Origin of the sequence: Seohaeicola saemankumensis (genome assembly GCF_021021435.1) — a bacterium.
Classification (GTDB): domain Bacteria; phylum Pseudomonadota; class Alphaproteobacteria; order Rhodobacterales; family Rhodobacteraceae; genus Seohaeicola.
Map to the genome: position 1 here is coordinate 225,359 of NZ_JAINWI010000005.1, position 103,878 is coordinate 329,236.

104 protein-coding genes, 1 tRNA gene and 2 pseudogenes (1 of these 107 running past the window's edge) are annotated in these 103,878 nt (G+C 59.7%); 44 read left to right on the top strand and 63 right to left on the bottom strand.

Annotated features, from left to right (window positions below):
- The 4 genes in view from K7H22_RS04670 to K7H22_RS04685 are tightly spaced (at most 42 nt apart) and all read left to right on the top strand, a layout consistent with a single transcriptional unit that may run on beyond the window.
- Window positions 1–32, top strand: the 3' portion of a protein-coding gene (locus K7H22_RS04670) for an extracellular solute-binding protein (protein ID WP_230799579.1). Its footprint begins 1,882 nt before the window's first position; only the last 32 of its 1,914 coding nucleotides appear in the window; the start codon falls outside the window, past its left edge; its stop codon occupies window positions 30–32.
- A 12-nt stretch (window positions 33–44) separates the two neighbouring features.
- A complete protein-coding gene (locus K7H22_RS04675) occupies window positions 45–1,136 on the top strand; it encodes a microcin C ABC transporter permease YejB (protein ID WP_230799580.1) in 1,092 nt (363 codons plus the stop codon).
- 42 nt (window positions 1,137–1,178) lie between these two features.
- Window positions 1,179–2,315: an ABC transporter permease gene (locus K7H22_RS04680; RefSeq protein WP_230799683.1), complete on the top strand. Its 1,137-nt coding sequence runs from the start codon at window positions 1,179–1,181 to the stop codon at window positions 2,313–2,315.
- Complete coding sequence (locus K7H22_RS04685) at window positions 2,312–3,904, top strand: ABC transporter ATP-binding protein (RefSeq protein ID WP_230799581.1); 1,593 nt, start codon at window positions 2,312–2,314, stop codon at window positions 3,902–3,904. The genes K7H22_RS04680 and K7H22_RS04685 overlap by 4 nt, the downstream gene beginning before the upstream one ends.
- A 12-nt stretch (window positions 3,905–3,916) precedes the next feature.
- Here K7H22_RS04685 and hemN read toward each other — a convergent pair whose 3' ends face one another.
- Complete coding sequence (hemN, locus tag K7H22_RS04690) at window positions 3,917–5,272, bottom strand: oxygen-independent coproporphyrinogen III oxidase (protein ID WP_230799582.1); 1,356 nt, start codon at window positions 5,270–5,272, stop codon at window positions 3,917–3,919.
- A 65-nt stretch (window positions 5,273–5,337) separates the two neighbouring features.
- Between hemN and fnrL the strand changes: the two genes are divergently transcribed.
- Window positions 5,338–6,084, top strand: coding sequence for a transcriptional regulator FnrL (gene fnrL, locus K7H22_RS04695; protein WP_230799583.1), 747 nt, complete (start codon window positions 5,338–5,340; stop codon window positions 6,082–6,084).
- Between the two features lie 47 nt (window positions 6,085–6,131).
- Here the strand turns inward: fnrL and K7H22_RS04700 are convergent, their stop codons facing one another.
- Window positions 6,132–6,971 carry a universal stress protein gene (locus tag K7H22_RS04700; protein ID WP_230799584.1) on the bottom strand — a complete coding sequence of 280 codons (840 nt, stop codon included), beginning with the start codon at window positions 6,969–6,971 and terminating at the stop codon, window positions 6,132–6,134.
- A 198-nt stretch (window positions 6,972–7,169) separates the two neighbouring features.
- Between K7H22_RS04700 and ccoN the strand changes: the two genes are divergently transcribed.
- The 8 genes from ccoN to ccoS all read left to right on the top strand — a co-directional run bounded on the left by ccoN (window position 7,170) and on the right by ccoS (window position 15,194).
- Window positions 7,170–8,774, top strand: a complete 1,605-nt coding sequence (ccoN, locus tag K7H22_RS04705) for a cytochrome-c oxidase, cbb3-type subunit I (protein WP_230799585.1) — start codon at window positions 7,170–7,172, stop codon at window positions 8,772–8,774.
- 14 nt (window positions 8,775–8,788) lie between these two features.
- Window positions 8,789–9,514: a cytochrome-c oxidase, cbb3-type subunit II gene (gene ccoO / locus K7H22_RS04710; RefSeq protein WP_230799586.1), complete on the top strand. Its 726-nt coding sequence runs from the start codon at window positions 8,789–8,791 to the stop codon at window positions 9,512–9,514.
- Window positions 9,515–9,528: 14 nt separating this feature from the next.
- On the top strand, window positions 9,529–9,738 hold the full coding sequence (locus tag K7H22_RS04715) for a cbb3-type cytochrome c oxidase subunit 3 (RefSeq protein ID WP_230799587.1): 210 nt from the start codon (window positions 9,529–9,531) through the stop codon (window positions 9,736–9,738).
- Window positions 9,739–9,742: 4 nt separating this feature from the next.
- Window positions 9,743–10,618: a cytochrome-c oxidase, cbb3-type subunit III gene (gene ccoP, locus K7H22_RS04720; protein WP_230799588.1), complete on the top strand. Its 876-nt coding sequence runs from the start codon at window positions 9,743–9,745 to the stop codon at window positions 10,616–10,618.
- Between the two features lie 313 nt (window positions 10,619–10,931).
- The gene (gene ccoG / locus K7H22_RS04725; protein WP_230799589.1) at window positions 10,932–12,368 is read left to right on the top strand and encodes a cytochrome c oxidase accessory protein CcoG; all 1,437 of its coding nucleotides are present in this window, start codon (window positions 10,932–10,934) and stop codon (window positions 12,366–12,368) included.
- Complete coding sequence (locus K7H22_RS04730; protein ID WP_230799590.1) at window positions 12,368–12,826, top strand: FixH family protein; 459 nt, start codon at window positions 12,368–12,370, stop codon at window positions 12,824–12,826. The genes ccoG and K7H22_RS04730 overlap by 1 nt, the downstream gene beginning before the upstream one ends.
- 18 nt (window positions 12,827–12,844) lie before the next feature.
- A complete protein-coding gene (locus tag K7H22_RS04735; protein ID WP_230799591.1) occupies window positions 12,845–15,031 on the top strand; it encodes a heavy metal translocating P-type ATPase in 2,187 nt (728 codons plus the stop codon).
- A gap of 4 nt (window positions 15,032–15,035) precedes the next feature.
- A complete protein-coding gene (gene ccoS / locus K7H22_RS04740) occupies window positions 15,036–15,194 on the top strand; it encodes a cbb3-type cytochrome oxidase assembly protein CcoS (RefSeq protein ID WP_230799592.1) in 159 nt (52 codons plus the stop codon).
- A gap of 100 nt (window positions 15,195–15,294) precedes the next feature.
- Here the strand turns inward: ccoS and K7H22_RS04745 are convergent, their stop codons facing one another.
- A complete protein-coding gene (locus K7H22_RS04745) occupies window positions 15,295–17,019 on the bottom strand; it encodes a D-alanyl-D-alanine carboxypeptidase family protein (protein ID WP_230799684.1) in 1,725 nt (574 codons plus the stop codon).
- Between the two features lie 265 nt (window positions 17,020–17,284).
- Window positions 17,285–17,983 (bottom strand): HAD family hydrolase, encoded by a 699-nt coding sequence (locus K7H22_RS04750; protein WP_269063004.1) that lies wholly within the window; start codon window positions 17,981–17,983, stop codon window positions 17,285–17,287.
- Window positions 17,984–18,091: 108 nt separating this feature from the next.
- Here K7H22_RS04750 and clpS point away from each other — a divergent pair, with 108 nt between their 5' ends.
- The 5 genes from clpS to K7H22_RS04775 all read left to right on the top strand — a co-directional run bounded on the left by clpS (window position 18,092) and on the right by K7H22_RS04775 (window position 22,598).
- Window positions 18,092–18,430, top strand: coding sequence for an ATP-dependent Clp protease adapter ClpS (gene clpS, locus K7H22_RS04755; protein ID WP_230799594.1), 339 nt, complete (start codon window positions 18,092–18,094; stop codon window positions 18,428–18,430).
- A gap of 4 nt (window positions 18,431–18,434) precedes the next feature.
- Complete coding sequence (locus K7H22_RS04760; protein ID WP_230799595.1) at window positions 18,435–19,430, top strand: class I SAM-dependent methyltransferase; 996 nt, start codon at window positions 18,435–18,437, stop codon at window positions 19,428–19,430.
- A 36-nt stretch (window positions 19,431–19,466) separates the two neighbouring features.
- Window positions 19,467–20,267 (top strand): SDR family NAD(P)-dependent oxidoreductase, encoded by an 801-nt coding sequence (locus tag K7H22_RS04765; RefSeq protein ID WP_230799596.1) that lies wholly within the window; start codon window positions 19,467–19,469, stop codon window positions 20,265–20,267.
- A 152-nt stretch (window positions 20,268–20,419) separates the two neighbouring features.
- Window positions 20,420–21,328, top strand: a complete 909-nt coding sequence (gene hemF, locus K7H22_RS04770) for an oxygen-dependent coproporphyrinogen oxidase (RefSeq protein WP_230799597.1) — start codon at window positions 20,420–20,422, stop codon at window positions 21,326–21,328.
- A gap of 226 nt (window positions 21,329–21,554) precedes the next feature.
- On the top strand, window positions 21,555–22,598 hold the full coding sequence (locus K7H22_RS04775) for a cytochrome-c peroxidase (RefSeq protein ID WP_419248149.1): 1,044 nt from the start codon (window positions 21,555–21,557) through the stop codon (window positions 22,596–22,598).
- 75 nt (window positions 22,599–22,673) lie between these two features.
- Here the strand turns inward: K7H22_RS04775 and hemE are convergent, their stop codons facing one another.
- Window positions 22,674–23,705: a uroporphyrinogen decarboxylase gene (gene hemE / locus K7H22_RS04780; RefSeq protein WP_230799598.1), complete on the bottom strand. Its 1,032-nt coding sequence runs from the start codon at window positions 23,703–23,705 to the stop codon at window positions 22,674–22,676.
- A 110-nt stretch (window positions 23,706–23,815) separates the two neighbouring features.
- Between hemE and hemC the strand changes: the two genes are divergently transcribed.
- A complete protein-coding gene (gene hemC / locus K7H22_RS04785) occupies window positions 23,816–24,760 on the top strand; it encodes a hydroxymethylbilane synthase (protein ID WP_230799599.1) in 945 nt (314 codons plus the stop codon).
- Between the two features lie 53 nt (window positions 24,761–24,813).
- On the opposite strand, the gene K7H22_RS04790 is transcribed toward hemC, so the two are convergent.
- On the bottom strand, window positions 24,814–26,217 hold the full coding sequence (locus tag K7H22_RS04790; RefSeq protein WP_230799600.1) for an FAD-binding oxidoreductase: 1,404 nt from the start codon (window positions 26,215–26,217) through the stop codon (window positions 24,814–24,816).
- 206 nt (window positions 26,218–26,423) lie between these two features.
- Between K7H22_RS04790 and K7H22_RS04795 the strand changes: the two genes are divergently transcribed.
- Window positions 26,424–26,984, top strand: coding sequence for a glutathione peroxidase (locus K7H22_RS04795; protein ID WP_230799601.1), 561 nt, complete (start codon window positions 26,424–26,426; stop codon window positions 26,982–26,984).
- Window positions 26,985–26,997: 13 nt separating this feature from the next.
- Complete coding sequence (locus K7H22_RS04800; RefSeq protein ID WP_230799602.1) at window positions 26,998–28,128, top strand: acetoin utilization protein AcuC; 1,131 nt, start codon at window positions 26,998–27,000, stop codon at window positions 28,126–28,128.
- A gap of 16 nt (window positions 28,129–28,144) precedes the next feature.
- Here K7H22_RS04800 and ureG read toward each other — a convergent pair whose 3' ends face one another.
- From ureG to K7H22_RS04840, 8 genes are read right to left on the bottom strand one after another with little or no spacing between them, the layout of a single operon-like run.
- Window positions 28,145–28,756 (bottom strand): urease accessory protein UreG, encoded by a 612-nt coding sequence (ureG, locus tag K7H22_RS04805; RefSeq protein WP_230799603.1) that lies wholly within the window; start codon window positions 28,754–28,756, stop codon window positions 28,145–28,147.
- A complete protein-coding gene (locus K7H22_RS04810; RefSeq protein ID WP_419248144.1) occupies window positions 28,753–29,454 on the bottom strand; it encodes an urease accessory protein UreF in 702 nt (233 codons plus the stop codon). The genes ureG and K7H22_RS04810 overlap by 4 nt, the downstream gene beginning before the upstream one ends.
- Complete coding sequence (locus tag K7H22_RS04815) at window positions 29,405–29,956, bottom strand: urease accessory protein UreE (RefSeq protein ID WP_230799604.1); 552 nt, start codon at window positions 29,954–29,956, stop codon at window positions 29,405–29,407. The genes K7H22_RS04810 and K7H22_RS04815 overlap by 50 nt, the downstream gene beginning before the upstream one ends.
- A gap of 17 nt (window positions 29,957–29,973) precedes the next feature.
- The gene (gene ureC, locus K7H22_RS04820) at window positions 29,974–31,734 is read right to left on the bottom strand and encodes an urease subunit alpha (protein ID WP_230799605.1); all 1,761 of its coding nucleotides are present in this window, start codon (window positions 31,732–31,734) and stop codon (window positions 29,974–29,976) included.
- 38 nt (window positions 31,735–31,772) lie between these two features.
- Window positions 31,773–32,078, bottom strand: coding sequence for an urease subunit beta (locus K7H22_RS04825; protein WP_230799606.1), 306 nt, complete (start codon window positions 32,076–32,078; stop codon window positions 31,773–31,775).
- A 10-nt stretch (window positions 32,079–32,088) separates the two neighbouring features.
- The gene (locus K7H22_RS04830) at window positions 32,089–32,676 is read right to left on the bottom strand and encodes a HupE/UreJ family protein (RefSeq protein ID WP_230799607.1); all 588 of its coding nucleotides are present in this window, start codon (window positions 32,674–32,676) and stop codon (window positions 32,089–32,091) included.
- Between the two features lie 28 nt (window positions 32,677–32,704).
- Window positions 32,705–33,007, bottom strand: coding sequence for an urease subunit gamma (locus tag K7H22_RS04835; protein WP_230799608.1), 303 nt, complete (start codon window positions 33,005–33,007; stop codon window positions 32,705–32,707).
- 1 nt (window position 33,008) lies between these two features.
- Window positions 33,009–33,755, bottom strand: coding sequence for an urease accessory protein UreD (locus K7H22_RS04840; protein ID WP_230799609.1), 747 nt, complete (start codon window positions 33,753–33,755; stop codon window positions 33,009–33,011).
- A gap of 449 nt (window positions 33,756–34,204) precedes the next feature.
- Here K7H22_RS04840 and K7H22_RS04845 point away from each other — a divergent pair.
- Window positions 34,205–34,281, top strand: a tRNA-Met gene (locus K7H22_RS04845).
- A 788-nt stretch (window positions 34,282–35,069) separates the two neighbouring features.
- Window positions 35,070–35,387, top strand: coding sequence for an excinuclease ABC subunit A (locus tag K7H22_RS04850; RefSeq protein WP_230799610.1), 318 nt, complete (start codon window positions 35,070–35,072; stop codon window positions 35,385–35,387).
- Window positions 35,388–35,678: 291 nt separating this feature from the next.
- Here K7H22_RS04850 and K7H22_RS04855 read toward each other — a convergent pair whose 3' ends face one another.
- The 16 genes from K7H22_RS04855 to K7H22_RS04925 form a co-directional block, all read right to left on the bottom strand.
- Window positions 35,679–36,356, bottom strand: coding sequence for a DUF4386 domain-containing protein (locus K7H22_RS04855; protein WP_230799611.1), 678 nt, complete (start codon window positions 36,354–36,356; stop codon window positions 35,679–35,681).
- Window positions 36,353–36,574 carry a hypothetical protein gene (locus K7H22_RS04860; protein ID WP_330165832.1) on the bottom strand — a complete coding sequence of 74 codons (222 nt, stop codon included), beginning with the start codon at window positions 36,572–36,574 and terminating at the stop codon, window positions 36,353–36,355. The genes K7H22_RS04855 and K7H22_RS04860 overlap by 4 nt, the downstream gene beginning before the upstream one ends.
- 55 nt (window positions 36,575–36,629) lie before the next feature.
- Window positions 36,630–36,833 (bottom strand): NAD(P)H-dependent oxidoreductase, encoded by a 204-nt coding sequence (locus K7H22_RS20145; protein WP_330165833.1) that lies wholly within the window; start codon window positions 36,831–36,833, stop codon window positions 36,630–36,632.
- A gap of 490 nt (window positions 36,834–37,323) precedes the next feature.
- Window positions 37,324–37,473, bottom strand: coding sequence for a helix-turn-helix domain-containing protein (locus tag K7H22_RS20215; protein ID WP_419248145.1), 150 nt, complete (start codon window positions 37,471–37,473; stop codon window positions 37,324–37,326).
- A 490-nt stretch (window positions 37,474–37,963) separates the two neighbouring features.
- A complete protein-coding gene (locus K7H22_RS04875; protein ID WP_230799615.1) occupies window positions 37,964–40,324 on the bottom strand; it encodes a heavy metal translocating P-type ATPase in 2,361 nt (786 codons plus the stop codon).
- 70 nt (window positions 40,325–40,394) lie between these two features.
- On the bottom strand, window positions 40,395–41,078 hold the full coding sequence (locus K7H22_RS04880; protein ID WP_230799616.1) for a TVP38/TMEM64 family protein: 684 nt from the start codon (window positions 41,076–41,078) through the stop codon (window positions 40,395–40,397).
- Window position 41,079: 1 nt separating this feature from the next.
- On the bottom strand, window positions 41,080–41,466 hold the full coding sequence (locus K7H22_RS04885) for a DUF302 domain-containing protein (protein ID WP_230799617.1): 387 nt from the start codon (window positions 41,464–41,466) through the stop codon (window positions 41,080–41,082).
- A 311-nt stretch (window positions 41,467–41,777) separates the two neighbouring features.
- Window positions 41,778–42,203, bottom strand: coding sequence for a c-type cytochrome (locus K7H22_RS04890; RefSeq protein ID WP_230799618.1), 426 nt, complete (start codon window positions 42,201–42,203; stop codon window positions 41,778–41,780).
- A gap of 74 nt (window positions 42,204–42,277) precedes the next feature.
- Complete coding sequence (locus tag K7H22_RS20150; RefSeq protein WP_330165834.1) at window positions 42,278–42,559, bottom strand: copper-binding protein; 282 nt, start codon at window positions 42,557–42,559, stop codon at window positions 42,278–42,280.
- Window positions 42,560–42,583: 24 nt separating this feature from the next.
- On the bottom strand, window positions 42,584–43,060 hold the full coding sequence (locus K7H22_RS20155) for a cupredoxin family protein (RefSeq protein ID WP_330165835.1): 477 nt from the start codon (window positions 43,058–43,060) through the stop codon (window positions 42,584–42,586).
- Window positions 43,061–43,100: 40 nt separating this feature from the next.
- Window positions 43,101–44,459 carry a multicopper oxidase family protein gene (locus tag K7H22_RS04900; RefSeq protein WP_230799619.1) on the bottom strand — a complete coding sequence of 453 codons (1,359 nt, stop codon included), beginning with the start codon at window positions 44,457–44,459 and terminating at the stop codon, window positions 43,101–43,103.
- Window positions 44,460–44,472: 13 nt separating this feature from the next.
- Window positions 44,473–45,933: a TolC family protein gene (locus K7H22_RS04905; protein WP_230799620.1), complete on the bottom strand. Its 1,461-nt coding sequence runs from the start codon at window positions 45,931–45,933 to the stop codon at window positions 44,473–44,475.
- On the bottom strand, window positions 45,933–46,154 hold the full coding sequence (locus K7H22_RS04910; RefSeq protein WP_230799621.1) for a hypothetical protein: 222 nt from the start codon (window positions 46,152–46,154) through the stop codon (window positions 45,933–45,935). Before K7H22_RS04910 ends, K7H22_RS04905 begins: the two co-directional genes overlap by 1 nt.
- 77 nt (window positions 46,155–46,231) lie before the next feature.
- Window positions 46,232–46,636 carry a hypothetical protein gene (locus K7H22_RS04915; protein ID WP_230799622.1) on the bottom strand — a complete coding sequence of 135 codons (405 nt, stop codon included), beginning with the start codon at window positions 46,634–46,636 and terminating at the stop codon, window positions 46,232–46,234.
- A gap of 121 nt (window positions 46,637–46,757) precedes the next feature.
- Window positions 46,758–48,077: an MFS transporter gene (locus K7H22_RS04920; RefSeq protein ID WP_230799623.1), complete on the bottom strand. Its 1,320-nt coding sequence runs from the start codon at window positions 48,075–48,077 to the stop codon at window positions 46,758–46,760.
- Window positions 48,078–48,084: 7 nt separating this feature from the next.
- Window positions 48,085–48,345, bottom strand: coding sequence for a metal-sensing transcriptional repressor (locus K7H22_RS04925; protein ID WP_230799624.1), 261 nt, complete (start codon window positions 48,343–48,345; stop codon window positions 48,085–48,087).
- An 83-nt stretch (window positions 48,346–48,428) separates the two neighbouring features.
- On the opposite strand from K7H22_RS04925, the gene K7H22_RS04930 reads away from it, so the two are divergent.
- From K7H22_RS04930 to K7H22_RS04940, 3 genes are read left to right on the top strand one after another with little or no spacing between them, the layout of a single operon-like run.
- Window positions 48,429–48,782, top strand: a complete 354-nt coding sequence (locus K7H22_RS04930) for a hypothetical protein (protein WP_230799625.1) — start codon at window positions 48,429–48,431, stop codon at window positions 48,780–48,782.
- Between the two features lie 57 nt (window positions 48,783–48,839).
- Window positions 48,840–49,568: a HupE/UreJ family protein gene (locus K7H22_RS04935; protein WP_230799626.1), complete on the top strand. Its 729-nt coding sequence runs from the start codon at window positions 48,840–48,842 to the stop codon at window positions 49,566–49,568.
- Between the two features lie 16 nt (window positions 49,569–49,584).
- A complete protein-coding gene (locus K7H22_RS04940) occupies window positions 49,585–50,196 on the top strand; it encodes a transmembrane anchor protein (RefSeq protein WP_230799627.1) in 612 nt (203 codons plus the stop codon).
- A 259-nt stretch (window positions 50,197–50,455) separates the two neighbouring features.
- On the opposite strand, the gene K7H22_RS04945 is transcribed toward K7H22_RS04940, so the two are convergent.
- The gene (locus K7H22_RS04945; RefSeq protein WP_330165836.1) at window positions 50,456–50,920 is read right to left on the bottom strand and encodes an Lrp/AsnC family transcriptional regulator; all 465 of its coding nucleotides are present in this window, start codon (window positions 50,918–50,920) and stop codon (window positions 50,456–50,458) included.
- Between the two features lie 168 nt (window positions 50,921–51,088).
- Here K7H22_RS04945 and K7H22_RS04950 point away from each other — a divergent pair, with 168 nt between their 5' ends.
- The 3 genes from K7H22_RS04950 to K7H22_RS04960 are packed head-to-tail and all read left to right on the top strand — an operon-like array spanning window position 51,089 to window position 54,001.
- Window positions 51,089–52,132, top strand: coding sequence for a pyridoxal-phosphate dependent enzyme (locus K7H22_RS04950; RefSeq protein WP_230799628.1), 1,044 nt, complete (start codon window positions 51,089–51,091; stop codon window positions 52,130–52,132).
- The gene (locus tag K7H22_RS04955; protein ID WP_230799629.1) at window positions 52,125–53,291 is read left to right on the top strand and encodes a M24 family metallopeptidase; all 1,167 of its coding nucleotides are present in this window, start codon (window positions 52,125–52,127) and stop codon (window positions 53,289–53,291) included. The genes K7H22_RS04950 and K7H22_RS04955 overlap by 8 nt, the downstream gene beginning before the upstream one ends.
- Complete coding sequence (locus K7H22_RS04960; protein ID WP_230799630.1) at window positions 53,288–54,001, top strand: aspartate/glutamate racemase family protein; 714 nt, start codon at window positions 53,288–53,290, stop codon at window positions 53,999–54,001. The genes K7H22_RS04955 and K7H22_RS04960 overlap by 4 nt, the downstream gene beginning before the upstream one ends.
- Before the next feature lie 813 nt (window positions 54,002–54,814).
- Here the strand turns inward: K7H22_RS04960 and K7H22_RS04965 are convergent.
- On the bottom strand, window positions 54,815–55,669 hold the full coding sequence (locus K7H22_RS04965) for a sterol desaturase family protein (protein ID WP_230799631.1): 855 nt from the start codon (window positions 55,667–55,669) through the stop codon (window positions 54,815–54,817).
- An 83-nt stretch (window positions 55,670–55,752) separates the two neighbouring features.
- On the opposite strand from K7H22_RS04965, the gene K7H22_RS04970 reads away from it, so the two are divergent.
- Complete coding sequence (locus tag K7H22_RS04970; RefSeq protein WP_230799632.1) at window positions 55,753–56,430, top strand: ArsR/SmtB family transcription factor; 678 nt, start codon at window positions 55,753–55,755, stop codon at window positions 56,428–56,430.
- A 91-nt stretch (window positions 56,431–56,521) separates the two neighbouring features.
- On the opposite strand, the gene K7H22_RS04975 is transcribed toward K7H22_RS04970, so the two are convergent.
- The 4 genes from K7H22_RS04975 to K7H22_RS04990 form a co-directional block, all read right to left on the bottom strand.
- Window positions 56,522–56,995 (bottom strand): DUF411 domain-containing protein, encoded by a 474-nt coding sequence (locus tag K7H22_RS04975; protein ID WP_230799633.1) that lies wholly within the window; start codon window positions 56,993–56,995, stop codon window positions 56,522–56,524.
- Window positions 56,996–57,027: 32 nt separating this feature from the next.
- Complete coding sequence (locus K7H22_RS04980) at window positions 57,028–58,197, bottom strand: permease (RefSeq protein ID WP_230799634.1); 1,170 nt, start codon at window positions 58,195–58,197, stop codon at window positions 57,028–57,030.
- A 61-nt stretch (window positions 58,198–58,258) separates the two neighbouring features.
- Complete coding sequence (locus K7H22_RS04985) at window positions 58,259–58,609, bottom strand: SCO family protein (protein ID WP_419248146.1); 351 nt, start codon at window positions 58,607–58,609, stop codon at window positions 58,259–58,261.
- Between the two features lie 13 nt (window positions 58,610–58,622).
- Window positions 58,623–59,081 carry a copper chaperone PCu(A)C gene (locus K7H22_RS04990; protein ID WP_230799635.1) on the bottom strand — a complete coding sequence of 153 codons (459 nt, stop codon included), beginning with the start codon at window positions 59,079–59,081 and terminating at the stop codon, window positions 58,623–58,625.
- Window positions 59,082–59,394: 313 nt separating this feature from the next.
- Between K7H22_RS04990 and K7H22_RS04995 the strand changes: the two genes are divergently transcribed.
- Window positions 59,395–59,820: a MerR family transcriptional regulator gene (locus K7H22_RS04995; protein ID WP_230799636.1), complete on the top strand. Its 426-nt coding sequence runs from the start codon at window positions 59,395–59,397 to the stop codon at window positions 59,818–59,820.
- A gap of 213 nt (window positions 59,821–60,033) precedes the next feature.
- Here K7H22_RS04995 and K7H22_RS05000 read toward each other — a convergent pair.
- The 4 genes and pseudogenes from K7H22_RS05000 to K7H22_RS05015 all read right to left on the bottom strand — a co-directional run.
- A pseudogene (locus K7H22_RS05000) lies at window positions 60,034–60,201 on the bottom strand (IS3 family transposase); the annotation flags it as partial.
- Between the two features lie 150 nt (window positions 60,202–60,351).
- Window positions 60,352–60,481: pseudogene (locus tag K7H22_RS20220) on the bottom strand (transposase); the annotation flags it as partial.
- A 382-nt stretch (window positions 60,482–60,863) separates the two neighbouring features.
- Window positions 60,864–61,883 (bottom strand): ACR3 family arsenite efflux transporter, encoded by a 1,020-nt coding sequence (arsB, locus tag K7H22_RS05010; RefSeq protein WP_230799637.1) that lies wholly within the window; start codon window positions 61,881–61,883, stop codon window positions 60,864–60,866.
- Between the two features lie 3 nt (window positions 61,884–61,886).
- Window positions 61,887–62,222, bottom strand: coding sequence for an ArsR/SmtB family transcription factor (locus K7H22_RS05015; protein WP_230799638.1), 336 nt, complete (start codon window positions 62,220–62,222; stop codon window positions 61,887–61,889).
- Between the two features lie 400 nt (window positions 62,223–62,622).
- On the opposite strand from K7H22_RS05015, the gene K7H22_RS05020 reads away from it, so the two are divergent.
- Window positions 62,623–64,914 carry an arginine/lysine/ornithine decarboxylase gene (locus K7H22_RS05020; RefSeq protein ID WP_230799639.1) on the top strand — a complete coding sequence of 764 codons (2,292 nt, stop codon included), beginning with the start codon at window positions 62,623–62,625 and terminating at the stop codon, window positions 64,912–64,914.
- Between the two features lie 26 nt (window positions 64,915–64,940).
- On the opposite strand, the gene K7H22_RS05025 is transcribed toward K7H22_RS05020, so the two are convergent.
- Window positions 64,941–65,963 (bottom strand): hypothetical protein, encoded by a 1,023-nt coding sequence (locus K7H22_RS05025; protein ID WP_230799640.1) that lies wholly within the window; start codon window positions 65,961–65,963, stop codon window positions 64,941–64,943.
- A 346-nt stretch (window positions 65,964–66,309) separates the two neighbouring features.
- On the opposite strand from K7H22_RS05025, the gene K7H22_RS05030 reads away from it, so the two are divergent.
- Window positions 66,310–67,320 carry a hypothetical protein gene (locus K7H22_RS05030; RefSeq protein ID WP_230799641.1) on the top strand — a complete coding sequence of 337 codons (1,011 nt, stop codon included), beginning with the start codon at window positions 66,310–66,312 and terminating at the stop codon, window positions 67,318–67,320.
- A 213-nt stretch (window positions 67,321–67,533) separates the two neighbouring features.
- Here the strand turns inward: K7H22_RS05030 and K7H22_RS05035 are convergent, their stop codons facing one another.
- Window positions 67,534–69,159, bottom strand: coding sequence for an AMP-binding protein (locus K7H22_RS05035; RefSeq protein ID WP_230799642.1), 1,626 nt, complete (start codon window positions 69,157–69,159; stop codon window positions 67,534–67,536).
- Window positions 69,160–69,281: 122 nt separating this feature from the next.
- Window positions 69,282–70,496, bottom strand: coding sequence for an aminopeptidase P family protein (locus K7H22_RS05040; protein ID WP_230799643.1), 1,215 nt, complete (start codon window positions 70,494–70,496; stop codon window positions 69,282–69,284).
- Window positions 70,497–70,720: 224 nt separating this feature from the next.
- On the opposite strand from K7H22_RS05040, the gene K7H22_RS05045 reads away from it, so the two are divergent.
- Together K7H22_RS05045 and K7H22_RS05050 are read left to right on the top strand one after the other, a co-directional pair.
- A complete protein-coding gene (locus K7H22_RS05045; RefSeq protein ID WP_230799644.1) occupies window positions 70,721–71,656 on the top strand; it encodes a DMT family transporter in 936 nt (311 codons plus the stop codon).
- A 40-nt stretch (window positions 71,657–71,696) separates the two neighbouring features.
- Complete coding sequence (locus K7H22_RS05050) at window positions 71,697–72,341, top strand: sulfotransferase family 2 domain-containing protein (protein ID WP_230799645.1); 645 nt, start codon at window positions 71,697–71,699, stop codon at window positions 72,339–72,341.
- 160 nt (window positions 72,342–72,501) lie between these two features.
- Here K7H22_RS05050 and K7H22_RS05055 read toward each other — a convergent pair whose 3' ends face one another.
- The 9 genes from K7H22_RS05055 to K7H22_RS05095 all read right to left on the bottom strand — a co-directional run bounded on the left by K7H22_RS05055 (window position 72,502) and on the right by K7H22_RS05095 (window position 81,498).
- Window positions 72,502–74,703, bottom strand: a complete 2,202-nt coding sequence (locus K7H22_RS05055) for a 3-hydroxyacyl-CoA dehydrogenase NAD-binding domain-containing protein (protein WP_230799646.1) — start codon at window positions 74,701–74,703, stop codon at window positions 72,502–72,504.
- A complete protein-coding gene (locus tag K7H22_RS05060; RefSeq protein ID WP_230799647.1) occupies window positions 74,700–75,023 on the bottom strand; it encodes an acetyl-CoA acetyltransferase in 324 nt (107 codons plus the stop codon). The genes K7H22_RS05055 and K7H22_RS05060 overlap by 4 nt, the downstream gene beginning before the upstream one ends.
- Window positions 75,023–76,234: an acetyl-CoA C-acetyltransferase gene (locus K7H22_RS05065; protein WP_230799648.1), complete on the bottom strand. Its 1,212-nt coding sequence runs from the start codon at window positions 76,232–76,234 to the stop codon at window positions 75,023–75,025. Before K7H22_RS05065 ends, K7H22_RS05060 begins: the two co-directional genes overlap by 1 nt.
- 43 nt (window positions 76,235–76,277) lie before the next feature.
- Window positions 76,278–76,913, bottom strand: a complete 636-nt coding sequence (locus K7H22_RS05070) for a glutathione S-transferase family protein (protein WP_230799649.1) — start codon at window positions 76,911–76,913, stop codon at window positions 76,278–76,280.
- A gap of 282 nt (window positions 76,914–77,195) precedes the next feature.
- A complete protein-coding gene (locus tag K7H22_RS05075) occupies window positions 77,196–78,353 on the bottom strand; it encodes an acyl-CoA dehydrogenase family protein (protein ID WP_230799650.1) in 1,158 nt (385 codons plus the stop codon).
- Window positions 78,354–78,386: 33 nt separating this feature from the next.
- Window positions 78,387–78,599, bottom strand: a complete 213-nt coding sequence (locus K7H22_RS05080; protein ID WP_230799651.1) for a hypothetical protein — start codon at window positions 78,597–78,599, stop codon at window positions 78,387–78,389.
- 55 nt (window positions 78,600–78,654) lie between these two features.
- Window positions 78,655–80,433, bottom strand: a complete 1,779-nt coding sequence (locus K7H22_RS05085) for an acyl-CoA dehydrogenase C-terminal domain-containing protein (RefSeq protein ID WP_230799652.1) — start codon at window positions 80,431–80,433, stop codon at window positions 78,655–78,657.
- Between the two features lie 48 nt (window positions 80,434–80,481).
- Window positions 80,482–80,883 (bottom strand): MerR family transcriptional regulator, encoded by a 402-nt coding sequence (locus K7H22_RS05090; RefSeq protein ID WP_230799653.1) that lies wholly within the window; start codon window positions 80,881–80,883, stop codon window positions 80,482–80,484.
- A gap of 240 nt (window positions 80,884–81,123) precedes the next feature.
- Window positions 81,124–81,498 (bottom strand): MerR family transcriptional regulator, encoded by a 375-nt coding sequence (locus K7H22_RS05095; protein WP_230799654.1) that lies wholly within the window; start codon window positions 81,496–81,498, stop codon window positions 81,124–81,126.
- A gap of 115 nt (window positions 81,499–81,613) precedes the next feature.
- Here K7H22_RS05095 and K7H22_RS05100 point away from each other — a divergent pair, with 115 nt between their 5' ends.
- From K7H22_RS05100 to K7H22_RS05110, 3 genes are read left to right on the top strand one after another with little or no spacing between them, the layout of a single operon-like run.
- The gene (locus tag K7H22_RS05100; RefSeq protein ID WP_230799655.1) at window positions 81,614–82,033 is read left to right on the top strand and encodes a PaaI family thioesterase; all 420 of its coding nucleotides are present in this window, start codon (window positions 81,614–81,616) and stop codon (window positions 82,031–82,033) included.
- The gene (locus tag K7H22_RS05105; RefSeq protein WP_230799656.1) at window positions 82,030–82,563 is read left to right on the top strand and encodes a PaaI family thioesterase; all 534 of its coding nucleotides are present in this window, start codon (window positions 82,030–82,032) and stop codon (window positions 82,561–82,563) included. Before K7H22_RS05100 ends, K7H22_RS05105 begins: the two co-directional genes overlap by 4 nt.
- Window positions 82,556–83,896 (top strand): MATE family efflux transporter, encoded by a 1,341-nt coding sequence (locus tag K7H22_RS05110; RefSeq protein ID WP_230799657.1) that lies wholly within the window; start codon window positions 82,556–82,558, stop codon window positions 83,894–83,896. Before K7H22_RS05105 ends, K7H22_RS05110 begins: the two co-directional genes overlap by 8 nt.
- Here the strand turns inward: K7H22_RS05110 and K7H22_RS05115 are convergent.
- Complete coding sequence (locus tag K7H22_RS05115) at window positions 83,860–84,417, bottom strand: TetR/AcrR family transcriptional regulator (RefSeq protein ID WP_269063014.1); 558 nt, start codon at window positions 84,415–84,417, stop codon at window positions 83,860–83,862. The genes K7H22_RS05110 and K7H22_RS05115 overlap by 37 nt on opposite strands.
- Window positions 84,418–84,583: 166 nt before the next feature.
- Here K7H22_RS05115 and K7H22_RS05125 point away from each other — a divergent pair, with 166 nt between their 5' ends.
- Together K7H22_RS05125 and K7H22_RS05130 are read left to right on the top strand one after the other, a co-directional pair.
- The gene (locus K7H22_RS05125; RefSeq protein ID WP_230799658.1) at window positions 84,584–85,711 is read left to right on the top strand and encodes an efflux RND transporter periplasmic adaptor subunit; all 1,128 of its coding nucleotides are present in this window, start codon (window positions 84,584–84,586) and stop codon (window positions 85,709–85,711) included.
- Window positions 85,708–88,779 (top strand): efflux RND transporter permease subunit, encoded by a 3,072-nt coding sequence (locus K7H22_RS05130; protein WP_230799659.1) that lies wholly within the window; start codon window positions 85,708–85,710, stop codon window positions 88,777–88,779. The genes K7H22_RS05125 and K7H22_RS05130 overlap by 4 nt, the downstream gene beginning before the upstream one ends.
- Before the next feature lie 58 nt (window positions 88,780–88,837).
- On the opposite strand, the gene K7H22_RS05135 is transcribed toward K7H22_RS05130, so the two are convergent.
- Together K7H22_RS05135 and K7H22_RS05140 are read right to left on the bottom strand one after the other, a co-directional pair.
- On the bottom strand, window positions 88,838–89,896 hold the full coding sequence (locus tag K7H22_RS05135) for a quinone-dependent dihydroorotate dehydrogenase (protein ID WP_230799660.1): 1,059 nt from the start codon (window positions 89,894–89,896) through the stop codon (window positions 88,838–88,840).
- Window positions 89,893–90,231: a DUF952 domain-containing protein gene (locus K7H22_RS05140; RefSeq protein WP_230799661.1), complete on the bottom strand. Its 339-nt coding sequence runs from the start codon at window positions 90,229–90,231 to the stop codon at window positions 89,893–89,895. Before K7H22_RS05140 ends, K7H22_RS05135 begins: the two co-directional genes overlap by 4 nt.
- Window positions 90,232–90,388: 157 nt before the next feature.
- Here K7H22_RS05140 and K7H22_RS05145 point away from each other — a divergent pair, with 157 nt between their 5' ends.
- From K7H22_RS05145 to K7H22_RS05155, 3 genes are all read left to right on the top strand, one after another.
- The gene (locus K7H22_RS05145) at window positions 90,389–91,972 is read left to right on the top strand and encodes a bifunctional metallophosphatase/5'-nucleotidase (protein WP_230799662.1); all 1,584 of its coding nucleotides are present in this window, start codon (window positions 90,389–90,391) and stop codon (window positions 91,970–91,972) included.
- Window positions 91,973–92,043: 71 nt separating this feature from the next.
- Entirely contained in the window at window positions 92,044–93,258 is a 1,215-nt protein-coding gene (locus K7H22_RS05150; protein WP_230799663.1) for an MFS transporter, read from the top strand.
- 71 nt (window positions 93,259–93,329) lie between these two features.
- On the top strand, window positions 93,330–93,995 hold the full coding sequence (locus tag K7H22_RS05155; RefSeq protein WP_230799664.1) for an SOS response-associated peptidase: 666 nt from the start codon (window positions 93,330–93,332) through the stop codon (window positions 93,993–93,995).
- On the opposite strand, the gene K7H22_RS05160 is transcribed toward K7H22_RS05155, so the two are convergent.
- The 4 genes from K7H22_RS05160 to K7H22_RS05175 all read right to left on the bottom strand — a co-directional run bounded on the left by K7H22_RS05160 (window position 93,992) and on the right by K7H22_RS05175 (window position 98,002).
- Window positions 93,992–94,384: a carboxymuconolactone decarboxylase family protein gene (locus tag K7H22_RS05160; RefSeq protein WP_230799665.1), complete on the bottom strand. Its 393-nt coding sequence runs from the start codon at window positions 94,382–94,384 to the stop codon at window positions 93,992–93,994. The genes K7H22_RS05155 and K7H22_RS05160 overlap by 4 nt on opposite strands.
- A 73-nt stretch (window positions 94,385–94,457) precedes the next feature.
- On the bottom strand, window positions 94,458–96,233 hold the full coding sequence (gene mdoH, locus K7H22_RS05165; protein ID WP_230799666.1) for a glucans biosynthesis glucosyltransferase MdoH: 1,776 nt from the start codon (window positions 96,231–96,233) through the stop codon (window positions 94,458–94,460).
- 3 nt (window positions 96,234–96,236) lie between these two features.
- Window positions 96,237–96,416 carry a hypothetical protein gene (locus K7H22_RS05170; protein WP_230799667.1) on the bottom strand — a complete coding sequence of 60 codons (180 nt, stop codon included), beginning with the start codon at window positions 96,414–96,416 and terminating at the stop codon, window positions 96,237–96,239.
- On the bottom strand, window positions 96,413–98,002 hold the full coding sequence (locus tag K7H22_RS05175; protein WP_230799668.1) for a glucan biosynthesis protein: 1,590 nt from the start codon (window positions 98,000–98,002) through the stop codon (window positions 96,413–96,415). The genes K7H22_RS05170 and K7H22_RS05175 overlap by 4 nt, the downstream gene beginning before the upstream one ends.
- A 281-nt stretch (window positions 98,003–98,283) precedes the next feature.
- On the opposite strand from K7H22_RS05175, the gene K7H22_RS05180 reads away from it, so the two are divergent.
- Window positions 98,284–99,594, top strand: a complete 1,311-nt coding sequence (locus K7H22_RS05180) for a short-chain fatty acid transporter (RefSeq protein ID WP_230799669.1) — start codon at window positions 98,284–98,286, stop codon at window positions 99,592–99,594.
- A 67-nt stretch (window positions 99,595–99,661) separates the two neighbouring features.
- On the opposite strand, the gene secD is transcribed toward K7H22_RS05180, so the two are convergent.
- The 4 genes from secD to K7H22_RS05200 all read right to left on the bottom strand — a co-directional run.
- Window positions 99,662–102,142: a protein translocase subunit SecD gene (gene secD / locus K7H22_RS05185; protein WP_230799670.1), complete on the bottom strand. Its 2,481-nt coding sequence runs from the start codon at window positions 102,140–102,142 to the stop codon at window positions 99,662–99,664.
- Window positions 102,143–102,187: 45 nt separating this feature from the next.
- Entirely contained in the window at window positions 102,188–102,550 is a 363-nt protein-coding gene (locus K7H22_RS05190) for a hypothetical protein (protein ID WP_230799671.1), read from the bottom strand.
- Window positions 102,547–103,467, bottom strand: a complete 921-nt coding sequence (locus tag K7H22_RS05195; protein WP_230799672.1) for a calcium/sodium antiporter — start codon at window positions 103,465–103,467, stop codon at window positions 102,547–102,549. The genes K7H22_RS05190 and K7H22_RS05195 overlap by 4 nt, the downstream gene beginning before the upstream one ends.
- A 25-nt stretch (window positions 103,468–103,492) precedes the next feature.
- Window positions 103,493–103,878, bottom strand: a 386-nt coding sequence (locus K7H22_RS05200) for a hypothetical protein (RefSeq protein WP_230799673.1), incomplete at its 5' end; no start/stop codon positions are given.

Genomic DNA, 103,878 nt, shown 5'->3' on the forward strand with positions numbered 1-103,878 from the left:
AGGCGCTGCGCGCCTCTGGCGCGATCCGCTAGGGGTCTCGGGGCATGGGCGCCTATATCCTTCGCCGCCTGGCGCTGATCATCCCTACATTGCTGGGGATCATGGTGATCAATTTCGCGCTGGTGCAATTCGTGCCCGGCGGCCCGATTGAGCAGATCATCGCGCAGGTGCAAGGGCAGGGCGACGTGTTCGAGGGGTTCGCCGGCGGGGGGGATGCGGGTGCCGGTGCCAATGCCGGTGCGGGATCGGATAGCGGTTATGCCGGCGCGCGTGGCCTGCCACCTGAATTCATCGCGCAGTTGGAGCGGGAATTCGGTTTCGACAAGCCGCCGTTGGAGCGGTTCTTTACCATGCTGTGGAACTACATGCGGCTCGATTTCGGCAATAGCTATTTCCGCTCGATCAGCGTGATTGATCTGGTGCTGGAAAAAATGCCGGTTTCGATCACTTTGGGGCTGTGGTCCACGTTGATCGCCTATGCCGTGTCGATCCCGCTGGGAATCCGCAAAGCGGTTCAGGATGGTTCGCCCTTTGATACATGGACCTCGGGGATGATCATCGTGGCCTATGCCATCCCCGGTTTCCTGTTCGCGATCCTGTTGCTGGTGCTGTTTGCGGGCGGGTCGTATTGGCAGATATTCCCCTTGCGGGGCCTGACCTCGGACAATTTCGACGAGCTTTCATTGTTGGGCAAGGTGGCTGACTATTTCTGGCACATCGCGCTGCCGGTCACGGCCTCAACCATTGCGGCCTTTGCGACACTGACCCTGCTGACCAAGAACAGCTTTCTGGACGAGATCAAGAAACACTATGTGATGACTGCCCGCGCCAAGGGCCTGTCAGAGAAGAAGGTGCTTTATGGTCACGTCTTCCGCAATGCGATGCTGATTGTGATTGCAGGCTTTCCGGCGGTCTTCATCGGCGTGTTCTTTGGAGGCTCGCTGATCATCGAAACCATCTTCTCGCTCGACGGTCTGGGGCGTCTGGGGTTCGAGGCGGCTGTAGCGCGCGACTATCCCGTCATTTTCGGAACGCTGTTCATTTTCGGGCTGATCGGGCTGGTCGTGGGTATCCTGTCAGACCTGATGTATGTACTTGTCGATCCACGTATCGACTTTGAAAAAAGGGAGGGCTAAGCCATGTCATCGCTGCCTGATCCCACAGTGACGCCGGCGCCCATGCCCGCCGACGTCGAAGCCCCGAAAAAAGCGTTCCTGTCTCCGCTGAACCAGCGCCGCTGGAACAATTTCAAGCGCAATCGCCGCGCTTTTTGGTCGCTGATCATCTTTTCGGTACTGTTCGGTCTGTCGCTTTGTGCCGAGTTCATCGCAAATGACAAACCGATCCTCGTGAAGTATCAGGGCGCGTTCTACACGCCGATTTTCTCTTTCTACCCCGAAACAACATTCGGCGGTGATTTCCAGACCGAGGCCCCTTATCGCGATATCGAGGTCCAGTGCCTTATCGCCTCGGGCGGGCTGGAGGATTGTTTTGACGATCCCGAAAGTATCATGCTTCAGGCCGAAACCGGCATGGTCAACGGTGAGGCCATTCAGCAAGGATGGGCCATGTGGCCGCTGATCCCCTATAGTTTCCGCACCACTGTTGACAGGCCGGGTGCAGCGCCTCTGCCACCCAACAGCCAGAACTGGCTGGGCACTGACGATACCAAGCGCGATGTGACAGCCCGTGTGATCTATGGTTTCCGCCTGTCGATCCTGTTCACGCTAATCGTAACCACGCTGGCCTCGCTGGTCGGGATCGCGGCGGGAGCTATTCAGGGCTATTTCGGCGGCTGGATCGACCTGATTTTCCAGCGCATCATCGAGATTTGGGGCGCAACGCCCGCGCTTTATGTGATCATCATCCTGTTCGCCATATTGGGGCGAAGTTTCTGGCTGTTGGTTTTCATCACGGTCCTGTTCGGCTGGACAGCTCTGGTGGGCGTGGTGCGTGCCGAGTTCCTGCGCGCCCGCAATCTGGAATATGTCCGCGCGGCAAAAGCACTGGGTGTCAGCAACACGACGATCATGTTCCGGCACATGCTGCCCAACGCGATGGTGGCAACGGTCACCATGCTGCCCTTCATCGTGACCGGCACCATTGCCACGCTGGCGGGGCTGGATTTTCTGGGCTTTGGTCTGCCCTCGTCCTCGCCATCCTTGGGCGAGCTGACCTTGCAGGCCAAGCAAAACCTTCAGGCCCCGTGGCTGGGCTTCACCGCGTTCTTTGTCTTTGCCATCATGTTGTCGCTGCTGGTCTTCATCTTTGAAGGCGTGCGCGATGCGTTTGACCCCAGAAAGACCTTTCAATGAGCCTTTTAGAGGTCCGGGATCTGACCGTATCGTTCAAGCAGGACGGCAAGCTGACACATGCCGTGCGCGGTGTCAGCTTCACGCTGGAGCGGGGCGAGACTGTTGCGCTGGTGGGGGAAAGCGGATCGGGCAAATCCGTGACGGCCCTCAGCACCGTGTCGCTGCTGGGTGACAGCGCGCAGGTTGCAGGGTCGGTCACCTATGACGGCCAACAGATGATCGCCGCGGATGATGCGATGCTGCGCAAGGTGCGCGGCAATGATATCAGCTTTATCTTCCAGGAGCCGATGACAAGCCTCAACCCGCTGCACACGCTGGAAAAGCAGTTGTCGGAATCGCTGGCGCTACATCAGGGCATCGTCGGCGAGGCCGCACGCGCGCGGATCATCGAATTGCTGGACAAGGTCGGCATCCGCGATGGCGAAAGCCGCCTTGGCGCCTATCCGCATCAGTTGTCGGGCGGGCAGCGTCAACGCGTGATGATCGCCATGGCGCTGGCCAACAAACCAGATGTGCTGATCGCGGACGAGCCGACGACGGCCCTTGATGTGACGATTCAGGCGCAGATCCTCGATCTGCTGGCCGATCTGAAACGCACCGAGGATATGGGGCTGCTGTTCATCACGCATGATCTGGGCATCGTGCGCCGCATCGCCGACAAGGTCTGCGTCATGCAGGCCGGCGAGATCGTTGAACAAGGCCAGACGGCCGAGATTTTCGCAAATCCGCAACATGAATATACCCGCAAGCTGCTGGGTGCACGCGCATCGGGAATGCCTGTTCCCGTGCCGGAAGACGCGCCGGAACTGATCCGCACGGACAACCTCAGGGTCTGGTTTCCGATTCAACGTGGTTTGCTCAAAAGAACCGTGGGCCATGTGAAGGCGGTCAATGACGCGACGCTTAGCGTGCGCGCAGGTGAGACATTGGGGATTGTGGGTGAAAGCGGATCGGGCAAGACAACGCTTGCTCTGGCCATCATGCGTCTGATCTCTTCCGAAGGGGCGATCACCTTTGACGGGCAGGACGTTCGTGGCTGGTCGACCAAGAAATTGCGGGCCTTGCGTAAAGATATGCAGATCGTCTTTCAGGACCCGTTCGGAAGCCTGTCACCCCGCATGACTTGCGAGCAGATCATCTCGGAAGGCCTGGGTGTGCATGGTGTTGCCCCCGGACAGGACAAGCGCCAGATGGTCGCCGAGATCATGACCGAGGTAGGGCTGAACCCAGCCACGATGCACCGCTATCCTCACGAGTTTTCCGGCGGCCAGCGCCAGCGTATCGCGATCGCGCGCGCCATGATCCTGCGGCCAAGGCTACTGGTGCTGGATGAACCCACATCGGCGCTGGACATGACGGTGCAGGTGCAGATCGTCGATCTGTTGCGCGCGCTACAGGTGAAATACGGGCTGGCTTATCTGTTCATCAGCCATGACCTGAATGTCGTGCGGGCCATGAGCCACAAGATGATCGTGATGAAACAGGGCGACGTGGTCGAGGCGGGCGAGGCACAAGAACTGTTTGCCAACCCACAGACCGAATATGCCCGCACGCTTCTGGCGGCGGCACTGGACCTGAAAAGCGCCTGAACGGCACCCCAGTCAGATCGCCGAACTATGTCCGGCCTTGCTCATGTCATAGGCATCGAAGCTGCGCGCGATCATGCGTGTCAGCGGGCGGGCCTCGACCGGAATGCTCAACACGCCGGAAGACAGCTCGATCACGCCGGGAAATTCCGCCAGCGTCCGGTCAAACAGCCGCTTAACCTCGGCAGATGAAACACCGAACCTTGCCTCGATTTCGGCCGATTCGATCCTGAAATCGCACATCAGGGCCTCGATCATCCGGCTGCGGAGCTTGTCATCCAGACTGAAGACATGACCCTTGGAGACCGAGAAACGCCCCTCGCGGATCGCAGTTGTATGGGCGCCCGTGGCCGGTGCGTTCTGGGCATAGCCCTGCGGAAACTTCGATATCGACGATGCGCCAACCCCGATAAGAACGTCAGAAGGATCGTCGGTATAACCTTGGAAGTTGCGTTTCAGCGTTCCCGATCTCATCGCCACGCTCAGGCCATCCGTTTGCGTCGCAAAGTGGTCGATCCCGATCTCGGCATAGCCATCCCAGAGAAACAGACGGCGGGCGGTTTCGAACAGGTCCAAGCGCTCTTGCGGTGTTGGCAGCGCGTCCGAAGGGATCATCTGCTGGCGCTTGGCCATCCACGGCACATGGGCATAGCCATACAGCGCCACACGGTCGGGGCTGAGCGAGAGCAGTTTCTGAACGCTTTCTGTAATGCGCGCGCGGGACTGGTGCGGAAGGCCGAACAGGATATCGGCGTTCAGGCTTGTGACACCACGGGTACGGATCGCCTCGACCGCGTCACGCGTGATATCATAACCCTGTATACGTCCGATGGTCTGCTGGATGCGCTCGTCAAAGTCCTGCACCCCGATTGAGGCGCGGTTCATGCCCGCAGCGGCAAGCGCATCAAGGCGTGCCGCGTCAATTTCGTTCGGATCAATCTCGACCGAGAACTCGCCACCCGGGGCCATTGGCGCGATGTCAAAGATCGCGTCGGCCAGATCGGTCATCATTGCGGGTGACAGTAAGGTCGGCGTGCCGCCACCCCAATGCAGACGTGACAGGCGCACGCCTTCCGGCAATACGGCTCGCAAAAGTGTCAATTCTGCTTTCAGTGTCTCAAGATAGGCCGCAACTGGCGCGTCGCTCTGCGTGCCTTGGGTGCGACAGGCGCAAAACCAGCACAGCCTGCGACAAAAGGGGACATGCACATAAAGAGATATGTCCTCCTCCGGCTTTATCGCTTTGATCCAATTGGTATAATCGGACGCACCTATCCCATTCGAAAAATGCGGAGCCGTAGGATAACTCGTATAACGCGGTACTTTCGCGTCGAAGAGACCAAGTTTTGCGAGTTGCTTTTTCATCATCATCTATCTAGCCTGCTAGACAGCCAAACGAAAATCTTTGACCCAGATCAAATGCGCGAAGTGCCGATATGCTGAATGAGAAAACCGTGTCTCACTCGGTCGAGTGTGATGACTGCCCGATCAGGCATCGGGCTGTATGCGCGCGTTGCGAAAGTGATGAGCTCGAACGGTTGGAGGAAATCAAATATTACCGCTCGTTCGAAGCAGGCCAAACGGTGATCTGGTCGGGTGACCGCATGGATTTCGTGGGCTCTGTCGTGTCTGGCATTGCGACACTTACCCAGACGATGGAAGACGGGCGCACCCAGATGGTCGGGCTTTTGCTGCCTTCGGATTTCGTGGGCCGTCCCGGTCGTGACGGATCTGCCTATGATGTGGTCGCGACTACGGATCTGGTGATGTGCTGTTTCCGCAAGAAGCCTTTTGAGGCGATGATGGCGCGGACGCCCCATATTGCACACCGTCTGCTGGAAATGACGCTCGACGAGTTGGACGCAGCGCGCGAATGGATGCTGGTTTTGGGGCGTAAAACAGCGCGCGAAAAGATTGCATCCCTGCTGACGATCATCGCGCGGCGTGACGCGTCGCTGAACCTGCGTTCGTCGAAAGGGTCAATGGTGTTCGATCTGCCGCTGACGCGCGAGGCGATGGCCGATTATCTTGGCCTCACGCTGGAAACGGTCAGCCGCCAGATATCGGCGCTGAAACGTGACGGTGTTATCTCGTTGCAAGGCAAGCGGCATGTGACCGTGCCCGATTTTTCGCGCCTGCTGGAAGAAGCAGGTGACGATAGCGATGGCGGCCTGCTGGCCTGATCCCGCCGTATTGGTGCTGACCGGAATGATCAGCACCAAATTTTCGTTTAATGTGCCAGCAACACGGGAATAGTGCAGTTTTCCAGCATGTTGCGGGTAGCCCCCCCAAGAATCGCCTCGCGGAAACGCGAGTGGCCGTAAGCGCCCATGACGATCATCTCGGATTCCGTATCCATCGCATGACGCATCAGGACATCGGAAACACGCGGCAGCGTCTTTGACAGAACGTCAATCTCGCAATTCACACCGTGCCGCGACAGGAATTGCGACAGCAACCCGCCAGGGTCAGACCGTGTCGGGCTGTGTGCGGGGGGATCAATCACCACGATCCGCACCAGATCGGCTGCAATCAGCAAGGGCAGGGCGGCGCGCGAGGCGGCCAGCGCCTCGTCGCTTTCGTTCCATGCCAGCACGATCCGTTTCGGGCTTGTCACGACAGGGCCAGCTTCAGGCACCATGAATACAGGTGTGGCACCATCGAACATCGCGGATTCCAGTATCGGCTCAAGCTCGGCACCGCGTTTCTCGCCATATGGTTTCGGCAGGATCGCAATATCCGAAAAACGTGCGCGCTGCGCGACGTGCCGCCCCATATCAGCCAGTTGTGCAACGCCGCTATCGACATTCCAGCGTACATCGCTGTTCTGGAGGACCTTTTTCACATGGGTTTCAACCTCGCGCGCCTCGTCCTGTGCGCGCGTGATCGTTTCTTGCAGGATCATTGCATTGGCCCCTGCGTAGTAGAATCCGGTCTGCGTGCGGTCGAGACCCATGCACAGCACGTCCAGATGAGCATCATAGGCCTGCGCCATGGCGACAGCCTGATCCAGAACCGGACCCGCAAGTGCAATATCCGTCACTACCGAAAACAGTGTTTTGTACGCCATGTCATTCTCCTTTGCAGTCATTCTGATGAACCATACTACCATGCCGGTAGTCCGGCCACATTGACACGCGTCAAAAACGGAAGCGCCAAGTCTTGACACAGATCAAGGCAAACAGGGCGCTGACCCCCCATTACAGGGTCAGTCTGCAGAACCCCGAGATCGTGACGAATCACCGGGAAAGGACAAAAGGGACGCAAAATGTTGAATTATATCAAGCTGATCGTGCTTGGCCTTATCACGCTCTTCGCGTTGATAGCGGCCAATTACGCAAGAGACCTCGCTTTTCTCGTGAACGCCGTAATTGTTGCGGCCGCGGCGGGTGGGGTTTTCCTCTGGACGCTGCGCCATACCGACGAGCCGTTGGTCAAGCGTGACCTCTCGGGGGAATACATGGACGGTGTCGTACGCGCCGGTGTGATTGCCACGGCCGGTTGGGGCGTGGTCGGGTTTCTGGTTGGTGTGGTCATCGCCTTTCAGCTTGCCTTTCCCGCGCTCAATTTCGAATGGGCACAGGGATATCTGAATTTTGGTCGCTTGCGTCCGCTGCATACCTCGGCGGTGATTTTCGCATTTGGCGGGAACGCCCTGATTGCGACTTCATTCTATGTCGTGCAGCGCACCAGCGCAGCGCGCCTATGGGGCGGCAATCTGGCCTGGTTCGTTTTCTGGGGATACCAGCTTATGATCGTGCTCGCCGCAACCGGCTATCTGCTGGGGGCCACGCAATCTAAAGAATATGCCGAGCCTGAATGGTATGTCGACTGGTGGTTGACCATTGTCTGGCTGGCTTATCTGGCGGTATTCATGGGGACGCTGGTCAAGCGCAAAGAACCGCATATCTATGTGGCCAACTGGTTCTACCTGTCCTTCATCATCACCGTTGCGATGCTGCATGTGGTCAACAACCTCAGCATTCCGGTCTCCTTCCTCGGTTCCAAATCCGTGCAGGTCTTCTCGGGCGTGCAGGATGCGATGGTGCAGTGGTGGTACGGCCATAACGCTGTGGGCTTCTTCCTGACAGCAGGCTTTTTGGGCATGATGTATTACTTCGTGCCGAAACAGGCCGAACGTCCCGTCTTCAGTTACAAGCTGTCGATCATCCACTTCTGGGCGCTGATCTTCCTGTATATCTGGGCTGGCCCGCACCACCTGCACTACACCGCGTTGCCGGATTGGGCCTCGACCCTCGGCATGGTATTTTCGATCGTGCTGTGGATGCCGTCTTGGGGTGGCATGATCAACGGCCTGATGACCTTGTCGGGTGCTTGGGACAAGCTGCGGACCGATCCGATCATCCGGATGATGGTTATCTCGATCGGCTTCTACGGCATGTCCACCTTTGAAGGGCCGATGATGTCGATCCGCGCCGTGAACTCTCTGTCGCACTACACAGACTGGACAATCGGACACGTGCATTCCGGCGCGCTTGGCTGGAACGGCATGATCACTTTCGGCGCGCTCTACTTCCTTGTGCCGAAACTGTGGAACCGCGAGCGGCTCTATTCGCTCAGCCTCGTGTCATGGCACTTCTGGCTCGCGACAATCGGGATCATTCTCTATGCCGCCTCGATGTGGGTGACCGGTATCATGGAAGGTCTGATGTGGCGTGAAGTCGATGCCAACGGGTTCCTCGTGAACAGCTTTGCCGACACCGTTGCCGCCAAACTGCCGATGTATGTGGTGCGCGGTCTGGGCGGGGTCATGTTCCTCTCCGGTGCCATCATCATGTGCTACAACCTCTGGATGACTGTCAAAAGTTCGCCGGCCGTAAAGGCCACGAACTCCGCAGTCCCGGCTGAATAAGGAGGGCCGGAGCAATGGCAATTCTCGACAAACACACCGTTCTGGAAAAGAACGTCACGCTGCTGGCCATCTTCGCCTTTCTGGTGGTGACGGTCGGTGGGATCGTGCAGATCGCCCCGCTGTTCTGGCTGGAGAATACCATCGAGGATGTAGAGGGCGTGCGCCCCTACTCCCCGCTGGAACTGGCCGGACGTGACATCTACATCCGCGAAGGCTGCTATGTCTGCCACAGCCAGATGATCCGACCCATGCGCGACGAGGTGGAACGCTATGGCCACTATTCGCTGGCTGCCGAAAGCAAGTACGACCACCCGTTCCAGTGGGGGTCCAAGCGGACAGGACCGGATCTGGCCCGTGTTGGTGGTCGCTATTCGGATGACTGGCATGTGGACCACCTGCGTGACCCGCAATCGGTGGTGCCGGAATCGGTGATGCCGAAGTACGGCTTTCTCGAAAACCGTTTGATTGATGGCGAGTATGTCGGAGATCTGCTCAAAACCCATCGGATGGTTGGTGTGCCCTACACTGAAGAGATGATCGAAAACGCACGGGCCGATTTCGCGGTGCAAGTCGATCCTGACGGTGACTGGGACGGTCTGGTGGAACGCTATCCAGGCGCACAGGTCCGCAACTTTGACGGACAGGCCGGTATTTCCGAAGCGGATGCACTGATCGCCTATTTGCAGATGTTGGGCACGCTGGTCGATTTTTCGACCTTCACACCCGACGCAAGCCGGTAGGGGGGGGCGGAACCATGGAAACCTATTCCCTGCTACGCCAGTTCGCCGATAGCTGGATGCTTCTTGTGCTGTTTCTCTTCTTTGTCGGGATGATCATCTTCGTGATGCGTCCGGGCAGCACAAAAACCTATCGCGACGTCGCGGACATTCCGTTCCGGCATGAAGACAAACCCGCCGCCGCAGATGATAAAGCTGCACGCGCCCACAACGCCAAGGAGGCGTGAGGACATGGCAAAAAAACCGCTCAACACCCCGAAAAAGGAAGACGTGGACACAACAGGCCACAGCTGGGACGGCATTGAAGAGTATAACAACCCGTTGCCGCGTTGGTGGCTCTGGACTTTTTATGCAACGATCGTCTGGGCCATCCTCTACACTGTCGCCTATCCCGCATGGCCCGGAATCAAAGCTGCGACGCCCGGCCTGCTGGGCTGGTCAACACGGGCCAATGTGCAGGCTGATATCGAGTCTGCAGAAGCCGCAAATGCCGCCATCAACACGCAACTGGCATCGGTCGAACTGACGGCAATCGCTGATGATGCCGAGTTGCGGACCTATGCAACATCTGCAGGTGCTGCCGTTTTCCGGACTTGGTGCGCGCAGTGCCACGGTTCGGGTGCAGCCGGTGTCGCGGCCTCGGGTTATCCCAATCTACTGGATGATGACTGGCTGTGGGGCGGCGATATCGAGGCGATCCACACCACGATCAATCACGGTATCCGCAACGAAGAGGACCCGGATGCACGTTGGTCGCAAATGCCTGCATTCGGAGACATTCTGGCGGGTGACGAGATTGATCAGGTCGTGAACTACGTCATGTCCCTGTCGGGCACACCGCAGGATGCGTCTTTGGTCGAAGCTGGTTCGGTAATCTATCAGGACAACTGCGCGGCCTGCCATATGGAAGACGGCACCGGTGATCGTAATCAGGGAGCACCAAACCTCACAGATGCGATCTGGCTTTACGGCGGCAGCCACGACACCTTGACCCAGACAGTGGCCTATTCGCGCTTTGGCGTGATGCCGTCGTGGTCAAGCCGTCTGTCAGAGGCTGAAATCCGCGCAGTTGCCACCTATGTGCACCAGCTTGGTGGTGGCGAGTAACCCTGCGACAAGTTACCCATGGGCGCAATATACGCCGATGGGCCGGTGCCGGACCTTCCGTCCTGTTCGCGCGTTTCCTGGAAGGCCGGCACCACCTGAACCCGAAATGGCCCGTCGCGCAAAGCTGGCGGGCCGTTTTCCATCCGGCCTTCGACATTTGCGCGACGTGTTGGTCCCTACTTCGCCTTCGCAGGCTGACTTTGCGGAATAGGTGCCTCGCAGATGCAGTATTTGATGCAGGTCAAGGTTGCCCCATCCAATCCCTGTGACAAGACACTAGACGCAAACCCGAACGAGACGGAGCGAATCTGCCGTGTCCCAAACTGAACCAGAAGCCCCCCCAAGCCTGTATGCCGCGCGCGAGCCTATCTTTCCAAGGCGCGTATCAGGCAAATTCCGCAACCTGAAATGGGTGATCATGGCGGTAACCTTGGGGATTTATTACCTGACGCCCTGGATTCGTTGGGATCGCGGCCCCAACCTGCCTGATCAGGCAGTGCTGCTTGATCTTGCAAACCGGCGCTTCTTTTTCTTCTGGATCGAGATATGGCCGCATGAATTCTACTTCATCGCCGGCCTGCTGGTCATGGCCGGTCTTGGCTTGTTCCTGTTCACCTCGGCGCTGGGCCGCGTGTGGTGCGGCTATGCTTGCCCGCAGACGGTCTGGACCGATTTGTTCATCCTTGTCGAGCGCTGGATCGAAGGCGACCGCAACGCCCGCCTGCGTCTGCACCGACAGGAGAAATGGGATGTCCGCAAACTCCGCCTGCGGATGACCAAATGGATCAGTTGGTTCCTGATCGGACTGGCGACAGGCGGTGCTTGGGTTTTCTACTTCACCGATGCGCCGACACTGGCCCGCGATCTGGTGACGCTGAACGCGCATCCCATCGCCTATACAACTATGCTGATCCTGACGATGACGACCTTCATCTTCGGTGGTTTCGCGCGCGAACAAATCTGCATTTATGCCTGTCCGTGGCCACGTATTCAGGCCGCCATGCTGGACGAGGACAGCCTGACAGTGGGCTATCGCGACTGGCGGGGCGAACCCCGCGGCAAGCTTCGCAAGGGGGAAGGCGCGGAAAACCTTGGCGATTGTATTGACTGCATGGCCTGCGTCAATGTCTGCCCCATGGGGATCGACATTCGTGACGGCCAACAGATGGAATGCATCACTTGTGCCCTGTGTATCGACGCATGCGACGATGTCATGGACAAGATCGGCAAGCCGCGTGGTCTGATCGACTATATGGCCTTGACGGATGAAACTGCAGAACGCGCAGGCAAGGCACCCAAGCCTGTCTGGAAACACGTCCTTCGCCCGCGTACGATCCTATATACGACGCTATGGTCTCTGGTCGGCGTGGGTCTGGTGATCGCCCTGTTTATCCGCTCGGACATTGAGATGACTGTTGCGCCGGTGCGTAACCCGACCTTTGTCACCCTCTCGGATGGCTCGATACGCAATACCTATGACGTCCGTTTGCTCAACAAACAGGGCGAGGAGCGTCCGTTCAAGGTGACCGTCGTCGGGGACGAGCCGTTTCTGGTCGAACTGGAAGCCGCAGAGGGAGATACTGTGATGGTTCCGGCTGACACCACCTTCCTGCAAAGGGTCTATGTCGTTGCACCGGCAGGCAGTCAGTCTGCGGCCAGCGAACGCGTCGATCTCCGGCTATGGGTCGAGGATATGACCAATGGCGAACGCGTCTACAAGGATACGATATTCAACGGGAGTGCGAACTGATGACCGAGAGAAAACTGACAGGGCGCCACGTGCTGATGATCTTTTGCGGGGCATTCGGCGTCATCATCAGCGTGAACCTGCTTCTGGCCTATTCCGCCGTCAGCACCTTTCCGGGGCTTGAAGTTAAAAACTCCTACGTGGCCAGCCAGCAATTCGACGAGCGCAAGGCCGCGCAAGAAGCCTTGGGGTGGACCGTGCGCGCAGATGCGGCCGAGGGTCAGGTCATTCTCAGCATCTCCGACGAGGCGGGCAGGCCCGTGCGGGTCGGTGGACTTGAGGCCGTCGTCGGGCGCGCCACCCATGTTGCAGATGATATCAGGCCCGAATTCATCTTCAATGGCGCCTCCTATACCGCGCCGGTCGATCTTGCGGATGGCAACTGGAACATCCGCATGACGGCGCAAGCCGAAGACGGCACCAAATTCGCACAACGCGTTATTCTCCATGTGAAACGCTGATCCGGAAGGCTCCCTACCATGACCGCTGCAATACGCCCGTCGATCTCGGCCTGCCCTGCCTGTGTTGCCGCACCGGGCGCGCAGGCTCTGGCTGAACAGGCGTTGCACAAGGACGCGCATATTGCGCTGTCCTTGCCCTTGATCCATTGCTCGGCCTGCATTTCCTCGGTCGAACGCGCCTTGACGGCAGCGCCGGGGGTGAAATCCGCCCGCGTGAACCTGACCCTCAAGCGCGCCACGATCGAGGCTGATCCGGCTGTCACTGCCGATGATCTGGTCAGGCTGCTGGAGAGCGCAGGGTTCGAGGCGCATGAACTGGATGCAGGCACCTTGTCGGCAACTCAGAATGATCGCGTCGGACGCGACGTTCTGATGCGGATGGCGGTTGCCGGTTTTGCCATGATGAATGTCATGCTGCTGTCGGTCGCAGTCTGGTCCGGCGCAACGGATGCGACGCGTGATCTGTTCCACTGGATATCGGCGGCTATCGCCTTGCCAACACTGGCTTTCTCGGGCGTGCCTTTCTACAAAAGCGCGTGGTCCGCTTTGCGCGTAGGCCGGTCCAACATGGATGTTCCCATCGTCACCGCCTTGCTGCTGGCCGTGGTCGCGTCGGTCTGGGAAACTGCATTATCGGGACATCATGCCTATTTCGATGCGGCTGTTGCGCTGGTTTTCTTCCTGCTAACGGGGCGCTATCTGGATCACAGGACCCGCGCCATTGCCCGTTCGGCCGCGCAGGAATTGTCGGCGCTCGAAGTGCCGCGCGCCACGGCCTTGCGTGAAGGGGCCGAGGTGCAGCTTCCGGTCGCGCAGCTTAACATCGGTGATCTGATCCTTGTGCGTCCGGGAGGCCGGATGCCTGTGGACGGGACGATCGTCGAGGGGCAGTCCGAGATTGACCGCTCGCTTCTGACCGGCGAGACCTTGCCGGTATTTGCTGAAGCGGGTCGGGACGTGTCGGCAGGCGAGGTTAATCTGACGGGTCCGCTGGTCGTGCGGGCCACAGCCGTTGGCCGCGATACCTCGCTGCACCGTATGGCGGATCTTGTGGCCATCGCCGAAAGCGGTCGCTCGCGCTACACCTCGCTCGCGGATAGCACGGCCAAACTCTATACGCCCGGTGTGCTGCTTTTGTCGGTGCTCAGTTTCATCGGCTGGTATATCTACACGTCCGACGTTCGGACATCGCTGAATATCGCTGCGGCTGTTCTGATCATTACCTGTCCCTGCGCGCTGGGGCTTGCTGTTCCAGCAGTGACCACGGCAGCTTCGGGGCGGTTGTTCCGTCGCGGGATGTTGATCAAGGATGCCACAGCGATGGAGCGTCTGGCCAAGGTCGATGCCGTTGTTTTCGACAAGACCGGTACGCTGACGGCTGGCACACCGGAGCTGACCAATCTGGCCGACCGTGACGCAGCGGAGCTGGAGGTAGCACTGGCCCTTGCGCAGGGTTCGTCGCATCCGTTGTCCCTATCCTTGGCGGCAGCAGCGAGCGCGGCGGGCGTCACGGCTGCTGATGTGACTGATATCATCGAAGTGCCGGGTTTTGGCACGCAGGGGCAATGGCAGGGTCGGTTGGTTCGCTTGGGTCGGGCGGCCTGGGTCGGGGCCACACCCGGCATCGACACGGCGGCTTGGCTGGCCCTCGGCGATGCAGCACCGCGCGCTTTTGTGTTCAGCGACCGTCCGCGTCCTGGAGCAGAGGAAGCCGTCAGCCGCCTGAAGGCGCGCGGTATCCGCGTACTGTTGATCTCGGGTGACAACGCGCCGGTTGTCGAGAGCCTCGCCCAACGACTGGGCATCGCGGAATGGCAGGCCGAAGCTTTGCCTGCCGAAAAATCTGCGCGGATTGCCAGCCTTCAGTCCGAAGGGCATCATGTTCTGATGGTGGGTGACGGTTTGAATGACACGGCGGCACTGACGGCTGCGGATGTGTCGATTTCTCCTGCCTCGGCGCTGGATGCGGCGCGGGTGGCGTCCGATATCGTGTTGTTGGGCAGTGATCTGACACCTATCGCGGATTCACTTGTCACCGCGCAATCCGCTGTGCGGCGTATCCGCGAGAATTTCAAGATTGCCACGATCTACAATGTGATTGCCGTGCCTATCGCTATTGTCGGGCTAGCCACGCCGCTGGTGGCGGCCTTGGCGATGTCCAGCTCCTCGATTATCGTGGCTCTGAATGCTTTGAGGCTCAAGTAACCCGATGGAAGTGCTGTCCTATCTGATCCCGATTTCCCTGATTCTTGGTGGCATCGGCCTTGTCGCCTTCATCTACACAGTGCGCAGCAACCAGTATGACGATCCCGAAGGTGATGCGAACCGCATTCTGAACGACGATTGGGACGATCATCCCAAGCCCTGATGCGGGGCAGGGGCTTCACCTTGCCGGACGCATCCTCGGGGGAGAACGGTTCTGCAGGGGCCATCGAAGGGCGCAAAGCCCCCTACAATAACAGCCGGATTTAGCTGGGCCCGATCATGAAACACTGCACCTGCCGCGCTTGCAGGCGGCGGCAGGCCATATCAGCGGTTTCGCGGGTCAAGCCCATGAAATTAGCGTCAAATCCGCCGCTGCCCTGCTTGATTTTCCGCAATGCACCATCGAGCGTATTCATCTCTGTCAGGGCTGTCTGCAACAAGACCTTCTCGGCGGCATGGCGGCTGCCGTAGCGCCCGACATTGATACCCCAGTGGCGACCGCCAGAGGTGCTGATCCGTGTCACGACATCCGGTTCCTGACTCGCAGCGGGCGCGGCATCCATGATCTCTGCCTCCTCGGTGGGCAGGCTGGCCAAAACAACCAGTCCGTCAGGCCGTGCACGCGGTTTGACAGATGGGACGGGAATGACCGCAGCCAGGGCTGCCGGTTGAGCCTCGGCAACCGCTGTGGTCAGAGCTTCGGCTGCCAATTCTTCGGGGGCCAGATCTTCTGGGGTCAGTGTATCTCTGGCATCGCCTTCGCCCATCATTTCCTCGTCTTCTACAACGGCGGCAAGTTCCGCAATCTGGACGGGGCGTTCAGGGATGCTTGCCGGCGGGTTGATCACTGCAATCGGTGTGGCTTCGGCCTCAACTGTGGCTGCCTGCGCTGTCGCCACCTGAACGGCGGCGGTTTGTGCGGCCACTTGTGAAAGGGCTTCGGCGATGCTGTCATTCACGGCCACAAGCACCGGCGGTGGCATGCCTGAACCGGGCCGCGACACAGGGCGCAGACTGGTGCTTACAGCGGTGACCAGTCGAATTGTCTTGCCTGCAGCGGGTCTGCCGGTGCCAACGGACGCAACCAGCGTTTCCTGGTCGCCAGCGCTTGGACCACGACCGGGAATCGCGTCGGGTTTTACGGGTTTGCGCAGGGCGACATTGGCGGGGGCTTTTTTGAAGCCAAGATCAAGAAGTTCGGCCACCCGCTGGTTGCGGGTCACAGTGGAGCGACCACCGAACACCGTTGCGATAACCCTTGTACCGCCGCGTTCCGCCGAGGCTACGAGGTTGAAACCTGCGGCGCGTGTGTAGCCGGTCTTGATCCCGTCCGCCCCGCGATAGCTGTCCAGCATACGACGGTTTGTGTTGTTCACATGCGCGATCCCCGCATCAGTAGAGCGGCGCGAGAACAGGTTATAGTATTCGGGAAAGTCATAGAGCATGTGCCGACCAAGAATGGTCATGTCCCTTGCTGTGGACATATGGCCCTCTTGCGTCAGGCCGTGCATGTTCTTGAAGGTCGTGCGCGTCATGCCCATTGCTGCGGCTGTGCGGTTCATGCGTCGGGCATAGGCGGCCTCGGAACCCTCGATTGCGGTGCCGATGGCATGGGCGGCATCATTGGCAGATTTGATGGCGGCAGCACGGATGAGATACCGTAACTTGATTTTCTGGCCTGCGCGCAACCCTAGCTTGCTTGGTGGTTCGGCTGCGGCTGCCGCGGGAACCGTGACAACGGTGTCCAGCGAAATCTCGCCACGCTCGATGGCCTGAAAAGCCACATAAAGTGTCATCATTTTGGTCAATGAGGCAGGATGCAACCGCGTATCCGCGTTTTCCGAATGCAGCACCTCGCCATTCCGCGCGTCTATCACCATGGCCGCATAAGGCGCTGACCTCACGCTGAGCGGAAGCACAACGATCAACCAGATTGCCGTGAAGATAAATAGCCCTAGCCGGGCCGGCTGCCTGTGCCGCACCTTCATTGTCACTGCCTTCTGCCTCAAGCCGCCGATTTTTCGGTCGGTCAAATTATTATAGGTTCAGGCTACCACAGAGAATTTGCTGAATAAAGTATTCATTTCCATGGTGTTTCGCGGTGTGGTTGCGCGAGATGATGTCATCACCACCATATCTAGGGGGTGAATGTCAGCGCATACTCTAGCTATGCCGCAAGGGGCCGGGACTGGCCTGGCGTCCCTGTTGCGCGCACATCACAAATCATCCGGATTTCAGACAGCACAGCCGTTTTCAGCCGATGTCACGCACCAGATCGGGCAGGGCACCAAGGTCTGCAAGCTCAAGGAACCGCTTTGCGCCTGTCGGCGGGGGTGCCATTTCGATGTCCCACTCCAGCCCGTGCGGGACATGCACGCCCCAACCGCCCGCATCAATCACCGGAACAACATCCGAACGCATCGAATTGCCGACCATCATGGCCCGCGCGGCACCGTCGCCATGTCTGGCAAAGAGTGTCTCGTAAACAGCGCGCGTTTTGCTCGAAACAATCTCGACCTCGTCAAACAGATCGCCCAAACCCGATTGCGCCAGCTTGCGTTCCTGATCCATCAGGTCGCCCTTCGTGATCAGCAGCACCTTGTGCGATGCAGCGATGGCTTCAACGGCCTCGCGCGCATGTGGTAATAATTCGATGGGATGGCGCAGCATGTCCTGACCGGCGGCGATCAGTTCTGCGATGGCACTGGCGGGAACGCGCTGTTCGGTCACTTCGATCGCTGTTTCGATCATCGACAGCACGAAGCCTTTGATACCAAAACCATATTGTCCAAGATTGCGCCGTTCCGCCGCCAGCAGGCGTTGCATCAGGTGGTCCGCGTCGGTGTGGTCGCGCAGCAGATCGGCAAAACGCTCTTGCGTGAGACGGAAAAACCGCTCGTTCTGCCAAAGTGTGTCATCAGCATCAAAGCCGATTGTGGTCAGATTCTGCATCACTTCACAGCCGATCCAGGTACTGCCTCTTTTCTAATGGGGCATTGAGGTTATATAGAGGCTCTGAAGCCAGCCCTTACAATGACCGACAAATCGAAGTAGCGCCAGATGACCCAGCGGCCCATTATCATGTCTGACAAGAAAGACGGCGATGGTGATGCATCGGTCGTTGTGCAGACACGACCCAAAACTAAGCGGCCGCCGCTTTACAAGGTTCTGCTGCTCAACGACGACTACACGCCGATGGAATTTGTCGTTCACGTGCTGGAACGGTTTTTCGGGATGTCCCACGCGCAGGCTTTCGAGATCATGCTGACAGTGCACAAAAAGGGGCTGGCCGTTGTTGGCGTGTTCAGCCACGAGATTGCAGAAACCAAGGTGACGCAGGTGATGGACTTTGCCCGCCGCCACCAGCATCCGCTGCAATGCACAATGGAAAAAGAATAGCCTTATGTTAATCGACCGTCTGTCGCTGGCCCTGTCGGACGGCGACCTGTCGCTGCCCGCATCCGGCAGTATCGCTGTCCTCGCGCCTAAAGCAGGGGCTGACATTGGTGCCTTGCCAAAGGAACGGGTGCAGATCGTTACCGGCTTCAAACCTGATTTTGATGCTTTTTCTGCGGCAGGCTACGCCTGTGCGCGCCAGTCTGATGGCACCTTCTCTGCGGCGCTGGTGTGCTTGCCGCGCTCCAAGGCGATGGGGCGTGCATTGGTGGCGCAGGCCTGCGATCTGGTCGGTCCGAATGGTCTGGTGATGGTGGACGGTCAGAAAACCGATGGGATCGAGTCCATGTTGCGTGACCTGCGTGGCTTGACCGTCACGCCTGCTGTTTTGTCCAAAGCGCACGGCAAGATCATATGGTTCAAGGCCATACCGCTCCCCGCGACGTGGCAGGCGCAAGGCTACCAACCCGTGGCCCAAGGGTTCGTGACTGCTGCGGGTGTCTTTTCCGCTGACGGCATTGATCCCGCGTCGCGCTTGCTGGCCGACGCCCTACCCGACAAAATCGGTGCGCGCGTGGTCGATCTGGGCGCGGGATGGGGATATCTGGCGGCGCAAGCGCTAACGCGCGACACGGTCAAAACCCTTGATCTGGTTGAGGCCGATCATGTGGCACTGGACTGCGCGCGCCAGAATGTCACCGATCCGCGCGCGCGGTTTCACTGGGCGGACGCCACGACATGGAAACCTGAGACAGCGGTGGATGCGGTTATTATGAACCCGCCGTTTCACAGTGGCCGTGCGGCTGACCCCGATATCGGGCGGGCCTTTATCGCCGCCGCCGCCGGCATGTTGACGCCCCAAGGCCATTTGTGGATGGTGGCAAACCGCCACCTGCCTTACGAGGCGGCGCTGGTGCAGCATTTCACAGAGGTTGCCGAAATAGCAGGCGACAATCGTTTCAAGATATTGTCGGCTGCACGGCCATCTCGCCAGCGGCGCTGAGACAGGCTATCTTTCCCCGAACAACGGAGACCCATCATGTCTTTTTCCATCAGCGGGAAGACCGCCATCGTGACCGGAGGTGCTTATGGTATCGGTCTGGCGATCGGTCGGCATTTTCTGGATAAAGGGGCCAATGTGGTCTTTGCCGATCTGGACGAGGACCGTCTGCGCAAGGAATTCGGGTCGAACGAGGATGGCAAATCCCATCGCTATTTTGCAGGGGATCTGCGGGAGAGGCTCACGATTGCGAACCTTCTTTCTGCCACGATAGATGCTTTCGACCGCGTGGATATTCTGGTGAATGGCGCGCGCCAGATCATCAAGACTGATGCTTTGGACCCCGAGGATACATCCGTCGATGCGCTGCTGAACCAGAATCTACTGACCTCGCTCAGGCTGTCGCAAATGGTGGCGCGCCGGATGATCAAGCAGGCAGAGGATCAGGAGATCGAGAACGTCGGCACCATCGTCAACATTTCCTGTCTTGCCGCGCAACGTACACACCCTGATCTGATGGCCTATTCGATTTCGACTGCGGCGCTGGACCAGATGACCCGCTCGCTCGCCCTTGCGCTTGCCCCGCATCGCATCCGTGTAAATGCCGTGGCGTTCGGCTCGGTGATGTCGGCCAGCCTGAAGGCGGCTATCAAGGAAAACCCCGACTACCGCGACCAGATCATTGAACGCACCCCTCTGGGCCGGATCGCCCCACCGTCCGAACTGGCGGAAGCGGTGCAGTTTTTGGTGTCGGATTGCTCGGGCTTCATGACGGGCCAGATCATGACGGTCGATGGCGGACGCGGCTTGCTGGATCCGGTGATTGTCCCCGCGCATTGAGCGCGCGCGTCTGAGGTCTTGGGGCGCTGCCCCAAACCCCGGGATATTTTCGGCAAGAAGAAGCAGTATCGCCGCCATTGCGCGTCTGGCGCTGAAGGGGCGGGGCTGCTAGGTTTTCTCCGTATGAGACCGAAACGCTGACAGGACCACCCATGAATCAGACCACCGCGCCAGCTTCGGCGATGCAGACCGAGAAAGAGACCGCCGCCGCCTGGTTCCGCCAATTGCGTGACGATATCGTTGCCGCTTTCGAGGCTCTGGAGGATAGCCAGACCGATGGACCGACCGCGTCCATGCCTGCAGGGCGTTTCGAGGTCACACAAACGCGGCGCACAGCAGAAGATGGTGGTGATGCCGGCGGCGGTTTGATGAGTGTCATGCGCGGTGGCCGCGTGTTTGAAAAGGTGGGGGTAAATATCTCGACCGTTTACGGAACACTGGGTGCGCGGGCTCAAAAAGCGATGGCCGCGCGCGGTGTGCCCGGTATGGAGCACGATCCACGCTTCTGGGCCTCGGGCATCAGTCTTGTGGCCCATATGCAGAACCCGCATTGCCCTGCCGTGCATATGAACACGCGGATGTTCTGGACACCGGGCGCATGGTGGTTCGGGGGCGGTTCGGATCTCAACCCCTGCATTGAATATGCCGAGGACACGGCCCATTTCCACGCCGTCCAAAAAGAGCATCTGGACCCCCACGGTGAGGGGCATTACCCGCGCCTCAAGGCATGGGCGGACGAGTATTTTTTCGTGCCGCATCGTGGCCGTGCGCGCGGCGTCGGGGGCATTTTTCTGGATGACCACAACACAGGTGACTGGGCTGCGGATTTCCGTCTGGTGCAGGATATCGGGCGCGCCTTTCTACCCGCCTATCTGCCGTTGGTCGAAAAGCGCCGGCCGCAACCGTGGGACGAGGCCGACAAGGATGTGCAACTGGTCCATCGCGGTCTCTATGCCGAATATAATCTGGTTTATGACCGCGGTACAAAGTTTGGTCTTGAAACCGGCCATGACGCGAACGCCGTTCTGATGAGCCTTCCGCCTCTGGCAAAATGGGTCTGACAACAGACGTCGCATTCCTTCTGGAAAACGCGTTCAAAAGGGGGCCGGAAGGTCCCTTTTTTTGTTTGTGTTCCTGTCTTTTGATAACATGTGAACAGTATGATTTTGCATGAAAAAAACGTGTTGTTGACCTGTATCAAAGATAATTGGTCCGGACCTTGTCAGGGTTGGTTAAGGAGATGTGCGATTCTCGGCTTCGGGTTCTGGAGGCTTTGATATTATGACCATGATACGATCAACCCTGTTTGGAACAGTCGCTTTTTTGGCGTTGTCACAGGTAGCGACCGCATCCGAACTGCGCGGTGTCGCGCTTGAGATGTTCAAACCCTTGCCATCGACCACGCCGTCAGTGCGCGACAACCCGATCACGCCTGCCAAAACCGACTTGGGCAAGGCGCTGTTCTTTGATCCACGTATGTCTGCTTCCGGTGTGTTCTCGTGCAATTCCTGCCACAATCTTGCAACCGGCGGGGACGACAATATGGAAGTCTCGATCGGCCATGCATGGCAGAAAGGGCCGCGCAATTCGCCTACCGTGCTGAACTCGGTTCTCAACGAGGCGCAATTCTGGGATGGCCGCGCTGCCGACCTTGCCGAGCAGGCCAAAGGTCCGGTTCAGGCGGGGGTCGAGATGGCCAACACGCCCGAGAATGTCGTGGCTACACTGAATTCGATGCCGCAATATGTGGAATGGTTCAAAGCGGCCTTCCCGGACGAGGCGGATCCCGTCACGTTCGACAACTTCGCCAAGGCGGTCGAGGCATTCGAGGCCACGCTGATCACGCCCGCCCCGTTTGACGCCTTTCTGAATGGCGACGATGCGGCACTGAATGACGAGCAGAAAGCAGGGTTGGAGCTGTTTATGGACAAGGGCTGTGCCGCTTGCCACAATGGTGTGAACCTTGGCGGCAACGGGTACTACCCCTTCGGTCTGATCGAAAAGCCTGGTGCCGATGTGCTGCCGCCCGATGACAAAGGGCGCTTTCAGGTTACAGCTACGGCTGACGACTCATACGTGTTCCGTGCGTCGCCGCTGCGCAACATCGACCAGACCGCGCCTTATTTCCATTCCGGCAAGGTCTGGGATTTGAAAGTGGCCGTGGCTATCATGGGCACCTCGCAGTTGGGCGAGGAGTTGAAAGATCAGGAAGTGGATCAGATCACGGCCTTTTTGACCTCGCTGACAGGGACTTTGCCGCAGATCGTCTATCCAGTCATGCCGGCCGAGACTGCATCGACCCCGCGCCCGTCGGGAGAAATCGTCCGATGAACTGTCGAAGCGAACAAAAGAACGCGCAAAGCTTGCCTTGCGCGTTTTAGTTTGCCGCAAAATTGCCCAGCCGTTTCAGGCGCTGCGAACGGCCTCGATCATCCGCGTCACGTTGTCAGGGTCCGCATCAGGCGTGATGCCATGACCCAGATTGAAGATATGCGGGCCGTTCTTTAAGGCGCGCACAATCCGTTGCGTTTCATCCACCAATGCATGCCCGCCAGTGACCATATGCGAGGATTTCAGGTTGCCCTGAACACAGCCATCCGGTTGCACATGCGCGGCCACCCATTCGGCGCTGACCGAATCATCAACCGCAACGCAATCGGCTCCGGTCGCCTTGGCGAAGCCAATGTATTTGTCGCCGCCCTCGCGCGGGAATGCGATGACCGGAATACCCGGATAGCGAGCTTTCAGGGCGGTAATGATCTCTTTGGTGGGTTGCATTGCATAGGTGTCGAAATCGGCACCGCTCAAAGATCCTGCCCAACTGTCGAAAATCTTGACCACTTCTGCACCGGCCTCGATCTGCGCGGACAGATATTCGATCGTCGCCGCCGTGATCCGCTGCATCAGCGCGTCGAATACGGGCCGGTTCTCGGCCTTCAGCGCATGGGCCGGACCCTGATCCTTGGTGCCCTGGCCTGCGATCATATAGGTGGCCACCGTCCATGGCGCACCGGCAAAGCCGATCAGCGTGGTCTCGCGCGGTAGTTCGCGGCTGAGAATCCGCACCGTTTCATAGATCGGGTTCAACGTTTCATGGATATCCTCGACCGGTTTCAGCGCATCCAAACCCGCTTGCGTGGTGATCGTGGACAGGCGCGGTCCTTCGCCGGTGACGAACCACAGATCTGCACCCAGCGCCTGCGGAATCAGCAGGATATCGGCAAAAAGGATTGCCGCGTCAAAATCATAGCGGCGCAGGGGCTGCAAGGTAACCTCGGCAGCCAGTTCGCTGTTGTAGCACAAGGACAGGAAATCCCCGGCCTTTTCCCGCGTGGCGCGGTATTCCGGCAGGTAGCGCCCGGCTTGCCGCATCATCCATATGGGCGGTGTATCCAGAGTTTCGCCTGCAAGCGCGCGTAAAATCGTTTTCTCGGTCATAACTGTTCCCCTCGGTTGACAGTTTCGTCCCCTTTGGGCAGCCAGATGTCAAGCATCAGGTGTCCATCTGGTGCTTGTCAGGCCTGCCTGACATCACTAACAAATGTCTCATGACATTGACACGCCCCACACCCGCCTCACCGCTGAAAATCGGCACCCGTGGTTCACCGTTGGCCCTCGCGCAAGCGCATGAAACACGCGCGCGCCTGATGGCCGCGTTCGATCTGCCGCAAGATGCGTTCGAGATCGTCGTGATCAAAGTGACCGGCGATGCGATACAGGACCGTCCGCTCAAGGATATTGGCGGCAAGGGCCTTTTCACGCGCGAGATCGAAGACGCGCTGCTGGACGGTTCCATCGACATTGCGGTCCATTCAATGAAGGATATGCCGGTGCTGCAACCGGCGGGTCTGTTGCTGGATACCTATCTGCCGCGCGAGGATGTGCGCGATGCCTTCGTCGCGCAGGATGCAGCCACGCTGAGGGATCTGCCCGAGGGCGCGCGCGTCGGATCATCCTCGTTGCGCCGACGCGCGCAGCTTCTCAATGCTTTTCCGCATCTTGAAGTGGTCGAATTTCGGGGCAATGTGCAGACACGCCTGAGAAAACTGGCAGATGGCGTAGCCGCGGCCACGTTTCTGGCGCAGGCAGGTCTGAACCGTCTGGGGATGGCCCATGTCGCGCGCGGCGCGATGTCGCCCGACGATATGCTGCCCGCCGTGGCACAGGGTGCCATCGGGATCGAACGGCGCGCGGATGACATGAATATCGCCGCGATGCTGGACGCCATCCATCACACCCAGACTGGACAGCGCCTTGCCGCCGAACGCGCCTTTCTTGCGACGCTGGACGGTTCCTGCGAGACACCAATCGCTGGACTGGCCGAGATCGACGGCACCACCCTGCGCTTGCGCGGCGAGGTGTTGCGCCCCGACGGTTCCGAAAAGATTGCCGATGATCGCAGCAGCACCATTGCCGATGCGCCCGATATGGCCCGCGACATGGCGCAATCCCTTCTGAAACAGGCAGGCCCGGGCTTTTTCGACTGGCGCTGATCCGCGCCCACCGGTTCTTCTTGCCCTAAATATCCCCGCCGGAGGCGCATCTGTCAGTCTGGCAAGACCTTGCCGGGATTGAGGATGCCCTTGGGGTCCAGTGCTGACTTGATCGCCCGCATCACCGATAGCGCGACCTTGTTCTTACGGCGTGCCATCGACGGCAGTTTGGACGTGCCGATGCCGTGCTCGGCCGAAAAGCTGCCCCCCAGATCCAGCACAACATCCTCGACCGCTTCCATGATCGCGTCATGCACGGCGGGGTCCTGCGAGACAGGCCAGACGGTGTAATGCACATTGCCATCACCCAAATGGGATACGATCAACTCCTTGGCACCTGCGTCCAGCCTGTTCAGACGTCCGTGGATGCGGTCCAGAAAGTTGGCGACCTTGTCCAGCGGCACAGCGATGTCGTTGTTGACAATGGGTTTATGCGCCATAGCGATCTCGGCTGCCGCCTCGCGGCGTTCCCACATCTCGGCGCGCTGAGCCTGCGATTGTGCGACGACAGCATCCAGAATCGCACCGCCTTCGAACATCTGTTCCAGCACTTCCTCCAGATATGCTGAGACCGGCACGCGCCCGTCCGGACCGGGCAGGCAGTCGCGCGGCGCTGTTGCCCCGACCTCGACCAGAATGTTGATGTCATGCATCGCCTCGAAAGGTGCTTTGGCCTGCGGAAACTTCGCCAGATGCCCCTCGATATAGGCGCGCGGCATGTATTCAAAGGCTTCGACACCGCCGCCGGTTGCCTCTTGCAACCGGTTCAGCAGGCTGAGTGCCTGATCCAGAGAAGGTGCGGCCACCATCGCCGTGGCATAGGCGCGGGGCTTGGGGGCCAGTTTCAGAACGGCGGCTGTAATGATACCCAGCGTGCCTTCCGCCCCGATCATCAGGTGACGCAGATTGTAGCCCGAGTTGTCCTTGTGCAACTCGCTCATCAGGTCCATCACCTCGCCGCTGGGCAGGACAACCTCCAGACCGAGGCACAGATCACGCGTATTGCCATAGCGCAGAACATTCGATCCGCCTGCATTGGTTGACAGAAAACCGCCGACCATGGTCGAGCCACGCGCGCCGAAGGTGAGCGGAAAGATCAGCCCTTCGGCATCGGCGGCATCATGCAGGCTGGACAGGATCACGCCTGCCTCGACGATTGCGATACGGGCTGCGGGTCGGATCTCGCGGATGCGGTTCATCCGGTCCAGTGACAGCATGATCGCACCTTCTGCTCTGGTGCCGCCAGCAAGGCCAGTATTGCCCGACACCGGCACGATCTTCGTTCCGGTGTCATTGGCAAGGCGCAGGATGGCAGATACTTCGGCAGTAGAGGAAGGGCGCACAACGGCCAGCGGTTCCCATGTGTAGACGCCGGTCCAGTCCCGTGACCAGCGTGCCATGTCGCCGCCGGTTGCCACATTGGCCTTGCCTACGATTGCCTCTAGCTGATCTATCATCCCGCGCTTCCCTTCGGTTCAGGATCGGTCATATCCAATAATTGTTTCGCATCTGACCGAGAAGGGGCAGGGAAGGCAAGCCATCCGGCGCGCAGTGCAGACTTGCGACATCTTGCCTATTCCATAGCGGGCACTGGATAGTGCCTCGCGATCGCCTATGTGCTAGTCCACGGGCCGAGTGTGCAGCCAATATGCGGGAGAAAGCGATGATCAGTTTTTTGCAAAAAAGCTATCCGGCCATTCTGCTGACCATGTTGCTGGCGGTTGCCTCGGTCATCATGACCTATCCGGCACAGGCGCGCGGGCCGTTCGTGTTCGACTCGATGGATGGCGGCAGCCTGTCACTCGACGACTGGCGCGGACAGCCTGTTCTGGTAGTGAACACCGCCTCGCGTTGTGCCTACACCCGCCAGTATGACGAATTGCAGGCACTCTATGACCGGTACCGCGATCGGGGCCTTGTGGTTTTGGCCGTGCCTTCAAACGATTTCAGGCAGGAACTTGCGACCAATGACGAGGTCGCGGAATTCTGCGCCATCAATTTCGGCCTCGATCTGCCCATGGCGACGATCACTCCGGTCAAAGGTGCCGCGGCGCATCCCTTCTACAAGTGGCTTGCCGGTTCCGAAGGTTTCACACCCCGCTGGAACTTCAACAAGGTGCTAATTGCACCGGATGGTACGGTTGCAGGCACTTTCGGCTCGCCGGTCAAACCGATGTCGGGGCAGATCACGTCGCGCATCGAGGCGTTTCTGGCCAAAGGCTAGGCCGGACGTCAGTATGACGGATAGGTCTCAAGCGCGCTTCATCGGCTCAGAAATTTATCGCGGTTCCAGTTATGGCGACTGGCATCCTTTGCGGGTCCCGCGCGTATCCACGGTAATGGATTTGAGCCGCGCGCTGGGCTGGCTGGATAGCTCCGCCTATATCGCCAGCCCCCGTGCCAAGCCCGCCGCCCTGTCGATCTGGCATGACCCAACCTATATTGCGGCCCTGGAACAGGCCGAAACGGACGGCTACGTGTCTGAGGATGTGCGTGCGCGCCACAACATAGGCACCCATGCGAACCCTGTCTTTGCCGAGGTCTTCCGCCGCCCCGCGACAAGCGCCGGTGGCGCGCTTCTGGCGGGCGAGTTACTGGCGCAGCCGGGCGTGATCTATGCGCCAGCGGGTGGAACGCATCACGGTATGCCGGACCATGCCAACGGGTTTTGCTATTTCAACGATCCAGTGCTGTCGATCCTGTCGCTGCGCCGCCAAGGCGTTCAGCGTATCGCCTATGTCGATATCGACGCGCATCATTGCGACGGGGTGGATCACGCTTTTCGGGATGATCCCGACGTCTTGCTGGTTTCGGTGCATGAGGAAAATCGCTGGCCGCGCACAGGTGCCTTGCAAGACAAGGGGGCAGGGCAGGTCTTTAATCTGCCGGTGCCAAAAATGCTGAATGATACTGAAATGATGATGATACAGGATCAGTTTATCCTGCCGGTGGTCGCGGGTTTCAAGCCGGATGCGATCATTCTGCAATGTGGAGCCGATGCTTTGGCCGAAGACCCGCAATCGCGTTTGACGCTGTCGAACAACGCGCTCTGGTCGGTTGTGACGGCGTTGCGTCCTTTGTCTCATCGGTATCTTGTGCTGGGCGGCGGGGGCTATAATCCGTGGTCGGTAGGTCGAGCATGGACTGGTGTCTGGGCCGTGCTCACAGGGCACGAAATCCCCGATCGCCTGCCAGCAGATGCTGAAGCCGTGTTGCGGGCGCTCGCCTGGCATGGAAACCGCCGTGGCAGGACGCCACCGGACCACTGGTTCACAACCCTGCAAGATAAGCCGAACAACGGCCCGATCCGCGCGCAGATGCGCACAAGCGTCGATGACTTGCAGGCACGTTTGTTCCGTCAGGTCTGAAGGGCGCACAGCCCGCTCAAAGACCGCCGATCGACTTGATCAGGGCCACCACGTTATCCAACCCTTCACCCTTGCGGAGCGCGGTAAAGACAAAGGGCCTGCCAGCACGCATGCGCGTTGCGTCGCGGTCCATCACCTCGAGGGATGCGCCGACATGCGGTGCCAGGTCGGTTTTGTTGATGACAAGAATATCCGAGCGGGTGATCGCGGGGCCGCCCTTGCGAGGAATCTCCTCGCCCGCAGCAACGTCAATGACATAGAGCGTCAGGTCTGCCAGTTCAGGGCTGAACGTGGCAGACAGGTTGTCGCCACCGCTCTCAATCAGAACGACCTGGATCTCGGGGTGGCGCTGGCGCATTTCGGCCACGGCCGCAAGGTTGATGGATGCATCCTCGCGGATCGCGGTATGGGGGCAACCGCCAGTCTCGACCCCGATGATCCGGTCAAGAGGCAGCACCTGCATCCGCATCAGCGCCTCGGCATCTTCTTGCGTGTAGATGTCATTGGTGATGGCACCCACCGAGTAGTCGTCGCGTAGGGCACGACACAGCGCAGCGGTCAGCGTTGTTTTACCCGCGCCGACGGGACCGCCAATGCCGATCCGCAATGGGCCATGAGGAGAAGTCATGATCTGAATAGCCTTGTATATTGGGTTTCATGTTTCATCGCGGCGATATCTGCCATGAAGGTGGCACCACCCAGTTCGTCCAGGCCCAACCCGGCCAATGCCTCTTCCGCCAAGAGATCGCAGAGCGGTGTCATTCTGGACAGGACGCGCTGACCCTCTGTTTGGCCCAGCGTCACCAGCCGCATCGCAGCGCCCGTCAGGTTGCTGGCAAATCCGTGCAGGTAGAGCGGCAACACCTGTTCCAGCCCCACACCGATCAGGCGGGCGGCGCGACCGACCGCCACGGGATAGCACAGCGTCGGCAGGTCCATCTCCCAGATATCCGCCGTCGTCTTCACAAAGGCCGCTCCCTGTGCGGTAGTTTCCAGCAACCGTTCGGCAGAAGGGGCCAGCGCGCGGCCCATTGCATCGACAGCGGCCAGTTGGGTATCGTCTTCGGCGCGCCATGCAGCGGCCAGCAACAGAGCGTCATTGCGCCCGCTGCCATAGGTCAGAATATCGGCCAGCCATTCCTGAAAGGCGGCTGCATCCGTCACATCGCCTGCATGCACGGCCCATTCCAACCCGTGCGAGTAACTGAACCCGCCCACCGGGTATGCCGGGGAGAGCCATTGCATCAGCGTCACAAGATGGGGTGTCGGGATCATGTCAGTGCTCGTGTTCATGGCGGTGATTGTGGTGATCATGATCATGATCATGGTCGTGTCCGTGCGAATGCGTATGGTCCGCGACGGGATTGCCATGGGCATCCCCGTGGCTGTGACCATGCGTACGGCCATGCCCGTAAGCGCCACCTTCCGGCGTGAAGGGCGCTGTCACCTCGGTCACCTCGGCCCCCAGCAGGGCAAGCATGTCACGCATGACGCGGTCCCGCTGGATCAGCAGACGATCCGCCTCGATCTGGCAGGGTGTGTGGCGGTTCCCGATATGCCAAGCAAGCCGCACCAGATCCGCCCCGCGCACGTCGAGCAGCGATTCTGCTGCCGCCTGAACCTGCACAACACGCCCGTCTGAAAGAACGAACCCGTCTCCGCTCGCCACCGAGACTGTCTGCGCCAGATCGACCACAAAGGCCCCGCCCGCAGCCGTTTCCAGCCGTTTGCGCCGCAGGAATCGTGCATCATAGGTCAGTTCGCACACATCGGTAGGCGGCGGTAGATCAGCGGCACTCGTCAGATGATGGACATGGGGCAGGGACATCGGATCGGCCTTTCGGATCAATAGAGGAAATAACGCTGTGCCATCGGCAGAACTGTCGCGGGCTCGCAGGTCAGCAATTCACCATCGGCGCGTACCTCGTAGGTTTCGGGGTTCACGTCGATATGCGGGGTGGCATCATTGAGCCGCAGATCGGCCTTGCCGATCTGGCGCGTATTGGCCACGGCGAGGGTTTGCTTGGCCAGCCCCAGCCTGTTCCTGATCCCGTCCGCCTGCGCCGCTTCGGATACGAACGTGACGGCTGAATGTTCCAAAGACCGCCCGTAGGCGCCGAACATGGGACGCGAATAGACAGGTTGCGGCGTCGGGATCGAGGCATTGGGATCGCCCATTTGCGCCACCACAATCGTACCTGCCATCAGCACCATTTCGGGTTTCACACCGAAAAAGGCGGGATCCCACAGCACCAGATCGGCGCGTTTGCCGATTTCAATACTGCCGATATGGGCGGATATGCCATGCGCGATGGCCGGATTGATCGTGTATTTCGCGATATAGCGGCGCACGCGGAAATTGTCGTTGTCGCCGGTTTCTTCCGGCAAACGCCCGCGCTGTTTGCGCATTTTGTCGGCGGTCTGCCATGTGCGGATCAAGACCTCGCCCACACGCCCCATCGCCTGACTGTCGCTGGCGATGATCGAGAACGCCCCCATGTCATGCAGGATATCCTCGGCCGCGATCGTTTCGCGGCGGATGCGGCTTTCGGCAAAGGCCACGTCTTCGGGGATGGATTTGTCCAGATGGTGGCAGACCATCAGCATGTCCAGATGCTCGTCCACCGTATTGACGGTAAAGGGCCGCGTCGGGTTGGTGGAGGAGGGCAGGACATTGGGCAGCCCGCAAATCTTGATGATATCGGGTGCATGACCGCCGCCTGCGCCCTCGGTATGAAAGGCGTGGATCGTGCGGCCTTTCAGGGCGGCTACGGTATGTTCCACAAAGCCGGATTCATTGAGCGTGTCGGTGTGGATCATCACCTGCACGTCCATCGCATCGGCCACGGACAGGCAGCAATCAATCGCCGCGGGCGTTGTGCCCCAATCCTCGTGCAGTTTCAGCGCACAAGCCCCCGCAAGCACCTGTTCCTCAAGCGCAGCAGGCTGCGAAGCGTTGCCTTTGCCGGCAAAAGCCAGATTCATCGGAAAGGCATCCGCCGCTTGCAGCATCCGCGCAAGATGCCAAGGCCCCGGTGTTACGGTTGTGGCCAGCGTGCCATGCGCGGGGCCAGTGCCGCCGCCCAGCATCGTTGTCACTCCCGAATGCAACGCATCTTCCATCTGCTGGGGGCAAATGAAATGGATATGGCTGTCGAAACCACCTGCCGTCAGGATGCGTCCCTCGCCCGCGATCACCTCGGTCCCCGGTCCGATGATGATCGAAACGCCGGGTTGCGTGTCGGGGTTTCCTGCCTTGCCGATGGAATGGATGCGTCCGTCGCGCAGGCCGACATCAGCTTTGTAGATGCCGGTCCAGTCCACGATCAGCGCATTGGTGATCACCGTATCCACCGCCCCGCCCGCGCGTGTGATCTGGCTTTGGCCCATCCCATCGCGGATCACCTTGCCACCGCCGAACTTGACTTCCTCGCCATAGATGGCCGCATTCGGCCCGCTACCGCCGCTCATGGCGCTCCCGACGGCAAGTGCCGTAAGGTCGCGTTCAACCTCGATGATCAGGTCCGTATCGGCCAGTCGCAGGCGGTCGCCTGTCGTGGGGCCATACATCGCGGCATAGTCTGCGCGGGAAATTTTGATGGGCATCGGAATGATCCTTCGATGAATGCTGCAAAGTCAGAGTGTCAGAGCGGCCCCATGACCGCCTGATTGAATCCCTGCACGATCCGGCCCCCCCCATAGGGAACAAGCTGCACCTCGCGGCGCTGTCCGGGCTCGAACCGCACGGCCGTGCCCGCGGCGATATCCAACCGCAGGCCCCGCGCGGCGTCGCGGTCAAAGTCGAGCGCGGGGTTTGTCTCGGCAAAATGGTAGTGGCTGCCGACCTGAACAGGACGGTCGCCGGTATTGGCCACCATCAGCGTGACCGCTTCGCGCCCTGCATTCAGGGTCAGGTCGCCGGATGCGGGAAACAGTTCTCCTGGGATCATGTTTACGCCCTCAGCCTGCCACAGCCAGCCATGCGCCCAGAACGGCGACGAGTCCGCCCATCCCGCGCAGGGCCGTCATCTGCGACAGGCGTGCAAGCCCCAGCCCCAGCGCAAGACCCGCAGAATGCAAAAGCGCCGTGGCACTGGCAAAACCCGCAAGATAGGCAATCGCCTCCGCGCCACCCATCTCGGTGCCATGCGCATAACCGTGAAACAGGGCCAGAAGCGCGACAATTGCCATGCCTGCGGCCATCGGCACGCGGACGGCCAAGGCCACCAGAACCCCCATCACGATCACGGATGCAAGGATAAGCGGCTCGACCACCGGCAGTGGCAGGCCCACAAGCGACAGCACGAAACCCAGTGCCATTGCAGTAACAAAGGCGGCCGGAACAGCCCAGGCCGCCCGCCCGCCCAGCATCGCGGCCCAGATCCCGACAGCCACCATCGCCAGCACGTGATCCGCGCCGAAAACCGGATGGGTAAAGCCCGCAGCGACCGCACCATGCGCGGCCGGATCAAGATGCGCCATCGCAGGGGAAGCTATCAGCGTAAGCGCGAAACCTGCAAAACCGCGTGCAATCATTTTGTATTTCATTTTCTCTACCTTCTGCAATTTGGGCGGATCAGCGGATCGGGTTGTGAACGGTCACCAGTTTGGTGCCATCTGGAAAGGTTGCCTCGACCTGCACCTCGTGGATCATCTCGGGCACGCCTTCCATGCAATCGGCCCGGGTGATCACCAGCGCGCCCGCCTGCATCATGTCGGCGACAGACCGGCCATCGCGCGCCCCCTCGACCACCGTGTCAGTGATCAGGGCAATCGCCTCGGGGTGGTTCAGCTTCACGCCGCGGGCCAGTCGCTTGCGGGCTACTTCGGCAGCCATCGCCACAAGCAATTTGTCTTTCTCTCTGGGGGTCAAGTTCATCTCAAATCATCCAGGTTCGCGGTAAAGGGGCGTCGTTAAGTTGTGCCAGCAAAGGCAGCAGGGTTTTTCGCAGTTCAAAACTGTCCTCTGCGGCCAGACGCAGAAACAGAACATCGGGACGGATCAACGAAGCCCCGGCTTTCTGCGGCAGGTTGTGGCGCAACTGCTCAAGATGTGCCGCCGCCTCGTCACTGCCGGTCGGTGTGACGAGCAGAACACTGGCCAGTGCAACCGCACCGCCACCGATGGCGCGCCGCTGCAGATGGGTGCTCGCGTCGCCCGACAAACGTGTCCTGTCGATGAAAAGCGGAGCCTCGTCCCGCCAGACCTCGATACGGTCGGAAAGCGTCAAGTTACTGATGCGCTCACCCATGGCGGTGCGCCCGAAAACAAGTGTCTCGACCAGCAGGCAGCGCGCCTTGCCGTCCAGATTGACACGAAGGCGACGGTCAAGAGCCGCGCCATCGAACAGGATTGTCTCTTGTGGCAACCAGTCCAGGCGCCCGCCGCAACCCACGTCGATTACTGTGCTGACCGTGCCCGGCTCGCGCCCGCTGGCGCGGTATATCCGCTCTGCCGCTTGCGTGGTCATGGTCAGGCGGCTGGACGGATCAACCGTTGCGGTTACGCCCAGGTTGTCACCACCTGTGATCCCGCCTGAAGTGTTTACCAGCACGGCGCTCAACCGGTCAGCCGCGCCGCGTGGAAACAGGAATTTCAGGCAACCGGAATGGCGCAGATCGCCCAAGACCGACGCACCGCTTTCGGCCCGTACCTTGCAGCGCAGATACCCTGTTCCAACAGCCCGCGGAGGGGTTGTGCGGCGGTCGGGTAAAACAGGCTGCACGGCGTCGAAAATTGGTGTCTCTCCTGCATTTTCCCGGGCGGTTTGACGGCACTAGGATCGCACGCCTGTTCCCGAAGGTTGGCTGAAATGATGCAAAGGTCCGAGGCGGGAAAACATCCGCGACCGCCATATCGACGCTGATAGGCGCATGATATGTGTATTAAATGGGCGGTATGCCTTATTTATGAGCGTTATAGTGACGACACTGTGGGAAATCGAGATCGCATCCAGATGGCACATGCCTTTGAGCGTGCAGGTCAGCCGCACAGACAGAATGTCCGATTCAGCAACAAGGATGCTGTTTCGCCCTTGACGGGCCGAGCGCGCTTTCGTAAAGCCCAACACGCTTTGGCGGAGTAGCTCAGTTGGTTAGAGCAGCGGAATCATAATCCGCGTGTCGGGGGTTCGAGTCCCTCCTCCGCTACCAAACATTCCCCTCACATGACCCGGCACGACCCAGATCAGGGACTGGAGCCACCCGGTCACCTCGAAGGTAAATCCTTGATCTGTGACAGGAAAAATCGTGACTCTGGCGATGATCTTGTGAAGCGTTTCAACCAGTTCTCGGTCACATTGGGGGTTCAAGTCGGTTAGCTTCCAAATAAGGGCGTCGATGGTCTCGTAATATTGCTTCAAAGTAGCGGGGTGAAGTTCGACCACCTCGGGTTCCTTTTGATCGGCGAGTCGGGCTTCTAGGGCGTTTCTTTTGACCGTCGCGTCTGAGATGTCTTTCTCTGCGGGAGGGCCATCGATCACGACACAGCACCACCTCACCGCCTATTGATCGCTTGCCCTGCAGGTCTGTCGAGTATCATTGAATCAATGACCGCAAGCCGCTTTCCTTGAACCTTAATTCACATCCCACAGGTGGCTTGCAGTCTCGGCGTGCATCCACTCTGGCCAATGCCCGCACAAAAGCAATTTCAAGTCGGTCGGGCGATAATACTGTTTGAATCTGACGATTCCGAGCGGGGCATCAAAGCCCGCTATTGGTGGTAAGAAGTTTTGAGAGTTAGACGTGTTTCGGGAACCGCGATACATTAAAAATACCTCCCACTATTGAAGATGTAGCGGTCCGACTCTTATGAATTTCCAAAACTAGGTAGACTGCGCCCAAAGAGCTTGGCGGACACCCGCCGTTGTGGCTGAACAGGGGTTGGCAAGAGGCTACCGTTGGTCCAAGTCTGAATCTGGCCTCAACTAAATGGGTGTGTGATGCGCTGGATTATACCAAGCTTGATGGCGGTTTTAATAGGCATTGCTCCAGTGTCCGTTCTGGCAGGTTCACACCAAGGCTGTCCCCCCGGAATCGCCAAGAAGAACAATGGTTGCCTACCGCCAGGACAAGCCAAGAAGATTCTGGGACTCGGAGATCGCTTAGAGGGCGATTATGTGTTGATTAGAAATCCAAACCGTTTTGGCCTGAATCCCAATTCGACATATTATCGGCTAGGCGACTATGTTTATCGGGTCGATCGCGAAACCAAAGAAGTGCTAGATCTTATCGGTGCCGTTGCGGCGGTTTTGAACTAAACTCTGTGGCAAAAATGTAGGGTAAGCGCGTCGGACCTTGTGCAGACAGCTTCAAACGCTTGGCCTCGACGCTCTGCGGCTTAGTTGATTGCATGGCTTTTGAAACGGGTGTTTTCGGTCTACAGCCCATCTTCATCCATCCCTCGGATGCTGCGCGACGGCTGCATTATGCGTGTCGTTCTGACATTGAACAGGGTCCTCGGTGGGGGAATACAGACTTTGCGGGATGTTGCGTAAGCCGCTTTTCTTGCGTCTGACTGCACTTTGCTATGCCCCCGCAGATCGGCCCCTTCAAACTGGATTCCTTTGCAAAAGCAATCGCAGGCAGAACGCCATCTCAGCGAGGATCGTTATCGCATACGCCGGTGCGAAAGCAGATAAAAGGCCGGGCGCAAAGAACCGCAGGCCGCTCCCGACCAGATAGACAAGCCCTGCAACCGTCAAGCCCAACCCGAAGGCTTTTGCGAAAAGTCCCGACCGCCAGACAAGCGCCCCCATCATGAGGCTGCCAGCACCGAAGAACACAAGCCCCAGGTCGTAGCCATGGCCATGCAAATCAAGAAACACCAGTGCCAGTTTGTGAGCGTCAACCATACCGGGCGAGTCCGAGAGCAACAACCATGCAGCCTGCAGAGCCATGAGATTGGCAGCGATCAACACGGTCTGGATCAGGCGGAACACCATCGCAGACAGGGCCAGCCCAGGCGCAATGGCGCGGAAAATCAGGTAGAAAAGAATTGCCAGCCCTGCGTCGCACAAGGCCATTAGCAAGTCGGCGGCGATGGCCAACCGAAACCTGCCCGGTGCCTCAAGGATCGCAGCGGCGGTTGCGTCTGCATCGCCAAGGTCGATCAGAGGAGCGCGCAGCCCAAGTTCGGCACCGAGGCCCGCGATAATGATGACCAGATAGAGTAGTCCGGCAAGCCGCACTTTCTGCGCCAGTTCGGGTGTGAATGTGTGAATGATCATGTGGCATCTCCTTGCCTGTGCTTCATGTCATGTGGCGTTCGTTTGCGACGATACAGGGCGTGCTGGCGCATGCGTGGGTCTGTCTGGTTCGCATTCTGTCCGAACCAGACAGACCCAAGGACAACCGTAGCCCCGACCCCCTGCAAAAGCGATAGGGACTGGCCCAGCCAGATCCAACCCAATGCGACTGTCATCACCGGGCTCATCATGCCCAGCATCGCGACTGCGCCCGGTTCAAGTCTGGCACCCGCCTACCGAACCATACAGCGTAGGTCACAGCAGTGCCGCCTTGTGCCCGCCATGCTGCGAGCCTGTAGAGGTGAAGACAGCGGCGAACTTATCCACAAGAGCGTTACGCGCCCAACCTCCACCTGCCTGATCAAGGAATGACTGCATTTTTCCGGCCATCATTCCGAAGAGCGTCGGGGTCCCGAAGATGATAGCGTCGTCAGCCTCAAGGTAAGCCGGTGTCGCCACGGGTGTGTCGTCCGGAGCGAAGCCCGCCTTGTGCCTCACCTCGTCCGGGACAGTTTCGGGTACAAGGCACAAGGCACAAGGCGCAGGTCGGCATGGGTACCGGGCATGGAATGCGCGTCTTCGACCTCGGCCTGCGCAAGCGCGGACATGGCCATAGCTGGAATAGGAGAGAACAAGAACGCGGGTCATGGGAGCCTCTCGGGGTTTGCAGGTTCATTGTCCGAGAGGATGGGGGATTTTGGGCGGGAGAATAACCGGCCTGCGCTCAATTCATTCTTTACGATGGTTGAATAATGTCAGGGCTGTAGCGCCGCGCAGGGGTGATCGATAAACTCTGTTACCTTCGCTTCATTCCGCAGCCGCGAGGCAGTTACGGCGAAGATGTCTGGGGCCGGACGTTCCCTGTCGGGCAGTATACGAACAAGGCTGCCACGCGTTTCTGGTTCCTTCAAGATGAAGTCCGGTACAGTGCCGATTCCAAGGTCCGCGATCAAAAGATCGCGCAGCAGAAGGCTTTTGCCAACAGCTTGACCTGGCGGCTCAAGAGAACGGGTGACACGCCAAGATCCTTTGCCGCACGCGCGAAGCTGCCGCGCTCGACGATGCGGCGGAAGGCTTGCATGACACAAGGCTTGTCCATTCTTATCGTCGATCGGACTGGGTTGACCGGCTCTTTGTTTGGCTGTCAACTGGAGCAGCACCATATTATCAAAACGCTGCGAATGTCTTGGTGATCGGCCGCACCCATCATTTCCACCAAATCTGCAAAAACAAGGGCGTTGCGTGACGTGTCCAGTCTGAAGCTGGGATAGAAAACGATACTGTGCCATTCACCGGCTTAGGTGCTCCAGCCTCATTTCCGTACTCAATGGTGGAAGCTGTCCGCATGTCCGACTTTGGGCATTATGGAGCAAATGGTTACTATCCGCCCCTTGTGCTAGTGCGCTGCCCCTCGGCTTGAACGGCCCTACGCGCCACCGATTGTTTCGACGTGCTCGGCTCAAAGCAAGCATTCGTGATCGATTCTGTCCAGGTTCGAACCCTCCCCATAGCGGACTCATGACAGGGATGCGAAAGTCTTTTATTTTCGGCGACCATCCGATGCGGGGAAGTCGAATAAGAAACCCAAGTCACTTCAGCTTGCCATTTGGCGTGCCTATATCAAAATTGACATTCCGAAGCCGCAATGCGTTGGAGATGACCGAAACCGAAGACAGGCTCATAGCCGCAGCGGCGATCATGGGTGAGAGCAAGAGGCCGGTAACTGGGTATAGCAACCCCGCTGCGATCGGGACACCAAGTGCGTTGTAGGCAAAGGCAAAAAACAGGTTCTGCTTGATGTTGCGCAGGGTGGCACGGGCTAGTTTTCGGGCCCTGACAATACCCATGAGGTCGCCCCCCAGAAGCGTAATGCCGGCGCTTTCCATGGCCACATCGGCGCCGGTGCCCATTGCGATGCCGACATCGGCAGCAGCGAGCGCAGGCGCATCGTTCACGCCATCACCAGCCATGGCGATCTTGTGGCCTTCACGACGCATCTGATCTATTAGGTCTTTCTTGTCCTCGGGTAGAACGCCTGCGCGCACCTCGTCGATCCCGAGCTTGCTTGCCACGGCCCGTGCCGTCCTCTCGTTGTCGCCTGTCGCCATGATGACGTGCAGACCCAGTGAATGCAGGGCGTCTATGGCTTGTGCTGTAGAGTCCTTGATCGGATCAGCCACCGCCACGATGCCGGCCAGCAAGCCATCCACAGCGACGAACATTGCTGTTTTGCCTTCGGCGCGCAATGTGTCGGCCTTGGCGTCAGCCTCTGCCGTCGCCAATCCCATCTCTGTCATCATGGCCGCATTGCCGAGGGCCACGGTGCGCGATCCGACGGTTCCGTGCACGCCCTTGCCCGTGACCGCCGCGAAGTCTGACGCCTCCTGCCGCGATGAGCCCAGCGACTCTGCCCCTTCCACGATGGCCTCAGCCAGCGGGTGTTCTGAACTGCGCTCAAGAGCTGCGGCCAGTGATAGCAGGTCACCTTCACTCATTTCCCCAAGCGAGACGGTGTCGGTCAATTTGGGCTTGCCCATGGTCAGGGTGCCGGTTTTGTCGACGATCAGCGTATCGACGTCCGCCATCCGCTCGAGCGCCTCGGCATCCTTGATCAGCACACCCGCTTGCGCGCCTCGCCCTGCGGCGGTGGTGATCGAGATCGGTGTGGCGAGACCCAGCGCACAGGGGCAGGCGATGATCAGGACCGACACGGCGGCAGCCATGGCAAAAACCAGCGCAGGTTCTGGACCGATGATCAGCCATATGCCAAAGGCAAGCACGGCAACCGCAACGACCGTTGGCACGAATACGGCCGAAACGCGGTCCGCAAGACCCTGGATCGGGGCACGGGACCGCCGCGCATTCGACACCATCGTTACGATTTGCGCCAGCACGCTGTCCGATCCGACGTTTCCTGCTTCGATCACCAGACTGCCATTCTTGTTGATCGTAGCCCCGGTCACTGCGTCGCCGGGACCTTTTCCCACGGGCATCGGCTCTCCGGTCAACATGCTTTCATCCAGTGAAGAACGTCCCTCGATCACGGTGCCATCCACGGGTACGGCGTCCCCAGGACGGACCCGCAGATGATCACCTTCCATGATATTTTCAAGCGGGGCGTCGTATTCTGTGCCATCGGGTAGGATACGGCGCGCTGTTTTTGGCGCCAGATCCAGAAGCGCGCGGATCGCGTCTCCGGTGCGTTCGCGGGCCCGCAACTCAAGAACCTGTCCCACGAAAACAAGCGTCACAATCACCACAGCCGCTTCGAAATAGGTGCCGACACCGTGCCCCATGCGATACTGTTCCGGAAAGACGCCTGGTAGAAATGTCGCAACAATCGAATAGAGATAGGCCGCCGCCACACCAAGGCTGATGAGGGTCCACATGTTGGGGCTGCGGTTCACCACCGAGTCCCAGCCGCGCCTGAAGAACGGCAAAGCCGCCCAGAGGATGATCGGTGTCGCCAGCGCGAACTCCAGATAGCTTGCGTTCTGATGTCCGATCCAGTCGCGCACGGGCAAAGCCACCAGTTCGCCCATCGTGAGGATCACCAGCGGCATTGCGGCTGCGGCCGATATCCACATCCTGCGCGTGAAATCTGTCAGCTCTTCGCTGGGCGCGTCCGATGGCACCATTGGCTCAAGCGCCATGCCGCAGATCGGGCAAGCGCCGGGTGCGTCGCGGATGATCTCCGGGTGCATCGGACAGGTGTATTGCGCGTTGTCCTTCTTAGCGGTCTTCCGGCGCGCCGCACGACCAGATGCATAGAACCATGGATCAGCCTTGAACTTCTGCTGGCATGTCTCAGAGCAGAAATGAAAGGTTTCACCATCAAACGCCGCGCGATGCCCGTCGGCTTTGATCGCAACCGTCATCCCGCAGACCGGATCTTTGGCCGTATTTGCCTCTGGCGGAATGTCGAGTGTAGCTTGATTTTCATGTTCCATGTTTTGCATGCCTTTCAAATTTTTTCTGCGGCTTTCGAGGCCCCCAGCGCCGCGTCAGACGCCAACAATCTCAAGGTTGGTGGTTGGCACCCTCTTGCGGCTTTCTGCGCAGCGCCACCCACAGAAGCGGTGCCCCCGTCACAAGCCCAAGGCCAGCCACAGCCCAGGTTATCCGGCCCAGTTCCCCACTGACCGCTTGACCGCCGAAATGCGCAAGCAGGAAGCTGGCCGGAATGATGCCTGCCAATGTGGCGCAGGCGAACCGCCATGCGTGAAGGTGGCTGAGGCCGGCAGCATAGCTGATCATGTCGAAGGACACGAAGGGCATCAGGCGGCTGGCGAAGACCGTGGCCGTCAGAGCGCTCTGTGACCCCAGAAGCCCGGCATCGAGCTTGTCTCCGAATACCCGCCGCAAGACGTCGTGCCCCAGAACCCGCGCCAGTGCAAACGCGATCAACGCCCCCAGTTCGGCCCCGATCACGATCAAGACCGTGCCCCAAATATGCCCATAGGCCGCGCCCGCCGCCAATGCGATCGGCGCGCTGGGGATCGGGCTGGCCACGACCGCGAATGTCATCAGTGTAACGATCACAAGGGGCCCCCAGAGACCCGTCTGGGCAACTAAGCTGTCGATACGGTCACCGTCCAGCAGCCGGTCAGCTTCGTATAAGGCCGACGGCGCGAACAGCCAAAGACCGAAAAGGGCCACTCCAAGAAGTGCGAGTGCTGCGACAGTGGCGGTCCGAGGGGTCACGTCAGATCGCAGCGATGGCTTTGGCCAGAAGGTCGCGCACGTCTCCTGCCACCGCAATCAACTTCGCGTTCTCTATCGCCTGCATAGAAGCCACGGGATCAATCGCGCTGACCTCCACGCCGCCCTCGACCGCGCGCAGGATGACGTTGCAGGGCAGCATCGCGCCGACACGCGGTTCGATCCCGATGGCCTGATAGGCCATGGTCGGATTGCAAGCCCCGAGGATGCGATAGGCTGGCATGTCTGCGTCCAGCTTGGCCTTCATGGTCTTTTGCACGTCGATTTCGGTCAATACTCCAAATCCATTATCGAAAAGGGCCTTGCGCGTGCTGGTGTCGATTTCGTCGATAGTCGCCCCGGTCATCAACCGAGTGATGGTATAAGTCATGCTGTTCTCTTTCCTGTCTACTTGCGCAGATACTTGATCAGCGCGGCAATCATCAGGCCGACAAGGATCAGGATGATGATCATCCAGATCCCGCCGAAACCCATGCCATATCCGTTCATCATGTCGGACGTCCTTTCCTGAGCTGTGACGTGCCGCCCTGAGTCAACGCCCTACGGCCTGTAGGGTTCCAGATCTCGGTCCCCTGGCGTTCGCGCGGGCAGGGGGAACATCGCCTGTCATCCTATCACATGCAGGGCTGCCGATGTGACAAATCTGCGTGCCTAAATACGTCCTATCGGAGCGCGAAAGCCTCAATTGATCCCGTTTTCGCGTTGGAGGGCGCGGATATAGGCCACGATGTCTATTACCTCGGCCTCGGTTACACCCTCAACTGGCGGCATGTCGCCAAAGCGCCAGTGATGCGCCCGCACACCGTTTTGTGCGGCCAGCAGAAAGGATGCATCGCCGCGATGGCTAGGTTCATAGATCTTGTGGACAAGCGGCGGCGCGATATCCTGCCTGCCCTGCGCGTTGGTCCCGTGGCAACTGGCGCAGGCGGTATCAAAGGCGCGCTGGCCCATCTGCTCCTGTTCGCTGACACTGGTGGGGACCTGCACGGCGACCATCGCATCCCCTCCAAGCGGGGGGTCGGTCGTCGGGGTATCAGGGGGTTGCGTCAGAAGGAATGCCCAAGCGGTCGTAGCCAGAAGAGCAATCCCGAATAGGGCGCGTTTCATTGAATGTCCTTCTTGCCTTGGGCGCACATCTGACCGTTCAGCGGGTCAGATGCGCGCCATGTTTGGTCATGCGCTCATTTCAGGGCGGTGACCTTCAACTTGCCTTCGACGCGGTCGGCGGTGAACTCGATCTCGTCACCCTCGGCCATTTGGGCAATCACATCTTCATCGGCGCGGAACACCATCGTCATGGCGGGCATGTCGAGACTGACCAGTTCTTCGTGGATGATCGTGACCTTTCCGGCCTCGGCATCGACTTTCTTGACGACTCCTTTGGTGAAGGTTTCGGCAAAGGCCAGCGTGCTGGTCAGGGTCAGCGCGAGGGTGGTCATGGTAAGTATCTTGAGGGTTTTCATGCTGGTGTCCTTTCGGTAAGGGGATCATTTGACAGTGATCGGGCCATGCATCCCGGCGTCGTAATGGCCGGGGATCAGGCAGGCGAATTCGAAAGTGCCCTTGTTGGCGAAGGTCCAGAGGATCTCGCCCTTGGCACCGGGTTCAAGGCGCACGGCGTTCGGATCGTCATGCTCCATTTCAGGGAATTTTTCCATGAGCGCCTTGTGCTCGACATTCTTGTCGAGGGAATCCATCACGAATTCATGGTCGAGTTCGCCTGCATTGGTCACGACGATGCGCACGGTTTCGCCCGCCGTAAAGTCCAGTTGGGCGGGCTCGAACACCATCGCGCCGTCTTCGGTCTCGCGCATTGTGACGTCGATGGTGCGATCTGCGTCACCGTCAGCAGGGAAGCCGATGGCCATCATGTCGTGGCCATGTCCGCCTGCATGGGTGCCGGCGGCAAAGGCGGCGCTGCCCAGCGTCAGGGCAAAGGCCGTGCCGAGGAAGAGTGTTTTCATCTTTGGGGTCCTTCTGGTTGTGATATCTGACGGCATGGCATTAGCCCTTGTCGCCGGGTCTTGGGGTGAGGCGGGTCTTCGCGTCATTCACACGGCTGAATTCAGGCAACTCACCCGTCCATTCATAGGCCTGCTCGCCGGGCGGGTTTTCATACCAGCCGGGATCGCTGTAATCGTCTGGGGCGATCCCTTCGCGCACCTTGACGACCGAGAACATGCCGCCCATTTCAATGGGACCATGCGGGCCCCAGCCGGTCATCATCGGCACGGTGTTGTCGGGCAGCTCCATTTCCATCGTGCCCATATCCGCCATGCCAGCCGTGCCCATCGGCATGTATTCGGGCTGGAAGCTGCGGATCTTGCGCGTGAGGTCGGCCTTGTTCACGCCGATGAAGGTGGGCACATCATGGCCCATCGCGTTCATGGTGTGATGCGACTTGTGGCAATGGATCGCCCAATCGCCCAAGTGATCAGCCGTAAACTCATAAGCGCGCATCGCGCCCACCGGAATGTCGATGGAGACTTCGGGCCATTGCGCGCTTTCAGGCACCCAGCCGCCATCGGTGCAGGTGACCTTGAAGTCATAGCCATGCATGTGGATCGGATGGTTCGTCATCGTGAGGTTGCCCACACGCACGCGGACCCGGTCGCCCTTGTTGACGACCAGAGGGTCGATATCAGGGAAGATCCGGCTGTTCCATGTCCACAGGTTGAAATCGGTCATCGTCATGATGCGCGGCACATAGGTCCCGGGGTCGATGTCGAAGGCGTTCAGCATGATCAGGAAATCGCGGTCCACGGGCTGGAAGGTCGGGTCCTTGGGATGCACGATGAACATGCCCATCATGCCCATTGCCATCTGCACCATCTCATCGGCATGGGGGTGATACATGAACGTGCCGGATTTGATCAGGTCGAATTCGTAGACAAAGGTCTTGCCCGGCGGGATCGCCGGATGGCTGAGGCCGCCGACGCCGTCCATACCGGAGGGCAGGATCAGCCCGTGCCAGTGGATCGTCGTATGTTCAGGCAGCTTGTTGGTCACGAAGATGCGGACGCGGTCGCCCTCGACCGCCTCGATGGTGGGTCCCGTGGATTGGCCGTTATAGCCCCACAGATGTGCGACCATGCCCTCGGCCAGTTCCCGCTCGACCGGCTCGGCAACAAGGTGGAATTCCTTGACGCCGTTGTTCATCCTGTATGGCAAGGTCCAGCCGTTCAGCGTGACCACGGGCGTGTAATCCGGCCCCGATGTGGGGCGCGGCGTAATCTGGGTCGCGGCGCTGTCCATGACGGCCGCTTCGGGCAGACCCATATTGGCGGTCTGTCCCCATGATCTGGAGGAGACAAGCGCTGCACCCGCGGCGCCCGCCCCCAGCAATTGACGTCTGTTCAACATCTTTTTCATCCTTTCAATGTTCGGCATCGCCAGCAGTGGCGAGGGCGGCGTTTGCGGAAGGTGAAGAGGCACCGGAGCCGCCGCCATAGATCGCGGCGGTCAGATCGGCCTCGGCCAGAAAGAAATCGCGCTTGGCGTTAGCGGCCTTCAACTCGGCCCCCAGCCTGTCGCGGGCGGCGCTGATCAATTCGAAAGTGCTGGTGATCATCCCGTTATAGGAGAGCAGCCCCTCCTCCTCGACCGCGGCGCGGAGCGGGACCAGAATATCGCGGTAATGCTGTGCGATTCGATGGGTGGCGCGGTAGCCAGCCTCGGCGGCGCGGGCCTCGGAGCGGATGTTCACGGCTTTCTGGGCCAGAACATTGGCCGCTTGCAGATAAGACAGTTCCGCCTTGCGCATGCGCGCCTTGCCGGTGTCGAAGATCGGGATCGCGAACTCCAGCTCAAGCTGCGGACTGACCTCGGTGCTCCTGCGGCCATCTTCGATCTCGCGTTCGGCTTCAACCCCAGCGATGAGTTCCAGATCGGTGACCAGACGCGTCCGGTCAGTGAGGCCAAAAGCCGCCGCCTGCGCCTCGAGATCCAGCTTGGCGACGCGCAGATCGACGCGGTTGTTCAGCGCCCGTGCCTCGACACCCGCGGCGGATCGGACGTTGTGCGGCAAGGCGGGCAGGGCATCGGGGACGAAATAGGAAACGTCGTCACCCCAAAGGCCCATCAGCCGCGTCAACTCTTCCTTGGCGCGGCTGGCGGTCAGCCGCGCCTGGGCAAGTTGACCTGCCAGTTCCGCGTTGAAGGCAAATTCGCGCGCCTGTCCTGCCTTGTTCAGGGCACCTGTCTCGCCCAAACGTTGCGCCAGTTCCGCGCCCGCGTCCGAAGTGACTTTGGCCCGTTGCAGATAACTGACGGTTTCAAAAGCCGCGACAGCGTTGATCCACGCTGCGCGGGTCTGGTTGGCCAGTGCCAATGTGTCATCAACGGCCCGCGCCTGAGCTGAGCGGAAGTTCACATCCGCCAGCTTCATGCGCTGCTGACGGGTTTGTGCGGCCAGCAGGTTGGACGCGATCATGCCCTCGATCGCGCGGTAGGCCCCAAGCTCGGCCGCTCCGATCCCCAACACGCCGATCGATACGACCGGATTGACAGGCGTGGCTTCTTGCCATGCGGTGGCGGCTGAGAGGCCGATTTCGGAATAGGATGCCTGCAAGCCCTTGTTGTTCAGAAGTGCCACCTGCACCGCCGTGTCGGCAGAAATGGTCTTGCCCTGCACAAGGGCGCGCACCTCGCGCTGGATCGCTTCGTTCTCGGCCTGAGTCTGGGCAAAGGCTGTGCGCTTGCCAATGGCTGCGGATGTCTGGTCGGAGACGGCGGCAAATCCGGCATTGGGTGCGGTGTAGAGGTCCGGCACCGCGCTGGCACAGGCGGCCAGCACCAAGGGCAGACTAATCGTGAGTGGGAGCATTGCAAGGCGCATCAGTTACCCTCCGATTGTTCGTCATTGACCTGCCGCCAGTCGCGTGGCCCAGAGGGGATGCGGTCGGTGTGGCCCGCGAACGGGTCGCGGTAGGTCACGCGAGAGGTTCGCGCGACCTCGGTTACGGATTGCTGGTTGGCGATGTTCGGCAAGGGTGTGACGGCTTGTGAACATGCCCCCAATGCAAGGGCGCTTGCCCCTGCAAAAAGGTAGTATTTCATCTGGATACCCTGATCATTCGGTGTCCGTGCAAAAATGGACACATATCACAACGTTGATCCCGCCTGCGGGACCGCGATCAGATCAGGTGTTTGGGGGGGCGGCGATGTTCAATCGGATCGAAAGGTGAAAAACTGGATAGCCAGGTCGCCTCGGGATCTGCTCTAGGGACATCTGGAAGTCCTGCTGCGGTCTGCGCGAGGACCGCTGCCGCGCAGATACCCTGACAGCAGTTCGCTGTGTCTGTGGTCGTATCGCTGTCAGATGCGGTCAATTGACTCATAACATCTTCCACATCGTGATGAGCGTGAGCTCCATGGCCACCATGATGCCTGTTCTCGGTATCCTGCGCCATTGCACTGCCATGCACCGATGAATGGGCATGTGCCGATGATGGCGGGTAAAGGATCAAGGACACAAGCAAGACGGCGCAAAACAGCGCCTTTACCAGTCCGAAATTGATTGCCCTTGTGACCATGTTCATTGAATGTCCGTTCATCCATCAGCTGTCAATGATCGACCGATAGCTTCGGTTTACTTTTTCGTGAAACGGGCGGTTTGCCGCTATTGCGGGGCGGTAGCACTTGATGGCGCGGCGGTTTGGTTCAAAGCTGTGACGCCCAGCGTGGGTGAAAGTCATCCACAACAAAAGGATGGGCGTGGTCCCGTTGGCCCTGAAGGTGTGGATGATCAAGCGGCAGGTTGTCGTGATGATGCGCCAAGGTCTCCGGGTCATGCCGCGGCCATAGACGCAGCGCAAGCACAAGACCTACCATCGCTACCGCCGCCAGAAAAATAAGTGCCGTGACGACCCCGAACCGCGTCATCAGCCAGCCAGACAAGGGATAAGTCGCCAACCAGCAGGTATGGCTCAGCGCGAATTGTGCGGCAAAGAGCGCCGGGCGATCCTCAGCATGGGCGGAGCGGCGCAGCAAGCGACCCGAGGGGGTCAGCACCGCCGCATAGCCCAGCCCCACCAGTAGCCATGCGCCAAGAAGAACCGGCCAGACAAGCCCCAGCGAGGCGATCTCCACAGCCAGCCCTAGCAAAGTGACAACCATCAAAGAAGCCCCTGCGACCATGACCGGGCGGTCGGGCACCCAGTCCAGAAGCTTTGGCAGCAGGATGGCTGCGATCATCGAACCGGCCCCGAAGGCGAACATCGTCCAGGCAAGTGCGCTAGCGGACAGCCCCAGCGTCCCACGCACCAGCACCACCGAATTGACCAGCACCATCGCCCCTGCGGCAGCGGCGGCAAGGTTCAGAGCCAGCAGCCCGCGCAAGCGCGGTGTGGCCAGATAGATCCGCATCCCCCGCGTCGTGCGGTCATAGATACCGCGCGGCACAGCAGGCTTGGGGCCGGGCAGCAGCACCGAGACCACCAGCACCGCCGAGGCGACAAATCCGATCACCGTGCCAAGGAACAGGGCGTTATAGCTCATCACCGTCAGCAGCAGCGCGGCCAGCGTGGGGCTGGCGATATTCTCCAGATCATAGGCAAGACGCGACAGCGACAGGGCGCGGGTGTAGCGCGCCTCATCGGGCAGAACATCGGGGATCGTGGCCTGAAAGGTCGGGGTGAACCCGGCCGAGGCTGCTTGAAGCAGGAAGATCAAGACATAGACCTGCCAGACCTCGGTCACGAAAGGCAGGCAAAGCGCCACCCCCGCGCGCACCAGATCCAAGGTCACCAGAAAGGCACGCCGGTTCACCCGGTCGGCAAAGGCACCGGCGACGGGCGCGATGCCGACATAGGCCACCATTTTGATGAAAAATACAGTGCCCAGCACCATGGCGGCATCATCACCCGCCAGATCATAGGCCAGAAGGCCAAGCGCCACCGTGGCCAGCCCCGTGCCCAACAGCGCCACGACCTGCGCCAGAAACAGGTGACGATAGATGCGGTCTTTGAGGATGTCGAACATGGTGTGCCTACAGGTATCGCGCGATAGTCTTGAGGGCGGCGCGGTCCTCAGCCGAATGTTCGGTATCCAGACAATGATCCATGTGATCATGGATCAGCGCGCGCTTGGCATTGACCACGGCTTTTTCGACCGCGTGGAGTTGCTGGGCGATGTCAAGGCAGGGTTTGCCCGTCTCGATCATCTCGATCACGGCCCGCAGATGACCCTCGGCGCGTTTCAGCCGGGCGATCAGGGCAGGGTGGGTTGCATGGAGATGGGGTTTTGTCATAAACAGATTTTATCCCCCCCGAGGGGATAGAGCAAGACGGCGCGTGACAGGTGCCGCAGCAGGGTGAGCGGGCATAGAGCGATATGCAAAAGTGGCGGATCTTTGGACGGCAACTGCTGGCGACAGCTATCTGCCTGTCACTCGTGGTCTGGTCCGTCCTGCCCACTCTAACCCATGTGCCGACCGTGCTTGAGACCTTGCACGAACACGCCGAAATGATCGCCGCGCATGGTCATTCGCACGGTCTGGCAGAAGATCTGGCCTGGGCGCTGCACGGGCACAGCCATGATGCTATGGATCATGATCACAATCAGGCCGTTCTGACCGCGGCCCATGATAACGCGCTGATGGAGCACGGCACCGACAGGTGGCGGTTCCATCCTGCGCCGGACATTTCCTCTCGCGTTTTCCGCATCGACCGACCTCCGCGTGCCTGATCGCGGCTGCAATCCGCAGCATTCCCGATCAGACATCATCAAAATGGAGAACCATCCATGATCTCGACTCCACGGGGGATCAGCGCGCCCGCATCATGCCGGGCGGTTACGCTGACCCTATTCACCCTCGCGGGCCTTGCGCTGAGCGCCGCGCAAGCCTTGGCCCACAACGTCACTCCCGGTGACGCCGGCTATATTCAGGAGATCTGGGGGGTGCACATCATCCCCTTCATTTACCTTGGCGCCAAACACATGGTGACGGGATATGACCATATCTTGTTCCTGCTGGGCGTTGTCTTCTTCCTCTACAAGATGCGCGACGTCGCTATCTATGTCAGCATCTTCGCGTTTGGCCATTCGGTCACGATGCTGCTGGGTGTGTGGTATGGCTGGGGCATCAACGCCTATGTCATCGACGCGATCATCGGGCTGTCGGTGGTCTACAAGGCACTCGACAACCTTGGGGCCTATCAAAGATGGTTCGGGGTCCAGCCCGATACCAAGGCCGCCACGCTGGTCTTCGGTCTGTTCCACGGCACGGGTCTGGCCACCAAGATCCTGGAATACCAGATCGCCGAGGATGGTTTGCTGGCCAACCTTCTGGCCTTCAACGTGGGCGTCGAAATTGGACAGCTCTTGGCCCTCGCAGTCATCCTGATCGTCATGGGTTATTGGCGGCGCAGCCCGAACTTCATGCGGCAGGCGACTGTCGCCAACATCATCATGATCGTCCTTGGCGTGATCCTGACCGGCCAGCAGATCGCCGGCTATATCGCCTCCACCTGACAGAACGGAGAATACCATGAACAACGCACCCAAACCCCGCCTTGAAGACCTGCCCAGCAAGGCGCAGCTTTTCCGCTCCTCCATCTTGGCGGCCATCGGCGCGGTGGTGATCCTTGTCACCGTCTATCTGCCCGCCGAACATGCCATTGATCCCACCGGCATCGGCGGCGTGACCGGCCTGACCGAGATGGGCGAGATCAAGCGGGAACTGGCCGAGGAAGCCGCGCGCGATGCGGAAACCCACGGCGATCAATCCTCCAGTGTGATCGACGCCATCTTCAGCACCTTCATCGGTTCGGCGCAAGCACAGGAGGCGTGGCGCGACGAGGTGAGCTTCACCCTCGCTCCCGACGCCACGGCGGAGATCAAGCTGGTGATGGAGGCAGGCATGACCGCCACCTACGCCTGGACCGCGACAGGCGGGCGGATCAACTTCGACCTGCACGCCCATGGTGACGGGCAGTCCATCGACTATGCTCGCGGCCGTGGCGAGACCGCCGGCGAGGGCAGCATCGAAGCCCCCTTCACCGGCGAGCACGGCTGGTTCTGGCGCAACCGCGACAGCAGCGAGATCACCGTGACCCTGCAACTGCGCGGTGACTATAGCGAGGTGAAACAGACCTACTGAGGTCAAAGCAGCCATTCGCGCATGATGCAGCGAATGGCTGCAATTCGCCCGGTTTGACGGAGGTGGCAGAATAGTCTTGATCCACCCTCTGCTGATTGTCGGCCTTGTTGCAAGGCTAATTCCGCGCGGTGACGCAGGACTGGCACAGTGAAAATTTCTGTCGCAGTGAACAGCGGTTTTGATTGTGTTGGTTTGTCCGGACGCTGCGTCGCTGAACCAACGTGAAGATCAAAGCAGACCCATTGCTTTGATGACGGGTTCAATCTTGGGCAACCGGCACGGCAAAACCCGTTTTGACGCTATCCATAACGGCGCTTGTCCGAAACCTCAGGACATTGTCTTCCGTAAAGAAATGGCGGCGTGTAAATTCTTCGAAGCCGGCCATATCGCGGGCAGACACGATCAAAATGAAATCGGCATTGCCGGTGACATAGTAGCATTGCATGACCTCGGGCGCGGTCTGCATAGCGGCTTTGAAGCGGTCCAGATCGGCCTTGCGTTCGTTTTGCAAGGTCACCTCGACAATGAGGATCAGACCAAGCCCGACGCTTGCGGGATCAAGCACGGCGATTTCGGCCTTGATGACCCCAGAAGATCGCAGGCGCGCCATGCGTTTGCGGCATGCATCCGGTGACAGTCCGGCCTGTTGTGACATTGCCTCGGCGGTTGTGCGGGCGTTGCGCTGAAGGATGTTCAGAATAAGGGCGTCGAATTTGTCCATCATGGCAAGTTCGCGGAAAATCGGCGTGAAGGGAAGTCCGTTGCGAAAATGTGTCCGAAAATCGGCCTAAAATCGAGTGAACTCGCTGAAATAAGGCGCAAAGTGTTTCAATTTTTCCGGTCCGGATGTCTTCTGATGCGATAGGCTACGGCAGAACAGAACGGGTTTGGAATGCTGCATCGTTTGCAAAATCCTTGGCGCGGATATGGGCTTCCTGCGGTGGGACTCGCCCCGCTGACGGATGCAGGCGGTGTGGCAGAGCTATTGGCGAAATGCCTTGCCCATGCGCCAACACCGCTGCACGATATGCCAGCGCTCGCGGCCGAGTTGGGGGTTGCGCGCATCAGTCTGAAAGACGAGCGCCATCGTATGGGGCTGGGTAGTTTCAAGGCGCTTGGCGCAGCCTTTGCCATCGCGCGCGAGGCGTCTATGACCGGAGCCGGGGATATACAGCAGGCGCTGCAGGAGCGCGTCTATGTGACCGCCAGCGCGGGCAATCACGGAATGTCAGTGGCGGCAGGGGCGCGGTTGTTCGGGGCGCGGGCAGTGATCTTTCTTTCCATTGCCGTGCCAGAGGCATTTGCCGAACGTCTGCGCGCCAAGGGAGCCGAAGTCGTGCGCGCAGGTGCGGATTACGAAGCCAGTATGCAGGCCGCAGCCGAGGCGGCGCAACTGCGGGGCTGGACACTTCTATCAGACAGTTCATGGCCCGGTTACACAGAATTGCCGCTGCGCGTCATGGAAGGATATCTGCAACTGGCCGCCGAGGCGATTGCACAGATCGACACGGTGCCCAGCCATATTCTGTTGCAAGCGGGTGTCGGAGGGCTGGCGGCTGCCGTAGCGGCTCACGCCCGCCTTGTCTGGGGTGATGGTCCGCAGGTCATCATCGTTGAACCTCAAGCGGCTCCGGCGTTGATGGAGGGCATTCGCGCGGGGCAGGTGGTCGATACATCCGGGCCTGTGTCCTGTATGGGCAGGCTTGACTGCAAGACTGCGTCGATGATTGCGCTGAATGGTTTGGCGCGGGAAGCGGATGTCTTTGTGACCATTAGTGAAACCGACGCCATTGGTGGTGCCGAGTTACTGTCCGCACACGGTTTGCCGACAACACCTTCGGGCGCGGCAGGGGTTGCAGCATTGCGAGCGGGGCTGGATGTGCCAGCGGATGCCCATGTTCTGGCCATTCTCAGCGAAGGACCGGAGGATGGATGAACCTTCCCTGATCTTTCCCGCACAAGAATACCGCGCGCGCATCGCGCGTCTGCAGGCAGCCATGGCGAAACAGGGTCTCGATGCGCTATTGCTGACGTCGCCTGCCGACGTCTTTTACACAACTGGCTTTCTGACGAGGTTCTGGGAAAGCCCGGCGCGGCCATGGTTCGTTGTTGTCCCGATAGCGGGTGATCCGGTGGCGGTGATCCCCTCGATCGGGGCCGATCTGATGGGGCGCACATGGTTGCGCGATATCCGGACGTGGGATGCGCCCGACCCGCATGACGACGGCGTCAGCTTGCTGGCCGATGCCTTGGCGCAACTCGTAGCGCCCCATGGCCAGATTGGTGTGCCCATGGGGTTGGAAACCCATCTGCGGATGCCGTCGCTGGATTTTGAGGCCGTGCGCACGCGGCTTGCACCGCGCCGTTTTGTCGATGCGACAGCATGCGTGCAGCGCGTGCGCGAAGTGAAATCTGAAGCCGAGATCGGCAAGATCCGCGCATCTTGCACAATTGCCGCCCGCGCCTTCGACCGCGTGCCCGAATTTGCGCGCGTGGGACTGCCGCTGGCAGATGTGTTCCGCGACTTCCAGATTGCGCTCCTGTCAGAGGGGGCGGACTGGGTCAGCTACGTTGCGGGCGGCGCAGGGCGGGACGGCTATGGCGATGTGATCTCGCCCGCAGGCATCGCCCCGTTGCAGCGGGGACATATCCTGATGTTGGACACAGGCGCGGTAAAAGACGGATATTTCTGCGACTTCGACCGCAATTTCGCCATTGGGCCCGCGTCTGATATAGCGCGTCGCGCCTATGCAGCGCTTTGGCATGCGACCGAGGATACGCTGGCCGTCTTACGCCCGGGCATGCTGGCCCGCGATGTGCATCACCTGCTATCTGTTGGGTTGCGACGGCGCAACACGACGCCGGGGGACGGACGGCTGGGGCATGGTTTGGGCATCACGCTGACCGAATGGCCGTCCTTTACCCCGCTGGATGAAACCCCCTTGCGCGAAGGCATGGTCCTGACGTTGGAACCCGGCTGCGTCACGACTGATGGGCGGATCATGGTGCATGAAGAGAACATCGTCCTGCGCGCGGATGGGGCTGAACTGCTGTCACCTCGGGCGCCCCAAGAGCTACCGGAGGTTTCCGCATGACTGCCTTTCGATATACCTTGCAGGACGACGATTTGCCCCGTCTTGGCCTGGTCGTCTTGCAGGTCGATGAAACTATCGAGCAAGATTTTCGCCATCTGCTTCCCCCGCATATCGCGCGTTTGCATGTGACACGCGTCCCTTCAGGCGCAGAACTGACGCCCGACAGCATTGCAGACATGGAACGCGCTTTGCCCGATGCGGCCCGCTTGCTGCCGGATACAAAGCCGCTGGATGTGGTGGGCTATGCCTGCACATCGGGCACGACGTTGATCGGCGCTGATCGGGTGCGTGAACTGGTGACAAGCGTCGTCAGAACGCGGACAGTCACCGACCCGCTGACCGCTGCTCTGGCCGCGTGCCAAAGCAGAGGGTTGGCACGGCTGGGGATCGTTTCGCCCTATATCGCGTCTGTGGCAGAGCCGATCCGCAAGGCATTCGAGTCTGGCGGCGTCGCGGTCCCTGACATGTTGTCATTTGGTGAACAGGTCGAGGTCAGAGTCGCCCGCATTGCGCCCCAGTCTATCGCCGAAGCCGCCCGCGCATTGGCACGGCGCAGCAAGCTGGACGGGATCTTCCTGTCCTGCACCAATCTGCGCACATTGGACATTCTCGCCCCACTGACCCAGGAACTTGGCCTGCCGGTGCTTAGTTCGAACCAGTGCCTGGCTGCGCATATGGCAGCACTGACAAAGGTTACTGTGGATTTGTGACTGGGAAAGCCCTGGTAAGGAAGCTCAGGTTTTCAAATCCGTCGTAACCAGCCCTTTGTGGAAATCCGGCTGCTTGCACTACGGCGGCTGATGTTTATGCGTTGGAAGTAGACGTTCCAAAGCGGCCTCTTGTATTCTGATCTATTCCCATTCCATCCGCTGGAACACGGTCTGCGCGTTTCGACCGGCAAGCGACCCGAACTGATCCAGATATGTGAATGCTGACTGGTCCACGTTGACGGACCTGACGATATCTCCGCCTTTTTCTATATGCCCGTGCATTTTGTGTCGCAGATTTTGCAGGTAGTCCCACGTGTCGCTCTGTGCTCTTGCCAATGTGGTCAGGGGGCCGCAGCCGGGGACAAGTTACGCCGGTTCCAGCGCCTCGATAGCAGCAAATCTGTGCAACCAAGTGGCGCTGTCAGAGACTTCCATTACACTGAACATGCGGCTAAATTAGATAATATTGCCCGTGAAAACGGTCCGATCAGCAGGCAAGCACACGAAACTATCCTCGGGGGTATGGGCCGCGCCCGCATGGTGGATCTCAATCTGCCGCCCACCCAGTTCAAGGACGTGGTCTGCCTCGAAAGTGATTGTGGCATAGGCCGGTTGGGTGTCCCCCGAGACCTGTCCCCACCAGTTGAGACGGCATCGTAAGCTGCAAGGAGGACCGGGCCTCCTGGTCGGCAACGGCGGTGGTGGCAGCGATCACGGCTGCGCGGGGATCGTGCTGTCGGTGAACTGTGCAGCATCGCGGGTATCCACGAAAACCGCAGTCTCGAACACGGTCTCGTCAAGCTGCAGTGTGTGTCATTCCGCGACATCCTTAGTGGTAATCTGCGGGTCGAGGGCATGGCCGCTGGCTGGCCCCCGCACGGGCTGGAGCAGCATCCGGTCGAGCCACAGGTCGCGGCGGGTGCGGAACTGCTCGATCCCGATTTCCATCCCCGCGTGCCCCTTGGCGGGTTGGGCGACATAGGTGCCGAGCAGGCGGTCCCACCAGGGCAGGTTGAAGCCGTAATTCGAATTGGTCTCGCGCGGGTCGATGGAATGATGGACGCGGTGCATGTCGGGAGTCACCACGAACAGGCGCAGCACGCGGTCCACGGGGCGGGGCAGGTCGATATTGGCGTGGTTGAACAGGGCGGTGGCGTTCAGCAGCACCTCGAACAGCAGCACAGCCACGGCCGGGGGGCCAAGGGCGGCGACCACGGCCAGTTTGATGCCCATAGAGATCAGGATTTCAATAGGATGAAAGCGCAGGCCGGTGGTGGCGTCGAACTCCAGATCCGCATGGTGCATCCGGTGCAGGCGCCACAGGCCCGGCACGGCGTGGAACATCACATGCTGCAGATAGATCGCGAGGTCCAGCAGCAGCATCGAGGCGAGGATGGCCAGCCATAGCGGTGCGTCGATGATGTTGAACAGACCCCAGCCGCGATCCTCGGCCATGACGGCCAGACCGACGGCGAGGATCGGAAAGCTCAGGCGCAGGATCACGGTATCCACGACGACAAGCGCCATGTTGTTCGTCCAGCGCAGGACTCGCGGGATTTCCTGCCGCCGCCGGGGGGCGGCCACTTCCCACAGGGCCATGGCGGCAAGCACGCCCAGAAAGAAGACAAGGCGGATCATCGGTTCGGCCGCAAGGATGGTGTCGGACATGGTGCGACCCTTTGGGTTGCGAACATCTGTGAATACGTTATCATTCAAGAAATCACTTGAATGTCTAACCACGGGAGACGTTGATGTCAATCGGCCCGAAAACCGCGTTGCTGGAGGAATACGCGCTCGTTGGACAGGCCCTGTCTTCTCCGGCGCGGTTGGCGTTGCTGGAGCAATTGGCGCAGGGAGAGCGTGGGGTGGAAGGTTTGGCGGACAAGACCGGCCTGACGCTTGCCAACTGCTCGCAGCACCTGCAACAGCTGCGCCGCGCCGGGCTTGTGACCAGTCGCCGTGCCGGCAAGGCGGTGATCTACCGGCTGACCGACACCAAAACGTTGGAGTTGATGGACCTGTTGCGTGTGCTGGCCGAACGCAACCTGGACCAGGTCGCGCAGATCCTGCGCGGGCTGTCCGGTGGCGCGGATGCGCCCGAACCCGTCAGCCGCGTCGATTTGGCCGCGCGGATGGCCGATGGAGCGGTGACAATCCTTGATGTGCGCCCCGCCGATGAATTCGCCGCAGGCCATATTCCGGGGGCGCTGAACAGGACATTGACCGAGCTGGGGGCGCTCCTCCCCGATCTCGCCCCGGATGCCGAGATCGTCGCCTATTGCCGGGGGCCCTATTGCATCTATGCGCATCAGGCGGTGGCGGCTTTGCGTCAGCGCGGCTTCAATGCAAGGCGACTGGAGGGCGGCCTGCCGGAGTGGCGCGCTGACGGGTTTGCGGTTGTGAGCAATCCTCAACCGGGTTGTTGTTAGGCATGGAGCTCAGACCAACGTTGCCTGTGTGTCGTCTGACGAGCAAGCCGAGAAAAGTGCTGGCTCTGTTGACCGTTGCGCGGAAACGGTCTCAGGCAGCGGACTCGTAGCTTGTGAACACCTCGGTGCTCCCGTCGCGGCGGATCAAGAACACGTCATAGGCGTCGCGACGGTCCTCCGGTCCCATGCCGGGAGAGCCGTAGGGCATGCCCGGGACAGCGAGGCCGACCGCATCGGGACGCTCGGACAGTAGCCTGCGGATGTCGGCGGGCGGCACATGGCCTTCGATGATATAGCCGTCAATCTCGCCCGTGTGACAGGAGATCATCTCTTGCGGAACGCCGCTGTCGAGTTTGTGGCGGATCAGCAACGTGCCGAAGCTGTTCTCGGTCGTGACCGTCATGCCATCGTCGCGCAGGATGCGCACCCAGGCCTCGCAGCAGCCGCAGTTCTGGTCTTTCAGAACGTGAATTGCGGGCGTGTCCTGAGCAACACTCAAAGTTGGTGCGATTGCGATGAGACTTGCAGCACCGATGAGAAGGCTGCGGCGTGTTAATATGGGCATGATCTATCCTCCAATTGTATAGTCATGCTCGGTCATCCCGCGACGTTCAAGGCCCAGCCGATCACAAGAACTTGGGGAACCGTCAGCAGCGGCAACAGAAGCGCGGCCTTCAGGCGCCCCGTGACCTCCCTCAGGACCAGGATCTCGGTGTAGTCGGTGGCCACGCCCGCCATCAGGAAGGTGAAGGCGTTGCCTGGCGCTGCGGCGCGGGTCATCAGGTCGGCGGCGATCGGCACCGATCCTTCCGAGCAGACCTCGATGATCGTGGCGGCAAGGAGCGTGGTGAAAAGGCCCAGAAGCGTCGCGCCGAACCATGTCGCGAAAACCTCGGTCGGCACCGTCGCCTGGATCAGTGCCGCCAGCACCACGCCGAAGAACAGCCAGCGCAGGACCATCCGGCTTGCGGTGACGGACCGACGCGCGATGTCGCGGGCAAAGGCGAAATCGTAACGGGTGGCGCGCAAGCCGGCCTTCGCCTCGCGCCAGACGTGGAAATCGACGGGCAGGTCCACGCGGTTCGGGTTCGGCGTTACGCGGCCCGCGCGCTCCAGCGTTTCGACTGCAAGGCCGGTGGCGAAGGCGATGACCAGCGACGCGACCAGAAAGACCGCCATCCACTGCCACCCCATCAGCACGCCGATGATGATGGTCAGCGACAGCGAGTTCCAAGGCGAGGCGATCAGGAAGGCAAAGACCTGCCCAAGGCTCGCACCGCGCTCATAAAGTTTGGCGCCGACCATCAACACACCGTGGTTGCACAGATCGAGCAGGACGCCGGCCAGCACCGCGCGCACAAGGCTTTTTGTCCCCTGATCGCGGCCGATGACGCCGATGACGAATTGCCGGGGCACTCGGTCGATCAGGCCGACGGCGAGCATCCCGACGAGAATGCCCCACCACATCAGGTTCATCATCTCCTGCACGCCATGGGTAAAGATGCCGAGGCCGAGGGGCGCGTCGTGCGGCAGAACGAAGGCTCCGAGGTAAGAGACCACGATGATCGCGCCTGAGCCCCAGAGCATCCAGTCCACGCGGCGCCATGTGGCTGAATCCGTGTCCGCAGACGGGCCGCAGCAGGAGGTCGCCGTGTCGTTGCTACCGCCACAGCAGGACGCTGCCAGCCGAGGTGATGGATCGCCTGGAAGGACGAATCCGTCCGCATCGCAAGCGCCTTTATTCGCCGTGGTTCTGTTGTCGTTCATGCGGCCCTCTCCGTTGATAGTTCCAACATGGGACCTCCAGCTACTAGAGGTTCAAGAGGTTTCAGAGATTTTTTAGTAACAGGCCGCTCAGCCCGTCCCGGGCGCGCCGCGCACCATCGCACGGCGAATCTTGGGCAGCGCGAATTCGCGCGTTTTCGTGATAGTCGATGATGCTGAACAGCGCGCCTGTCGCGTCGAAGAGAAAGACACCGGCGGTGTGGTCCTTGGTGTAGTCGCCGCCCTCGAGTGCGACTTTCTCGTAGAACACCCGAAAACCTTCCGCCGCCCGTGCGATTTGCGCGCGCTCTCCCGTCCAGCGTCGGATCTGGGGATGGAAATAACCGACATGCTCGGCCATCGCCGCGGTGGTATCCCAGTACGGATCGACCGGGATGAACACGGTGTTGAGCATTTTCGCTGCCGCATCAGTCCGCCGGACCCCGTGCCGCCATGCTGCGGATCGGCACTTCGACGGTAATCTCCTCGCCATCTGCAAGGATCAGCGACAGCGTGAAGCTCTCGCCCTCGATCATCGGGCGCTGGAGGTCCATGAGCATCACATGCAGCCCGCCGGGTTCCAAAGCCACTGTCTCACCGGCGGCGATCTCGACTTGTTCCAAATGCGACATCCGGTTCACCCCCTGCGCGTCGGTGGTGCTGGTATGGATCATGGGCATCATCGCAAGGTCGGTGCGCAGCCCCGTCACCGTCACCAGCGCGTCGCCCGTATTTTGCAGGCGCATGTAGGCCACGCCGGGACGGCTTGTCCCGATCGAGGCGCGCGACCACGCGCCCTCGATCACTACTGCGTCGCCGCTGGCAAGCACGGGCGGCGCTACGGTCAGCAGGACAAGGGCTATTGTGGTCGATGCAAGTGTTTTCATTTTCTTGGTCTCCAATTCATTGGGCGCGTCCGCTCACGAGCCTGATCCGCGCATGTTGCCCGAAATCCTGAAGATCAGCTCTGGCAGCGTCCCGCCATGTGACGCCCTGCGGACGGTGTGCGCGCAGAAGTGCGTGGTTGCTTTCATCTGGCGTCCATGTCGGGTCAGTCTTGACTTTGGTCGCTGCTTACAAGCTACAGTCGGTAGAGGTTCAAGCTCTTTTTGCACGAGCGACAGACGCTGACGCATTCGTGAAGCCTTGTTGATCGCCGCGACGAAACCTACAAATGCTGCAGTAAACAGGAGGCTTTTCATGCTCACGATCGGCACGCTGGCCAAACGCACCGGGACCAAGGTCCAGACGGTCCGCTACTACGAACAGGTCGGGCTTTTGCCGGAACCAGACCGAACCGAGGGCGGGCAACGTCGGTATGGCGACAGCGATCTCGACCGGCTCGCCTTCATCCGGCATGCGCGGCAGCTTGGTTTCACGCTCGAAGCGATCCGCGAACTGTTGGATCTTTCCGACAACCCGAACCGGTCATGCGAAGATGTGGATCGCATCGCGCATCACCAGTTGAAGGAGGTCGAGGTCCGGATCACCAGACTGGAAGCCCTGCGCAAGGAACTCACGCGGATGCTTGGCGAATGCAGCGGCGATACTGTCGCAGACTGTCGGGTTCTCGAGGTTCTGCGCGATCACGCGGCCTGCCTGACGGATCACGGGCAGGGCGCTTGAGGAATCCGGCATCGTCGCGCGACCTGTTGGCGGCACATGATGACTTCTGCTTTAGCAGATTGGTCAAGAGTATTTCGCTTGCGAGGCGAAAGTCCGGTATCCGTCTTTCCGAATATGGCCGGAGCACTCACTTGTTCCGCCCGGAGTCACCGCTTAGCGAATTCTGATCTGAAGCGCACAGGCATGGACTTGCGCGGCTTTTATGAAGAGCGTTTAGCTCACTTCCCGCACCTTTCGCCCGAAGGCGATGGGGCTCTGGAAGCCAGGCGATGAATGTCGCCTGACGGGGTTATAGAAACCGTCGATGTATCTGGCGATGGCGTTTTCGGCCTGCTGGCGGGATTGCCACGCGACCGGCCAGATCAGCCCCGACTTGATGGTCGACACGTCAACGCAATGACACGCAGTCAATCGTAGCATGGGTCAGGCCATCAAGCTGCAATACCACATTCACAGTCATAGCCGTTCCCGCGCCCGCTTTTCGAGAACTGGGTGCCGTGTTTGCCTCACTGGCATGGCGTTCCTGGCTCAGCCAACCTGTCAGCGTCGATGCCCCGATACCATGATCCTCCGCGATCTCCCGCCGCGTCCGACCACTTGTCAGTGCCCGCCGGACCGCTTCACACCGAAACTCCGGCGTGGATCTGTTTCCGTTTCCCATAGAGCACCTCCTGGTTCCTCAGTTGGTGCTCTCTACATTCCCCGGGCAAGTCCAAGTGATGGAAAGAAGCATTAAGCCGTAGCTTCTTGATGCTCTGACGGCTGCGATCGAAGACCAGTTGTCAGGCATGGACCAAAGTTTCGATCCGGTCATCGAGTATGGCCACTCCGATTGGTGGATGAATCAAGATGCCTCATCTGACTTTGGCTACCGGAAGGCTGCGGCGATGGAACAGGCTAAATCGACGTCATGTGCGTGAAAAATAGCTCTATATCAATTGGATAATCGAGTGTGTGCCTGAGGAGTAGAATCTGGGCAAAGTGACCAATACGGTCCTCTGCTGCCAAGCTTTCCAAACATGTTTTCTGGCACAGGCGAAAGCCTACCCTGAGAACCGCGGTCTTGTGTGGTTTGCGAACCATACCAGCGACAGCATCACGGGCACCTCGACGAGAACGCCGACCACTGTGACAAGCGCCGCACCAGAGTTCAGTCCGAACAGGCCGATCGCTACGGCGACTGCAAGTTCGAAGAAATTTGATGTGCCGATCAACGCGCAGGGGGCAGCGACATTGTGCGGAACCTTCCAGCGCCATGCCCAGAAATAGGCGATAGCGAAGATGCCATAGGACTGGATCAAAATGGGCGTTGCAAGCAGCACGATCAGGAACGGGTTTTTGAGGATCACGTTCCCTTGAAACCCGAACAGAAGCACGACTGTCAGTAAAAGACCCAGAACCGATGCAGGCTTGATCCGTGCGGTAAAGCCCGCCACGGTCGCTTCGCCACCTTTCCGCATCAGGCGCGACCGTGTGATTGCGCCTGCGATCAGAGGTAACACGACATAGAGCACAACCGACAGAACCAGCGTTTCCCAGGGCACGGATAGCTCGGTCATGCCCAGAAGCAGGGCCACAATCGGCGCAAAGGCGAAAACCATGATCACATCGTTGAGAGACACCTGCACCAGCGTGTAATTGGGATCGCCCTTGGTCAGTTGCGACCAGACAAAGACCATTGCCGTGCATGGAGCCGCGCCCAAAAGGATCAGTCCCGCAATGTACTGCCCTGCATCGGCAGGGTCGATCAGACCGGTGAAGATGTAGTTGAAAAACAGCACGCCCAGTGCGGCCATGGTAAAGGGTTTGATCAACCAGTTGACCACAAGCGTGATGACCAGCCCTTTCGGGCGCTCTCCCACGCGGCCAAGCGCGCTGAAATCCACGGCGACCATCATCGGATAGACCATCGCCCAGATCAGAACGGCCACGACAAGATTGACCGATGCATATTCGAGCGAAGCCAGCAGCCCGAATACGCTGGGAAGTAGCGTAGCAAAGAAGATCCCCGTTGCAATGCAAAGGAACACCCAAAGCGAGAGGAAGCGTTCAAAACCCGTCATGGTTCAGCCTGTTCGATCGAGGGTAAGGCTGGGCGGTGAGTCATGGTGGTTTGCCTGCAGGTCCGCAAGCAACATCGCAAGCGGGGCCAGTGCTTGGGGGATAGTCGCATAGCAGATGCGTGGCGGGTCTATCTGGCCTTCGATCAGGCCTGCCGCCTTGAGAATCCGCAAATGTTCAGACACGGTCGATTGCGCCAGCCCGACCGAATCGACAATGTCGCCACCGATACAGCCGGGGGTCACGCGCAACAGTCGCAGGATTCGCAAACGCGCGGGATGGGCCAGTGCCTTGGCCAGTTGTGCGATCCTTTCGTCATTGCGTGAATCGGTGTCTTGCAAAGACTACTCTCCGTCCGGACTGACACATGGTTAATCGTCGATAGACGATACACCAGTATCGCGCAACGCATGTCATTCTTGGTCGAAGGGCTAATCAAGCGCGGGGCTTACTGTGATGCAGGAGATCGGAACATGTTTTATGCGGTTCAGATTTGTGGGAGAGCTATAAAAATACTGTTTATAGCCAGATTGTTGAATGCAGATATCAACAACGGGTATGGGCTTCTGTCCGGCAATATCACAAACTGCCATTTCCGAATGATGAAGCCCCTCTTGACGGGGTCGGTTGCAACAGAAACATACCGGCCAGCATTACGTCGCAAAACATCCCGAGGCGGGAATCGGGTCCAACTGCCGGGAACGGCGCGTTCCGATCTCACGTTTCCCTGAGGAGAAATCCATGAAATTCCGCTTTCCCATCGTGATCATCGACGAAGACTTCCGTTCTGAAAACTCATCGGGCCTTGGTATCCGCGCCATGGCTGAAGCCATCGAGCAGGAAGGGTTCGAGGTGCTGGGTGTGACCAGCTATGGTGATCTGTCCAAGTTTGCGCAGCAACAGTCGCGGGCCAGTGCTTTTGTGCTGTCTATCGACGATGAGGAATTCAGCCCCGGTCCTGATCTTGACCCTGCGGTTCTGAACCTGCGTAGCTTTATCGAGGAAGTGCGGTGGAAGAACGCCGATGTGCCGATCTATGTCTACGGCGAGACGAAAACCAGCCGCCACCTGCCCAATGATATCCTGCGCGAATTGCACGGCTTCATCCATATGTTCGAGGATACGCCGGAATTTGTTGCCAAACACATCATCCGCGAGGCGAAATCATATCTCGAAGGTATCCAGCCGCCGTTTTTCAAAGCGCTGCTGGATTATGCCGAGGACGGGTCCTATTCGTGGCACTGCCCCGGCCATTCCGGCGGCGTTGCTTTCCTGAAATCACCGATCGGGCAAATGTATCACCAGTTCTACGGCGAGAACATGCTGCGTGCAGATGTCTGCAACTCGGTCGAGGAACTGGGCCAGCTACTGGATCACAACGGTGCCATCGGTGCGTCCGAGCGCAATGCGGCGCGTATCTTCAATGCCGATCATTGCTTTTTCGTGACGAACGGCACCTCGACCTCGAACAAGATGGTCTGGCACCATACGGTGGCCCCCGGTGATGTGGTTGTGGTGGATCGCAACTGCCACAAATCCATCTTGCACAGCATCATCATGACGGGCGCTGTGCCGGTCTTTTTGAAACCCACGCGCAACCATTGGGGCATTATCGGCCCGATCCAGCAAAGCGCCTTCGAGGTCGAGGCGATCAAGGCCAAGATCCGCGCTAATCCGCTGCTGGCGGGCGTCGACGCGGATACCGTCAAGCCGCGCATCATGACGCTGACGCAATCGACCTATGACGGGGTGCTTTACAACACCGAAACCATCAAGGGGTTGCTGGATGGTTATGTGGACAACCTGCACTTTGACGAAGCGTGGCTGCCGCATGCCTCGTTTCATCCGTTCTACGGCAATTTCCATTCGATGGGGCGCAAAAGGGCGCGCCCCAAACATTCGGTGACCTATGCGACCCAATCCCTTCACAAGCTGCTCGCAGGCATAAGTCAGGCCAGCCATGTCCTGGTGCAGGACAGTCAGGATACCCCGCTGGACCGGCATTTGTTCAACGAAGCCTATCTGATGCACACCTCGACCAGCCCGCAATACAGCATCATTGCAAGCTGCGATGTCGCCGCCGCCATGATGGAGCCGCCGGGCGGCACCGCTCTGGTCGAGGAAAGCATCGAAGAGTCGCTCGATTTCCGCCGCGCAATGCGGAAGATCGACGAGGAATACGGCGACGACGACTGGTGGTTCAAGGTCTGGGGGCCGGAGGAGCTGAGCGAGGAAGGCATAGGGCTGACCAAGGATTGGGTGCTCAAACGTACCGATGCCGATGGCGTGCAACCCTCGGACGGGGAAGACAGTTGGCACGGTTTCGGCGATATGGCCCCCGGCTTCAACATGCTGGACCCGATCAAGGCCACGATCATCACGCCGGGCCTCAATCTGGACGGGCGTTTTGAAGACACGGGTATTCCCGCGTCGATCGTCACGAAATACCTTGCCGAGCACGGTGTCGTGGTCGAGAAAACCGGCCTTTACAGTTTTTTCATCATGTTCACCATCGGCATTACCAAAGGCCGCTGGAATACGCTTCTGACCGCGCTGCAACAGTTCAAGGACGATCACGCCAAGAACCAGCCGATTTGGCGCGCAATGCCGGAATTCTGTGCCAAGCAGCCGTGCTATGAAAACATGGGCCTGCGCGATCTCTGCGAGCAGGTGCACCGCCAATACGCCAAATACGACGTGGCGATCCTGTCGACAGAAATGTATCTGAGCGATCTGACCCCCGCGATGAAACCCAGCGACGCCTATGCCCATATCGCGCGGCGCAGCACAGAGCGCGTGCCGATCGACCAGTTGGAAGGGCGGATCACCACGAGCCTTGTGACACCCTATCCGCCGGGTATCCCCCTGCTGATCCCCGGTGAGGTGTTCAACCGCAAGATCGTGGACTACCTCAAGTTCAACCGTGAATTTGCCCGCGAATGCCCCGGATTCGAAACCGATATCCATGGTCTGGTGCAGGAAAAGGGCGAGGATGGCGAGATGCATTATTTCGCCGATTGCGTGGCGGGCTAGCCCGTTACCGGATCGTTGAACAAGGATCAGGCCCCGCAGATGGATTGCAGCCGCAGCCAGTCGCCATCTGACAGCAAGGGTTGCGGCGGCGCGCTGGCGAATGGGTCGGCCTCGATCAGGGTGATCGTCTTCTCGCCTGTCGGGTCCAGCGCATAAGCATAGGGCGTGGCGCGCACCGACAGGCGTTCGAACCCTGCCTTGAGGGCGGCATCCGACACGGGCAGCGGCGCGGTGGTCAGCAGCGTTTCGGCATAGGCGCGCAGGGTCGCGTCGGGCAGGGTGCCGGTGGTCAGCATACGGAAACTGGCGCTGATGCCGCCCCAGCGCAGCAAACGGCCCAGGGGGTCGCTATCGGCAGCGCGCTGTTGCTCGGCAATGACATAGCCAGCCAGCACATCGGGTTCCTCGAAATCCTCGACCAAGCCGCGCCCGATCAGCATGATCCGTCCGGGCAGGCGCACCGTGTCGCGCAGCCCGCTGCGGATCACGATCAGGGCATTGCGGCGGCCATCGGTATCGGGCAGGCGGGCTGACAGCTTTTGAAGCACCTGCAACCCTTCGGGCGCGACGCAAGGAAGGCCGGTCACGCGCTCCAGATGGGTCATCAGCGCGCGGCCCAGATCCTCGCGCTTGACGTCGGGCACAAGATTGATCGTGTGGTTCATCATCGCGCCGGGTAGCCAGAACACCGCAAGCAGGGCGACAAGGGTGACCGAGCCGAACAGCCCCATCCCCCGCAAACGCCCCGGACGCGGGCGCCGCCGCGCGACGGCGGTTCGCAGCTTCTCGATGGCGGCGATCATCTCGGCTTCGGCCAGTTCCAGCGTTTCCGACGGATCACCGTCGGGATGATAGATGGCGGGGGTCTCGTCAGGATTGGCCCGCGCGATAGCGGCCAGCGACCAATGGGTCAGGGGGCGGTCTTGCAGGTCCGAAATCACCAGCGTCGCCTCGCCGATCGAGACAATCACCTCGCGCCGCTGCTCCTCGGGCGAGGCACGCCAGAGGGCGGAGGCCTCAAGCCGTTGATACTCCTGCAATGCCGTCATGAATGGGGCTGCCCTGCCTCTGTTTGCGCGAGTTTAGCATGAGGTTGGGCGGGGCGGTAGTGGGGAAGAGGGGCCGCTCCGGGGCATGTCCCACGATGGGAAATTTTTTGGATCGTTTGGGATCAAGGGGGCGGGCGCGTGTTAGGGAAATTTTAACGGTTGGGAGGTGCTTGTCTAGAGTGATCACTTTCTTACACGCAGGAAAATCTGAAAGAAAATGAAGCCACTCTCAACAAAATTAACCTTGTGTGCAGATTTGACGTGTATCCCGTGCAAAAAGTTTATTGACAAAACTTTCTTTCAAAGCACCCTCTTATTAGTGAATTTTTAAAAGTGGAGTGTTTGGTTGGCTGGAAATCGTCAGCATCATGTTTGGCAGTTGCTTCAACGCGGTTTTGGTGAGAAGCGCGGCAAAGATCATCATATTTGGACTTATATGAAGGGTGTGGCTCCTAAACGAACAGTGACACGCCTATTTGGTTTTGAGAAGCATTTCTATGGAGACAAAGGATCACTTGCTGATGAGGTGATAACCGATTTTGAGAATCGAATGCAAAGTGAGGTTCAGGAATTTCGGAATTTGCCTCATGGATCCGAAATTGACTCAAAAACAATCGCCAGCCTAATTGGACATCTGGAAACACGGACTTCATTTTTGAGAAAAGACTCGTCAATGCGGCTGCAAAGATTAGTTGGTGGATGGGTCAAGTCTTCAAAAAGTGCAGAAAAATTGAGAAAGGCGATGGTTTCCTATTTAGAAGACAATCCGGCGGAATTGGAAAAGTTTTTTGGTAAGTCCTTTGTTCCTCCGGATAGACGAGAGCACTACAAGAGTTTGGTAATTTGGGCCATCGGCAAGATGCCTGATGATGATATAGTTAGATCCATGGAGGGAGGTATAGATAAGATTTTTGCGATTTCGGAGAGGTTTCCTGACATTATAAGGCAAGCTCAGAATGAAATCCTTAGTCGAAGTTTGGATGAAGAGTTTCGCACTCAATCACATTTAGATCGCAGATATCATATATTTCGCTCAAATCTAGAAAAATTTATATTACCAGATACTACGTTGGCATTTGTAAAGAAAGAAGGTGCTTCACCATTTTCTCAAAAGTCAGACAAGATTGAGTGTGTGATCCTTCCAATTTCGTCGACTGTTGCAATAATTGGTGGTTCTTCAGACAGGCAAGACTACACTGTAAAAACTATGAACAGAATTCTGGCCGGCTGTGCATTTGAAGCCTTTTTAGCAGAGGAGCGGTGTCAGCAGTTCCAAAGTCTGACAAAGCGTATTGGAAAATATGCAAGACTGCTTAGTGATAACGAGCTTAGAAAGCTAGCAAATTTTACCTACTAGCTGTAATAAATATTCAATATGGAGGGATCTTTTTCCCCGTGCGGAATCAAGGCCGCAGGCCGCCGCGCGATCACCGACCCGCCCCATGGGGCGGCGATTATGTGACCGTTCCGGCTTGAACCGAGGTAGGAGGACCGGGCGACCATAAACTGCCTCGAACAGGCGTTGCATCGCCACCCCGCGGGTCGGCGATCATGCGACTAAGTGCCCCCCTCACATCCCCTTGGCAATCGCCCGCAATTCGAACTTCTGGATTTTCCCCGTCGAGGTTTTCGGCAATTCCTGAAACACCACGGTCTTGGGAGTCTTGAAGCCTGCCAGCTTCTCTCGTGCGAAGGCGATGAGGGCGGCCTCGTCACCCTTGACGCCGTCTTTCAACTCGACAAAGGCGCAGGGCACCTCGCCCCATTTCTCGTCGGGCTTGGCAACCACGGCGCAGAGCAGCACATCGGGATGCGCCATGAGCACGCCCTCGACCTCGACCGACGAGATATTCTCGCCGCCTGAAATGATGATATCCTTGGCGCGGTCGCTGATCTGCATATAGCCGTTGGGGTGCTGCACGGCGATATCGCCGGAATGGAACCAGCCGCCGCGAAACGCCTCCTCGGTCGCCTTCGGGTTCTTCAGGTAGCCTTTCATCACGCCATTGCCGCGAAACATGATCTCGCCCTGCGTGATGCCGTCCATGGGAATCTGGTCCATGTCGTCGGTCATGACGGTGACGCCTTCCAGAAACGGCATGGCAACACCCTGACGGGCCTTGACGGCAGAGCGGTCGTCGCCTTGCAGGTCGTCCCACGCGGCGTTCCATGTGCATTCGGTGCCGGGGCCGTAGGTTTCGGTCAGCCCGTAGACCTGCGTGACGTTGAAGCCCATCGGTTCGATCTTGGCCAGCGTCGCGGGGGCGACAGGGGCGCCTGCGGTAAAGACCTCGACCGTTTGGGAAAAGTCGCGGCGTTGCGCGGCGGGCGCGTTCACCAGCGTGTTCAGCACGATAGGCGCGCCGCCGAAATGCGTCACACCTTCATCGGCGATGGCGTTGAAGATCGCAGGCGCGGTGATGTCGCGGCAACAGATCACTGTGCCGCCCAAGACCGGCATCATCCATGTGTGGCACCAGCCGTTGCAATGGAAGAGCGGCACAATCGTCAGGTATCGCGGGTGCATGGTCATGCGCCAGCTGATGACCTGCCCCATCGCGTTCAGATAGGCCCCGCGATGGTGATAAACGACGCCCTTGGGCCGACCCGTCGTGCCGGAGGTATAGTTGAGGGCGATCGATTCCCATTCGTCCTGCGGCATGATCCACTGGAAATCGGGTTCGCCTGTAGCGAGGAGGTCTTCGTATTCCATGTAATGACCATGGGCATGGACGCCTGCGTGGTTGTCCGCGACTTCGATCACGATGGGGGCCGGACCTTCCATCCGCTCCATCGCCTCGGCCGCCATGGGCAGGAATTGCGGATCAACCAGCAGCACCTTTGCGCCGCCATGGTCAAGGATATAGGCGATAGTGTCAGGCTCCAGCCGCGTGTTGATGGTGTTGAGGACAGCACCGCTGGCTGGCACGCCGAAATGCGCCTCGGCTTGTGGAGGCAGGTTGGGGATCAGGGTGGCGACGACATCGCCGGGCTGGATGCCCAGTTTGGTGAGAGCCGAGGCAAGGCGGGTGACCCGCTCATGGTATTGTGCATAGGTTTTGCGATGCGGCCCATAGATCACAGCAGGATGTTCGGGAAACACGATCGCTGCGCGCTTGAGGAACGACAGCGGCGTCAGGGGCATGTAATTCGCCTCGGTTTTGCCCAGTCCGGTCTCGTCCGCCATCCAGCCCATAATGTCCCCCTTGCTCGATCTGTCGCCTTGCGGCGGTGTTGAGACACAATATTGCGCGACCAAGACAGAAGTGAAAGTGCGAAAGGCGCGAGCATGAAAGAATAAACCCGCGCCTTGTCGGTTCAGCCGACCACGTTGAAATCAGGGCCATAGGGATAGGCGGTGATATTCTCGTTGCCGGTTGCGGTGATGACCAGAATGTCATGCTCGCGGTAGCCCCCTGCGCCGGGTGCACCTGCGGGAAGGGTTAGCATCGGCTCCATCGAGATGACCATGCCGGGTTCAAGCAAGGTGTGGATATCCTCGCGCAGCTCCAGTCCGGCTTCGCGCCCGTAATAATGCGACAGCAGACCGAAGCTGTGGCCATAGCCGAAGGTGCGGTATTGCAGCAGGTCACGGTCGGACAGGAATGTGTTGATCTTCTCGGTTACTTCGGCACAGGACACGCCCGGTTGCAGAAGGGACATACCGTATTCGTGGGTGTCGACATTGGCCTGCCAGATGGCAAGGCTTGCGGCATCTACGCTGCCCGCGAACAACGTCCGCTCCAGCGCGGTGTAATAGCCCGAGATCATCGGAAAGGTATTGAGCGACAGGATGTCGCCCTTTTCAAGTATCCGAGACGTTACCGGATTGTGCGCGCCGTCCGTGTTCAGTCCGGACTGGAACCAGACCCATGTGTCGCGGTACTCGGCATAGGGGAACCGCTTGGCAATCTCGGCTTCCATCGCGTCGCGCCCTGCCATCGCAATGTCGATTTCCCGCGCACCCACGCGCACTGCGTCACGGATGGCATAGCCTCCCACATCGGCAACATTCGCACCGGCGCGGATCAGGGCGATTTCCGCCTCGGACTTGCGCATCCGCTGCTGCATCGTCGCAGGCGCGATATCGACGCGAGAGGCAGGCAAGAGGAAAGCATCAAGCTTGGCCGATTGCAGCAGGGTCAGGTGATCGCCCTCGAACCCGATCACGCGGTTGCTGCCGGTCACTGACAAAACAGCCCGCCAGTAATTGTCGCGCGCCCAGTCGGTATAGGTGATGTTGTCGCCGACGCTGCGCCGCCAAGGCTGGCCTGCATCAATGCCTGCGCTGATAGTCACGCAGGCGCTGGCCGTGACGACACAGGCATAGGGCCGCCCGAAAGAGCAGTAGAGAAAGCCCGAATAATAGGCGACGTTGTGCATGGATGTCAGTACGCAGGCATCGACGCCCTGTTCGGCCATCAACGCGCGCAACCCGGTCAGGCGGGCTGCGTATTCGGCCTGTGAGAAGGGCAGCGGCGCTTTCTGGCCGTTGTGGAAGCGGTACATGTCAGGTCTGGATATGTTTGTCATTTTGCGGTCCTGCGGGGCCGGATCGACGCGGGCCCCCTTGTCAGAGGTCCCGGCGTACAGGACGGCAGCGGATGATCCGCAGGAAAGGATGCAGGCATCCCGCGCCGACGCCATCGGCACGCCCTGCGCCTGATTACATGAGAAGCAGCCAGCTAAGCAAGCGCTGCTTGAGGTCGTGATCGCCGCAGCGTAAGCAATGGATATTCTTGACAACCGGATATGCCATGACTCATGCCATCAGCGCCGATCTGAACCGGCCCTTTGCCGCCGCCGGTATCATGTTGGTGGCAATGCTGATCATCGGTTTCATCGACAATTACGTTGCTGCCATTTCGGACGAGATCGGGCTCTGGCAGTTTCAGGTCATGCGGACCGTTCTGATGCTGCCGATCCTCGTTGCCATGTCATGGGCAGGGCTGGGCACACTGCGTCCGCAGTCCTTTCTACGTGTGGGCGGCAGGTCTGCCTTCGCGGCGATGGCAATGATGTGTTACTTCGGCGCGCTTGGATTTATGCCTCTGGCGCAGGCATTGGCGGGGCTGTTCACCTCGCCTATTTTCATCCTGCTGATCACTTGGGGCCTGATGGGACAGACCATTGGGCCATGGCGTATTCTGGCGGTCGGGCTTGGCTTTGTTGGGATTCTGCTGGTCTTGCAACCCGAGACGGGGTCGTTTTCCTATTGGACCCTGTTGCCAGTTCTGGGCGGGCTCTTCTACGCCGTCGGCATCATAGCGACCCGCGCGTGGTGCGAGGGAGAAAGTACAATGAGCCTGCTGTTGGGGGTCATGATTTTTCAGGGTGGGATATCCGCTATGGCAGCGATCGGTCTGGTGATGTTGAATCTGCCGGAAACAGGGTTTCTCAGCCAGCGTTGGGTCTGGCCGGTGGGCGATGTATGGCCGCTGATCTGGTTGCAGGCTGTCGGATCTCTGGCCGGTGTCTGGTGTATCATCAAGGCCTACCAACTGGGCGAGGCGGGGTTCGTGTCAGTGTTCGAATATTCGGTGATGATTTTCGGCCCCTTCTTTGCGTGGCACCTGTTCGGCCAGCCCGTTGGTCTGTGGCAGGCCATCGGTATCGCAATGATCGCATCCGCAGGTTTGATCATCGCGCTCAGGTCCGGCAAGGAACAACGGCGCGAAATCATCCCTGGATAAGGCGGCTTGCATGACCGGTGCGATGGGGTAGCGTGAGTTCATGATCATCTCGCCGGGCCGCCGTTACATATTTGTCCATATCCCCAAGACCGCGGGCACCGCGCTGGCCTTGGCGCTTGAGACACGGACGCGCGCCGATGATATCTTGCTGGGCGACACGCCCAAGGCACGGCGGCGGCGTCACAGGCTCAAGGGCGTAACTGCGGCCGGGCGTTTGTGGAAACATTCGACACTGGCCGATATCGACGGCTTGGTCTCTGCCCCGCAACTGGCGGAGTATTTCTGCTTCACGCTGGTACGCAATCCTTGGGATCGTATGGTTAGCTATTACCACTGGCTGCGGGTGCAGGCCTTCGATCATCCTGCTGTCATCTTGGCCAAGACACTGGATTTTTCCGCGTTTCTGAACCATCCGCAGACGCGCGCCAGTGTGACGGCATGGCCCTACGGCCGCTATATGTGCGATGCGGTCGGCGTCGAACGATGCAAGTCCTTCATTCGGATAGAGCATTTCGAGCAGGAGGCAGCCCCGCTATGGTCGCATCTGGGCTTCCGTTTGGCATTGGATCGGGTCAACCATTCGGATCGGTGCGCTGATTATCGTGGATATTTCAGTGACAATGACGCAGCATTGCTGGCCGAACTTTGCGCCGAAGACATCACACGCTTTGGCTATACTTTTTGATGCGCTGGGCAGATTATCGCCAATATTAGTCAATTATTGACTATTTCTGTTTACTGTTTCCAAAATAGAAATAATATGGCTGGGCAGCACGACCCCCAAATGCAAACGGCGCGACCCCTCGGGGATGCGCCGTTTGTTTTTTCAATCCTCTGATTCGGACTCAGGCAGCGGCTTTTTTCGTCGGTCCGAAACGCCCGTAGAAGCTTTGCGTCTTGTCAGCCATCTCGCGCAGCAAGGGCGGGCAGGCAAAGCGGTCGCCATAAGCCTCGGTCAACTGGTCGCAGCGTTCGGCCGCGTAGGGGGTGCCGATGATATCAAGCCAGCTGAACGGACCGCCGGACCACGGGGCAAAACCCCAGCCGAGGATCGCGCCCACGTCACCCTCGCGGATGTCTTCCAGCACACCTTCCTCAAGCGCGCGGACCGCTTCCAGCACTTGCGCGAATATCAGGCGGTGCTGCACCTCGGTCAGGCTGGGCTGCTCATCAAGACGGGGATACTTGTCGCCAAGACCTTCCCAGTAACCCAGACGCTTGCCGGATTCGTCATAGGTGAAGAAACCGGCCTTGGCCTTGCGGCCCATGCGACCCTCGCCTTCCATATAGAAGATGATCTCGTCCACCTCGCCATCGGGATAGGCATTGCCCATTGCGGCCTTGGTTGCGCGGGCGATTTTCGCGCCCAGATCAATGGATGTTTCATCGACCAGTTGCAGCGGACCCACGGGGAAGCCCAGCATCCGCGCAGCATTGTCGATCAGGGCAGGGGCCACGCCTTCTTTGACCATCCGCATCCCTTCATTGATGTAGGGGATGATGCAGCGGTTGGCATAGAAGAAGCGCGCATCGTTGACCACGATCGGCGTCTTGCGAATCTGGCGCACATAGTCCAGCGCCTTTGCCACAGCCACATCGCCGGTTGCTTCACCTTTGATGATCTCGACCAGCAGCATTTTCTCGACCGGCGAGAAGAAGTGGATGCCGATGAATTGCTCGGGGCGCGATGATGCCTTGGCCAGTTCGCTGATCGGCAGCGTCGAGGTATTGGAGGCATAGATGCAATCGGCAGGGATCACCGCCTCGGCCTTTTTGGTGACCTCGGCCTTGACGCCCATATCCTCGAACACCGCCTCGATGATCAGGTCGCAGCCTTTCAGCGCTTCATAATCAGTGGTGGCGGTAATCAGGTTCAGCATCGCCTCTTTCTTTTCAGCGGTGACCTTGCCACGCTTCATGCCCTTATCAAGGTAATCCTCGGTATAGGCTTTGCCCTTGTCGGCGCTTTCCTGTTTGGCGTCGATCAGGACAACTTCGATCCCGGCCTGCGCAGACACCAGCGCGATGCCCGCGCCCATCATGCCCGCTCCCAGAACGCCGATCTTCTTGACGCGCTGATCGGCAACACCGTCGGGGCGAACGGCACCCTTTTCCAGCGCTTCCTTGTTCAAAAACAGCGAGCGGATCATCGCGGCAGAGGACGGGTTCATCAGGACGTTGACGAACCAGCGCGCCTCGATTTTGAGAGCGGTATCGAAGGGGACCATCGCGCCTTCGTAGACCGCCGACAGCAGCGCCTTGGCGGCAGGAAACGCGCCTTGCGTCTTGCCGTTGACCATGGCCGAAGCGCCCACAAATGTGGGGAAGCCTGCTGGGTGATAAGGCGTGCCGCCTGGCATTTTATAGCCTTTGGCATCCCAGGGCTTGACCAGATCGGCGTCTTTGGCCTGCAGCACCCATGCGCGCGCAGCGGCAACAGGATCATCCGCGATCTCGTCGATGATACCTGCGGATTTCGCCTTGGCAGGGTCAAGCAGCTTGCCTTCCAGCAGGTAGGGGGCAGCGGCCATGACACCCAGCTTGCGCACCATCCGCGTGGTGCCGCCGGCGCCCGGGAAAATGCCGACCATGATTTCCGGCAGGCCGATCTTGGCTTTGGGGTTGGGGGCGGCAAAGATGCGATGCGTGGACAGCGGCAGCTCCAGCCCGATGCCCACAGCCGTGCCAGGCAGAGCAGCGGCGACGGGTTTGCCGCCCTTCAGGGTCTTGGGGTCCATGCCCGCCCGCTCGATCTTGCGCAGGGCGGCGTGCATCTGCATGATCCCGTCAAAGAGGCCACGTGCGGGCTCGTCGCCCGCATCTTCGCGCATCTTTGCCAGCACGTTCAGGTCCATCCCGCCGGCAAAGTCTTTCTTGCCGCTTGTGATGACGATGCCTTTGACAGCATCATCTGCCAAAGCGTCGTCGATCAGGCTGTCCAGATGCATCAGCGCGTCAGTGCTGAGCACGTTCATGGATTTGCCGGGGCAGTCCCAGGTGATGATGGCAACGCCGTCGGCGTCTTTATTCATGGTGAAATCGGTCATGTCATATCTCCCGATTGGGGTTTGGAAGAGGGCAGGTGCAGATCGCGGCCCTCGTAATGTTTGAGATAGCTGAGGATGGTCTGCAGCGTGGCGGCAGGGCCGTGGGCGAAATCATCCTCTTCGAGAACGATGCGCTTGTGACCGCTGAAATCGGTTCGGTCGAGGCTGTCGCGCGGATCGGACTTATGCTTGAAGATCAGCGCGGGGCTGTCGCAAAGGATGCGGACATAAGCGCTGTCATTCTCGGTCACCAGACGCAGATCGCTGCGGTCCGCCGCCAGATCGGCCACGGCGCGCAGGGGGTGGGGTGCGTCTGCCATCAGACCCGCTCGATGATTGTGGCGGCACCCATGCCCGAGGCGATGCAGAGCGTGGCAAGGCCGGTGCCCTTACCTGTGCGCTCCAACTCGTCCAGCAGCGTGCCGATGATCATCGCACCTGTGGCACCCAGCGGATGGCCCATGGCGATCGAGCCGCCGTTGACGTTGACGACAGAACTGTCCACATCGAACGCCTGCATGAAGCGCAGCACGACCGAGGCAAAGGCCTCGTTCACCTCGAACAGATCAATGTCGCTGATGCTCATACCGCTATCGGCAAGAATCTTCTGCGTGGCGGGCACGGGGCCGGTCAGCATGATCGTCGGATCGGTGCCGATCTTGCAGGTGGCCTTGATCCGCGCACGGGGTTTGATGCCCCATTTCTCGCCGAATTCCTTGTTGCCGATCAGTACGCCTGCCGCACCGTCGACGATGCCGCTGGAATTGCCCGCATGGTGGATGTGGTTGATCCGCTCCAGGTGCGGGTATTTCATCAACGCGACCTTGTCGAATCCGGGCATCACCTCGCCCATGTCCTTGAAGCTGGGCTTCAGCGCGCCAAGGCTTTGCATATCGGTTTGGGGGCGCATGAATTCGTCATGTTCCAGAATAGGCAGGCCGTTCTGGTCGCGCACTGTGACGACCGATTTGGCGAAACGCTTGTCATCCCATGCCGCTTTGGCGCGGCGCTGGGATTCAACGGCCAGTGCGTCCGCCTCGTCACGGGAAAAGCCGTATTCGGTGGCGATGATATCGGCGCTGATACCTTGCGGCACGAAATAGCTGTCCATGGCGATGGAAGGATCGACGGCGATAGCGGCACCGTCGCTGCCCATGGGGACGCGCGACATCATCTCGACCCCGCCTGCGATATAGGCCATGCCCGCGCCACCGCGCACTTGGTTGGCGGCAAGGTTCACGGCTTCCATCCCGGAGGCGCAGAAGCGGTTGATGGCAAGACCGGGGATGCGCTCGTCAAGGTCCGAGGCCAGAACGGCGGTGCGCGCGAGGCAGGCACCCTGTTCCATCACTTGGGTGACATTTCCCCAGATCACATCTTCGACCGCGTGGCCGTCGAAACCGTTCCGTTCTTTCAGCGCGTTCAGCATCTGCGCGCTGATACGGGCCGATGTGACTTCGTGCAGCGATCCGTCGGCGCGGCCCTTGCCGCGCGGCGTCCGGATGGCATCGTAGATATAAGCATCTGTCATGGTCTTCTCCTTGGTTTGGCCTGCCATACAGGCCGATCTTGGGTCAGGCGCGGTCAGCAGGGCTGCCGGGCATCAGGTCATAGGGGTGTTTCCAGCCGTGGGTCTGTTCGATCCGTGTCAGCCATGCGTCGATATGTGGCCAGTCGGCGCGGTCGAAGCCAAAGGGTTCGGGGTAGAACAGATACCCGCAGCAGGCGATATCAGCTATGGTCAGCCGGTTGCCGACCAACCAGTCCTTATCGGCCAACTCGTCATTCAGTGTCTTGTAGGCGGATTTCAGGCGACCCTGCATGAAGCCGATCACTTCTGCGGGGCGCTTGTCCTCGGGCAGGAAGTTCATCAGGAAACGGGTCATACCCGCCTGCGAGGAGAGTTTGTGATTGTCCCACAGCACCCAGCGCATGATCTCGCGCCGCTCGTTCGCGCTATGGCCACCGAATTTACCGGCCTTGGTGCTCAGGTAATCCTGAATGGCACCTGATTGCGACAGTGTCAGCGCACCGTCGACCATCACAGGCACCTCGCCCATCGAGTTGATTGCGCGGAACTCCGGCGTGCGGGTGCCCCCGTTGAAGAAATCGACAAAGACGGGCTCCCACTCCAGCCCCGAGAGTTCGAGTGTCAGCGCCGCTTTATAGGCATTGCCGCTTTCGCCGAAGCAGTAGAGTTTGATGGTCATGGTCGTTCCTTCCTTTAACGCGCCCGTGGCCGGCGCTACGTTTTCTTGAATATTTTTGGCAAGATGAATTAACGGGGTGTCAGCGTAGCCTTGATTTAAGGTGTTTCTGTCAGGATCGGTCTGGCGTTACAGGCTGGCGAGCCGATGGGCGTGCAAGGTGAAACCCCGTTCCGGTATTTCCAAAAGCCAAGTGGTAAGGCGGGACGGGGTGGACCTGCGGTTTCATCTTGCTGAAACTACTCATCTGTCTGGCACTTTCAAAGTGCGTGATCATGTAGGTGATCACGCGGATTTACGGTCGATGAAGCTGCGCGCGATCAGTTCCTTCATGATCTCGTTGGTGCCGCCATAGATCCGCTGCACCCGGGCGTCGGTCCACATTTCGGCGACCGCATATTCCTGCATGAAGCCGTAGCCGCCATGCAGTTGTAAACAATCGTCCAGCACCTGGTTCTGGGTATCGGTAATCCAGTATTTCGCCATGGCGGCCTTTTCGACGGTCAACGCGCCGCGCAGATGTTCGGCCATGCATTCATCGAGGAAGGCGCGGGCGACTTTCGTGCGGGTCAGACATTCGGCAAGTTTGAAGCGGGTGTTCTGGAATTGCGTCAACGGCCCGCCAAAGGCCTCACGTTCCTGACAATACTGGATGGTGCGGGCGACAGCACCCTCCATTGCGCCGATAGCACCGCAAGCGATGATCAACCGTTCCTGCGGAAGCTGGCTCATCAGTTGGACAAAACCGTTGCCTTCCTCGTCGCCCAGCAGATTTTCGGGCGGTATGGCGACATTGTCGAAGAAAAGCTCTGACGTGTCGGAGGCTTTCATGCCGATCTTGTCGAGGTTGCGACCGCGTGTGAAGCCGACGGCCCCGTCGGTTTCCAGCACCATGAGCGAGACACCTTTGGCGCGCTGGCTGGGGTCGGTCTTGGCGGCGACGATAATCAGCGTGGCGTGCTGGCCGTTCGTGATAAAGGTTTTCTGGCCAGACAGCTTGTAGGTGTTGCCGTCCTTGATCGCCTTGGTCTTGATCGCCTGCACATCTGATCCGGTAGAGGGTTCGGTCATGGCCAGCGCACCAACCAGTTTCCCGCTTGTCAGTTTGGGCAGCCAGCGGCGTTTCTGATCCTCGGTGCCGTAGGCAAGGATGTAATGCGCGACGATGCCCGAATGGATGCCGACGCCCCAACTGGCCAGATTGGCGCGGCTGGCTTCAATGAGGATCGCCGCCTCATGACCGAAATCGCCGCCATGCCCGCCCCATTCCTCGGGAATCGACGGGCAGAGCAGACCCAGCTCGCCCGCCTGTTGCCAGATCGAAGGGTCCATCTGACCCTGATTGCGCCAGCGTTCAAAATGGGGGGACCATTCGTCATTGATGAACTTGGCTGTCATATCTGACAGCATCTGGTGTTCGTCGGTCATCCAGGCGGATGTCATGCGGGTCTCCTCCCCCGATATGTCGTGTCGCCGTCAGCGTTTTCGCGCGTCCAGCTCTGTATTGAACAGGCGCAGCCGGTGGGCGAATGTGTCCTCGTTGATGACACTGTCGAAGTTCTCGAACAGGAAAGACAGCGCCTCGCCTTCGTCCAGTCCTGCCTCGGCCGCGAATTTCTTCAGCTTGCGATAGCCGTCCTCGGTCATGGCGACGGGGAATCGGCGGGTCAGGCGGAAGCGCTTGGGCATCGGCAGGCTCCTTGGCGGGATAGGCGGGCGGGGCTGTCCCGCCCTTGCCCGTGCATCAGAAGTTTGCAGCCTCCAGCGCCATCACGGTATCCGCGCCTGTGTTGATCCGCGCCAGATGCAGCGCGGTCGCGGGCAGGCGGCGGGCCATGTAATAGCGTCCGGTGGCCAGTTTGGTCTCATAGAAGGTGACGTCTTCCGTGCCGACCTGCAATGCCTCATGCGCGGCTTTCGCCATTTGCGCCCACATCAGGCCAAGGCAGACATGGCCGAAGAGATGCATGAAGTCATAGGAACCCGACAGCGCGTTGTTGGGGTTCTTCATGCCGTTCTGCATGAAATACATCATCGCGGTCTGCAGATCCTTCGACGCGGCTTTCAGCGGGTCAAGGAAATCGGCCTTAAGCGCTTCGTTGCCCTCATTTTCCTTGATGAAGGTTTTGACCAGTTCAAGGAAGGCCATCGCGTGCTTGCCGGCGTCGGTGGCAAGTTTGCGACCCACCAGATCAAGCGCCTGAACGCCGTTGGCGCCCTCGTAGATCATCGCGATGCGCGCGTCGCGGGTGAATTGGGACATGCCCCATTCCTCGATATAGCCGTGGCCGCCATAGACCTGCTGGGCCTTGACCGTCATGTCATAGCCTTCGTCGGTCAAAAAGCCCTTGATGACGGGAGTCATCAGTGAGATCAGCCCGTCAGCGGAGTCATCCTTGTTGCGATGCGCGCGGTCGATCAGCGACGCCCCCCAGAGCATGAAGGCGCGGGCACCTTCGACAAAGCTTTTCTGGTCCATCAGCGAGCGACGAATATCGGGGTGCACGATCAGCGGGTCGGCGGGGCCATCGGGATTCTTGACGCCGGTCACATCGCGTCCTTGCAGGCGGTCCTTGGCGTATTCGAGTGCGTTCTGGAAAGCCACATCGGCCTGCGCCATGCCTTGCATGCCCACACCGATACGCGCTTCGTTCATCATGGTGAACATGGCGCGCATTCCCTTATGCGCCTCGCCCAGCAAATAGCCCGTCGCCTCGTCATAGTTCATGACGCAGGTGGAGTTACCGTGGATACCCATCTTTTCTTCGATCTTGCCCACGGACACGCCGTTGCGCGCACCCAGGCTGCCATCGTCATCCACGAGGATTTTGGGAACAATGAAAAGCGAGACACCCTTGATGCCTTCGGGGCCGCCGGGAATCTTGGCCAGGACCAAATGGATGATGTTATCGGCCATGTCGTGATCGCCGGCAGAGATAAAGATCTTTTGTCCCGTCACCTTGTAGGTGCCGTCATCCTGCGGCACGGCTTTCGTTCGCATCATGCCAAGGTCGGTGCCGCAATGCGGTTCTGTCAGGTTCATGGTGCCCGTCCAGTCGCAAGACACCATCTTGGGCAGGAATTTGTCTTTCTGCTCGTCCGAGCCATGCGCAAGGATTGCCGAGGCCGCGCCATGGGTCAGACCCTGATACATGGTAAAAGCCTGATTTGCCGCCGAGAACATCTCGCCGATGGCGGTGCCCATGACATAGGGCATACCTTGACCGCCATATTGCTCGGGCATGTCAAGGCCGGTCCAGCCGCCTTCGCGCACCTGATCAAACGCCGCCTTGAAGCCTGTCGGGGTGCGGACCACACCGTTTTCCAGCTTGCAGCCCTCGACATCGCCGACCGCGTTGAGCGGGGCCAGCACCTCGGAGGTGAGCTTGCCCGCCTCTTCAAGTACGGCTGCGGTGAATTCTGCCTCAAGATCGGCATAGCCCGGAATGTCGGAGCTTGAGACCTTGAGCAGGTTGTGAAGTACGAACTGCATGTCTTTTACGGGGGCGTTGTAGCTGGGCATGTCTCTCTCCCTGAGGTCGATTTCGGGTATCGGTTGGGCGTTAGCGGCTTACTCTGCCGCCCGCTTTGGCTGGTTGATCGAGGCGATCATCTTCTCGCCCCACTTCATCTGTTCGCGCAGGTCTTCGATCGCATTGTCCAGCTCTTCCCGCTGGCGGATCAGGTCGTCGAGCCGCTTTTGGGCCACCTCATAGGTGCGCGCGAGCTGCGTCTGTTGTTGGTCCCCGATCCTGTAGAGATCGAGAAGCTGGCGTATTTCTTCGAGACTGAACCCGAAGCGCTTACCGCGAAGGATCAGTTTGAGCCTTGCACGGTCACTATGGGTGAAAAGGCGCCGCTGGCCTTCACGGATCGGAAACAGCAGTTCCTTCGCTTCATAGAAGCGCAGGGTGCGGGGGGTCACGTCGAATGCATCGCACATCTCGCGGATCGTCATGGTTTTATCGGTCATCACATTACCTCTGGATACAGGTGTCTGCGAACAAGCTGGGCATTCGGGAATTCGGATACAACATGTTTGCAGGTTGACGTAACTGCTACGTCACGTCACTTTCATGTTGACGTAAGATAAGGCAACGTCACCTGCATTGCCGGGTAATTTCCTTGCTTGCATCATAACGGCAGCAAGGCACCTAGGGTCAGGAATACCTGACCTGCCAGTTGCAGCAACAGGGTCTGAGTCGTGTCCGGGTCAGTCTTTTTCGAGGGCTTGCGCGGTCTCGTCGCGCAGTCGGCGCAGCTCTTCCATTGTCTGTTCTAGCTGCGTGCGCTGCTCGGCCAGTTCCAGCAACTGGCGGTCGGCGGATTTCACCCAAGCCTTCATCTGGGCGCGGGTGCCTTCCTTTTCGTAAATCAGCAGCCACTGGCGGATGCCTTCCAAGGAATAGCCGAACTTGCGTCCCCGCAGGATCAGCGTCATGCGCGCGCATTCGCGTGGCCCATAGAAGCGGGCGCGTCCCTCGCGTTCGGGATGCAGCAATTCTATATACTCGTAGTAGCGCAAAGTGCGTGGCGTCACGTCATACTTGGCGCACATTTCCTTGAAAGTCAGGCGTGGATCGGACATCGTGTTGCTCCCTTGGGGGCAGGCTAAGCGAGAGATAGGATAAGGGCAACCGCTGCCCTTGCACAGGTGTTGTGATGCGGGACATAGTGCAGCGCAGGGTCAAGGAGCAGGACGTATGAGCAAGGAAAAAATGGCGCGGCAGTTTACCGAGGCGATCCCCCATGCGCGCGCCCTGTCCATGCAGATCGATCATCTGGGCGATGGCATTGTCGAGATGTCGATGCCCTATGATACAAAGCTTATCGGCGATCCGGAAACCGGCGTGATTCACGGCGGTGCTGTCTATGCGCTGCTCGACACATGTTGCGGCGCAGCGGTTGTCTGTCATCCCGCGTCAAAAGGTGGCACGGCCACGATAGGTTTGCGGATCGACTATATGCGAGCGGCAACCCCCGGACAGACGATACGCACGCGGGCGGAATGCTATCACGTGACACGCTCGGTCGCTTTCGTACGGGCCACGGCCATGGATGATGACACTGATCGACCAGTCGCGAGCGCCACGGGGACCTTTACGGTGGAGGGAGACTTATGAGCGAGGGCAAATTTGTCAAACCGCGCAGCGGCAGGCCGGAGCCTGTGCAAGTCATCAAGCAGCGCCGCGATGCCGCGCTGCGGGCGTTGGTGCATGGCGTGCCCTATATCCAGTTTCTCGGGATCGAGTTCGACCGGCGCGGCGACGAACTGACGGCTTTGCTGCCCTTTGACAACAAGTTGATTGGCAACCCGCTTCTGCCCGCGCTGCATGGCGGTGTGACAGCAGCGTTTCTGGAGGTGACCGCGATCATCGGCCTAAGCTGGGTCACGCTGTGGGAAGAGATTGAAAGCGGCCGGATCGACCCGCAGAATCTGGTGGCGGGAAATCTGCCCCGACTTCCCAAGACCATTGATTTTACTGTCGACTACCTGCGGACAGGTCTGCCGCGCGATGCATATGCGCGGGCCTCTGTTAACCGCTCGGGCAGGCGCTATGCCTCGGTCCATGTCGAGGCATGGCAAGACAACCGCTCGCGGGCTTTCGCGCAGGCGACAGGACATTTCCTGATGCCGCGCCAGAGTGGCTGACATCGCGCCTGTGACCGGCGCAGGTGTGCCGCTGTCGAATCGCCGCGTGTTGAAAGTCGCGCTGCCAATCGTTCTGGCCAATGCGACCGTGCCTATTCTTGGCGCTGTGGATACAGCCGTTGTCGGCCAGATCGGGCTGGCGGCCCCTATAGGTGCGGTCGGTCTGGGCGCTGTGATCCTGACAGCTTTGTACTGGATCTTCGGTTTCCTGCGCATGGGCACAACCGGACTGACCGCGCAGGCCTTCGGGGCAGGGCAGACCGGCGAGGTGGCGGCCCTGCTGACGCGCGCACTGATGATCGGTGCGACCGCAGGTATTGGCGTAATCGCGCTGCAATGGCCCTTGTTCTGGGGCGCTTTTCAACTGGCCCCCGCCAGCGCCGAAGTCGAAGGGCTGGCCGCCGATTACATGCGTATTCGTGTGCTGAGCGCACCCGCCGCGATTGCGATCTATGGCGTTACAGGATGGTTGATCGCGCTTGAACGGACACGCGACGTTCTGGTCATCCAGCTCTGGATGAACGGTGCGAATATCGTCCTGGATCTGTGGTTCGTGCTGGGCCTTGGCTGGGGCGTCGAAGGTGTGGCGGTGGCCACCTTCATTGCAGAATGGAGCGGTCTGGCGCTTGGCCTGTGGATGTGTCGGGCCGCATTCGCGGTTCCTGCCTGGCGAGACTGGTCGCGGGTGTTCGACCGCGTGGCGCTGGCGCGGATGATGGCAGTCAACACTGATATCCTGATCCGTTCGCTTCTGTTGCAGGCGATATTCCTGTCGTTCTTGTTTTTGGGAGCAGGGCAAGGCGATGTCGTGCTGGCGGCCAATCAGGTGTTGCTGCAATTCCTGCATATCACCGCCTATGCGCTGGACGGTTTCGCCTTCGCTGCCGAGGCACTTGTCGGGCAGGCACTGGGCGCGCGCAATCGCACCGCCCTCAGGCGAAGCGCGATTCTGTCAAGCTGTTGGGGGGCCGTCAGCGTGATCGGGCTGGCGCTGGCCTTCGCGCTTTTTGGCGGGATCATCGTTGATCTGATGGCCAAATCCGTGCCCGTGCAGAACGCCGCCCGCATCTATCTGCCGTGGATGGTGGCCGCGCCCCTTCTGGGGTTGGCCCCTTGGATGCTGGACGGGATTTTCATCGGCGCCACCCGCACCAGAGACATGCGGAACATGATGGCGGTCAGTTTTGCCGTCTATGTCGCGGCTGTTCTGGTGTTGCTGCCCTTGATGGGTAATCACGGGCTGTGGCTGGCCTTGCTGATCTCGTTCGTGGCGCGCGGGGCAACCTTAGGCCTGCGCTATCCGGCGCTGGAGTCCGATGCGGAACAAGCCTGAAGCCGTGTCGTCAACCAATCCACCAGATCGGCCTCTTCCGACCTGTTCAGAACCTGCGTATTCAGCAGTTCCATTGCGCGAAGACCCTGAATCGCCATAAATGCAAGGGTAGCCATCTGCGGATCAGTCGCATTGGCGCGAATCCGGCCCAGAAAATCCCTCTCTTGCCGCCGCACGGGGTCCAGCATGCTGGGGTCTTCTGCCAATGCCGCGAGCAAACCCGAGGGCGGCGGCGTTCCACATTGCCGTTCCGCCACGAACTGCGCGATATAGGCGCAGATCGCGGCATCAGGCCTGCCGGTTTTTTCCTGCGTGCTGAGGGCAACATCGAAACGGTTCAGATGGTCCTCGACCAAGGCTTCCATCAAGCGGTTCTTGGAAGGGAAGTGGTAAAGCAAGCCGCCTTTTGATATTCCTGCCTGTGCGGCCACTGCATCCAGCGACAGATTGCCGGGACCCGTGCTGCGCGCAAGATCCTGTGCGGCGTCCAGAATGCGGCGACGCGTGGCGCCGCGTGTCATAATGGGGTCGGCTGTCTTGGCGATGGGGCACCTCCAGAAGGCTCCAAGGGCTTTTCTTGACTTTACCGACCGGACGGTATAGTTGCCCCGTTTGAAAATCAAGCCGCCCGTTCAAAGACAGTCATTTTGCCACAACGCTGTGGTCGCCTCATCCAAGGAACTCTTCATGGTCAAACGCATCATCATTGCCGCCCTGCTTCTTGCTTTGGTCGGAGGAGGGCTTGTCGGCTTCAATCTGTTTCGTGACCAGATGATCGAACAGATATTCGCGGATCTTCCGGTGAAACCAATGACTGTAGAAACCGAAATCGCAGCACCGCTGACATGGCAGCCTACACGCAGCGCGATCGGCACGGTTAATGCCAATCAGGGTGTCGATCTGACGGTTGAAGCGCCGGGTATCCTGCGCGAAGTGCTGTTTGCACCCAATACCCAGGTTGCTGCAGGCGATCTGCTGATCCGGCTTGACGATGTTGTGCAACGCGCCGATCTGGAGGCCGCCCGCACCCAGCTTGAGCTTGAACAGGCCAACCTGAACCGTCAGCAGGAACTGCAAAGCCGCGGTGTCGCGACCAGTGCCACGCTTGAGGCGACCCAAGCCGCTTTCCGTGCCGCCGAGGCGCAGATGGCCCGTGCCGAAGCGGTTGTTGATCAACGTCGTGTGACAGCACCTTTTGGGGGAACGATCGGTCTTCTGCGAGTCGATCTGGGCCAGTATGTCCAGCCCGGAACCATCATCGCAACCTTGCAGGATCTCAGTATCATGCGTGTCGATTTCAGCCTGCCGGAGCAAAGCCTGCCCGAACTGTTCATCGGCCAGACTCTGCACTTGACCAGCGACGAGGCAGATATGTCCTTCGAGGGCAAGATCAGCGGTATTGATCCCCGCGTTGATCCGGCCAGCCGGATGGTTGCGGTACGTGGAACAGTCGAAGGGGTCGAGGGCACACTGACACCGGGGCAATTCGTCCGTCTGCGCCTGGATTTGCCCGTAGAAGAAGGGATTATCGCCCTGCCGCAGACTGCGTTGATCAGCAGCCTTTACGGTGATTTCGTTTATGTCGTCGCAGAGCGGGAGAATGACGCTGAAACGCTGGAGGCACGTCAGGTTTTTGTCACTGTGGGGCGGCGGTCCGAGGGGATGGTCGAGATCCGCGAAGGAGTAGCCGAAGGTGACCGGATCGTAATTTCCGGACAGAACCGGCTTTCCAGCGGTGCGCCGGTACTACTTTCCGGCTCTGGTGACGCGCCCGTGCAAGCGCAGGCAGCCGGTGCTGACGAGGTGGCGGAATGAGTCTGTCCGACCTTTTCATCAAGCGGCCTGTTGCCTCGACAGTGTTGGGCCTGCTGATCGTCCTTCTTGGTTTGCAAGGGATGTTCAGCCTGCAAACCCGCCAATATCCCGAGGTGGACGAGACAGTCATCACGGTCACGACGGTCTATCCCGGGGCTGCGGCCGATCTTATTCAGGGTTTCGTAACTTCGCCCATCGCAGCGGCTGTCGCGACAGCGGAAGGTGTCGACTACGTCACAACGCAATCGCGGCCTTCCGCCTCGGTCGTGACAGTGCAGATGCGTTTGGGCGAGAACCCCGATACCGCGCTGACCGAGGTCATGTCGAAGGTTCAGCAGGTGCGTTCGCGCCTGCCGCAGGACGCGCAAGACCCCAGTATCGTCAAGGGCACGGGGCAGACTTTTGCGACCATGTATCTGGGTGTCCAAAACCCCAATATGACGCCCGAACAGATCACGGAATATATCCAGCGCGTGATGGTGCCGCGCATGTCCACGATCGAGGGCGTGGCGGAATCACAGGTTCTGGGCGGTGCCGACTATGCCATGCGTGTCTGGATTGATCCGGTCCGACTGGCGGGGCAAGGCTTGACCGCGACAGATGTCAGCGCAGCGATCAGCGGCGCTAACTTTCTGTCCGCCCCGGGACGTACGCAGGGCGAGTTGGTCTCTTATGCGATCACGATGGAATCGACGCTGCAAACGCCCGAGGCTTTCGGGATGCTGCCGGTTTCGGGCAGCGGCGACGAGGTTGTGCGCCTGCATGACGTCGCAAGGATCGAACTGGCTGCGGAAAGTACCGATACGATTGTGAATTTCAACGGTCAGCCCGGCACGTTCATCGGCGTGTTTCCCACGCCGTCAGCCAACCCGCTGGATACATCTGCCAATGTGCTGGCCGAATTGCCCGCGATCCAGTCCAGCCTGCCGGAAGGCATGACGCTGACCATGATGTATGACGCAACCGAGCAGATTGCGGCGTCCATTAACGAAGTTCTGCGGACAATCATCGAGGCCACGTTGATCGTGGCCGTGATCATCCTGCTGTTCCTCGGCTCGTTGCGCTCGGTCATGATGCCGCTTGTGGCGATCCCGCTATCCTTGGTCGGCGTGATGTTCATCCTTTTCGTTATGGGATATTCGATCAACCTTCTGTCCCTGCTGGCGATGGTGCTTGCCATCGGATTGGTGGTGGATGACGCGATCATCGTAGTCGAGAACGTCCAGCGCCATATCGACGACGGTCAAAGCCCGATGCAGGCAGCCTTCACGTCGATGCGCGAACTGTCGACCGCGATCATCGCTATGATGCTGACACTGATCGCCGTGTTCCTGCCGCTGGTCTTTACCGGCGGTCTGACGGGCGCATTGTTCCGCGAATTCGCGGTGACACTGGCTGGAGCGGTGTTCATCTCGGGGATCGTGGCCCTGACAATCTCGCCCATGATGGCGGCAAGATTGCTGAAAAAAGGCGGAGAGAACCGGTTTCAGAAGCGCTTGAACAGTGGCTTTACACGGTTCGAGGAATGGTACGAACGGCGTCTGTCATCCTCGTTGGATTTTCTGCCGGTGACGGTGATGATCGTGGTCGTTCTGGTAGGGGTGACCGGCTATCTGTTCATGAAAACATCCTCGGAACTGGCACCGGAAGAGGATTCGGGCGCTCTGTTCTCGTTCGTCAACGCGCCAAGCTATGCCACAAGCGACTATACCCAACGCTATGTGGACCAGATGCGTGATCTGACCCGGGACCTGCCCGAGCTTTCAGCCAATTTCTCGATCACCGGGTTTGGTGGGCAGACCAATTCGGCTATCATGCTCTGGGCGTTCGAAGACTGGGCCGACCGCGACCGCAGTCAGGCCGAGATCCAGGCCGATCTTCAGGCACGTCTTGCACCGGTTGCAGGGTTGCAGGCTTTTGTCTTTGCACCGCCCTCCTTGCCGGGGGCTGGTGGGGGTCTGCCGATTTCGGTTGTGGTGCAATCCACCGGCGATCCCGCGCAGGTCTACGAGGTTGCCGAACAGATCCGGCAGGAGGCACAGGCATCAGGCCGGTTCATCGTCGTGCAGAATTCGTTGAGCTTCGACACGACCCAACTGGTTGTGAAGATAGACCGTGACCGTGCGGCGGCGCTGAACCTTCCTGCGGCACAGATAGGCGCTACGCTGGGCCTGCTGGTGGGGGACGGGCCGGTGTCGCAATTCGACCGCGACAGCAACAGCTATGACGTGATCGTACAGGTGCCACAGGAATATCGCGACAATCCCGACCGTCTGGGCGAGTTGTTCGTGCGCTCGACCACTGGCGATATGGTGCCGCTATCCGCCCTGATCGACGTCGAGACACGCGCAGCCCCTGCGTCTATCGAGCAGTTCAACCAGTTGAACGCCGCCACGATCACGGCGCTGCCGATTCCGGGCGTTTCCACCGGCGATGGTCTGGCGGTGATCGAAGACATCGCGCGACCCTTGCTGCCTGCCGGCTTCTTCGTGGATTTTTCCGGCCAGTCACGGCTCGAGAAATCCGAGGGAAATACGATAGCCATTGCCTTTGCGATGGCGATTGTCGTGATCTATCTGGTGCTGGCCGCGCAATTCGAAAGCTTCCGCGACCCGTTGATCATCCTGATGTCGGTGCCCTTGTCTATCTTCGGGGTGATTGTGCCGCTGAATCTTGGTCTGGGGACGCTCAATATCTATACGCAAGTGGGGCTGATCACACTGATCGGCCTGATTACCAAACACGGCATCCTTCTGGTCGAATTTGCCAACCAGTTACGCCATGACAAAGGCCTGAGCCGCGAGGCTGGTATCATCGCCTCGGCCCGCCAGCGTCTGCGTCCGATCCTCATGACGACGGCAGCGACCGCGCTGGGCGTGGTGCCATTGATGACAGCGGATGGTGCTGGGGCTGCGGCGCGCTTTGCAATGGGTCTGGTGATCTTTGCAGGTATCACCGTGGGCACCTTGTTCACGCTGTTTGTGGTGCCTGCCTTCTACAAGATCATCTCGCGCCGCGAACTGGCCCCTGATGCGGAAGAGCCCGAGATATTGGCAAGCCGTACCTGAGTCATTTTGGGAAATACAAGGCCCGCGCTGGTAACGGCGCGGGCCTTTTCTATTTGGGTTAAATCCAGTCAGCGTGGCCTGTGCCTACAGCATCGGCCACATTTGCAAACCCGTCGCGCGCTAGCAAAACATCCAGCCCCTGCGCGATTTTCGGAACCAGCGAGATGCCGTGATAGACAAGCGCGGTATAGAGTTGCACGGCAGACGCACCGGCGCGAATTTTCTGATAGGCCTGTTCGGCCGTGCTGATGCCGCCAACGCCGATCAGGGGAATGCGACCATCGGTCAGTTGCGACAACAGCGCCAGAACGCGGGTGGATTTTTCGAATAGCGGCGCGCCGGACAGACCGCCCTTCTCGTCGCGATGGGCGCTTTGCAACCCATCTCGGTCCAGTGTGGTATTGGTTGCGATGATCGCATCGACACCGGATTTGCGCGCGACTTCCGCGATCTCGGACAACTCGGTCAGGCCAAGATCAGGGGCGATTTTCAGAAAGACGGGCAAGGGGCGCTGCAGCCATTGGCGCGCCTCCATCACACCGGCCAGAAGTGCCGACAGCGCCTCGGCCCCCTGCAGGTCGCGCAGTTTTTCTGTATTCGGAGAGGATACGTTGACGGTCGCAAAATCCAGATGCCGCCCACAATGGGCCAGAACGCGGGCAAAGTCCTCGGCCCTGTCCTCGCTGTCCTTGTTGGCACCAAGGTTCAGACCGATCACTGCATGTCGCGGACGCTTGGCAAGGCGCTTTTCCATCGCCTCCATCCCGAGATTGTTGAAACCGAAACGGTTGATCGCGGCGCGATCCTCGGTCAGACGGAAAAGCCGCGGGCGAGGATTCCCCGGTTGCGCGCGGGGTGTGGTGGCGCCTACCTCGACAAAGCCGAATCCTGCGCGCGACAGGGGGTGCAGTGCATCGCCGTTCTTGTCGAACCCTGCGGCCAGCCCTACAGGATTGGGCAGGTCGATCCCTGCCAGTGACGTCTGTAAACGGGATGATGTCACCGGGCCGGGCAATGGCACCAAGCCTGTGGTCAGCGCGCGGATCGCCAGACCGTGGGCGGTTTCCGGATCAAGGCGGCGCAGCGCGGCTAGGCCCACGGTTTCAAGAGTGCTCATGTCATATCCTGCGGGAATTGATGCGTCCCGTCCTTCAGCGGCAAGGGTTTGTGCCATAGCACATCCGTGATCCGCAGCGGGCGGTAGAGATGCGGGAACAATGCGCCGCCACGGGACGGCTCCCATTTCAGCGCATCCCCCAGCGCGGTACTGTCCAGCGCTAGCAGCACAAGTCCGGTCTGGCACGCGAAATGCTTGGCAGCTGTTTCAGCCGCCTGATCCGCGGTCGAGAAATGCACATAGCCATCGGCAATATCGACCGGTGCGCCAAGAGTTTCGCCTTGGGCCTGCAATGCCGCCCATTCGGGGGCGCGGAAAATCTTGTATATCAGCATGCCTGATCACATGACGCGCAGCGCGTGTGCGGTCAAGATCAATGCATGCATCAGGTGGGCGGGGATCATCTTGCCAACAAGCGAGTTTCATCTTTGACAGGCAGCATCATGCGGGTCACCATCGGCTACCCATGCCATCACCAAGGAGATCCCGTTGATGACTGTCCGCTCTTTTGCCGCGCTTGTGGCGCTTGCTGCTTCTGCATCCGTGGCACAGGCCGAATACACCCTGCATATCCTGCATGTGAACGACCTGCATAGCCGGATCGAGCCGATCAACCGTTTCGATTCAACCTGCAACGCCGAGGATGATGCCGCTGGCGAGTGTTTTGGCGGGGTCGCAAGACTTGCCACCAAGGTCGCCGAATTGCGCGATGCGCTGATCGCTGACGGGCAGAACGTGATCCTTCTGGATGCGGGTGACCAGTTTCAGGGCAGCCTGATGTACACGACCTATAAAGGGGAGGTCGAGGCCGAGTTCATGCAGGCCATCGGGTTTGATGTGATGGCAGTTGGCAACCATGAGTTCGACGATGGTCCCGAAGGGTTGGCGGGCTTTCTGGATTCGGTCAGCTTTCCGGTGATCTCGGGCAATATCGACGTGAGCGGATCGAATGTTCTGGCCGGGCGCGTGGGGCGTCATGCGGTGGTCGAGGTGGGCGGCGCGCGTATCGGTATCGTATCGGCGCTTGCCGTGGATACGGTTGAAACCTCAAGCCCCGGCGAACAGGTTGTCTTTACCGACGAGGCGACAAGCCTTGCAGAGGATGTCGCCACGCTTGAGGCGGGAGGCATCGACAAGATTATCGCGCTGACCCATGTGGGGCTGCGGACGGATCTGGAACTGGCAGCGGAGGTGCAAGGATTGGATGCCATCGTAGGCGGACATTCGCATACTCTGATGTCCAACACTGTTGAAGACGCGCTGCCTTATCCGCAAATGGTGGGCGCGGTGCCTGTGGTGCAGGCCTTCGCCTATTCGAAATATCTTGGCCATCTGGTGCTGGAATTCGACGATATGGGGAATGTGACCTCGGCCAGCGGTGATACCATCCTGCTGGATGCCAGTGTGACACCTGATGCGGAGATTGCCGCGCGTGTGGCTGAACTGGCCGGCCCGATCGAAGAGGTCAAGACGCGTCTGGTAGCGCAAGCGGCGGATGATATCGACGGAAGCCGCGACGCCTGCCGGATCATGGAATGCACCATGGGCAATCTGGTGGCTGATGCGATGCTGGAACGCGTGCGTGGGCAGGGCGTCAGCATCGCTATCCAGAACGGCGGCGGATTGCGCGCCAGCATCGCCGCGGGGGATGTTACGATGGGCGATGTTCTGAGCGTATTGCCCTTCCAGAACACCCTTGCAACCTTCGAGGCGACAGGCGCCACGGTTCTGGCAGCGCTGGAGAACGGCGTCAGCCAGTTCGACGAAGGGGCGGGCCGTTTTCCGCAGGTTGCGGGCATGCGCTATGCCTTCGATCCAGCCGCAGATACGGGCAGCCGTGTGATCAGCGCCGAGGTCGACGAGGGCGGCGCATGGGTGCCGCTTGATCCGGCGAAAACCTACGGGGTGGTGACCAACAACTACATGCGCGGTGGCGGCGACGGATATGCAATGTTCGACACTGATGGCATGAATGCCTATGATTTCGGGCCTGATCTGGCGGATGTGCTGGCGGACTACATGGCCGGGAATGCACCCTATCAGCCCTATACTGACGGGCGCATCCGGATGAAGTAATCCTTGGCTCTGACGGCCTGTTGCCAGCGTTTTGCAGATGCAGGCCCTCAGGCACTGTGGCATGACAGGGCATGAGCCATTCCCCTCATCCGAGTTCAGCGCAGATTCTGGACGCACCGTCCAGCAGGCTGATGATCGCAACACTGTCGATGTCGAATTTCGTTATCGGCATGGGTGCTTTTATGATCATCGGTCTGCTGGAGCCGCTGGCGGCGGATTTGCGGATATCTTCGGCGCGGGCTGGTTCGGTTCTGACAACCTATGCGGTGGCCTATGCGATCCTGTCTCCCGTGCTGGTCGCTACGACCGGCGGGATCGGCAGGCGTCGTGTGCTTGCGGCGGGGCTGGCCATGTTCGGCCTTGCCTGCCTGATCCCTGTGCTGGCACCGACCGAGGCAGCATTGCATGCCAGCCGGATCATTGCGGCGGCGGGTGCGGGGATATTCACGCCTGTTGCGGCTGCCGTGGCCGCAGGGCTCAGCGCGCCCGAGCGCCGGGCCAAGGCCTTGGCAGCGGTGTTCTTCGGTATGACGATGAGCCAGATCCTTGGTCTGCCGCTGGGCAGTTTTCTGGCCTATACCTTTGGCTGGCAGGTGGCTTTTGCTGTGGTGCTGGCCTTGCTGGTGCCCTGCCTCTGGCTTGTCTGGATCATCGTGCCCCGCGGCTTGTCGTTCCAACCGGTGACGTTGCGCGATCTGGCGCGGGTGATGCGAAACGGGCGGCTGATGCTGGCCGTGGGGTTCACGGCCAGCTTCCTGACAGCCGGTTATGTGGTGAACACCTTTCTGGCACCGCTTCTGTCACAGGGGCTGGGTTGGGGACGAAACGGTATCTCGCTGGCGCTGCTGGCTTGCGGGATCGGCGCGGTTGCCGGCAATATCATCGGCGGCGCGCTGAGCGATCGGATCGGACCTGCGCGAACGCTCACCTTTCTTTGCCTCGCCCAGCTTGTTGTCTTGCCCGGATTCTCCTTGCTGCCACTGGCTGGCGGTCAGGCAACGTTGCTTTCAGCCTCGCTGGCGATGGGGCTTCTGGTGCTCTGGTCGGTCTTTGGCTGGTCCTTCATGGCTGCACAGCAGGCAAGGCTGATCGGTCTTGCCCCGCAGGCCGCACCAGTAATGCTCGCGTTGAATGCGGCGGGTGTCTATGTGGGCGCGGCTTTCGGTTCAGCGATGGGCGGACTGGTCTTGTCGGGGTTTGGACTAGCTCCATTGGGAATGGTGGCGGGTGCCCTGATGGGGCTGGCCCTGATCCATCTGCGGGTGACTGTCCGGCTGGACGGGTAGCAAAATTGCCGCATCAAAGCGGGAATGTATGACCTCTGGTCTGCGTTGCCATTTTGCGGCAGGCTTGCACCATGTGTGGACGATTTGCCCTGACCCTGCCAGCCGATGTTATGGCGCGCCTTTTCGCGGCGCAGCCCGCCAATGACTTGCCACCGGTGCCGCGTTTCAACATCTGCCCGACCGAGTTGGTCCATGCCGTGACCTCGGCGCAAGAGATACGCCGGTTGGGCGCGATGCGTTGGGGTTTTGTGCCGCACTGGTACAAATCTTCGTCGGATGGTCCTTTGCTTATCAATGCGCGGGCAGAAACCATTGCCGAGAAACCGGCATTTGCGGCAGCCGCCCGCGCGCGGCGTTGCTTGATTCCGGCGGACGGATTCTACGAATGGACCAAAGACGCGGATAGCGCGCGCTTGCCGTGGTATATCCGCAGGCGTGACACCGAACCGATGGTCATGGCCGGGATCTGGCAGGACTGGGGGAACGATGACGCACGGATCACCACCTGCGCTATCGTCACAGCCGCTGCCAGCGCGGATATTGCTGCAATCCATCACAGGATGCCGCTGATCCTTGATCCTGCCGACTGGCCCTTATGGCTTGGCGAGGCGGGGCACGGTGCGGCAACCCTGATGCGCCCCGGCCCGCCTGACAGGCTGGAGGCCTGGCGCGTTGATCCGGCTGTTAATTCCAACCGCGCCCAGGGCGAGGGACTGCGCGCCCCGATCACGCCCTAGTCGATCTTTCCTTCGGCGCGCATCTCGTCCAGCACAGTGCGGGCTACGCGGAAACTGTCGATCATGGCGGGCACGCCGCAATAGATCCCGACTTGCAGCAAGACTTCCTTTATTTCGTCCGGTGACAGCCCGTTATTTATCGCGCCGCGCACATGGGTACCCAATTCGTGCGGGCGGTTCAGCGCAGCCAGCATCGCAAGATTGATGGTCGAGCGCGTCTTCCGCTCAAGCCCGTCGCGCCCCCAAACCTCGCCCCAGCAATAGGTTGTGACCATCTGCTGCATTTCGCGGGTAAAGTCGTCCATACTGGCGATGGCACGGTCGACATAGGCGTCGCCAAGCGTAGCACGGCGGATTTCCATGCCCTTGTCATGCGTGGCTTTGTCCATTGTTGTTCTCCGTCCCGTTCGATGTGATTTTGTCCGCAGACTGCGATTCAAACTGGACCGGATGCAAGGGCTATCAGGCGGCTGTGATGCGTGCGGCTTTGTCTTCTGCCTGCCACACCTTGCGGAACTGCTGTTCCAGAATCAGCACTGCCGGCAGGGCGGATTGTGCCGGTGTCTGGAACAAGGCGCTGCGCGCGGGTGCAGAAGACCAAGCGATAATCCCCGGCGACAACAGCATCGGCATCAGAACCGGCACAAGCCAAGGCAACAAGGAGGGCGACAGCAGCAGCGACAACCCGATGCCCAAAGCGCCCGAGATCACGATCCAGTGGCTTGCCATCCAGGCCTCGGCCAAAGACATTACCCCGTCGCCGCGCGATTGTGCCGGCCAACCGCCGTCACGGCCCGCCAGCACCTGCAACACGGACCTTGTGTTGAACATCAAAAAGACCGGGGCAGACAGGGCCGAGAATACCAGCTCTGTCACGACCGAACCCGCTGCACGCGCAGCGCCGCCGAAATCTGCGGCCCGTCCGCGCAAGGAGGCATCCATGAGAATCAGAATTTTTGGCAGAAACAAAAGCCCGACGATACACACGGCAAGCGCAATCGCCTGCGAAGCCTGCGAGACAGGAATCACCGGCCATCGCCACCCCTCGATCGGGAAGTAGTCGACAGGTGGGGCGAACACAGGTGCCGCAATCGAACAGAGCAGAAAGACCAGCCAGATGACGGGTGACAGATAGGCAAGAATGCCCTGCACAAAGACAAAGCGGCTCCACGGCAGTAGGCCAGGCGCTGTCAACAGGCGAGAATGTTGCAAGTTGCCCTGACACCAGCGCCGGTCACGCTTGGCGTGGAGTACCATGTTCTCGGGTCCTTCCTCGTAGCTGCCGGAAAGATCGTCATCGACCCGCACGCTCCAGCCTGCGCGGGCCAGCAAGGCAGCTTCGACATAGTCATGGCTGAGGATATGGCCGCCGAAGGGTGGTTTACCCGACAGTTCGGGCAAGCCGCAGCTTTCGGCAAAGGCGCGCACCCTGACAATAGCATTGTGCCCCCAGAACGGGCCGGTGCGGCCCTGCATCATGGCAAGCCCCCTGCAGAAAACGGGGGAATAGAATGCTGCCGCAAACTGCTGGATACGCCCGAACCGTGACGCTGCATTCACGATCTGCGGCAAGGTCTGGAGCAGGCCCAAGGCGGGATCGGCCTCCATACGGCGCACCATTTCGATCATGGTATCACCTTCCATCAGACTATCTGCATCAAGGATGATCGCCAGATCATAGGCTGCACCTGAACGGGTGATGAAATCCTCGATATTGCCTGCCTTGCGCCCGCGGTTCGTCTCGCGGCGGCGGTAGAAAATACGCCCGTCGCCGCCCGTCATTGTCAGAAGGCGCAGGAACCCGCGTTTTTCGGCATCGGCGACGGCTGCATCACGGGTATCTGACAGGATCGCGATATCGAAACTGTCGCCAAACCCCGTGCGCCGCAAGGATGCATCCATCGCTGCAATACGGGTGAAGGTGGCGGCAGGGTCTTCGTTATAGACGGGCACAAGCACGACACAGCGTGATATCAGCGGACCGTCATGGCGGGGCGGCAGTGGTGGCTTTGTCGTCAGTCCGGCGAAGGCTTGCAACGCGCCCCATGCCAGCCAGAATGTCGACAACAGGATGAGCGCCGCACGCACAAAATCCATCCAGTCCAGCCCGTCAGCCGCACCATAACGCAGAAACAGCACAAAGCCGCCGCAGCCGATCAGAACGCTTGCTGCGAAAAGCAGAATGCGGATCGCGCGAACTTTTGAATCCGCGCCGCCGGACGTCGCGGCTGCCGGCATGGATCAGACCCCGCGAGAGGGTTGCCGTGCCGGACGCAACGCAGCCACGAGACCGTCCACAAAGCGGCCCTTGCGCGCCTCCAGCGTTTGCGTGGGCATCGCCATCGGCGCTTCGGGTGGGGCCGCATTGTCAATCGCGGCCGCCTCGGGATCGCTGGGAAAGACTGTCGAGAGGTCGTTCATATCGCATTGATCCACTGATAAAGCCAATTTTCGGTTAGTTTGCGATCATAACCCGCAAGATGGGCAGATAGTTCCACCACAGCATCGTTTCCCGCGCGCATGTCGATGAACAGGCGCCAGACGCCGTTCTGCGGAACCCGTTGCAAAACGGTGCTGATCATTTCGCCATTGGCGATTGTGACAATCGGGGCAATATCGGCATCCGGTCCCAATCGGTCCAGAAAGCCGCCTCGAAAATCCACAACAAACTTCCGCAGACCAGCTTCGAGTTCGACACCGGCGACCCCGCCATGTCCTGCACGTGTAGTCTCGACATGGGCAATCGCCGCATCGGGATCAACCGGCAGGTCGCCCCAATGCATGCGGTAGGCGAACTCGCGCGCATCTCCGGCGCGGGCAGGGGCCTCGGGCACCCAATAGGCTACGATATTGTCGTTGGCCTCAAGTTCGGAAGGGATCTCGACCAGCCGGACATGCCCATTGCCCCAATCGCCGATCGGTTCGATATCCAGTGAAGGACGGCGATGATAGTTTGCTTCCGTGTCCTGATAGCTTTCGAAATCGCGGTCACGCTGGTGCAGACCGAACCTGCGCGGGGCTGTTTCCGCGAAATAGCTGCCGGACAGGCGCGGGGGGTTGTTCAAGGGCCGCCAGATCGTTTCACCATCGGCGCGCAGAATATACAGACCGTCGCTGTCATGCACCTTGGGGCGAAAGTCGTCGAACTGTGTGTGGTTCTTCTCGGAGTAGAGATACATTGAGGTCAGCGGCGCCACGCCCAGCTCTTCCACGTCCTCGCGGAAATAAAGCCGAGCTGTCACCTCGATCGTTGTTGTTGCTCCGGGGAAGAAAACAAATCGGTAGGCCCCCGTCACGCTGGGGCTTTGCATCGCGGCATATACGGTGATCGCGCCCGGGCCGGTTCCGCGCTCCATGTAGAAGCGCGAGAAACGGGGAAATTCTTCTCCAGAAGTCGAGGCTGTGTTAAGCGCAAGCCCCCGCGCTGACAATCCATAGGCCGACCCGCGCCCCAAGGCGCGGAAATAGCTGGCACCGACGAAGGCTACCAATTCATCCATAACGTCTGGACGGTTCAGGGGATGATGCAAGCGGAATCCTGCAACGCCCGGCATGTCTGTCATTGGCGGAATACGCTCGGCCAGGTCGTTGAGATATTCGAAATCCTCGGTCGTAAAGCGCATCTCGGTTGCTGCGCCATCGGCGACTTCGTAAAGGATCACCGGCTCTTTGAAGAGCCAGCCCATCGGAAACGCGGCCAGGGTCAGGGTACTTGTCTCGGTCGCCCAACGCTGGCGGTCGGGACGGAACCTGACCAGCCTGTAATCGTCGTAATCCAGTTCGGAAATGAAACCGCTGGCCTCGGGTGCGGGCTGGTAGGGCCCTTCCGCAAGCTGGCGCATTTCCTCGCTCAGGATGTCGAAGGAAAATTGCTGCAGCGCAGTATCGACGGAACTGCCACTTTCTTGCGCTGTGAGACGCAAGGGAAAAGTGCTGGCAAGAGCCGCCGTCGCAGTCAGGAAGCAGCGGCGCGAGAACAGTGGAAACGAGTGGTCTGAGACAGACATTCTTCTTTAACCTAAGGGCTTTGGGCAGCATTTCGGGGCGCGGACTTCGTCTGCATATATGGCCATGTTGTATCACAGAGCAAGGCCGCTTGCGCAAAGCGCCCACAATGCGCGAGAAAGGGCCAATAGCGCTGTTCAGACAGTGCCTAAAAATTGATCAATAAGGATGCTGCAAGTGCAAAACCCGTTGCCGATGGGCATGGCGCGCATTGGTTGACACCGGAGCCGGCCTCAACCCATAGAGGTTTAACAATATACATAAACTATCAATAGGAGAGCCCATGCTACGTGCGCTATCTCGACCCGCTGTCAGGCTGATGGAACGCTATCTGCCTGATCCGTTCATCTTTGTCGTCCTGCTGACCTTGATTGCCGCCATTGCCGCGATCCTTTTCGAGGGTGCGAATCCTGTCAGTGTCGTGCAGATGTGGGGTGACGGCTTCTGGGGCTTGCTAGCCTTCTCGATGCAGATGCTTCTGGTTCTTGTCACAGGCTTCATTCTGGCCTCATCTCCCCCGGTCAAGAAATTCCTTGCTTTGCTGGCAGGACTTGCCGGATCGCCGGGGGCGGCAATTCTGCTGGTGTCCGTCGTGTCCTTGCTGGCCTCTTGGATCAACTGGGGTTTTGGTCTGGTTGTCGGAGCGCTGTTCGCCAAGGAACTGGCGCGGCAAGTGCGTGTCGATTACCGCTTGCTGATTGCGGCGGCCTATTCGGGTTTCGTGATCTGGCACGGCGGTGTATCAGGCTCGGTTCCGTTGACTGTCGCGACCGAGGGGCATTTCACCGAGGACAGAATTGGCGTGATCGGCACTGGCGATACGATTTTCGCAAGCTTCAACCTGATCATCGTCGCTCTGCTTTTCATCGTGATCCCGCTGGTCAACCGCATGATGCTGCCGGCAGAAGAAGACAGTATCTATGTCACGCCCGAACAACTGGGCAGCGACAAGAAGCCCGCCTTCGCGCCGACCCGCCCCGCCGAACATCTTGAGAACAGTCGTGTTCTGATGTGGCTGATCGGCCTGCCGGGGCTGCTGTTTCTGGCGCAATATGTGATCGTTCAGGGGGGATCTCTGAACCTGAACATCGTAAACTTCATGTTCCTGTTTCTGGGTATCTTGTTGCACGGCACGGCCCGCAACCTGCTGGATGCCCTGAACGAAGGTATCAAGGGCGGGGCCGGTATCGTGATCCAGTTTCCCTTTTACGCTGGGATCATGGCAATCATGACCCAATCGGGCCTTGCGCAAAGCCTGTCTGAAGGGTTCGTCAGCATTTCGACAGCGGCCAGCCTGCCGTTCTGGACCTTCCTCAGCGCCGGTATCGTGAATCTTTTCGTGCCGTCCGGTGGCGGTCAATGGGCCGTGCAAGCACCCGTGATCCTGCCTGCCGCGCAAGCTTTGGGCGCGGATATTCCGCGTGTCGTGATGGCCGTGGCATGGGGCGATTCCTGGACCAATCTGTTGCAACCATTCTGGGCTTTGCCCATGCTGGGGGTGGCTGGCCTGAAAGCCAAGGACATCATGGGCTTCTGCCTGATCCACCTGTTCATCACAGGCGTGATCATCAGCGCGCTTCTGGTCCTTCTGTGATCAAGTGTCTGATCTGAAACGGACGGCCCTATCCGCAAAGACGGGTAGGGCCGCTTTGTTAATATACTCAGTGCGGCGGCATGCCCTCGACCTTGGGACCGTAGGGAAGCGGGGCTGCTGTGGCGATGCCCTTGCGTGCCAGCCAAGCCAGCACCGGTCCCGCCACGAACAGCGAGGATGCGGTCGCGATCACTACGCCAGCAATCATCGGCGCGGCAAATCCTGAAACAGCCGGACCACCCCAGACAGCCATCGGCAGCAAGGCTGCGATGGTGGTCGCTGACGTGAACAGGCAGCGTCCCAACACCTGATTGAGGCTGCGGTCAATCACGCGGTCCAACGGTTCGTTACTGCCTTCGGTCAAATGTTCGCGGATACGATCATAAACCACCACCTTGTCATTGACCGAATAGCCGATCAGCGTCAGCAGCGCGACTACTGTTGTCAGGTTCACTTCCCATCCCATCAGGGCGATCAGACCGAAAGTCTTGGTGACGTCCAGAAACAGCACCGCGATGGCACCCAGTGCGAAATGCCATTCAAAGCGCACCCAGATATAGGCGAGCATCGCCAGCACAGCGAAGCCAAGTGCAAGGCTGCCGGTCCAGACCAGATCGGCGCTAAAGCTTGGGCCGACAAGATCTATCTGGTGAAACACGGCATCCGGCAGGATCGCAACCGCCGCCTGTTCCACGGCGCTGACGGTCGCGGGGCCGACTTCGCCCTGAACGCGGATCAAAACCTCGGTCGGGTCGGCAAAGGCTTGCAGGCTGGTATCGCCCTGAACGGCAGCGGCAAGGGCGGCCCGCATTTCGGCCAGAGGAACGGGATCCGCGGCGGCCAGTACCATCTGCACACCGCCGGTAAAGTCAATCCCCAGGCTTGGACCAGGTATGTAAAGGGCTGCGAGAGCGGCCAGTGACAGAAAAGCCGACAGCGCCAGTGCCATGCGCCCTTGTCGCATGAACCCGAAACGGCCCGGTTCGCGCAACCGCCCGAACAGGGGCGCGAGTCTGATCTGCCTCGCCCGCTGCCCCTGCAGGATCGCCTCCATGATGGCACGCATCAGCACGATGGATGTCAGCATCGAGATCAGGATGCCAAGGCTCATAGTGACCGCAAAGCCCCTGATCGCACCCGCGCCGAACCAGAAAAGCACCAGCATGGCCAACAACGTGGTCAAATTGGCGTCAAGGATCGTGGCCCATGCGCGTTCATAACCAAGGCGCAACGCCTTCATGGCTGGTGCGCCTTTGGCTGTTTCCTCTCGGATACGGCTGAAAATGAGGATGTTGCTATCCACGGCAATTCCCAGACACAGGATGATGCCCGCAATGCCCGGCAATGTCAGCGTAGCGCCAAGAAACCCGAGCGCGGCCAGTGTCAGCATCACGTTCAGACCCAGCACACCGCTCGCCAGAAGTCCCCAGCCGCCGTAAAGCAGGACCATAACCACGACCACCAGTCCCAGTCCGATGGCGCCGGTCAGAAGGCCCGTGTTGATGGAATCGCTTCCCAATGCCGCGCCGACGCTGCGCTCTTCGATTACATCCAGCGACGCGGGCAGGGCGCCGGAACCCAGCAGCACGGAAAGCGTCTGTGCCTCCTCGACAGTGAAGTCTCCGGTGATCTGGCCTTGCCCGCCCGGGATCGCCTGCTGGATCACAGGCGCGGTCAGAACCTCGCCGTCCAGCACCACGGCAAAACGCTGGCCAACATTCTCGGCCGTCAGGGCACCGAACCGGATCGCGCCCGCTTGGTCAAAGCCGAAGCTGATCACCGGTCGACCGGTCTGCTGGTCAAAGGCCAGATTGGCGCGTTCCAGCCGTTCACCGGACAGGGCGACCTGATCCATGACGGGCAGAACCCCGCTACCATCACGCATCGGAAGGGCTGTTGCGTCCGGCCCTTCGGCGGGGGCCACCAGATGAAAGCTCATCTTGGCGGTCGATCCCAGCAAGGCGCGCAACTGACCGGGATTCTCCACGCCGGGCATCTGTACCAGAATACGGTCGGCACCGACTCGGCTGATCACGGGTTCTGACACGCCGATCTGGTCAACCCTGTGGCGGATCACCTCAAGACTGCGATCCGCTGCATCGGATGCGGCACGGTCCAATGCGCCATCCGTCAGGGTCAAACGTATCTGGTCCCCTGACGGCTCCAGCGTGACAGGTAGCGGCTGCCCAGCCGGATAACTGTCACGCAGTGCCGCTGTCAGCATGTCCGCTATCGCATCATCGCCACGAAGAATCAGGCTGTTGCCATCCTGCGCCATTTTCACGGGCGGCAATCCCGCGTCTCGCACTGCTACCTGCGCCAGCATACGAAGGTCATCAACCTGCGCTTGCGCTAGCGCTTCACGGTTGACCTCCAGCAGCAAATGCGCACCGCCCTGCAGGTCAAGTCCGAGCGGCACGACCTGTGCCGTGGTCCAGTCGGGCAGGCTGGCACGTCGTTCTACGGTCATGAAATTGGGAAGCGCTGTCGCTACCGCCAATAGCAGCAACAGCGTATAGGTCATCACGACCCATCTTGGTCTGTTCATTTCGCTTATCCTTGGGGTTGTATAATCTGGTCCGGCTTCCAAAACTCAGACCAGTGGCGGACCCTGTGCGAAGGGGCGCAGATACACATCAAGGATGGGTTTTGCAGGGAAGGGATGTTGCAAGCCTGTAATGATCGTTTTGCGTGCAACGATTGGGATGGTTGTGGGCGACAGCCAATATGCAGGCGTGTCGTCCTGTAGCTGGCTTGCGACCGCGCGCGGCGCATCCTGCAGCAGGATCGCGGGCGCTTGATCTGCCAACGCAAGCAGCGCGCCAACGGGGATTTCAGATGATGTGCCGCGCGTGGGTTCCGGCAAGTTATGGGGCAGCAAAAGCCCTAGCAAAAGCAAAAGGCGCGACAGGATTGCCGTTGCCTTTTCAGCCAAGCCCTGCCGCGCAATCCTCACCCCTGCGCGCTCCAGATATATGCGGCATAGCCCACGAGCATCGCGAAACCGGCCCACCGCCCGATCATGGGGCGCATCAAGAGAAACCCGGTCAACACAATGGCCGCAGCGATCACGACGGGCAGGTCGAAGGACAAAAAGCGCCCCGCCACAGGAATCGGAGAGATCAGCGCCGTGACACCCAGAATGCCAAGGATGTTAAAGATATTTGAGCCAATGATATTACCGATGGCGATTTCGGACTGCTTGCGAAATGCGGCCACCAGCGAAGTGGCCAACTCGGGTAATGAGGTGCCCACGGCAACGATGGTCAATCCGATGAAGGCTTCCGACAAGCCAAAGTCTCGCGCGATGGATACTGCGCCATCGACCAGAAACCGCGCCCCGACAATCAGGGCGAGCAAACCACCAATCACCCATAGGGTAGAGACAAGCATGGCTGCAGGCGGCTTTGCATCAGCATCTTCCGGTTCGGCTTGGCCAGCCTGCCGATAGGCCAATACAAGATAGAAGAGCAGCCCGGCCATCAGAACCAGCCCTGCGGGACGCCCGACATGACCTGTTGCGAAGAGGGGAACCAATAACAGGCTCGCCAGAATCATGGCAGCGGTATCGCGGCGCAGCGTGTCGCCTGTTATGCGGATCGGCCAGACCATCGCTGACAGTCCGGCAATCAGCAGGACGTTCGCGATGTTGGATCCAAGGACATTCCCAAGCGCAATATCTGGAACGCCGCGCAAGGCGGCGTCGACCGAGACCAGCAATTCGGGCGCGGATGTGCCAAATCCGACAACTGTCAGTCCGATCAGAAGCGGGGGAATCGCCATGCGGCGGGCAATATCCACACTGCCGCGTACAAGGGCCTCACCACCGAAGAACAACGCGACGATGCCACCAAGCAGATAGATATAGTCCAAGATTTCTTTCCTATTCCCGCGTTCATCAGGCTGACGCCTCACAAGTGTTGATGTCCTTGCCTGCCCACAAGCCCCGCCTCAAAATAAATCCGGAATCACCGTGGCGCTCCTGCAGGAACGGGAATCGTCGCCAAGAACGCCTGCATTGGGCCGATTCAGGTGGATCAAAGCGTCGAATCGTACCTTTCAGACCGGGCGGAGCGCAGGTTCGCGGCCGTGCGCTGGCGTTTACAGGACTTTTGCGGGCTGCAAAGACGCCGCGAAAACCAGCAGGGCAAGGCTTGGGCAGGATGCGCAGGCAGGAAGCTGAGATGTTTTTCGGATTTCGTGAATTTTCCTCTTGCGGGCAGATCGGGTTATCCCTAAATAGCCCCTCACGGCGACGCAGAGACGCGACGTTGTTGACCGGAC

Bases quoted from the DNA above. Each gene is read 5' to 3' on its own strand.
- K7H22_RS04675 (WP_230799580.1), top strand. From the start codon at position 45: ATGGGCGCCTATATCCTTCGCCGCCTGGCGCTGATCATCCCTACATTG.
- K7H22_RS04680 (WP_230799683.1), top strand. From the start codon at position 1,179: ATGCCCGCCGACGTCGAAGCCCCGAAAAAAGCGTTCCTGTCTCCGCTG.
- K7H22_RS04685 (WP_230799581.1), top strand. From the start codon at position 2,312: ATGAGCCTTTTAGAGGTCCGGGATCTGACCGTATCGTTCAAGCAGGAC.
- hemN (WP_230799582.1), bottom strand. From the start codon at position 5,272: ATGATGATGAAAAAGCAACTCGCAAAACTTGGTCTCTTCGACGCGAAA.
- fnrL (WP_230799583.1), top strand. From the start codon at position 5,338: ATGCTGAATGAGAAAACCGTGTCTCACTCGGTCGAGTGTGATGACTGC.
- K7H22_RS04700 (WP_230799584.1), bottom strand. From the start codon at position 6,971: ATGGCGTACAAAACACTGTTTTCGGTAGTGACGGATATTGCACTTGCG.
- ccoN (WP_230799585.1), top strand. From the start codon at position 7,170: ATGTTGAATTATATCAAGCTGATCGTGCTTGGCCTTATCACGCTCTTC.
- ccoO (WP_230799586.1), top strand. From the start codon at position 8,789: ATGGCAATTCTCGACAAACACACCGTTCTGGAAAAGAACGTCACGCTG.
- K7H22_RS04715 (WP_230799587.1), top strand. From the start codon at position 9,529: ATGGAAACCTATTCCCTGCTACGCCAGTTCGCCGATAGCTGGATGCTT.
- ccoP (WP_230799588.1), top strand. From the start codon at position 9,743: ATGGCAAAAAAACCGCTCAACACCCCGAAAAAGGAAGACGTGGACACA.
- K7H22_RS04730 (WP_230799590.1), top strand. From the start codon at position 12,368: ATGACCGAGAGAAAACTGACAGGGCGCCACGTGCTGATGATCTTTTGC.
- K7H22_RS04735 (WP_230799591.1), top strand. From the start codon at position 12,845: ATGACCGCTGCAATACGCCCGTCGATCTCGGCCTGCCCTGCCTGTGTT.
- ccoS (WP_230799592.1), top strand. From the start codon at position 15,036: ATGGAAGTGCTGTCCTATCTGATCCCGATTTCCCTGATTCTTGGTGGC.
- K7H22_RS04745 (WP_230799684.1), bottom strand. From the start codon at position 17,019: ATGAAGGTGCGGCACAGGCAGCCGGCCCGGCTAGGGCTATTTATCTTC.
- K7H22_RS04750 (WP_269063004.1), bottom strand. From the start codon at position 17,983: ATGCAGAATCTGACCACAATCGGCTTTGATGCTGATGACACACTTTGG.
- clpS (WP_230799594.1), top strand. From the start codon at position 18,092: ATGACCCAGCGGCCCATTATCATGTCTGACAAGAAAGACGGCGATGGT.
- K7H22_RS04760 (WP_230799595.1), top strand. From the start codon at position 18,435: ATGTTAATCGACCGTCTGTCGCTGGCCCTGTCGGACGGCGACCTGTCG.
- K7H22_RS04765 (WP_230799596.1), top strand. From the start codon at position 19,467: ATGTCTTTTTCCATCAGCGGGAAGACCGCCATCGTGACCGGAGGTGCT.
- hemF (WP_230799597.1), top strand. From the start codon at position 20,420: ATGAATCAGACCACCGCGCCAGCTTCGGCGATGCAGACCGAGAAAGAG.
- K7H22_RS04775 (WP_419248149.1), top strand. From the start codon at position 21,555: ATGATACGATCAACCCTGTTTGGAACAGTCGCTTTTTTGGCGTTGTCA.
- hemE (WP_230799598.1), bottom strand. From the start codon at position 23,705: ATGACCGAGAAAACGATTTTACGCGCGCTTGCAGGCGAAACTCTGGAT.
- hemC (WP_230799599.1), top strand. From the start codon at position 23,816: ATGACATTGACACGCCCCACACCCGCCTCACCGCTGAAAATCGGCACC.
- K7H22_RS04790 (WP_230799600.1), bottom strand. From the start codon at position 26,217: ATGATAGATCAGCTAGAGGCAATCGTAGGCAAGGCCAATGTGGCAACC.
- K7H22_RS04795 (WP_230799601.1), top strand. From the start codon at position 26,424: ATGATCAGTTTTTTGCAAAAAAGCTATCCGGCCATTCTGCTGACCATG.
- K7H22_RS04800 (WP_230799602.1), top strand. From the start codon at position 26,998: ATGACGGATAGGTCTCAAGCGCGCTTCATCGGCTCAGAAATTTATCGC.
- ureG (WP_230799603.1), bottom strand. From the start codon at position 28,756: ATGACTTCTCCTCATGGCCCATTGCGGATCGGCATTGGCGGTCCCGTC.
- K7H22_RS04810 (WP_419248144.1), bottom strand. From the start codon at position 29,454: ATGATCATGATCATGATCACCACAATCACCGCCATGAACACGAGCACT.
- K7H22_RS04815 (WP_230799604.1), bottom strand. From the start codon at position 29,956: ATGTCCCTGCCCCATGTCCATCATCTGACGAGTGCCGCTGATCTACCG.
- ureC (WP_230799605.1), bottom strand. From the start codon at position 31,734: ATGCCCATCAAAATTTCCCGCGCAGACTATGCCGCGATGTATGGCCCC.
- K7H22_RS04825 (WP_230799606.1), bottom strand. From the start codon at position 32,078: ATGATCCCAGGAGAACTGTTTCCCGCATCCGGCGACCTGACCCTGAAT.
- K7H22_RS04830 (WP_230799607.1), bottom strand. From the start codon at position 32,676: ATGAAATACAAAATGATTGCACGCGGTTTTGCAGGTTTCGCGCTTACG.
- K7H22_RS04835 (WP_230799608.1), bottom strand. From the start codon at position 33,007: ATGAACTTGACCCCCAGAGAGAAAGACAAATTGCTTGTGGCGATGGCT.
- K7H22_RS04850 (WP_230799610.1), top strand. From the start codon at position 35,070: ATGCGCTGGATTATACCAAGCTTGATGGCGGTTTTAATAGGCATTGCT.
- K7H22_RS04855 (WP_230799611.1), bottom strand. From the start codon at position 36,356: ATGATCATTCACACATTCACACCCGAACTGGCGCAGAAAGTGCGGCTT.
- K7H22_RS04860 (WP_330165832.1), bottom strand. From the start codon at position 36,574: ATGCTGGGCATGATGAGCCCGGTGATGACAGTCGCATTGGGTTGGATC.
- K7H22_RS20215 (WP_419248145.1), bottom strand. From the start codon at position 37,473: ATGGACAAGCCTTGTGTCATGCAAGCCTTCCGCCGCATCGTCGAGCGC.
- K7H22_RS04875 (WP_230799615.1), bottom strand. From the start codon at position 40,324: ATGGAACATGAAAATCAAGCTACACTCGACATTCCGCCAGAGGCAAAT.
- K7H22_RS04885 (WP_230799617.1), bottom strand. From the start codon at position 41,466: ATGACTTATACCATCACTCGGTTGATGACCGGGGCGACTATCGACGAA.
- K7H22_RS04890 (WP_230799618.1), bottom strand. From the start codon at position 42,203: ATGAAACGCGCCCTATTCGGGATTGCTCTTCTGGCTACGACCGCTTGG.
- K7H22_RS20150 (WP_330165834.1), bottom strand. From the start codon at position 42,559: ATGAAAACCCTCAAGATACTTACCATGACCACCCTCGCGCTGACCCTG.
- K7H22_RS20155 (WP_330165835.1), bottom strand. From the start codon at position 43,060: ATGAAAACACTCTTCCTCGGCACGGCCTTTGCCCTGACGCTGGGCAGC.
- K7H22_RS04900 (WP_230799619.1), bottom strand. From the start codon at position 44,459: ATGTTGAACAGACGTCAATTGCTGGGGGCGGGCGCCGCGGGTGCAGCG.
- K7H22_RS04905 (WP_230799620.1), bottom strand. From the start codon at position 45,933: ATGCGCCTTGCAATGCTCCCACTCACGATTAGTCTGCCCTTGGTGCTG.
- K7H22_RS04910 (WP_230799621.1), bottom strand. From the start codon at position 46,154: ATGAAATACTACCTTTTTGCAGGGGCAAGCGCCCTTGCATTGGGGGCA.
- K7H22_RS04915 (WP_230799622.1), bottom strand. From the start codon at position 46,636: ATGAACATGGTCACAAGGGCAATCAATTTCGGACTGGTAAAGGCGCTG.
- K7H22_RS04920 (WP_230799623.1), bottom strand. From the start codon at position 48,077: ATGTTCGACATCCTCAAAGACCGCATCTATCGTCACCTGTTTCTGGCG.
- K7H22_RS04925 (WP_230799624.1), bottom strand. From the start codon at position 48,345: ATGACAAAACCCCATCTCCATGCAACCCACCCTGCCCTGATCGCCCGG.
- K7H22_RS04930 (WP_230799625.1), top strand. From the start codon at position 48,429: ATGCAAAAGTGGCGGATCTTTGGACGGCAACTGCTGGCGACAGCTATC.
- K7H22_RS04935 (WP_230799626.1), top strand. From the start codon at position 48,840: ATGATCTCGACTCCACGGGGGATCAGCGCGCCCGCATCATGCCGGGCG.
- K7H22_RS04940 (WP_230799627.1), top strand. From the start codon at position 49,585: ATGAACAACGCACCCAAACCCCGCCTTGAAGACCTGCCCAGCAAGGCG.
- K7H22_RS04945 (WP_330165836.1), bottom strand. From the start codon at position 50,920: ATGATGGACAAATTCGACGCCCTTATTCTGAACATCCTTCAGCGCAAC.
- K7H22_RS04950 (WP_230799628.1), top strand. From the start codon at position 51,089: ATGCTGCATCGTTTGCAAAATCCTTGGCGCGGATATGGGCTTCCTGCG.
- K7H22_RS04955 (WP_230799629.1), top strand. From the start codon at position 52,125: ATGGATGAACCTTCCCTGATCTTTCCCGCACAAGAATACCGCGCGCGC.
- K7H22_RS04960 (WP_230799630.1), top strand. From the start codon at position 53,288: ATGACTGCCTTTCGATATACCTTGCAGGACGACGATTTGCCCCGTCTT.
- K7H22_RS04965 (WP_230799631.1), bottom strand. From the start codon at position 55,669: ATGTCCGACACCATCCTTGCGGCCGAACCGATGATCCGCCTTGTCTTC.
- K7H22_RS04970 (WP_230799632.1), top strand. From the start codon at position 55,753: ATGTCAATCGGCCCGAAAACCGCGTTGCTGGAGGAATACGCGCTCGTT.
- K7H22_RS04975 (WP_230799633.1), bottom strand. From the start codon at position 56,995: ATGCCCATATTAACACGCCGCAGCCTTCTCATCGGTGCTGCAAGTCTC.
- K7H22_RS04980 (WP_230799634.1), bottom strand. From the start codon at position 58,197: ATGAACGACAACAGAACCACGGCGAATAAAGGCGCTTGCGATGCGGAC.
- K7H22_RS04985 (WP_419248146.1), bottom strand. From the start codon at position 58,609: ATGCTCAACACCGTGTTCATCCCGGTCGATCCGTACTGGGATACCACC.
- K7H22_RS04990 (WP_230799635.1), bottom strand. From the start codon at position 59,081: ATGAAAACACTTGCATCGACCACAATAGCCCTTGTCCTGCTGACCGTA.
- K7H22_RS04995 (WP_230799636.1), top strand. From the start codon at position 59,395: ATGCTCACGATCGGCACGCTGGCCAAACGCACCGGGACCAAGGTCCAG.
- arsB (WP_230799637.1), bottom strand. From the start codon at position 61,883: ATGACGGGTTTTGAACGCTTCCTCTCGCTTTGGGTGTTCCTTTGCATT.
- K7H22_RS05020 (WP_230799639.1), top strand. From the start codon at position 62,623: ATGAAATTCCGCTTTCCCATCGTGATCATCGACGAAGACTTCCGTTCT.
- K7H22_RS05025 (WP_230799640.1), bottom strand. From the start codon at position 65,963: ATGACGGCATTGCAGGAGTATCAACGGCTTGAGGCCTCCGCCCTCTGG.
- K7H22_RS05035 (WP_230799642.1), bottom strand. From the start codon at position 69,159: ATGGGCTGGATGGCGGACGAGACCGGACTGGGCAAAACCGAGGCGAAT.
- K7H22_RS05040 (WP_230799643.1), bottom strand. From the start codon at position 70,496: ATGACAAACATATCCAGACCTGACATGTACCGCTTCCACAACGGCCAG.
- K7H22_RS05045 (WP_230799644.1), top strand. From the start codon at position 70,721: ATGACTCATGCCATCAGCGCCGATCTGAACCGGCCCTTTGCCGCCGCC.
- K7H22_RS05050 (WP_230799645.1), top strand. From the start codon at position 71,697: ATGATCATCTCGCCGGGCCGCCGTTACATATTTGTCCATATCCCCAAG.
- K7H22_RS05055 (WP_230799646.1), bottom strand. From the start codon at position 74,703: ATGACCGATTTCACCATGAATAAAGACGCCGACGGCGTTGCCATCATC.
- K7H22_RS05060 (WP_230799647.1), bottom strand. From the start codon at position 75,023: ATGGCAGACGCACCCCACCCCCTGCGCGCCGTGGCCGATCTGGCGGCG.
- K7H22_RS05065 (WP_230799648.1), bottom strand. From the start codon at position 76,234: ATGACAGATGCTTATATCTACGATGCCATCCGGACGCCGCGCGGCAAG.
- K7H22_RS05070 (WP_230799649.1), bottom strand. From the start codon at position 76,913: ATGACCATCAAACTCTACTGCTTCGGCGAAAGCGGCAATGCCTATAAA.
- K7H22_RS05075 (WP_230799650.1), bottom strand. From the start codon at position 78,353: ATGACATCCGCCTGGATGACCGACGAACACCAGATGCTGTCAGATATG.
- K7H22_RS05080 (WP_230799651.1), bottom strand. From the start codon at position 78,599: ATGCCCAAGCGCTTCCGCCTGACCCGCCGATTCCCCGTCGCCATGACC.
- K7H22_RS05085 (WP_230799652.1), bottom strand. From the start codon at position 80,433: ATGCCCAGCTACAACGCCCCCGTAAAAGACATGCAGTTCGTACTTCAC.
- K7H22_RS05090 (WP_230799653.1), bottom strand. From the start codon at position 80,883: ATGACCGATAAAACCATGACGATCCGCGAGATGTGCGATGCATTCGAC.
- K7H22_RS05095 (WP_230799654.1), bottom strand. From the start codon at position 81,498: ATGTCCGATCCACGCCTGACTTTCAAGGAAATGTGCGCCAAGTATGAC.
- K7H22_RS05100 (WP_230799655.1), top strand. From the start codon at position 81,614: ATGAGCAAGGAAAAAATGGCGCGGCAGTTTACCGAGGCGATCCCCCAT.
- K7H22_RS05105 (WP_230799656.1), top strand. From the start codon at position 82,030: ATGAGCGAGGGCAAATTTGTCAAACCGCGCAGCGGCAGGCCGGAGCCT.
- K7H22_RS05115 (WP_269063014.1), bottom strand. From the start codon at position 84,417: ATGACACGCGGCGCCACGCGTCGCCGCATTCTGGACGCCGCACAGGAT.
- K7H22_RS05125 (WP_230799658.1), top strand. From the start codon at position 84,584: ATGGTCAAACGCATCATCATTGCCGCCCTGCTTCTTGCTTTGGTCGGA.
- K7H22_RS05130 (WP_230799659.1), top strand. From the start codon at position 85,708: ATGAGTCTGTCCGACCTTTTCATCAAGCGGCCTGTTGCCTCGACAGTG.
- K7H22_RS05135 (WP_230799660.1), bottom strand. From the start codon at position 89,896: ATGAGCACTCTTGAAACCGTGGGCCTAGCCGCGCTGCGCCGCCTTGAT.
- K7H22_RS05140 (WP_230799661.1), bottom strand. From the start codon at position 90,231: ATGCTGATATACAAGATTTTCCGCGCCCCCGAATGGGCGGCATTGCAG.
- K7H22_RS05145 (WP_230799662.1), top strand. From the start codon at position 90,389: ATGACTGTCCGCTCTTTTGCCGCGCTTGTGGCGCTTGCTGCTTCTGCA.
- K7H22_RS05150 (WP_230799663.1), top strand. From the start codon at position 92,044: ATGAGCCATTCCCCTCATCCGAGTTCAGCGCAGATTCTGGACGCACCG.
- K7H22_RS05155 (WP_230799664.1), top strand. From the start codon at position 93,330: ATGTGTGGACGATTTGCCCTGACCCTGCCAGCCGATGTTATGGCGCGC.
- K7H22_RS05160 (WP_230799665.1), bottom strand. From the start codon at position 94,384: ATGGACAAAGCCACGCATGACAAGGGCATGGAAATCCGCCGTGCTACG.
- mdoH (WP_230799666.1), bottom strand. From the start codon at position 96,233: ATGCCGGCAGCCGCGACGTCCGGCGGCGCGGATTCAAAAGTTCGCGCG.
- K7H22_RS05170 (WP_230799667.1), bottom strand. From the start codon at position 96,416: ATGAACGACCTCTCGACAGTCTTTCCCAGCGATCCCGAGGCGGCCGCG.
- K7H22_RS05175 (WP_230799668.1), bottom strand. From the start codon at position 98,002: ATGTCTGTCTCAGACCACTCGTTTCCACTGTTCTCGCGCCGCTGCTTC.
- K7H22_RS05180 (WP_230799669.1), top strand. From the start codon at position 98,284: ATGCTACGTGCGCTATCTCGACCCGCTGTCAGGCTGATGGAACGCTAT.
- secD (WP_230799670.1), bottom strand. From the start codon at position 102,142: ATGAACAGACCAAGATGGGTCGTGATGACCTATACGCTGTTGCTGCTA.